This is a genomic window from Aliagarivorans marinus DSM 23064, assembly GCF_000429485.1.
Lineage (GTDB): Bacteria > Pseudomonadota > Gammaproteobacteria > Enterobacterales > Celerinatantimonadaceae > Aliagarivorans > Aliagarivorans marinus.
Window position 1 is genome coordinate 318042 of sequence record NZ_KE386909.1, and the last position, 115343, is coordinate 433384.

Annotated in this window: 94 protein-coding genes (1 of these 94 only partly in view); 59 read left to right on the forward strand and 35 right to left on the reverse strand. The window is 52.7% G+C overall.

The window, feature by feature from the left end; all coding sequences use genetic code 11:
- Both G461_RS0121125 and G461_RS0121130 read right to left on the reverse strand, forming a co-directional pair.
- Window positions 1–1484: the 5' portion of an efflux RND transporter permease subunit gene (locus G461_RS0121125; RefSeq protein WP_026973330.1), read on the reverse strand. 1642 nt of this gene lie to the left of the window's left edge; only the first 1484 of its 3126 coding nucleotides appear in the window; the start codon lies at window positions 1482–1484; the stop codon falls past the left edge of the window.
- The gene (locus G461_RS0121130; RefSeq protein WP_026973331.1) at window positions 1484–2581 is read right to left on the reverse strand and encodes an efflux RND transporter periplasmic adaptor subunit; all 1098 of its coding nucleotides are present in this window, start codon (window positions 2579–2581) and stop codon (window positions 1484–1486) included. Before G461_RS0121130 ends, G461_RS0121125 begins: the two co-directional genes overlap by 1 nt.
- Window positions 2582–3358: 777 nt before the next feature.
- Between G461_RS0121130 and G461_RS0121135 the strand changes: the two genes are divergently transcribed.
- Both G461_RS0121135 and G461_RS0121140 read left to right on the forward strand, forming a co-directional pair.
- On the forward strand, window positions 3359–5314 hold the full coding sequence (locus G461_RS0121135; protein ID WP_084429436.1) for an ATP-binding protein: 1956 nt from the start codon (window positions 3359–3361) through the stop codon (window positions 5312–5314).
- 393 nt (window positions 5315–5707) lie between these two features.
- Window positions 5708–6397 carry a zinc metallopeptidase gene (locus G461_RS0121140; protein WP_026973333.1) on the forward strand — a complete coding sequence of 230 codons (690 nt, stop codon included), beginning with the start codon at window positions 5708–5710 and terminating at the stop codon, window positions 6395–6397.
- Window positions 6398–6412: 15 nt separating this feature from the next.
- On the opposite strand, the gene codA is transcribed toward G461_RS0121140, so the two are convergent.
- The 6 genes from codA to G461_RS0121170 all read right to left on the reverse strand — a co-directional run bounded on the left by codA (window position 6413) and on the right by G461_RS0121170 (window position 16026).
- Complete coding sequence (codA, locus tag G461_RS0121145; RefSeq protein ID WP_026973334.1) at window positions 6413–7678, reverse strand: cytosine deaminase; 1266 nt, start codon at window positions 7676–7678, stop codon at window positions 6413–6415.
- 15 nt (window positions 7679–7693) lie between these two features.
- The gene (locus G461_RS0121150; protein ID WP_026973335.1) at window positions 7694–8869 is read right to left on the reverse strand and encodes a PucR family transcriptional regulator; all 1176 of its coding nucleotides are present in this window, start codon (window positions 8867–8869) and stop codon (window positions 7694–7696) included.
- Window positions 8870–8877: 8 nt separating this feature from the next.
- Window positions 8878–10137 (reverse strand): cytosine permease, encoded by a 1260-nt coding sequence (gene codB, locus G461_RS0121155; RefSeq protein WP_026973336.1) that lies wholly within the window; start codon window positions 10135–10137, stop codon window positions 8878–8880.
- A 547-nt stretch (window positions 10138–10684) separates the two neighbouring features.
- On the reverse strand, window positions 10685–12841 hold the full coding sequence (locus G461_RS0121160) for a hypothetical protein (RefSeq protein WP_026973337.1): 2157 nt from the start codon (window positions 12839–12841) through the stop codon (window positions 10685–10687).
- Between the two features lie 418 nt (window positions 12842–13259).
- Window positions 13260–15434: a hypothetical protein gene (locus tag G461_RS0121165; RefSeq protein WP_026973338.1), complete on the reverse strand. Its 2175-nt coding sequence runs from the start codon at window positions 15432–15434 to the stop codon at window positions 13260–13262.
- Window positions 15435–15618: 184 nt separating this feature from the next.
- On the reverse strand, window positions 15619–16026 hold the full coding sequence (locus G461_RS0121170) for a hypothetical protein (protein ID WP_026973339.1): 408 nt from the start codon (window positions 16024–16026) through the stop codon (window positions 15619–15621).
- Window positions 16027–16312: 286 nt separating this feature from the next.
- Between G461_RS0121170 and G461_RS0121175 the strand changes: the two genes are divergently transcribed.
- Window positions 16313–16915, forward strand: coding sequence for a hypothetical protein (locus G461_RS0121175; protein WP_157360388.1), 603 nt, complete (start codon window positions 16313–16315; stop codon window positions 16913–16915).
- Window positions 16916–16929: 14 nt separating this feature from the next.
- Here the strand turns inward: G461_RS0121175 and G461_RS0121180 are convergent, their stop codons facing one another.
- The 3 genes from G461_RS0121180 to G461_RS0121190 all read right to left on the reverse strand — a co-directional run bounded on the left by G461_RS0121180 (window position 16930) and on the right by G461_RS0121190 (window position 18894).
- Window positions 16930–17601 carry a hypothetical protein gene (locus G461_RS0121180; RefSeq protein ID WP_026973341.1) on the reverse strand — a complete coding sequence of 224 codons (672 nt, stop codon included), beginning with the start codon at window positions 17599–17601 and terminating at the stop codon, window positions 16930–16932.
- A 92-nt stretch (window positions 17602–17693) separates the two neighbouring features.
- Window positions 17694–18302 (reverse strand): GNAT family N-acetyltransferase, encoded by a 609-nt coding sequence (locus tag G461_RS0121185; protein ID WP_035480970.1) that lies wholly within the window; start codon window positions 18300–18302, stop codon window positions 17694–17696.
- A gap of 1 nt (window position 18303) precedes the next feature.
- The gene (locus G461_RS0121190) at window positions 18304–18894 is read right to left on the reverse strand and encodes a hypothetical protein (protein ID WP_157360389.1); all 591 of its coding nucleotides are present in this window, start codon (window positions 18892–18894) and stop codon (window positions 18304–18306) included.
- A 453-nt stretch (window positions 18895–19347) separates the two neighbouring features.
- Between G461_RS0121190 and G461_RS0121195 the strand changes: the two genes are divergently transcribed.
- Window positions 19348–19803 (forward strand): hypothetical protein, encoded by a 456-nt coding sequence (locus G461_RS0121195; RefSeq protein WP_026973344.1) that lies wholly within the window; start codon window positions 19348–19350, stop codon window positions 19801–19803.
- Between the two features lie 255 nt (window positions 19804–20058).
- On the opposite strand, the gene G461_RS0121200 is transcribed toward G461_RS0121195, so the two are convergent.
- Complete coding sequence (locus tag G461_RS0121200) at window positions 20059–22566, reverse strand: ankyrin repeat domain-containing protein (RefSeq protein ID WP_169727283.1); 2508 nt, start codon at window positions 22564–22566, stop codon at window positions 20059–20061.
- A gap of 740 nt (window positions 22567–23306) precedes the next feature.
- Here G461_RS0121200 and G461_RS0121205 point away from each other — a divergent pair.
- Window positions 23307–24038 (forward strand): hypothetical protein, encoded by a 732-nt coding sequence (locus tag G461_RS0121205; protein WP_026973346.1) that lies wholly within the window; start codon window positions 23307–23309, stop codon window positions 24036–24038.
- 95 nt (window positions 24039–24133) lie between these two features.
- Here G461_RS0121205 and G461_RS0121210 read toward each other — a convergent pair whose 3' ends face one another.
- Entirely contained in the window at window positions 24134–25015 is an 882-nt protein-coding gene (locus tag G461_RS0121210; protein WP_026973347.1) for a U32 family peptidase, read from the reverse strand.
- A gap of 9 nt (window positions 25016–25024) precedes the next feature.
- Window positions 25025–26023: a ubiquinone anaerobic biosynthesis protein UbiU gene (gene ubiU, locus G461_RS0121215; RefSeq protein WP_026973348.1), complete on the reverse strand. Its 999-nt coding sequence runs from the start codon at window positions 26021–26023 to the stop codon at window positions 25025–25027.
- A gap of 567 nt (window positions 26024–26590) precedes the next feature.
- Here ubiU and nirB point away from each other — a divergent pair.
- The 7 genes from nirB to G461_RS25115 all read left to right on the forward strand — a co-directional run bounded on the left by nirB (window position 26591) and on the right by G461_RS25115 (window position 34120).
- A complete protein-coding gene (gene nirB, locus G461_RS0121220) occupies window positions 26591–29167 on the forward strand; it encodes a nitrite reductase large subunit NirB (protein WP_026973349.1) in 2577 nt (858 codons plus the stop codon).
- Between the two features lie 2 nt (window positions 29168–29169).
- Window positions 29170–29493 (forward strand): nitrite reductase small subunit NirD, encoded by a 324-nt coding sequence (gene nirD, locus G461_RS0121225; protein WP_026973350.1) that lies wholly within the window; start codon window positions 29170–29172, stop codon window positions 29491–29493.
- A 195-nt stretch (window positions 29494–29688) separates the two neighbouring features.
- Complete coding sequence (locus G461_RS0121230) at window positions 29689–30552, forward strand: formate/nitrite transporter family protein (protein WP_026973351.1); 864 nt, start codon at window positions 29689–29691, stop codon at window positions 30550–30552.
- Between the two features lie 224 nt (window positions 30553–30776).
- Entirely contained in the window at window positions 30777–31547 is a 771-nt protein-coding gene (cobA, locus tag G461_RS0121235; protein ID WP_026973352.1) for a uroporphyrinogen-III C-methyltransferase, read from the forward strand.
- 48 nt (window positions 31548–31595) lie between these two features.
- The gene (locus G461_RS0121240) at window positions 31596–32096 is read left to right on the forward strand and encodes a hypothetical protein (RefSeq protein WP_026973353.1); all 501 of its coding nucleotides are present in this window, start codon (window positions 31596–31598) and stop codon (window positions 32094–32096) included.
- 61 nt (window positions 32097–32157) lie between these two features.
- Window positions 32158–33021: a 2-keto-4-pentenoate hydratase gene (locus G461_RS25110; protein WP_051333746.1), complete on the forward strand. Its 864-nt coding sequence runs from the start codon at window positions 32158–32160 to the stop codon at window positions 33019–33021.
- Window positions 33022–33061: 40 nt separating this feature from the next.
- Complete coding sequence (locus tag G461_RS25115; protein WP_084429442.1) at window positions 33062–34120, forward strand: endonuclease/exonuclease/phosphatase family protein; 1059 nt, start codon at window positions 33062–33064, stop codon at window positions 34118–34120.
- A gap of 64 nt (window positions 34121–34184) precedes the next feature.
- On the opposite strand, the gene G461_RS0121255 is transcribed toward G461_RS25115, so the two are convergent.
- Window positions 34185–34583 carry a GNAT family N-acetyltransferase gene (locus G461_RS0121255; RefSeq protein ID WP_051333748.1) on the reverse strand — a complete coding sequence of 133 codons (399 nt, stop codon included), beginning with the start codon at window positions 34581–34583 and terminating at the stop codon, window positions 34185–34187.
- Between the two features lie 195 nt (window positions 34584–34778).
- On the opposite strand from G461_RS0121255, the gene G461_RS0121260 reads away from it, so the two are divergent.
- Complete coding sequence (locus G461_RS0121260; protein ID WP_026973355.1) at window positions 34779–35765, forward strand: Gfo/Idh/MocA family protein; 987 nt, start codon at window positions 34779–34781, stop codon at window positions 35763–35765.
- Between the two features lie 81 nt (window positions 35766–35846).
- Here the strand turns inward: G461_RS0121260 and G461_RS0121265 are convergent, their stop codons facing one another.
- A complete protein-coding gene (locus G461_RS0121265) occupies window positions 35847–36842 on the reverse strand; it encodes a branched-chain amino acid aminotransferase (RefSeq protein WP_026973356.1) in 996 nt (331 codons plus the stop codon).
- 399 nt (window positions 36843–37241) lie between these two features.
- On the opposite strand from G461_RS0121265, the gene ubiT reads away from it, so the two are divergent.
- The 9 genes from ubiT (at window position 37242) to G461_RS0121310 (ending at window position 46188) form a co-directional block, all read left to right on the forward strand.
- The gene (gene ubiT, locus G461_RS0121270; RefSeq protein WP_026973357.1) at window positions 37242–37730 is read left to right on the forward strand and encodes a ubiquinone anaerobic biosynthesis accessory factor UbiT; all 489 of its coding nucleotides are present in this window, start codon (window positions 37242–37244) and stop codon (window positions 37728–37730) included.
- 480 nt (window positions 37731–38210) lie between these two features.
- Complete coding sequence (locus G461_RS0121275) at window positions 38211–39590, forward strand: V-type ATP synthase subunit B (RefSeq protein ID WP_026973358.1); 1380 nt, start codon at window positions 38211–38213, stop codon at window positions 39588–39590.
- A gap of 4 nt (window positions 39591–39594) precedes the next feature.
- Window positions 39595–40212 carry a V-type ATP synthase subunit D gene (locus tag G461_RS0121280; RefSeq protein ID WP_026973359.1) on the forward strand — a complete coding sequence of 206 codons (618 nt, stop codon included), beginning with the start codon at window positions 39595–39597 and terminating at the stop codon, window positions 40210–40212.
- On the forward strand, window positions 40209–42011 hold the full coding sequence (locus G461_RS0121285) for a V-type ATP synthase subunit I (protein ID WP_026973360.1): 1803 nt from the start codon (window positions 40209–40211) through the stop codon (window positions 42009–42011). The genes G461_RS0121280 and G461_RS0121285 overlap by 4 nt, the downstream gene beginning before the upstream one ends.
- Window positions 42012–42014: 3 nt before the next feature.
- Complete coding sequence (locus tag G461_RS0121290; protein ID WP_026973361.1) at window positions 42015–42464, forward strand: ATP synthase subunit C; 450 nt, start codon at window positions 42015–42017, stop codon at window positions 42462–42464.
- Between the two features lie 15 nt (window positions 42465–42479).
- On the forward strand, window positions 42480–43157 hold the full coding sequence (locus G461_RS0121295) for a hypothetical protein (protein ID WP_026973362.1): 678 nt from the start codon (window positions 42480–42482) through the stop codon (window positions 43155–43157).
- Window positions 43158–43183: 26 nt separating this feature from the next.
- Window positions 43184–43870 carry a DUF2764 family protein gene (locus G461_RS0121300; protein WP_026973363.1) on the forward strand — a complete coding sequence of 229 codons (687 nt, stop codon included), beginning with the start codon at window positions 43184–43186 and terminating at the stop codon, window positions 43868–43870.
- A gap of 15 nt (window positions 43871–43885) precedes the next feature.
- Window positions 43886–45721: a V-type ATP synthase subunit A gene (locus G461_RS25120; protein WP_035480977.1), complete on the forward strand. Its 1836-nt coding sequence runs from the start codon at window positions 43886–43888 to the stop codon at window positions 45719–45721.
- Window positions 45722–45846: 125 nt separating this feature from the next.
- Window positions 45847–46188, forward strand: a complete 342-nt coding sequence (locus G461_RS0121310; protein ID WP_026973364.1) for a hypothetical protein — start codon at window positions 45847–45849, stop codon at window positions 46186–46188.
- 19 nt (window positions 46189–46207) lie between these two features.
- Here the strand turns inward: G461_RS0121310 and G461_RS0121315 are convergent, their stop codons facing one another.
- Window positions 46208–47245 carry a DUF481 domain-containing protein gene (locus tag G461_RS0121315; protein WP_026973365.1) on the reverse strand — a complete coding sequence of 346 codons (1038 nt, stop codon included), beginning with the start codon at window positions 47243–47245 and terminating at the stop codon, window positions 46208–46210.
- Window positions 47246–47410: 165 nt separating this feature from the next.
- On the opposite strand from G461_RS0121315, the gene G461_RS0121320 reads away from it, so the two are divergent.
- From G461_RS0121320 to G461_RS0121370, 11 genes are all read left to right on the forward strand, one after another.
- Window positions 47411–48310, forward strand: a complete 900-nt coding sequence (locus tag G461_RS0121320; protein WP_026973366.1) for an aminoglycoside 6-adenylyltransferase — start codon at window positions 47411–47413, stop codon at window positions 48308–48310.
- A gap of 82 nt (window positions 48311–48392) precedes the next feature.
- Window positions 48393–49811 carry a Wzz/FepE/Etk N-terminal domain-containing protein gene (locus G461_RS0121325; RefSeq protein ID WP_026973367.1) on the forward strand — a complete coding sequence of 473 codons (1419 nt, stop codon included), beginning with the start codon at window positions 48393–48395 and terminating at the stop codon, window positions 49809–49811.
- 25 nt (window positions 49812–49836) lie between these two features.
- The gene (locus tag G461_RS0121330) at window positions 49837–50928 is read left to right on the forward strand and encodes a glycosyltransferase (RefSeq protein ID WP_035480980.1); all 1092 of its coding nucleotides are present in this window, start codon (window positions 49837–49839) and stop codon (window positions 50926–50928) included.
- A 1-nt stretch (window position 50929) separates the two neighbouring features.
- Window positions 50930–52117: a glycosyltransferase family 2 protein gene (locus G461_RS0121335; RefSeq protein ID WP_026973369.1), complete on the forward strand. Its 1188-nt coding sequence runs from the start codon at window positions 50930–50932 to the stop codon at window positions 52115–52117.
- Between the two features lie 270 nt (window positions 52118–52387).
- Window positions 52388–52738 carry an STAS domain-containing protein gene (locus G461_RS25125; RefSeq protein WP_169727284.1) on the forward strand — a complete coding sequence of 117 codons (351 nt, stop codon included), beginning with the start codon at window positions 52388–52390 and terminating at the stop codon, window positions 52736–52738.
- 14 nt (window positions 52739–52752) lie between these two features.
- Window positions 52753–53523: an OmpA family protein gene (locus tag G461_RS25130; protein ID WP_035480984.1), complete on the forward strand. Its 771-nt coding sequence runs from the start codon at window positions 52753–52755 to the stop codon at window positions 53521–53523.
- Between the two features lie 9 nt (window positions 53524–53532).
- Window positions 53533–55656, forward strand: a complete 2124-nt coding sequence (locus tag G461_RS0121350; RefSeq protein ID WP_035480986.1) for an SLBB domain-containing protein — start codon at window positions 53533–53535, stop codon at window positions 55654–55656.
- A 23-nt stretch (window positions 55657–55679) separates the two neighbouring features.
- Window positions 55680–56381 carry a P-loop NTPase family protein gene (locus G461_RS0121355; RefSeq protein ID WP_026973371.1) on the forward strand — a complete coding sequence of 234 codons (702 nt, stop codon included), beginning with the start codon at window positions 55680–55682 and terminating at the stop codon, window positions 56379–56381.
- Between the two features lie 2 nt (window positions 56382–56383).
- Window positions 56384–57190, forward strand: a complete 807-nt coding sequence (locus G461_RS0121360) for a phosphate/phosphite/phosphonate ABC transporter substrate-binding protein (RefSeq protein WP_084429446.1) — start codon at window positions 56384–56386, stop codon at window positions 57188–57190.
- Between the two features lie 14 nt (window positions 57191–57204).
- Window positions 57205–60312, forward strand: coding sequence for a PAS domain S-box protein (locus G461_RS0121365; protein WP_026973373.1), 3108 nt, complete (start codon window positions 57205–57207; stop codon window positions 60310–60312).
- Between the two features lie 84 nt (window positions 60313–60396).
- Window positions 60397–61830, forward strand: a complete 1434-nt coding sequence (locus tag G461_RS0121370) for a sigma-54-dependent transcriptional regulator (protein ID WP_026973374.1) — start codon at window positions 60397–60399, stop codon at window positions 61828–61830.
- A gap of 68 nt (window positions 61831–61898) precedes the next feature.
- Here the strand turns inward: G461_RS0121370 and G461_RS0121375 are convergent, their stop codons facing one another.
- On the reverse strand, window positions 61899–64322 hold the full coding sequence (locus tag G461_RS0121375; RefSeq protein ID WP_026973375.1) for an EAL domain-containing protein: 2424 nt from the start codon (window positions 64320–64322) through the stop codon (window positions 61899–61901).
- Between the two features lie 230 nt (window positions 64323–64552).
- On the opposite strand from G461_RS0121375, the gene G461_RS0121380 reads away from it, so the two are divergent.
- From G461_RS0121380 to G461_RS0121395, 4 genes are all read left to right on the forward strand, one after another.
- Window positions 64553–65368 carry a carbohydrate kinase family protein gene (locus tag G461_RS0121380; RefSeq protein ID WP_026973376.1) on the forward strand — a complete coding sequence of 272 codons (816 nt, stop codon included), beginning with the start codon at window positions 64553–64555 and terminating at the stop codon, window positions 65366–65368.
- 187 nt (window positions 65369–65555) lie between these two features.
- Complete coding sequence (locus G461_RS0121385) at window positions 65556–67661, forward strand: LruC domain-containing protein (protein ID WP_051333749.1); 2106 nt, start codon at window positions 65556–65558, stop codon at window positions 67659–67661.
- 20 nt (window positions 67662–67681) lie between these two features.
- Entirely contained in the window at window positions 67682–68230 is a 549-nt protein-coding gene (locus tag G461_RS0121390) for a hypothetical protein (RefSeq protein ID WP_026973378.1), read from the forward strand.
- 45 nt (window positions 68231–68275) lie between these two features.
- Window positions 68276–69292 (forward strand): glycosyltransferase family 4 protein, encoded by a 1017-nt coding sequence (locus tag G461_RS0121395; protein ID WP_026973379.1) that lies wholly within the window; start codon window positions 68276–68278, stop codon window positions 69290–69292.
- Between the two features lie 66 nt (window positions 69293–69358).
- Here G461_RS0121395 and G461_RS0121400 read toward each other — a convergent pair whose 3' ends face one another.
- Together G461_RS0121400 and G461_RS25135 are read right to left on the reverse strand one after the other, a co-directional pair.
- Window positions 69359–70906: a methyl-accepting chemotaxis protein gene (locus G461_RS0121400; protein ID WP_026973380.1), complete on the reverse strand. Its 1548-nt coding sequence runs from the start codon at window positions 70904–70906 to the stop codon at window positions 69359–69361.
- Window positions 70907–70999: 93 nt separating this feature from the next.
- On the reverse strand, window positions 71000–72067 hold the full coding sequence (locus G461_RS25135) for an MBL fold metallo-hydrolase (RefSeq protein ID WP_051333751.1): 1068 nt from the start codon (window positions 72065–72067) through the stop codon (window positions 71000–71002).
- Window positions 72068–72221: 154 nt separating this feature from the next.
- Here G461_RS25135 and G461_RS0121410 point away from each other — a divergent pair, with 154 nt between their 5' ends.
- Window positions 72222–72824: a TetR/AcrR family transcriptional regulator gene (locus G461_RS0121410; RefSeq protein WP_026973381.1), complete on the forward strand. Its 603-nt coding sequence runs from the start codon at window positions 72222–72224 to the stop codon at window positions 72822–72824.
- Here the strand turns inward: G461_RS0121410 and G461_RS0121415 are convergent.
- The 4 genes from G461_RS0121415 to G461_RS0121430 form a co-directional block, all read right to left on the reverse strand.
- Window positions 72800–73174 carry an MmcQ/YjbR family DNA-binding protein gene (locus G461_RS0121415; protein WP_026973382.1) on the reverse strand — a complete coding sequence of 125 codons (375 nt, stop codon included), beginning with the start codon at window positions 73172–73174 and terminating at the stop codon, window positions 72800–72802. The two genes, G461_RS0121410 and G461_RS0121415, sit on opposite strands and share 25 nt — an antisense overlap.
- Window positions 73175–73365: 191 nt before the next feature.
- Window positions 73366–74253, reverse strand: coding sequence for an aminoglycoside phosphotransferase family protein (locus G461_RS0121420; protein ID WP_035480992.1), 888 nt, complete (start codon window positions 74251–74253; stop codon window positions 73366–73368).
- Window positions 74254–74449: 196 nt separating this feature from the next.
- Entirely contained in the window at window positions 74450–77047 is a 2598-nt protein-coding gene (locus tag G461_RS0121425; protein WP_026973384.1) for a hybrid sensor histidine kinase/response regulator, read from the reverse strand.
- A gap of 162 nt (window positions 77048–77209) precedes the next feature.
- Complete coding sequence (locus tag G461_RS0121430; RefSeq protein ID WP_169727285.1) at window positions 77210–78172, reverse strand: glycosyltransferase family 2 protein; 963 nt, start codon at window positions 78170–78172, stop codon at window positions 77210–77212.
- A 70-nt stretch (window positions 78173–78242) separates the two neighbouring features.
- Here G461_RS0121430 and G461_RS0121435 point away from each other — a divergent pair, with 70 nt between their 5' ends.
- The 6 genes from G461_RS0121435 (at window position 78243) to G461_RS0121460 (ending at window position 85155) form a co-directional block, all read left to right on the forward strand.
- Window positions 78243–79622 carry an O-antigen ligase family protein gene (locus G461_RS0121435; RefSeq protein ID WP_035480995.1) on the forward strand — a complete coding sequence of 460 codons (1380 nt, stop codon included), beginning with the start codon at window positions 78243–78245 and terminating at the stop codon, window positions 79620–79622.
- 98 nt (window positions 79623–79720) lie between these two features.
- Entirely contained in the window at window positions 79721–80725 is a 1005-nt protein-coding gene (locus G461_RS25730; protein WP_026973387.1) for a glycosyltransferase family 2 protein, read from the forward strand.
- On the forward strand, window positions 80725–81675 hold the full coding sequence (locus tag G461_RS25735) for a glycosyltransferase family 2 protein (protein ID WP_051333753.1): 951 nt from the start codon (window positions 80725–80727) through the stop codon (window positions 81673–81675). The genes G461_RS25730 and G461_RS25735 overlap by 1 nt, the downstream gene beginning before the upstream one ends.
- Window positions 81672–83159, forward strand: coding sequence for a lipopolysaccharide biosynthesis protein (locus tag G461_RS0121450; protein ID WP_026973388.1), 1488 nt, complete (start codon window positions 81672–81674; stop codon window positions 83157–83159). The genes G461_RS25735 and G461_RS0121450 overlap by 4 nt, the downstream gene beginning before the upstream one ends.
- 103 nt (window positions 83160–83262) lie before the next feature.
- Window positions 83263–83982 carry an acyltransferase gene (locus G461_RS0121455; RefSeq protein ID WP_026973389.1) on the forward strand — a complete coding sequence of 240 codons (720 nt, stop codon included), beginning with the start codon at window positions 83263–83265 and terminating at the stop codon, window positions 83980–83982.
- A gap of 3 nt (window positions 83983–83985) precedes the next feature.
- Complete coding sequence (locus G461_RS0121460; protein ID WP_026973390.1) at window positions 83986–85155, forward strand: glycosyltransferase; 1170 nt, start codon at window positions 83986–83988, stop codon at window positions 85153–85155.
- Between the two features lie 6 nt (window positions 85156–85161).
- Here the strand turns inward: G461_RS0121460 and G461_RS0121465 are convergent, their stop codons facing one another.
- Window positions 85162–85986: a Cof-type HAD-IIB family hydrolase gene (locus G461_RS0121465; RefSeq protein ID WP_026973391.1), complete on the reverse strand. Its 825-nt coding sequence runs from the start codon at window positions 85984–85986 to the stop codon at window positions 85162–85164.
- A gap of 382 nt (window positions 85987–86368) precedes the next feature.
- On the opposite strand from G461_RS0121465, the gene G461_RS0121470 reads away from it, so the two are divergent.
- Window positions 86369–87859, forward strand: a complete 1491-nt coding sequence (locus G461_RS0121470) for a sodium-dependent transporter (protein ID WP_026973392.1) — start codon at window positions 86369–86371, stop codon at window positions 87857–87859.
- Window position 87860: 1 nt separating this feature from the next.
- Window positions 87861–87959, forward strand: a complete 99-nt coding sequence (locus tag G461_RS26190; RefSeq protein ID WP_157360391.1) for a MetS family NSS transporter small subunit — start codon at window positions 87861–87863, stop codon at window positions 87957–87959.
- 48 nt (window positions 87960–88007) lie between these two features.
- Here G461_RS26190 and G461_RS0121480 read toward each other — a convergent pair whose 3' ends face one another.
- Window positions 88008–88898: a LysR family transcriptional regulator gene (locus G461_RS0121480; RefSeq protein ID WP_026973393.1), complete on the reverse strand. Its 891-nt coding sequence runs from the start codon at window positions 88896–88898 to the stop codon at window positions 88008–88010.
- Window positions 88899–89023: 125 nt separating this feature from the next.
- Here G461_RS0121480 and G461_RS0121485 point away from each other — a divergent pair, with 125 nt between their 5' ends.
- On the forward strand, window positions 89024–89644 hold the full coding sequence (locus G461_RS0121485; protein ID WP_281172036.1) for a short chain dehydrogenase: 621 nt from the start codon (window positions 89024–89026) through the stop codon (window positions 89642–89644).
- 275 nt (window positions 89645–89919) lie between these two features.
- Here G461_RS0121485 and G461_RS0121490 read toward each other — a convergent pair whose 3' ends face one another.
- Both G461_RS0121490 and G461_RS0121495 read right to left on the reverse strand, forming a co-directional pair.
- On the reverse strand, window positions 89920–90888 hold the full coding sequence (locus tag G461_RS0121490) for a hypothetical protein (RefSeq protein ID WP_026973395.1): 969 nt from the start codon (window positions 90886–90888) through the stop codon (window positions 89920–89922).
- Window positions 90889–90982: 94 nt separating this feature from the next.
- Window positions 90983–92656 (reverse strand): VRR-NUC domain-containing protein, encoded by a 1674-nt coding sequence (locus G461_RS0121495; protein WP_026973396.1) that lies wholly within the window; start codon window positions 92654–92656, stop codon window positions 90983–90985.
- Between the two features lie 462 nt (window positions 92657–93118).
- On the opposite strand from G461_RS0121495, the gene G461_RS0121500 reads away from it, so the two are divergent.
- From G461_RS0121500 to G461_RS0121510, 3 genes are all read left to right on the forward strand, one after another.
- Window positions 93119–94423 carry an anaerobic C4-dicarboxylate transporter gene (locus G461_RS0121500; protein WP_026973397.1) on the forward strand — a complete coding sequence of 435 codons (1305 nt, stop codon included), beginning with the start codon at window positions 93119–93121 and terminating at the stop codon, window positions 94421–94423.
- Window positions 94424–94605: 182 nt separating this feature from the next.
- Window positions 94606–95121 (forward strand): NlpC/P60 family protein, encoded by a 516-nt coding sequence (locus tag G461_RS0121505; protein WP_035480997.1) that lies wholly within the window; start codon window positions 94606–94608, stop codon window positions 95119–95121.
- A gap of 143 nt (window positions 95122–95264) precedes the next feature.
- The gene (locus tag G461_RS0121510) at window positions 95265–96029 is read left to right on the forward strand and encodes an exodeoxyribonuclease III (RefSeq protein WP_026973399.1); all 765 of its coding nucleotides are present in this window, start codon (window positions 95265–95267) and stop codon (window positions 96027–96029) included.
- Between the two features lie 55 nt (window positions 96030–96084).
- Here the strand turns inward: G461_RS0121510 and G461_RS0121515 are convergent, their stop codons facing one another.
- The 4 genes from G461_RS0121515 to G461_RS0121540 form a co-directional block, all read right to left on the reverse strand.
- Entirely contained in the window at window positions 96085–97353 is a 1269-nt protein-coding gene (locus tag G461_RS0121515) for an MFS transporter (protein ID WP_084429450.1), read from the reverse strand.
- Between the two features lie 842 nt (window positions 97354–98195).
- The gene (locus tag G461_RS25150) at window positions 98196–98519 is read right to left on the reverse strand and encodes a DUF202 domain-containing protein (RefSeq protein WP_035480999.1); all 324 of its coding nucleotides are present in this window, start codon (window positions 98517–98519) and stop codon (window positions 98196–98198) included.
- Window positions 98516–98878, reverse strand: a complete 363-nt coding sequence (locus tag G461_RS0121535) for a YidH family protein (RefSeq protein ID WP_026973401.1) — start codon at window positions 98876–98878, stop codon at window positions 98516–98518. The genes G461_RS25150 and G461_RS0121535 overlap by 4 nt, the downstream gene beginning before the upstream one ends.
- A gap of 116 nt (window positions 98879–98994) precedes the next feature.
- Complete coding sequence (locus G461_RS0121540; protein ID WP_026973402.1) at window positions 98995–99810, reverse strand: sulfite exporter TauE/SafE family protein; 816 nt, start codon at window positions 99808–99810, stop codon at window positions 98995–98997.
- A 166-nt stretch (window positions 99811–99976) separates the two neighbouring features.
- Between G461_RS0121540 and G461_RS26565 the strand changes: the two genes are divergently transcribed.
- From G461_RS26565 to G461_RS25745, 5 genes are all read left to right on the forward strand, one after another.
- The gene (locus tag G461_RS26565) at window positions 99977–100600 is read left to right on the forward strand and encodes a Crp/Fnr family transcriptional regulator (protein WP_084429452.1); all 624 of its coding nucleotides are present in this window, start codon (window positions 99977–99979) and stop codon (window positions 100598–100600) included.
- 20 nt (window positions 100601–100620) lie between these two features.
- Window positions 100621–101949 carry an anaerobic sulfatase maturase gene (locus G461_RS0121550; RefSeq protein WP_026973403.1) on the forward strand — a complete coding sequence of 443 codons (1329 nt, stop codon included), beginning with the start codon at window positions 100621–100623 and terminating at the stop codon, window positions 101947–101949.
- A 388-nt stretch (window positions 101950–102337) separates the two neighbouring features.
- Window positions 102338–103759, forward strand: coding sequence for an aldehyde dehydrogenase family protein (locus G461_RS0121555; RefSeq protein ID WP_026973404.1), 1422 nt, complete (start codon window positions 102338–102340; stop codon window positions 103757–103759).
- Between the two features lie 255 nt (window positions 103760–104014).
- Window positions 104015–105892 carry a glycoside hydrolase family 127 protein gene (locus G461_RS0121560; RefSeq protein WP_026973405.1) on the forward strand — a complete coding sequence of 626 codons (1878 nt, stop codon included), beginning with the start codon at window positions 104015–104017 and terminating at the stop codon, window positions 105890–105892.
- Between the two features lie 107 nt (window positions 105893–105999).
- A complete protein-coding gene (locus G461_RS25745; protein WP_051333755.1) occupies window positions 106000–107349 on the forward strand; it encodes a family 16 glycosylhydrolase in 1350 nt (449 codons plus the stop codon).
- A 592-nt stretch (window positions 107350–107941) separates the two neighbouring features.
- Here G461_RS25745 and G461_RS25165 read toward each other — a convergent pair.
- The gene (locus tag G461_RS25165) at window positions 107942–108856 is read right to left on the reverse strand and encodes a family 16 glycosylhydrolase (RefSeq protein ID WP_084429454.1); all 915 of its coding nucleotides are present in this window, start codon (window positions 108854–108856) and stop codon (window positions 107942–107944) included.
- A 136-nt stretch (window positions 108857–108992) separates the two neighbouring features.
- The gene (locus G461_RS0121575; RefSeq protein WP_169727286.1) at window positions 108993–109670 is read right to left on the reverse strand and encodes a MalM family protein; all 678 of its coding nucleotides are present in this window, start codon (window positions 109668–109670) and stop codon (window positions 108993–108995) included.
- A gap of 328 nt (window positions 109671–109998) precedes the next feature.
- Between G461_RS0121575 and G461_RS25170 the strand changes: the two genes are divergently transcribed.
- The gene (locus G461_RS25170) at window positions 109999–111213 is read left to right on the forward strand and encodes a carbohydrate porin (protein WP_169727287.1); all 1215 of its coding nucleotides are present in this window, start codon (window positions 109999–110001) and stop codon (window positions 111211–111213) included.
- 149 nt (window positions 111214–111362) lie between these two features.
- On the opposite strand, the gene G461_RS0121585 is transcribed toward G461_RS25170, so the two are convergent.
- Window positions 111363–112283, reverse strand: a complete 921-nt coding sequence (locus G461_RS0121585) for a DMT family transporter (RefSeq protein ID WP_051333758.1) — start codon at window positions 112281–112283, stop codon at window positions 111363–111365.
- 1211 nt (window positions 112284–113494) lie between these two features.
- On the opposite strand from G461_RS0121585, the gene G461_RS0121595 reads away from it, so the two are divergent.
- The 3 genes from G461_RS0121595 (at window position 113495) to G461_RS0121610 (ending at window position 115231) form a co-directional block, all read left to right on the forward strand.
- A complete protein-coding gene (locus G461_RS0121595) occupies window positions 113495–113785 on the forward strand; it encodes a hypothetical protein (protein WP_026973409.1) in 291 nt (96 codons plus the stop codon).
- A gap of 526 nt (window positions 113786–114311) precedes the next feature.
- Window positions 114312–114659, forward strand: coding sequence for a hypothetical protein (locus G461_RS0121605; RefSeq protein WP_026973411.1), 348 nt, complete (start codon window positions 114312–114314; stop codon window positions 114657–114659).
- 131 nt (window positions 114660–114790) lie between these two features.
- A complete protein-coding gene (locus G461_RS0121610) occupies window positions 114791–115231 on the forward strand; it encodes a hypothetical protein (RefSeq protein WP_026973412.1) in 441 nt (146 codons plus the stop codon).
- Window positions 115232–115343: the final 112 nt, after the last annotated feature.

The following is a 115343-nucleotide window of genomic DNA, read 5'->3' on the forward strand; positions in this document are numbered from 1 at the left end:
GGGCGCGATTTGCCTTTCAGCAGCTTGCTGCCCAGCACCGGTGTGAGGGTAAGCGCTATCAGTGAGGAGAACAGCACCGCCACCGAGAGCAATACGGCAAACTCGGTAAAGATCTTACCCACCATGCCATCCATGTAGGCAATCGGCAGGAACACCATCACCAGCACTAAGGTGGTGGCAATTACTGCAAAGCCCACCTCGCGGGTGCCGTAGTAGGCGGCCAGCAGCGGCGGCTGGCCCTGCTCGATATGGTGATAGATGTTCTCCACCACTACGATGGCATCGTCCACCACCAAACCAATCGCCAGAATCAGCGCCATTAAGGTAATAAGGTTGACCGAGAAGCCAAAGCTTTGCGCGGCGATAAAGGCGGCAATCAGTGATACCGGCACGGTGACCGCCGGGATCAGGGTGATGCGCGCTTGGCCCAAGAAGACATAGAGGATTAGCACCACCAGTGCGCCGGTCATCGCCAGGGTTTGATAGACCTCGGTCACCGCCTGTTCGATAAACACCGTGGAGTCGTAATCGATGTACAGCTCAGTGCCCGCAGGCAGGAACTCTTGGAAGTTCTCCACCTCTTGGGTGATGTCTTTGGCCACATCCAGCGGGTTGGCGTCGAGCTGGGTAACGATCCCCAAACTTAAGTTAAGGATGCCATCGCTTTTGTAGGTGGAGTTCTCGTTCTCGGCACCGACAAAGATCCGCGCTACATCGCGCAGGTAGATCGGTTGGCGGCCATCGTTATTAATCTGCAGGTATTCAAAGTCGACGCTTTGGTTGTACAGGCGATCGGTACGCACCGACATCGAGGTAGCGTCGTTGCGGATCTCGCCACCGGGCTGCTCGATGTTCTCGCGATTCAGGGCGCTGACGATATCGCTAGGGGTAATGCCTCGGCCAGCCATCTGGATGGGGTCCAGCTCCACATACATCACTTGGTTAAGCGCGCCGCTTAGCTCCACCGAGCTGACCCCGCTGACCAGACTTAAGCGGTCAATCAGGATACGGTTGGCGTAATCGGTCAGCTCCTGGCGATCGAGTAGGGTGGAGTTGAGGTTCAGGTAAATCGAGGGCTCACCGCTGCCGTTGTCTTTGGACACCACGGGGTTGTCGGCTTGATCCGGCAGGCGGTTCTGCGCCCGCGCGACCGCGTCACGTACATCGCTCAGGCCCTCGGTCAGCGGATAATCCATCTCAAAGGTCACGGTGGTGCGCGACATACCGGGGCGAGAGGTGGACTCTAGCTTATCGATGCCGGAGATACCGGTGAGCTGATCTTCAATCACCGAGGTGATCTGGCTGTCGATAATGCTCGCGGCCACGCCGCTGTAGCGGGTGGTAATGGTGACCACCGGGTTTTCCACATCGGGCATCTCCCGAACCGGCAGTTGGCTAAACGAGACCAAGCCAAACACACACAGCAGCAGGCTGAGTACGATGGCAACAACCGGGCGTTTAACCGAAATATCGGAAAGCAGCATTAGCCTCGCGCTCCTTGTGCTGGGCGTTGGCGCTCGCTTGGCTCGCCTTCAGCGGCTAGTGCCAAGTCGTCGACCTTCGCGCCATCACGGATATTCACCAAGCCTTGCACCACAATCCGCTCGCCGCCTTGCAGGCCTTGTTGAATAAGTACCGCGTTGTCAATCCGCTGGCCCAGTTCCACCTCGGTGCGTAACGCAGTCTGCTGCTGGTCAATCACATACACATAGCGGCGGGTACCCGAGTACTCAATTGCTTGCACCGGCACCATCGGTTGCTCGGCGGTGGGGAGCGCCAGCGTAGCAGAGAGCAGCATACCCGGTTTGAGAAGCTGCTCTGGGTTATCAAAGGCAATACGTACGCGCAGGTTCAGGCTGTCGCTGTCGACGCGTGGGTCGATGGCTTGCAGCTCGCCGCTAAAGTGGCGGCCTGGCCATGCACTGCTGGTAGCCTGAATCGGCATACCGATATGTAGTTGGCTCAGGTAGCGCTCGGGGACGTTGAGGTCGAGGTGCAGTTTGGACAGGTCATCGAAGCTCAGCAGCCCTTGGTTGGCATTAACCAAGCTGCCTTCGCTGATATCAATCAGGCCAATCACGCCATCGAAGGGCGCACGCAGGCTATAGTCTTCAAGCTCGGCTTGAGCTACATCCAAACGCGCCAGGGCAATATCAGTTGCGGCTTTTTGGGCATCATATTCCGCTTGCGAGATCGCTTTACGGCTTAGCAGCAACTGGTATTCCCCCAGCTTACGTTGTTCGTCTTGGTGGAAGGCGCGCGCCTCATTGAGCTGAGCCATCGCCTTGGTGGCATCCAACTGAATCAACAGCTCGCCTTTTTGGGCGCTCTGATTCGATGTGAGCGGCAGCGCTTCGACCTTGGCATTCACCTCAGCGGCAATCTCCACCGAACGGGCCGCATCAAGCGTGCCGATCAGGTTGAGCTGCTGGTTGAGTTGGTGGCTTTGCACCTCTTCGGTCAGCACATTGAGTACCCGCGCTTGACGACGCTGCGGCGCAGCCTCAGAGTCGGCGTTGTACCAAAGTAAGGCAATAAGTGAGAGCGCCAGAACTGGCGGGATGGCAAATCGTAACCACATAGTTTGAACCGCTTAAAGTGAATGCTGGAGTATTGTACTTGGGTGGCGGGGTTGGTGCTGTCAAGAATTGTAAAGAAGTGAAAATGTCATGTAGTTGTGGGCAGTTAGCTGTGCTGGCTGTTTGGTTTTGTGTGTGTTGATGGGGGGATTGGGGTTTATTTTTCTTTGGTGTTGTTGGTCTGCGTTTCGCCCTGACGGCGACCTACTTTCTCTTTGCTTTGGCCAAAGAGAAAGTAGGCAAAGAGAAAGGCAACCTCGGGGCTGCTTGCTTACTGCGTTCCGCACTCCAGGCGGGCCCGAATTGAACTCGCTTCGCTCAGACAGCAATTCGACCTTATCCGCCCTACGCTTCCGGTACTCGTCGCAGCCCAGAGGGACCGGGGAGATCGCTGCATGGACCTATGAAGCGATCTCCCCGTTACGAGTTACAACCTTTCAGTTACTATTTTGAACAGACAGCCCTCTGATAGTATTCCTTAGTACCATTGATGAAGGATTAAACAGTTAAGGCACGAGGAATAGCAGATAAATTTTACCATATACACTTGTTTTCAAGCTGAGGCAGCTAGATAAAGTTTACTATTGATAAGCTAGCTACCAAAATGAAAATGAAGTCTGGCGAGTTTGAGGATTTCACTTAATCTATAACCAATTATGTAATAACATGCTTTCCCAATTATAAGTTATTGCATTGAATTCAAGAGGTTAGCGATGAGCTTGCACACGAATCTTAGAGGTCGACTTAGAAATACCTCTTTGCCAAGGAATCACGGCTTGATGCCTGTTTTTGAAGCGGTTGTTAATTCTATTCATTCTATTGAAGAAAAAGGCAACATAGACCAAGGCAAAATCACTCTAACCATTATTCGTGAACCACAAGAGGAGATGGATATTGGTGGTGGGTCTTGTGCGCCTATTCTTGGGTTCAAGGTCGCAGACAATGGCTGTGGCTTCAACAACGTAAACTTTAACTCCTTCCAGACCTTAGACTCTGATCACAAGATAGATAAAGGGTGTCGTGGTGTTGGTCGCTTACTGTGGCTTAAGGCATTTGACCAAGTAAGTGTATCAAGCATTTTTTCTGAGCAAGGAAACTTTAGCCACCGTGAGTTCGCATTTAACAGTAGCAACGGCGTACATGGCGATAAGGTTACGTCATCAGGGCAGAATCAAACTGGCTCTGTAATAACACTTGATGATTTTGATAAGGCGTATAGAAAAGCAGTCCCATCAGGTACTGCAACAATTGCCAATGCGTTGCTAGAGCACTGTTTGTGGTACTTTGTTCGTGAAGGTGGTGTGCCTCAGATCTTTGTTGAAGATGGTTCAGAATCCGTCAGTCTATATCAGTTGTTTGATACTCACATGCACTCACAAGCTGCGCATGAACAGATTGAAATTATTGGTGAGACGTTTGAGCTTACACACATTAAGTTTAGGGCTTCGGTTAACAAGAAGCACCAACTGTCTTTATGTGCTGCTAACCGCTTGGTAAAAGAAGAGGGGATTCAAGGCAAACTTCCTGGTCTTTATCAGAAAATTTCTGATGACTCTGGAGAGTTTGTTTATACCTGTTACGTATCGTCTAAGTTCTTGGATGACAACGTTCGGGCAGAACGAACGTCATTTGAAATAGCGGAAAGCTTTGATGGTCTCTTTGCTGACCAAGAACTTTCACTAAAGGTAATTCGTGAAGATGTTCTTAAGAGAGCACAGGCTTACCTAGAAGATGTCTTAGAAAAGAATATCTCTGCGGGTAAGCGTAGAGTTGATGAGTACATCGTGACCCAAGCTCCTCGTTATCGTCCAATTACCAACTACATCGAAGAAAAAGACCTGATTATTGATCCAGATAAGTCTGATAAAGATGTTGAGTTACATCTTCATGAGCAGTGGTATGCAGTAGAACGTCAGTTACTGTGCGAAGGTCAGCAAATCATGACTCCGAAGTGCAATGAGCAAGCGGAAGAGTATGAAGAACGTGTTCAGAGCTATTTACAAAAAGTAGAAGACTTGAAAAAGTCTGACCTAGCTAACTACGTATCGCATCGTAAAGTGATTATCGATTTACTAGAAAAGTCTATCAAGCGTACTTCTGATGGTAAGTATGCCAAAGAAGAAATCATCCATGAGCTAATCATGCCGATGAGGAAAGACTCGAGTGAAGTCTTCTTAGACTCTTGTAACCTATGGCTAGTTGATGAGCGACTAGCATTTCACAACTATCTAGCATCCGATAAACCTCTTTCTACTATGCCTATAGTAGATACTGACAGCGGTAAAGAACCCGATTTACTAGCGATGAAAATCTACGATAATCCAATGTTAGTATCGGATAACAAGTCGATGCCGCTTGCTTCAATCACTGTGGTCGAAGTAAAACGCCCGATGCGTAATGATGTTAAGGCTGGAGAAGATAAGGACCCTATTGAGCAAGCACTTGGATACCTAGAGCGAGTGAGAAATGGTGAAACGAAAACACCCCAAGGTCGTCCTATTCCACATGCTAGTGACATTCCGGGTTATTGCTATGTTATTGCTGACCTCACTCCATCTTTGCTTAAGAGATGTAAGATGCTAGACCTGCAAGTCACTCATGACCATCTAGGCTACTTCGGTTACAACAAAGGATTTAAAGCATATATCGAAGTTATTTCGTTTGACCGTTTAGTTAACATGGCGAAAGAGCGCAATAAGGCATTCTTCGACAAGCTTGGCTTACCAATGAGTTAGCAATTTCCTGAGCTGAAAAGAGGACGATCCAAGTTAATGGTACCTTAAAACAGCAGCTCCAGATGCGCTTATTTATTAACAGTTACGATTGACAACGAATGCGATAGCTCTGAGCTATCTCATTTCTGCCAACATATGATATTTGGTTAATGTCCAGAAATCGCTCCTAGAGGACATTAGCCCAAACCGCAAACTGAGATATGGCAAAAGCCACATAGGCTAATTGATAGCACCCAGTGATGTCATATCGTTTCTCCCATCGACTACCGACCTGAGTACTTCTGTCGTTATGCAGCACTCTCACGCTGCGCTACTATCGGCAAACTTCCACTGCCCGTCTCTACATGTAGAATCGTTAGCCGTCGCACGATTGCTCATGGCATACTGATTTGCATGTTGTGGATAATCTTATTTCTCTTCATCACATTATGCGTTTTCCTGCCGGGGTTTTGGGTCAAGCATGTGATGAACAAGTACAAGCAGCCTGCTGATCGTTACCGTGAGCAGGGGAGTGGTGGTGAGCTTGCGCGCCACTTGCTGGACCGCTATGGCCTGCAAGGCGTTAGCGTCGAGGAGACGGCGGTTGGGGATCATTACGATCCGGTTGCCAAGGCGGTGCGTCTGACGCCTGACAACTACTCGGGCCACTCGTTAACAGCCGTGACTGTGGCCGCCCATGAGGTAGGGCATGCCATCCAGGACTCGCGAGGTGAGTCTTTGTTTTTAGCGCGGCAGAAACTGGTTAAGGCAGCCATGGTCGGTGAGCGTTTAGCTGGCATATTACTGGTGGCGGCTCCGCTTATCTTGGTGCTAACCCGCCTTCCGCATGCTGGCGGGCTGATGATACTGATTGGCGCAGCGTCTATGGCGCTGGCTACCCTGGTGCACCTTGTGACCCTCCCGGTTGAGTTTGATGCCAGTTATGGCAAGGCACTGCCTATCCTGATAGAAGGCGGCTACCTGCATGATGGTGACCAGGTGCACGCAGAGAAAATCCTCAAAGCAGCGGCGCTGACCTATGTCGCTGCCTCGCTGGCCAGCTTGCTAAACCTCGGGCGTTGGATCGCAGTGCTCCGTCGATAATGACTGTGTTGTGTCCTAACTCAACGTTGCAGTCTTCACCAAATACGCAGGTTCGCGCTGCACCAACACCTCCCCCTTACGCACCGAATACAACACCTCACCTTGCTGTTGAATCACTGACAAATCATCGCTGCCTTGCAGAATAATGAAGTTGGCGGGTTTGCCGACTTCGATGCCGTACTGTTCTTCGACTTGCAGGGTTTTAGCGCCGTTCTGGGTGATGAGATCCAGTGCGGTGGATAGGTCGCGGTAGCCCATCATATGGCAGATATGCAGTCCGGCATCGAGTACTCGCAGCAGCTTGCCATTGCCGAGGGTGTACCACGGGTCTTGGATGGAGTCTTGGGCCAGGCACACGTTCATACCGGCTTCGCGTAGCTCTTTGACGCGGGTGATGCCGCGGCGCTTGGGGAAGGTGTCGAAGCGGCCTTGTAGGTGAATGCTTTCGGTGGGGCAGGAAACGAAGTTGATCTTCGATTTCTTGAGCAAGCGGAACAGCTTAGAGCAGTAGGCGTTGTTGTACGAATGCATGGCGGTGGTGTGGCTGGCAGTGACGCGCTCGCCCATGTCTTGCTCCAGCGCGGCGGTGGCGAGCACCTCTAAAAAGCGCGAGGCTTCGTCGTCGATTTCGTCGCAGTGCACATCAACCAACAGGCCATGTTTTTTGGCCAGCGCGACCACCCAGTGCATCGACTCGACCCCATACTCGCGGGTGTATTCGAAGTGGGGAATGCCACCGATCACGTCGGCGCCATGCTCAACCGCTTGTTCCATCAACTGCTTACCGTTGGGGAAGGAGCAGATCCCTTCTTGAGGAAAGGCGACGATTTGCAGCTCGACCGCTTTAGAGAGCTTTTCCTTTAAACCGGCGATGGTTTTTAGGGCGGTGAGCGATGGGTCGGTTACGTCGACGTGGGTGCGGATGTATTGCACGCCGTTCTCAACCAGCAGCTGCACGGTTTTCAGCACCCGCTGCTCGATATCTTCGGCGGTGAGCATGGGCTTGCGCTCGGCCCAGCGTTCGATGCCCTCGAACAAGGTGCCGCTTTGGTTCCAATTGGGTTGGCCGGCGGTGAGCACTGCGTCCAAGTGAATATGCGGCTCCACAAAGGGGGCGCTGAGCAGGTTGCCTTGGGCGTCTATGGTGTTGCTGATGGTGTCGCTTTCTGGCGTGGCGGTTAGCGTGTCGCTCTGCGGCTCAATGGCGCTAAAGCAGCCTTGTTCAACGGTGAGGCTATAGAGCGATGGTTGGCCGCGAAGGCGGGCGTTAATGATGTTCATAATTATCCTTATTCGTTAACTACGCTGGCGCTGGATGGCGAGGGGCTCCATCAACAGGGCGTTGTGCAACTCTAGGCGTTGCTGAGCGTGGTTGAGCTGGCATCCGGTCAGCGCTTGTACCTTGCTCAAACGGTTATGCAGCGTGTTGCGGTGAATATTCAGCTCTTGGGCGGTTTGTCTGAGCGAGCCCAAGTTGTCGAAATAGCAGCGCAAGGTGTGCTTGAGCTGGTTGATGTCGGATTGTTGGTTGGCAAACAACGGGCCTAATCGCAGGCGGCAAAAGTCTACCAATAGTTGGCTGTCTTCTACTGCTGCGAAGACCCGGCTAATGCCCAAGTCGAGGTAGTGAACAATCGCGTTGTGTTGCTGCAGTTGAGCGAACTCGGCGGCTTGTTTGGCTTGCTGGGCGGCTTGTCCGAGCTGGACCCATCCGCTCAAGTTGGCGCTAATCCCGAGGTGAAAGCTGAGCTGTTGCAACTTTAGATGCTGGCGCAGTCCTTGCCAGTGGCTGCGCTGCTGCTCGATAGAATCATGTTCTGCTAGCGGCAGTAGCAGGTACCAACCGTGGTGATATTCCAGCGGCGGGTAGGGGCTGTGAACAGCCTGTAGCCACTGTTTTAGCTGGAACAGCCAGGCGCTGAGCTTGCTCTCACTATGCTGCTCTGGCTGGATTAGGGCTATCGCCATGGGCTGGTCAAGCTCGATGCCCAGATCGCGGGCACGCTGCTGCGACAGCGCCGAGAGTGAGCTGGGGCTGTTCACCACCTCGCTAGCAAAGTGCTGGAGCGAGTGGCTGGAGAGGTTGTCTTGGATCAGGGCGTTGCAGATGAGCTCGGTCACCCTCACCATCGGCAAGGAATAGGGCTGCTCTAGAATCGCAAAACCCTTAGCCTTGGCATAGTCGAGCACGCTCGCAGGGATGCTCTCGATAAACTCTGAGTCGGTCAGGATTACGATTCCGGCGGCTGATTTCTCCATCGCCTCATCGATAAGCTGGCAATACTCCGCCTCGCTGCGTTGTAGATTGATGCCAGTGACGAACACCAACTCACCACCTACCAGCCAAGGCGCCAGTTCGCGATTCTCAGCCAAGTATGGCCAGCGGATCGCTTGTTGGGACTGCTCGCCGGTGAGCAGCTTGATGCTGCCTAAACCGGCGATAAGAGGGATGTCACGAGCGCGTAAGGTCAAGGGGACTCCTAACTGACTGAAGGCTTGGCCGCGGGTTGAGCAGAGCGGATGTACAGCAGTAGCACATAGAAGCTGGCTGATACCGCAATCCCCACCAGTGGCGCAATCCATGGAGAGAAGTAGGCCGCCGCAGAGCCGACCGCATAGGCACTTAAGCCACAGCCATCGAAGGCCGGCAGCTTAATGCTCTCAAGCGCAGGCGGATTGCCGCGGTGCTTAATCCAAAAGTCGGCCATGATGATCGCGCCAATCGGCGGGATAAAGGTACCCAGCAAGATAAGGAAGGGGATCAGCATGTTGTACATGCCGAACACCGCCAGCAAGGTGCCAATGCCTGCGCCCGCAATGGTGATGGTACGGCGCTTGTCGGTGCGCAGCAGGTTACAACCGGCGGCGGCAAAGTTGTAGATAGTGTTGTCCTGAGTGGTCCAGATGTTGGCGAATAGCATCAGCACGGCAACCAGCATAAAGCCTTGGGCTACCAAAACATCCACGATGTCGGCTTGCTGGTAGATCATCGCGCCAAAGGCGCCGACAAACACCATCAGGCCATTACCGATAAAGAAGGCCAGTAGGGTAGCGATCACCGCGATACGCCCGCTCTTGGCAAAGCGGCTCCAGTTGGTGGCTTGGGTGCCGCCGCTAACAAAGGTACCAAACACCATGGTAATCGCTGCCGACAAGGCCATACCGTCAGTGGGCTCGATATTACTGAGCTGCGCGAGGCCGCCAATGTCGACACTGCCTTGGTAGATTGAGATACCGATAAACGCCAGCATCGCCGGCACCGAGACCTTGGAGAGCAGCGCCAACGCTTGATAGCCGATAAAGGCGGTCACACAAAAGGCAAAGCCAAAGAAGACTATCAAGGCGGTGGTATAGCCCTCTGGCAGGCCCAGCAGCTTCACCAAGATGATGGCGATGGTGGCGGTGCCCCAGGCGTACCAACCAATCTGGGTAAAGCCCAACACAAAATCAGCCAGCTTGCTGCCCTGTTCGCCAAAGCAATAACGGCCGAGCAATACCGAGTTTAAGCCGGTTTTTGATGCCACATAGCCAAGCCCTGCGGCATAGCTGCCCAGCAACAGGTTGCCAATCAAGATAATCCACAGCAGCTCGCCAAAGCTAAACGAGGTTCCAATTGTGCCACCTGCCCACATGGTGGAGGTGAAAAAGGTAAAGCCGAGCAATACCACAGCGGTGGACCAGAAGCCCTTGCGGGCCTGCTGCGGTACCGCCGAGAGGGGGTAGTCGTTGGTTTGACTCATGTTGTTAACTCCATTTAGTTGCGGCGACAAGCGATAGAGCGAGTTGTCACACGGTGCGATGTTGTAGTCCTTGTTACTGCCGTATTGCTCTCCAAATGCTGTGCCAACCACGCCTATGAGTATTGCTGCGAATGCGTTGTGCAGTGGGTGAATTTTGTACTGCTAAAAATGTACCACATGCACAGTTTGTGGGGAGGGTGGGAAGGCGTGGCTCGGCTTGGCTGAATCAGCCGTGGGCTGTTGCACTAGATCAGCGCGAGCTTGCCTGAGAATGGGGCGGCAGTTGGCCTATACGATGGGCCTTAAGATACTGATAGCAAGGGAGTTAAAGCGTGTCGAAAGCTAGCGCTAGGCTGTGCGAGTAGAGGCTGTGGCAGGTAAAGCCCACATGCAACTGTTGGCGGTGTTTCCAGCGAACACCAGCCTAGCTAAGCGAGCTAAGGGTTGTGCAAGATAGCCAGCAAGAGCTGCTGGCTATCAGTCGAAGTAACGGGCTGAAGTCACAGCCCTATTTGCTGATGGCTTGTTAGCGTGCCGGAATATTCGCTTAGCCCTCGGGGCGCATACGCCAAGCGGCCCAAGCGGAAATCAGCAGGCTTAATAACACTATGCCTGCCAAGGCAAGTTGCTTGCTGGCCTGCTCATAGCTAAGGTCACCATCTAGCCACAGTTCGATGTTGCCATCGTGGTTTTGATAGTCGATCACCACCCCGTGCAGCGATTGACGCTGGTAGGCTTCAAATCTCTCTAGCATGCCGTTATACCAATGAGTGAAATAAGTTTTGAAGCCAACGTTGTCGCTATTAATTCGTTTGCGCGCATCGTCGGCCTGTGTCTCTTTGCTGAGAAAGTGCAGGGTGACCTTTGCACTTTTTTCAAGGCTTAGGATTTCAGAACTTGGGGATTCCGGGTTTGTAGCAGTAGGATAGTCCGCGAACTGCAGGTGCCTAAGCTTGTCATAGATACTTGATTTGAACTGACCGTCAATCCAGGTAGAGTAAGGTAAGTCTACGTAGATGTATTGGAACTCTTCATAGCTCTGTTTGGAAAGCCCGCTCATGTGCTTCCAGCAAGCGGCGTTATCATCGCCACAGGCATTTCCTGAGAGTTTGGGGTAGAGCTCGATAAGCCCCTCTTTAATTACTTGGCACTTCTCTAAAGCGAACTCGCACCATTCGTTCAAGGTAGTGACAGCATGATAAAGTTCAGCGCCTTCCCAGTAATATCTCGCATCGCTCGCGCGAAAGTTTTGGCCCGTGACGGTGGCTTGCATCTCCAGAAAGCGTAGACGGTCGAGTTGCTCGTCATTTGGCTTTGGTCTAAATGGCCTTGAATCAAGCAGTTCTCCCAAAGCAACTAACTCAGGGACCATTTCTTGGTATTCGTGGCTGGGGTCGACCACGCTGCTCCGACAAAAGGTTTGGGCATTGTTGCTATTTTCTAAGGGGTCGATGCATTTTCGCGGTTGCGCCATCTTTAGTTGCAAACCAACCGGCATGCTCTCGGGCCAGCTATCGTCACCGGCAATCGTTAACTGTTGGTCTAGGCTGGCGATCAGGCCGTTGATTTTAAGTTGTGGCCAGCTAACTAAGGTGGTTACGGCAAAGGCCAAGCCTAGCATACCCTTGGCAAGATACCGATATCTGGCTTTGTCCTTAGAGGCTGGTGGGGCACCCAGCCCATCGAGGTGGGTGTTTCTCACTTGCAGAAGGGTATGACTCGGCGAATGATATTCAAAGTAGATTGAGACGCCACACGGCAGATGATGCAGCCAGCGTTTATCGGCGTTAAGTCGCAGGCGTTGATCACCGTTAAGGCCGGGCATATCTACTAATAGGCAGTCCGCGAGCTTGCTCACTTCCGTAACGGTGGCCTGAATACGGATCACTTCACCGCTCGTTTTGCCAGGGCGCTTGACCAGGTAGAACAGCCCCCCTGAGGCTACGATGGCGATGCCGCTGAGTGCCAACAGCAGGTACAACAGGCTAAAGCTCATCTCGAATGAGTGTCCGATCGTTATGATCAATAGAGCTGCAGTAAGTGTAGGCAGACAGAATGCCTTTGCCTCCAGCCTCTTTGCTAGCGTGTTGCTCTCAGCATCGCTCAGTTCGCGCTTGCCTAACAGGCGGCTGCTGGGCTTGGGCGCCGCGCTTGCGCTGGGTTCAATGCTGTCTGGCTCTGCACCCTGTGAAATTGCCTGAATCGTGTCGGGGCTATCGGCGCTGTCGCTGCCTACGTCGGCGTGCTCTTCACCGTATGCGGGGTCAACCTCCAGCTCCTCGAGTGCGTTTGCGAGGTAGGCTTGGTCGTTGACCGATAGCGCGATGGGGAGCTCTTGGCCTTGCAGCTTGATCACCTCAACGACGTTTTGCCCTTCGGCCTTTACCGCCGCAGCCATACTCGGTGCAATCAGTAGCATCACGACATCATCGATGAACACCGACACATCGTTGTCGTCTTGCTCTACACGGGCCTCGCCCGAGACCTTGCGCACACCAAAGTCGGCATCATAGGGGAAGTTGAACACTTCATTGATGACATGCTGTTCTTGTTCAGTGATGGTTCGGTGGGGAGCTTGCTGGGTACCGGTGGCGATCCCCTCAAGGATCCGTTGGTTACCCTTCTTTATAGCGTGGTTGTAATAGAGCCTAGCTATCCAGCTAATGAGGATGGCTAGGTTTAGCAAGATGAAGATGATTTCCATGGATTATTTTGGTCTATTTACTTGCGGGTGCACATTCTCTTTCCCGATATAAATATATTCAAATCAATTGTTTATGATTTTGTGATGAACGTGCTCGGAGCTAAAAGTTGGTGGTTTTTGCCGATTTTCAAAGGTATACGAGGCGGTTTGCGGTATACAGGTGACCACCACTGCATTTGATACTACTTCCGGCCAATCCAAACCTCTGGGTTGTCATACCAGCACCTAGGCCAGCTTTCTGATGAATACACGCTGAGTTGCTTGATAGAACTGAACACCGACTTGTATTCACAGTCCGGGAATAGTTGGCCCCTACAATATCGCTGTAGAGTTGGTTGGAGAGGTTGGGTAGGTTGAACAAGTTGAGTAGCCGGGAGAGGGGCTGGCCGAACACTCAGCCCCGTTTGCCGATGGCTTGTTAACGTACCGGGATGTTCGCTTGGCCCTCTGCATACACGCGCCAACCTGCCCACGCCGCAATCAGCAGGCTCAACAACACCAAGCTCGCCAACGCTAGCTGCTTGCTAGCATGCTCAACGCTGAGGTCGCCATCTAGCCACAACTCGATGTTACCATCGTGGTTTTGATAGTCGATCACCACGCCGTGCAGCGGTTGACGTTGGTAGGCTTCAAACATCTCCAGCATATGGTTATACCAGCTAGTGAAATTACGTAAGCGCCCCATGCGATCATCATTGATTCGCTTGCGCGCGGTGTCGGCCTGCGGCGCATTGCTTAGATAGTGCAGGGTGACCTCTGTGCTGTTTTCTGCGCCTTTAGTTTCAGTGCCGTTATGCCCCTCAGGGTTACTCGCTGTGGGGTAGTCGGCGAACTGTGTGTGCGTAAACTTGTTCAAGATATTCGATAGGAAGTTACCAACAACGGTGCTCGAATAGGGAAGTCTTAAGTAGATATGTTTGAACTCGTCGTAGCTCTGCTCGGAGAGTTCGCTCATATGCTGCCAGCATGCAGCGTTATCGTCACCACAGGAGTGCCCTGAGAGCTTGGGATAGAGCGTGATAAGACCTTCTTTAATGGTTTGGCACTCATCGAGAGAAAGCTCACACCACTGGTTCAAGCGGATGACAGCTTGATGTAGGTCTCTACCTTCCCAGTAATAGTTCACATCACTCGCGCTAAACCTTTGGCCAGTGATGGTGGCTTGCATCTCCAGAAAGCGCAAATGGCTGCGCTGCTCGCGATTGGGCTCTGGTCTAAATGTCTTCGTATCAATCAGTTCCGCTACAGCAGCTATCTCAGGCGTCATCGTCTGGTATTCATGGGCAGGGTCGACCACGCTGCGCTGGCAAAAGACTTGGGCATTGCTGCTGTTTTCTAATGGGTCGACGCACTTTCGCGGTTGCGCCAGCGCTAGCTGCAAGCCTATCGGCATGCTGTCGGGCCAGCTGTCGTCATCGCCAATCGTTAGCTGTTGGTCAAGGCTGACGACCAAGCCGTTGGTTTCAAGTTGTGGCCAGCTAACCAAGGTTGCCACACCAAAGGCTAAGCCCAGCAAGCCCCCGGCAAGATACTGATACTTGGCTTTATCCTGAGCGGCTGGTGGTGCGCCGAGTCCATCGAGGTGGGTGTTTCTTACTTGCAGCAGGGTGTGGCTCGGCGAGTGATACTCGAAGTGGTTTGCGACACCACATGGCAGGTGATGCAGCCAGCGCTTGTCGGCGGTAAGTCGCAGGCGTTGTACGCCGTTAAGGCCCGGCATCTCAACTAATAGCCTGTCTCCAAGGTTGCTCACCTCCATAACGGTGGCCTGAATACGGATGACCTCACCGCTCATTTTGACCGGGCGTTTGGCCAGGTAGAACAGCACCCCAGATGCCGCGATGGCGATGCCGCTGAGCGCCAGTAGCGTGTATAACAGGCTAAAGCTCATCTCGCGTGAGTGCCCGATCGTCATGATCACGAGCGCGGCAATAAGCGTAGGCAGGCAGAATGTCCATGCCTCCAGCCTCTTAGTTAGCAAGTTGCTCTCAGTATCGCTTAGCTCGCGTTTACCCAACTGGCGGCTGGGGGGCGTAGCTTCCTCGGCAGCTTGCGCCGAATCCTGCGCCGAATCCTGCGAAATGACCGGATGTGTGTCACTGGTATCGGTAGATACAGCGTCTACTGTTGCGCTAGCGTCATCCTGTGCGTGGTCAATCTCGAGCTCTTCAAGCGCGTTACTGAGATGGGCTTGGTAGTTCACGGATAACGCGACGGGGAGATCCTGACCACGCAGCTTCATCACTTCAATGATGTTGGTTCCTTCAGCCTGCACTGCTTCAGCCAAGCTTGGGGTTAAAATTAATACCGCAACGTCGTTGATGAACACCAACACGTCATCGCCACTTTGCTCTGCATGGGCCTCGCCGGATACTTCGCGTACGCCAAAGTCTTCATCATAGGGAAAGTTGAACAGCTCGTTGATGACATGCTGTTCTTGCTCGGTGATAGTTCTATGGGGCTCTGCCTGGGTGCCTTGGGCAATCCCCTCTAGGATACGTTGGTTGTCTTTCTCAACAGAGCGGTTGGAAAAGAACCTGCTGATCCACCCAATCACGATGAGCAGGTTCAATAAAAAGATAATGAATTCCATGGATTTTCTTTGGTCTATTTACTCGCGGATAGCCATTCTCCTTGTAGCTATAACCATATTCAAATCAATTGTTTATGAATTGGTGATGAGCTGTGTCAGGCGCTGAAAGTGGGTGGTTTTTGCTGATTTACGTGGGTATTAACAGCGGTTTGCGACAAACTGGGGACTAGCTCTGCGTCTGATACTATTTCCGGCCATTCCAAAACTCTGGGTCGCCATACCAGCGCTTTAGGCCGCCTTTTCTGTTGAATGCGCGCTGAGATGCTTGATAGAACTGAACCAGCCAAAAGATCACGATTGTTGCATCTAACCACCACCAAATTGAGGTCGTAAGCCAGCGCCTAAACAAAGCCAGCGTTAACAGAATGAGCGCGCAAATAGCGGCAACTTGCAATACTCGCAATACAAGGGCTGTGTTGGCAATCGCAGTTATGGAGGAGTTGCCTCTCTTTAGGCCGCGGATGGTATCAAACAACCATGACTCTGTTTGCCAAGCGGCCGCCCCTGTAATGGCGAAGGTCGCAAGTGCCACCCCTCCGTTTACAAACAGTGAGCAGACAAATCTGATGAGCGTTATGTGAAAATAGTCCATAAGTGGGTGATTACTTTAACTTGGGGAAAGGGTATGCGAGCGCAACTGAGATGCGGCGACACAAGTAAGGGGTAACGCTGTTCATTTAATGTGATTAATTCTTCTCAGGTGCTTCTAAAATATTCGACTCAACAATGATACCCGATAGCTGTAATGGGCAGAATCTAAACAGGGCATAAGCTTGGACGCGGGCTTGGTCGCAGTGTAATATGCAGTGCACGTTATCGCATATTAAATAACGGCGACTAATAAATAACCTCAACACCTACACCGCTCGATACCTCAAATGAAACTCAGACATATTGCTTATGTGGCCGCAATCTTATCAGGGCTGCTCTCTTTCTTTTCTCCGCAGCTAGGAATTGAAATACCCAATCTAACCGGACCTTTGTCGGGAAGGTTAATCTACCCCATGCTCTTTTTCATTGCGCTGGAGAAGTTCTTTCCCAAGGCGTTCTATGCAAGAGATGATGCGCCAGATACGACCTACCTGCTCAATTGTATTCACACTTCAACTGTGATGATTAGCTCGGTATTTATTACCGCGATCGTTTGGCTGAAAGTTTACCCTTATACATTCAACCTTCTCTCTCACTTTTTCTTTAATCGATATGCTCAGTCTAAGGGCTTTATCAGTAAGTTTGGCGAAGCGCTGCTCGCCTATCTGTGTGAATTAGCATTACCTCTGCTTGTGCTGTTGGTGATTGCTTACATCCTGATGCGCCTGCTGAATGTGTATGCGCTCAAAGCCGTAGGAAATGCCAAGAGTGAGGAGGCCGCGACGAAAAATGTCCGCTACCTCCATGTGATGACTTACTTCCCCGCTGCAGTTCTCTTTGGACACTCGGTGTCTTTATGGATGCAAGCGATACTCAGTAAGTTTGCGTAGCCTTTCCTGAGCGCTCAGGTCTTTTTATCTTCCCGGGTATAACAGCACACATAGCCGGTGAAGATGGCAGTCACCAAGATAATCCAAGGGTTGGTATAAAAGATCGCCGATCGTTCTAGAAACAACAGCAGTAGCACGCACAGCAACATTGACGTTATGGCATGAATGTAAAACCCTAGGCGTGTTACTGCAATGGTGGTCTTGATGACAACAAACAAGTGGACGAGGGCTATCAAAGAGAAGGTAATCACTTTCGCGATAAACTCAACGACATAAAGTAACATGGGAAAAATGCTGCCAAACACCTTGGTGTACAAGCTGTAGAACATAGACATAAAAATCTGATCTAACGGCGCTTTCGATTGATGCCACTGGTAAGTTGATTGACGCCTTGAGGCTGATGGGTCGTAAGCGAGAACCGCGTCTATGAGGCCGGTAACATTCTGGTAGCTTGCCGTGCCAGTCTCTTGTATCACCAACATGATGTGCTCGAAGGATTGAACAAAGGTATGTTCCGGTACTTTGAAATAGGTCACTGGAACCAACCCATGGATATAGCATACTTCGAAGTCTGATAAGAGGTTGGTTATGTAGCTTGGACATTCCATAAATAGCATATCAACGGTATGCAAAGTGCTGATGATAATCGCCAAAAGGATCAGTATTATCCAATTCTTATAATCCATAGTAAGCCTTGATTCTTGTGTTTTCGTGGTTGCTCTAACTACTAAGAGTGAGCGTTGTTTGGAGGTGTAGATGCTGTATATGTTTGCATCAACTAGGTCGCAGAATACTGCTTCAAATAACATGTAGGCCGGGGCTGACCTGAGGCGGCAAACCCATCCTCGTGCTTGCTTATCTTAAAGCCAAGGCTCTTATAAACGCGTATCGCGTTGGCGTTGTCATCTAACACGTGTAGCGCGCTTGATCCTTTCAAGCGATTGATATAATTCAGTAAGTTTGAAGCGACACCACACCCTCGGTACTCAGGCTTGGTACAAACATTCGATATGTAGATTGTTTGGTCATCGAAGTACTCGTTGAGCGAGTAAAAGTACTCGTTAAACACGTACTTTTCTGTGTCTGTAAAAGGCACCCCTTGGGCTTGGTAGGCGGATGCGACAAGCTCCTTAACCCAAGGGCGCTGTTCGATTAAGCACACTGATATACCGGCGATTTGCCCATCGATGTCTGCCACCAGGATGTTTGACAGGCAATAGGGGCCGCAGTCTACGCGGATCAACGCTGCAAGAATGGCGATCGCTGTATCTCTGCAGCTTGCGATTTCAGGGTAGATGATGGGGTCTGTGTCGTAGACTAGCTCAGCGATGTCCAACAGGTTGTCACTGGAGTTAGCGTGTCTGATTTTTATTCTGCTTTCGCTCATATTATTTGGACATCTGTTCATAGACTTCGGTGTACCGCAGTGATGAGCTTTCCATCAAGATAGGCATGTTGTTTTTCTTTTTAAACAGCTCCCACTGTTTGTGAAGGTTAAAGCAGCCTTTGTAATACTCGGCCTCTGGCACCAGCTCTATTCTCTGCACTACTGGGTTGTTAACCGCTAAGAAGAAACGATAGGAGTAGAGGTTGTCCATGGTCTCTATATTGAGTATCGAGTTTTTCACTAAGGGTGAAAGCGCCTCAAGGTATACGATGTAGTTAATGAGCTGCTGTCGGTCCATGTCTTCAACTGCCGAGTCGGGAATCACACCGTTGCGATGCTGCTCGAGTATCTGTTGCACATCGGTCAGGTTGGAGTCGAAGATAAATTTGCTGTTATATCCGAGTAGGAACTCCGCTTCTTTCAGATCGCAGTCGCGTTTTAGTTGGATCCATATTGAGATACCGGCAACGATGGTAGCAACGGTGACAAAGATGGTGGATGCGGTATGCAGGTCACCCAGTCTTGACCAAATGATGTAGTAGGTGGTGACTAAAAAACCAAATATATGAAGTTTGTATTTTTTTAAGTTCATGGTGAGGTATAGAGATTGGTAGAGAGTTATAGTTTTTTGTTGTTTTTCTAAAGCCGCCAAGAGAGCAAAACCTATGCTTTCTTTGACTGGCGAATAACATTATCTAAATGAAATAAAAACGCTTAATTTTCATTCTAATTAAGACAGCCATTTTACCATTGCCAGTAATGGATGAAATCTAATTCTGGACGAATCTTTATTGGGGCAAAGGTTAGGGTAAAAATTAGAGCAAACGATTGGCCAAATTATAGCCATTGGTATGTGTGGAGTTTGGCTAATAATCAGCCACTCCAACAAGTGTGTATGTAATTTGAACTATTTGCAGAAGCTGCAAATGGTCATGGATTATTCTTGGCAGATTTGCCACTATTTCCGGATTCTGTTTTCGCGTATCCACATGAATATTTCCCCGCTAAAACAGTCGATTAAGTATGCAGTATAGGAAGAAGTGGTTTGATTTTTTGGGATGTAAAACGACTAGCAAGAGAGCTAAACGATGGGAAGATCAATGAAGCAACCAAAGCCAAGTACTACCTGGCAACATTGGTTATTGTCACCTTGTACAATGGTTATTTAGGGTATTACATCGGCTCTCAGGTCATTTATCTGTCGCTAGCCCGTACCCTGTTACTGATTGCTGTCTACTGCTGGGGTGTCTTTGATGTCTATTGCAAAAGTCGGGCGTTGGCAGGCCCTTCAGTGCTCGATAACTTAGGGGTGCTAGGGTTCCCTGCGTACATTCGCTCCGTTGTTGCGTTCTGGACCGGATTGATAGTTTTGTACAGTATCGATCCTTTTCTACGACTTCCGGATTGGCTGCTGATAGGGCTTTACGAGTTTCTGGCTTTGGCCATGATGGTGGTGCTTTTCCGCTCGATATCGAAAGGTGTGGCGAGCTGTATCAAGTAATGGGATCTGCATTGACAACGCGCTAGAGAGCTGCCTGCCACCCACGCGCGGAGGTTAAGCGCGTAGGCGGTGGCGAAGATTAGCTGATCCCAGAAACGGGCCGCAATACTGCTTCGTTTTTCATACCCGAACAATAGCGAAGCTAACCAACAGTGGCAGGGCTCCTCAAGCTAGTGGCTGCCCAACGCTCATCTTGCAAACGTAGTTATTTGCTTGGGACAAGGGAGGAGCAGGCTGCTTCTTCTTTTAACTCATCTAGTCTTTTGGCGTAGCTTTGGAATCTCCCCCTCTTATATAGATCCCGAAAATGATGAGAAAGATTATAAAGCCTAACATCAATGCGCTATCTGTAGGGTGAACGTAAACCGCGTTGTAGTACCAGCGGTAGAGAGTGTTTGCATAGCGCTTGCGATGGAGGTCGATGGGCTCACGTAGTGCTGGCTGCAGTTGATAAACCTGCTTTAGAAGTGGCATATCGTTCATTATTGGCGTGGGATCTGCACCTGCCTCAAGTAACGCTGCTACATGCTCGGCACAGCGGTAGCTTTTCTCGCTGGCAAAGACAAGTGGCGTTTGTCTTTGATGATTGGTGGCAGTGAGGCTGGCACCCGCTTCTAGCAATGTTGCCAAGGGAATCGTGTTATTGCACCTCTGGCGCAGCAAGTGGTGTAGCAAGCTCTCTTGCGGACCTTGATCACTGCGTGAACTCGGCTCCGGCATGCGGGTGTTAGGATCTAGCCCTAGCTCTATTAGCAGGCTAAGTTTTTTCCCTTCTCCACTCAAACTGCGCTTAAACATCCGTTGCCAAAGCTTATTTAGCGGGTCATCACTGTCATTTTCAGCCTGGCGCTGTTTAAGAGCAGGCCAAGCTTGTTTGAGAAGCTCCGAGCGCTTGCTGGAGAATGCACCGAACAGCCAAGCGGTTAGCAAATCAGACTCTTCAGCTAATAGATATTGATAGCTGTTGGCGTGCTCGTCGTGGGCTTGCATAAAGTCATAGCCGTACTGATGCAGCAAGGTCCACATTTGCGAGTGGTTTCTACGAGCACTTAGCGACATGTCCAGTAGGCTGCTGTGCTTATGGTTGCGGACGTTCACATCGGCCCCTGCTTGCAGTAGTATCTGCGCTTGCTCGTAACGGCCGTTTAATAAGGCTAGTGCTAAAGGGGTTTGGCCTTTGTCATCAGCAAGGTCTAGCTGTTCAGGAAACTGTTGTAAGGTCTCGCGCAACAGGTTGGTGTCGTTATTTAATGCCAGTTCCGCGATTAGCGGAAGGCCCCACCGGCCAACGAGATGCGGGTCCAAACCTAGCTCAAAAAGTTGCTGCAGAGTTGATGAAGTTACCTTATGAATTGCAGAGATTGCTGGGGTGTGCTCCTGCTCATTCTGTAGATTTAGATCGGCTCCGAGCTCGATCAGTAGCTTCACCTTGTCCATATCATTATTCTCAATCGCTACCCTAAGCGGACTGCGGCTTGAGCTGACGATATGATTTACATTAGCGCCAGCGTTAACAAGCCGTCTGATAAACACTTCGTCACCGTATCTAACTTCGCCAATCAACGCTGAGTCGTGATCGACTGGGTTCAGCTCTGCTCCTGCAGCTAGCAGCAGCCTAAGGTTTGCTTCAGATGCGTAGTTTGCCGGTTGAAGGCGTCGACCTGTCCCGCGCTCAGTGTATTCTATGATGTTGGGATCTGCTCCGTGAGCCAGCAGCAATTGGGTTACTGCGCTATCTTCTGCGCTGACCGAGTGATGCAAAGGGGCCAAGCCGTAGCCATTGGCATGGTTCGGGTCTGCACCGGCTGCAAGTAGCGCTTTTGCTAGCCGGTAGTTATTGTTTTTGGTGGCTGCCATTAGCGGGGTGTCGCCCCACAAGTGTTGAGCGCCATTGAGGTCGTGTCCATTTTGGCGCGACTCCTGGTTAACATCGGTGGTGGTTTCCAGAAGTTTCAGCGCCCGTTGCTCGTCACCGTATAACACCGCGGCGTACAGGGCGCGCAGTGCTTCGTGATCGGCCAAGGCTAAGATGTCATCTAGCAGCGGGTGCTGTTTGGCAAATGCTAAGGCTAGGGCGGTGCCGTAGTCGCTTCGATAGTTGGCGGTGTCAGGTGTCAGAAACCACGCTGGGTCGACGCCTTCCATTGGCGAGTTGATCTGATTATAGAGGCTACCTGCGGGATCATCAGGGCTTAGTCTAGCGCCTGCGTGGTACAGTTGTGCGACGTATTTAGATTCGTATTGTTGTGCAGTGTAGAGAATGCTATGACCATTGCCTGGCTCGAAACTGGCTCCATGCTCAAGTAATTTACCGGTTAGATCATAGTCTTTATACCTCAGCGATCTAGAAAGCAGTGACCGGCTATTAGGCCCCCAAGAACCCGCGTGTACAAAGTCTAGCGGAACACCTATCTCAAGTACGTTTTCGACGACGTCCAAGTTGTCTTGCAGTGTTTTTTTGTCAAAGTAGTAGTGGAGGAGTTCGGCGAGCTTATCGCTATCGGCCCCTTTGGCGATCAAATGCTGGGCGATGGTTAAGTTACCTGCGATGGCGGCAGCGACCAACGGTGAGTGAGGCCTCAGGGAATAACGACTATATCTTTCGATATCGGCACCGGCGTCCAGTACGACATCAATCAATGCCGGGTTGTTGGAAAAGCGCGCAATGAAGTGGAGTAAGCTTCCGGTATCCGAGTAAAGGCCTTGAAGGCGCGGACTCAGTCCGAACTGGTCACCCAACGAGTAAAGGCGATCGGGATCCACTCCATCCTCAGTGAGCGCTTGTTGTAGGCCTGCAAGGTCCTCTTCCAGCAAAAGGGCTAGGACAGGGTGTTCGTTCGCGACATATCTAAGTCTGGCCAAATCAAGGGCCTTAGGCTCAAAGGTGCTCTGGGCAAAAACCGACGTTGTCAGTGAGATAAAGCTGGCAAGAATAATGGCTGGAAATAAGCGAAAATAACGAGGATAACTTCGAGAAAACATTAAGATAAACAAGTAGCTATATGTAGTTGACGCGATTATGCCTTCGAAGTAACGGATTGGTTAGTGAAATTAGTCTCTAATTTTTATCTATAGTCGCGTGGTAATAAGCATGCGGCCGACTCGAGTTGCCATCGTGCATTTCGTCAGCAAACGTTGGTGTTGTCGTTGTGTCGTTAGGAAAAGTCAGGCTTTGCTAGAGTGATGGGGCGTGGCTATCGGATTTACAGGCGACAGCGTGGTCTGGGGGAGCCTCAGAATGATAGGGATAAAAGCTAAAGGGCAGCCTTTCTAGCTTAAGCTTCGCCATTTCAGTGAGAAGTGAATTGAGCCTGATACATGTGCATGCCGGGTTGTGGCATTAGAGAAGTAATTGCCGTATAAACAAGTGCTTACGTTGATTAAATTGCTATGTTTTAGTAGTTTAGTCTGCATTCTGAGCTGAAAGTAGATGATTCTATTGATCAAGTCGTTAATTACGGATAGAGAGTCATCAATCCCAGTCTCTTACCAAAGGAAAGCCAATGCCTTCGCTGTTTAAACCTGCTCCCATTACCTTGCTCGGCGTAGTGCTGAGCTCCCTAACTATTCTGGCTTATGCTACCGAAACCCAGTATCAGCTCGTTTCGGCAACCCCTATTGAGGAGCCAAGTACGTCAGATATTATGGTTAATATAGAGAGTGACCAAGAGTATGCGGCGCGCCAACAGGCTATTCAGGAACTCGTCACTCGATTTGATATCGACCTTTCAAGGCCGTTGCGCTTGCGGGAGGTGCCAAATGATGCGCCTCGTGGCATCAGCACCTCCACGGTATTTTATCCAACTAGGAGTGCTGACCTGGAATATGGTGTGCAGGTGGCTGAGCTGAATGAACGCTTTGTTCGAGCAACTTGGAGTGTTTATCAAGCCCATCAACTTGAGCCGCTGTATGGTGAGCAAGCCAACCTAGCGGCTGATGGTAACGACTGGCGGCTGTTTTCGCTGGAAGGAGAGATTACCCGCTCAGCCAATGGCGACGATAAGCGCAGAGAACTACTCACTGAGTTCGCACGGGTAATTCTGGCGGAAGAGCACTGTTTAACCATCAAGTCGGTGGCTATCTATAGCTTTGGTCATACGAGTGCTACAGCCTTTTGTGGTAACGGTCTGGAGATTAGTCGCTCGATGGAAGAGCTTGAAGCTGGCGTAGTCATTGATGATCGTCTTCGTTCTACTACCATGTCTCGGTCAGCTCTTCGAACATTGAGCCAGTAACTGCTTCGTTAGAGTACAAGCCCTGTGGTTTGACTATAGGGCTTAAACGTAAACTCTGGCAATGACGATGGCTAGCTCTCCGGTGCCTAAATCTGCTAGGCCTCATCCTCACTCTGTCTAATCCCCGCCAGCTTATGCCAATAACCGTTCACCGTATCGGGTGTGGGGAAGGGGCGGTCTTTGTCGTTTTGCTGGCGGAAGGCCTCTAGATGCTCGATGGTGTCGATGCCGATGGGGCTGAGTCGCAGCACATCCACTAATCCCCCCATGCTGGCTTGGTCGTTGATCAGGTCGTAGCAGTCATTGGAGAGGGTTTGGATGCCGTTTAGCCGGAATAGCCGCTGTTGCTCTTGGCTGACGATTGGGCGACCTTGCGGGTATTTAATGCAGCAGGTCTCGCATTCATCCTTGGTGCGGCCTTCAGACTGGGCGGTAAAACAGCGGGCGGAGTAGGCCAGTGGCAGGTGGCCGAAGGCGAACACTTCCACCTCGAACTGCTCGCGAATACCAAGGTTGCTGCACTCATCGAGTAGTCGAATCAGCCAGTCGCGGCCCAGTTCCACCGGCATCACCCAGCGTTGCATGCCTTGCTTGACCAATAGCTTAAGGGCTGAGCCGTTATAGATATTCACCGAGGGGCCACAGACAAACGGCACCTTGGCCTGCTTGGCCAGATCGATGGCGCTGAAGTCGTTGGCCTCAACGATAAAGTCGCCGTTATCGACCAAGGCCTGCATATTGCGCAGCTCGGAGGGGGACTCAATCAATGCCATGGTGGATAGCACCACCTGCTTGCCGGTTTGGGCAACCTCTTTGGCAAGATCGAGCCATTGCCCGTTGCGTAGCATGCGCCGTTTCGAGCAGACGGTTTCGCCCATATAAATCACGTCGGCGTTGCTGGCTTTGGCCAGCTGATAGAACTCCTCAACTTGCTTTTTCGGCCAGTAATAGAGGATGGGACCTAGTGCATATTTCATGAGGATCTCCTATTGCCATGACTTGGCGTACGCGCCGAGGGTGGTTTGGCTCCCCTCTGAAAGCTTAGCCAGTTGTTCCATCCATTGCTGCTTTGGCTGGAATGTCGATTCAGATTGCTGATAGGCGTCGATGGCCTGACGCCACACTCGGGTCACCTGCTCCACATAAGCTGGGCTGCGTTGGCGACCCTCGATTTTCACTGCCGCGATATTGGCGGCGAACAGCTCGGGGAGCAGCTCTAAGGTGTTCAAGCTGGTGGGCTGCTCCAACACATGACCGAGCTTACCGTCTACCTCAAAGCGGCCCTTGCACAGGGTCGGGTAGCCCGCAGTTTCATTGGCTTGATAGCGGTCAATCAGGATGTCGTTAAGGCGCGACTCCAGCCCTTGTGGCGTCTCTTGCCAGCGCACAAAGCTGGCGGGTGAGCAGGCGCCTACGGTGTTGGGCGACTCACCGGTTAGATAGGAAGAGAGGTAACAGCGCCCTTCGGCCATCACACACAAACTGCCGAAGGCAAACACTTCCAGCTCCACATCGGGATTGGCGCGCGCTAGCTGTTTAACTTGATGAATCGATAGCACCCTTGGCAACACCACCCGCTTTACATTGAAGTTACGGGTATAGAAGGCAATCGATGCGGTGTTGGTGGCAGAGGCCTGAACGGAGAGGTGCAATTCTTGGTCGGGGTAGCGCTCGCTGGCGTAATCGAGCAGGGCAATATCGGCGAGGATCAGCGCCTTGGCGCCCATGTCGACCGCTTTGTCGACCGCATCGAACCAACGCTGGCTTTCCTGCGGATGGGCAAAGGTGTTGATGGCCACATGCAGTTGGCGGCGATGCTGCGCCACGTAGTTGACCGCTTTATCCAGCTTTCGACCGGTAAAGTTGAGCCCGGCGAAGTGGCGGGCGTTGGTTGCGTCTTTAAAGCCGATATATACGGCGTCCGCGCCATTGTCCACTGCGGCTTTCACGGCGGGAAGTGAGCCAGCCGGACAGAGTAATTCCATAGTCTTCCTTGTGCGTGAGATTACTGTTCAACCTAGCATGCAAGTGAGCTGGGCTCAGCGGCTTGATCTTGGCTAAGAAAAATCCAAAGGAGGCGAATAAATCAGCACGTCTTCGCCGTGTAAGTTGAGAAATGTGCAGTGGGTAGACATTTTTACCGATCGCGTTGCGGCTTTTTCTGCTGCGTCTTTCACTGAGATAGGCGGTCATTTGGTGCTCAATTAATCAACAAAAAGGCATTTTGTTGAGTGATAAGTTGATTGCTCGATGCGAAGATGCAAATCTGGTGTTTGCCCAAAAGCGCGACGATTGAGTTCCTCAATCGACTTACATATTGCCAGTTAATGGTGATTTTCTCTGGGAATGGCTTTTGGCAAATGATGATCAAAATACTACAAAATGTAACAACCTCACCCAAGTAATACCCCTAAAGGGGTATATAAATGCCTGATATATAACGATATACCTCTTTAGGGTAGTTTAAGGTTTTGATTGATTTACATCATTCTTTGACAGTTGTTAACAATTACAATGCGGTTTGTAACAGGAAACAACGTCGTAGGAATGATATGAGCAAGCAACGCTTGGTAGTAGTTGGTAACGGTATGGTCGGTCACCGCTTTATCGAAGATATGGTGGAAAAGGCCGGCGGCGAAAATTATCAAATAACCGTCTTCTGTGAGGAGCCGCGGGTCGCTTACGATCGGGTGCATCTCTCTTCGTATTTCTCTCATCACACTGCGGAAGAGCTTTCTCTGGTTAAGCCTGATTTCTACCAGAAACATGCCATTGAGGTGTTGCTGGGTGAGCGCGCCATCAACGTCGACCGCCACAAGCAGATCGTCTACTCTGCCTCGGGCCGCGAAGTCGCCTATGACAAGCTGATTATGGCCACCGGCGCCTACCCCTTTGTTCCCCCCATTCAAGGCAACGACAGTAAAGGTTGCTTTGTCTACCGCACCATTGAAGACCTGAAAGCCATTGAGCTATGCGCCAAGCACAGCAAGCGCGGTGTAGTGATTGGTGGCGGCCTGCTCGGTCTGGAAGCGGCCGGTGCGCTCAAAGCGCTGGGTATCGACACCCATGTGGTGGAGTTCGCCCCCAAGCTGATGGCCGAACAGCTCGACCAGGCCGGCGGTGATCAACTGCGCCGTAAGATTGAGCGCATGGGCGTGCAGGTTCACACCAGCAAGAACACCCTAGAGATTGCCGCCGAAGGCGAGAGCTGCCGTAACACCATGCACTTTGCCGATGGCAGCCACTTAGAAACCGACTTTATCGTATTCTCCGCCGGTATCCGCCCGCAAGACAAGCTGGCCAAGCAGATGGGGCTGGAGATCGCGCCGCGCGGCGGCATTGTGATCAACGATTTCTGCCAAAGCTCTGATGACAACATCTACGCCATTGGCGAGTGTGCCTCATGGAATAACAGCTTCTTTGGTCTGGTGGCACCGGGCTACAAGATGGCTACCGTGGCGGTGGACCACCTGCTGGCCGATGGCGCTGCGCCAAACAGCCAGTTTGAGGGGGCCGATATGAGCGCCAAGCTCAAGCTGCTGGGTGTGAAAGTAGGTTCGATTGGCGATGCCAATGGCCGCACGCCGGGCTGCAAAAGCTATGTCTACCAAAACGAAGAGGCCGAAGTCTACAAGCGCCTGATTGTGTCAGAAGACAACAAAAAACTGCTGGGTGCGGTGTTGGTGGGCGACACCTCCGACTACGGCGACTTGCTGCAACTGGCCCTCAATGAAATTGACCTGCCAGAGCACCCGGATGCACTGATTCTGCCTGCCCACGCGGGCGGCGAGAAACCGGCCTTGGGCGCCGATGCGCTGCCCGATAGCGCGGTGATCTGCTCTTGCTTCGATGTCACCAAGGGCAAGATCGCCCAAGCAGTAAGCGAGGGGCACCACACGGTCGCTGAGTTGAAGGCGGCAACCGGCGCGGGTACTGGCTGTGGCGGTTGCCTGCCGCTGCTTGGCTCAGTGCTAAACGCGGAGCTGGCCAAGGCTGGAGTGGAAGTCACTAACCACCTGTGTGAGCACTTTGCTTACTCGCGCCAAGAGCTGCTGCACCTTATCCGCATCGAAGAGATCAAGAGCTTTGACGCGCTGCTAGAGAAATACGGTCAAGGCTATGGCTGTGAAGTGTGTAAACCGGCGGTGGGCTCGATTCTAGCCTCGGTATGGGGTGAGCACATCCTTAAACCCGAGCTGGTGAAGCTGCACGACACCAACGACAACTTCCTCGGCAATATGCAAAAAGACGGCAGCTACTCGGTGATCCCGCGGATGGCCGGTGGTGAGGTCACCCCGCAAGCGCTGGCAGCGCTGGCGCAGGTGGCAGAAGACTACTCGCTGTACACCAAGGTTACCGGCGCTCAGCGCATCGGCCTGTTTGGCGCGCAAAAAGATGACCTGCCAGCTATCTGGCAGCGGCTGATTGATGCGGGCTTTGAAACCGGTCAGGCCTATGCCAAGGCGCTGCGTATGGCGAAAACCTGTGTCGGCTCCACCTGGTGTCGCTATGGCGTGCAAGACTCGGTGGGTTTGGGCGTGAAGATCGAGAATCGCTACAAGGGCATTCGCACCCCACACAAGATGAAGTTTGGTGTGTCGGGCTGTACCCGCGAGTGCGCCGAAGCCCAAGGCAAAGATTTAGGGATTATCGCCACCGATGCGGGCTGGAACATGTACGTGTGTGGTAACGGTGGGATGAAGCCTCGCCATGCCGATTTGCTCGCCTCTGACCTTTCTGAGACGACCCTTATCCAGTACATCGACCGCTTTATGATGTTCTACATTCGCACCGCCGCACCACTGCAGCGCACCTCGGTATGGCTCGAGAACATGGAAGGGGGTATCGACTACCTGCGCGAGGTGATTGTTAACGACAAGCTGGGCTTTAACACCCAATTGGAAAGTGACCTCGCCAAGCTAGTGGCCGAGTACCGCTGTGAGTGGGCCGACACCCTCGAGAGCGAGCGACAGCTAAAACGCTTTAACCACTTTATCAACTCAGATAAGCGCGACGACAACCTGATGTTTGTTGACGAGCGCGAGCAACATCGCCCGGCCAGCTTCGAAGAGAAGCAACGCACGCTGCAAGCTAAAGGCGACATCTTACACCTAGAGCTGGAGGCATAATTATGAGCTTTGAAACTGTCTGCCATATCGACGATATCACCCCCGGCACTGGTGTATGTGCATGGGTTAATGGCAAGCAAGTGGCGCTGTTTCGCCCAAGCCGCGATGAGCAGGTGTTTGCCCTCGACAATATGTGTCCTTTCGGCAAAGCCAATGTGTTATCGCGCGGACTAATTGCCGAGCACCAAGGTGAGCTATGGGTGGCCAGCCCACTCAAGAAACAACGCTTTAACCTGCAAGACGGCCGCTGCCTGGACGATACCAGCGTGGCGGTAGCCAGCTACGCGGTAGAGCTGCGCAATGGTGAGGTGGCGGTACAAGCATAACGTGGGCTCGCGTTTAAGAGCTAGGTCAAGGATGACGGAGAGTTAATAGATTAAAGGCTTCTTGCCGACCGAAGTGAGACACGGGAGGAAGCGTTGATGGGTTACTTGAGATGCAGGAATCGACAGTAGCGTGGCGATGCGAGGGAGCCTTTCCCTATTAACTTTTCTTTTTATTAAAATTTGGGAGTGACATTGATGTCTGATTTAAAACCGGCCGAGTTCGTTCAAACCATGATCGACGTAGGCGAAGCTAAAGTAAACACCAGCACCCGTGACCTGATCCTACGTGGCACCATGGCTGGGGTCATCCTCTCTCTCGCTGTTGTTGTAGCGATTACCACGATCACCCAAACCGGCTCCGGTGTGGCGGGCGCTCTGGTGTTCCCAGTGGGCTTTGTGATCCTAAGCCTAATGGGCTACGACCTGGTGACTGGTGTGTTTGGCCTGGCACCTCTAGCCAAGCTGGAGAACCGCCCGGGCGTAAGCTGGAAACGGGTGCTGCGTTGCTGGGGCTTAGTTGGTCTGGGTAACCTGATCGGCTCGTTGCTGGTGGCCTATTTGGTGGCGGTGTCGCTAACCATGAACTTCGCGATTGAACCAAATGCAGTGGCGCAGAAGTTTATTGCGGTCTCGACTGCGCGCACCGTTGGTTTTGAAAACCTCGGCGCCAATGGCTGGATCACCTGCTTTGTGCGCGGCATCTTCTGTAATCTGATGGTGTGCTTGGGGGTCATCGGCAACATGACTGCGCGCCGCGTAACCGGCAAAGTACTAGCGATGTGGTTCCCGATCTTCATCTTCTTCGTGTTGGTGTTCGAGCACACGGTTGTGAACATGTTCCTGTTCCCACTGGGCATGCTGCTTGGCGCAGACTTTGGTATTGCGACCTGGTTGAACTTCAACCTGATCCCAACCATCTTGGGCAACATCGTCGGTGGCCTGCTGTTCACCTGTATCCCGCTGTACCTGACCCACGCTAAGACCGCGCCATCACTTTCTGCAAATGAGCAGGGCGTTGAAGAGCAAGCCGACTTCTCGCCGGCGCTGGGTGGTAAGTAACCGCACACTGAGCATGTAAACGCGTCGCTGACGCGTTTGGCAACAACAGCCCCGGGGTCCCAAGCTCGGGGCTGTTTCTTTCTAGCGTTCACTGCGTATTGCAGCCGACTCACCTAAGAGTTTGAGCATATCTTAGAAGTAGCTGGTTGTACTCAAGCTCCTAAGTCACTGTTATGCTAGCAACCCTATGATTAGCAAGTGTATTCGCGTAAAAGGACCTTACCATGTCTGACTCTTCCTCCGTTGTCGCCAGTAGTAGCAAACCCGGCTTGGTGTCGTTGGTTGGCGCAGGCCCGGGCGATCCTGACTTGCTCACGGTAAAAGGGATGCGCGCGATTGAGCAGGCCGAGGTGTTGGTTTATGACCGCTTGGTGTCCGATGAGATCTTGGCGTTAGCAAGCGATGATGCTGAGCGTATCTATGTGGGTAAGAAGCTGGACTTTCACTATGTGCCACAGGATAAAATCAACCAAATCTTGGTCGATAAGGCGCGCGAAGGTAAGCGGGTGGTGCGCCTTAAAGGCGGCGATGCCTTTATCTTCGGTCGCGGCGGTGAAGAGCTGGAAGTGCTGGCCGAGAACAACATCGCCTATGAAGTGGTGCCCGGGATTACCGCTGCCACCGGCGCATCGGCCTACGCCGGTATTCCCCTTACTCACCGCGACCACGCCCAAAGCGTGCAGTTTATTACCGGCCATATTCAAAAAGACGGTCAGGAGATCAACTGGCAGTCGGTGGCCCAAAGCGGCACCACCCTGGTGTTCTACATGGGCCTTAAACAAAGCCCCTACATCAGCCAACAGTTAATTAGCCATGGCCTGGCCGATGATACCGCCTGCGCAATCATCGAAAATGGCACCCGCGACAGCCAGCGAGTATTCAGCGGCCCGCTCTCAGAGCTGGGCAACCTTGCGGCGCAAGCCAAAAGCCCGGCATTGATCGTGGTGGGCAGCGTCACTAGCTTGCAGCAGAAGCTGGATTGGTTTGGTAAGTAAATACGCATACAATCAATAGACTCATTTTCGGCAATCGCTGGAGGGCGTATGCCATTCACACCCGTCCATATGGGACCGGGCATCCTTATCAAAGCACTACTGCAGGGCAGCTTTAGCCTGATGATCTTTGGTTGGACCCAAATCGTGATGGATATCCAGCCGCTGTGGGTACTAATTAGTGGCGAAGGTGCCTTGCACGGCAGCAGCCATACTTGGCTAGGCGCCACGCTGTTGGCGCCGCTGGCGGCCTTAAGTGGCAAGCACCTCTCAGAGTTCGGTCTGCGCCTGCTGGAGCTGTCATCGTTCACCCCAATTAGCTGGCGAACCTGCTTCGTTAGCGCGTTTATCGGCAGCTATAGCCATATTCTGCTCGATAGCGTGATGCACTCAGATATGCTGCCCTTTTATCCCTTAAGCGAGGCCAATGGATTGCTGGGTCTGGTGTCTGTCGCCACGCTTCATAAGTTCTGCTACCTCAGCGGCGCGGCGGGCATGGTGTTGTATGTGCTGGTGCTGGCATGGCAGAGAGCCATAGAGACAGAGAGCTGAGAGCCAGAGAGCAAGTAGCTAATTTAGCCCTCTATCGAGCAACTAAACGGGAAGGACCCTGATGAAAAGACAACGTCGTTGCTGTATCGCACTTTACCTCGCCGCTTTAGTGCCACTTTTAAGCGCCTTACCGCTTGGTGCCGCTGAACCTGGACAACTTGCAGAGCAGTTGCTGGTGGCAGAGCGGCAGCAAACCGCGATTCCGGTGTTAAGTGTGAGCGAGCCTGAGATGGACCTCGCCAAGGCCTATCAAGTACAGCAGGCTTATGTGGCCCACCGGCTTCAAAGTGACACCTTGGCTGGCTTCAAAGCGGGGCTGACCGCCAAGCCGGGGCAGCAGCGCTTTGGCCTGAGTGAGCCGGTGGCGGGCGTGCTGTTTGCGTCTGGGCGCTTGGCAAACAATGCGCGGATCGCGCGTTCCGACTTTGGCCAACTGATGATCGAGACCGAGCTCGGTTTGCTTCTGGCGAAACCTCTGCGCCATCCGCTTGAGGACATGGCTGCTTTGAAGAGTGCGGTGGCGGCGGTGGTGCCGGTGATTGAGCTGCCGGATCTGGGCTTTGCCGACCTTAAGCAACTTAGCGGCGTGGATATCGTGGCGGCCAATGTATCGGCGCGGCGCTTTATTGTGGGCGAGCCCTTGGCGGTTGATAGCGAGCAGCTTAACCAGCTTAGCGTGTCGCTAATGATGAACGATCAGGCGATTAACCATGGCCACGCCAGCGATGCCATGGGCGATCAGTGGCAGGCTGCGTGGTGGCTGGCCAACACCTTGCTGGCGCAATACGGTGAGCTGCCAGCCGGTAGCCTATTGCTGACCGGGGCACTGGGTAAGATGCTGCCCGCTAAGCCCGGGGAGTACCTTGCCAGCTATTCGATAGGGCAAGACAAGCTTGGGCAAGTGAGTTTTCAGATAAGCGAATAGCACGTCATTTTGAGGGCGGCTACAGGCCGATAGAGATGTAATGGACGCGCTGAGCGCATCGGCAGTCAAGGAGAGCATGATGAAGATAGCTAGCTGGAACATAGAGTGGATGAACCACTGGTTTACTGGCGATAGTGGGCCGGCGCAGTGGCGCAGCGCTGCGCAGATCCGTGGTGTGTCTGATATCGATAGTCTGGCTCAGCGAGTGGCTGCGGTGATTCAAAGCATGGCTGCCGATGTGTTGCTGATCCAAGAGGGCCCAAGTCGCAAAGCCGAGTTAGCGCTGTTCGTCGATGACTACCTTAACGGCGATTATGACATCGTTGGCCCATCGGGCAGCGGTCAGCAAAAGCTCTATGCCTTAATTCGCAAAGGCGGTGCGGTGGTGAGTTTTGAGCGGGCCTATTCAAGCGGTGAGATAGATTTGGATGCGTCGTGGAGGGTGGGCATAGACGGCACTATCTTGGATGGCCGCTTACAGTTGGAAGAGTACCAGTTTACCCGTGCTCCACTCATGCTGGATATCTTCGATGGCAAGCACACCATCCGAGTGATCAATCTGCACCTCAAGTCGAAATACATTCACAAAGGGCAACGAATGTGGAGCAACCCAGAAACCCGCCCGGCGTTTATCGTGGAAGCGGTTAAAGTGCGTCGACGTATCTCCGCGGAGGCGATGCGGATACGCGAGTACCTTAACGAGCTAATGGAACAAGACGATGAGATGCGGGTGGTGGTCTGCGGCGATTTCAACGATGGGCCGGGTACCGACTTTTTTGAGCGACAGTACCTCACCCATAACCTGGTAGCGACGATTGCCGGAAACCCCTGCGCGCCGCGGCGAATGTTCCGCCACGGCTTTGCCGACAGAGTCGATAAGCGAGAGAACTTCACGGCGATCTTTGATGACTTTATTGATGAGGTTAATGGGCGCAAGGTGCTGCTCGACCATATTCTGGTTTCACCGGGGCTTTACTGGAAGCTACGTGATGGCACCATCGACCACCAAGCCTTTGCCTTGGGCGTGGATAACACGCTGCCTGGCTCGCGAGAAAAGCTGCCCAGCGATCATCGTCCGCAGTGGGTTAGTTTTGCCTAGCTAGCGTGTTTACCCTTTAACGCTTTAGCGTTTTAACCCATTAGCCCTTTAACCTTTTAACCCTTTAGCGCTTTAACCACAGATACAACCTAGCCGGCAGCTGCTCCTCGTTATCGCAGCTGCCTTGTTCTAACAGTACGAAACCGTGCTTCTCATAAAATCGCTGCGCGCCTTGGTTGCACTCAAAGTTATGCAGTTGCAGCGAACCCTCACTGTGCTGCTTGGCAAGACCGAGTAAGCGGCTGCCGATCCCGCGATGTTGATAATCCACATGGATGTAGAGCTGGTGCACCCACATGCTGTCATAGGCAATAAGCCCGAGCACCTCATCGTTTTGTTTGTCGATGGCCAGTGTTACCCGGCATTGCTTGGCAAGGTGCTGGTCGAGAAACTGTTGGTGTTGTGCAGGGCTATGCAGGGTGTCGACGATCCCTAAGGCGCGCTGCTTGCTGGCGCGCCACATGGCCACGGCCTTGGCGGCGTAGCTGCTGCGATATTCGATAAGCGAGATGCCTGCGTGTGAGTAGAGGTGTGTGATGGTATCGCTGCCTGAAAAGCTATATATTCCGTCAACACTATATCAAGCCTCGATTAAATTGAAGGTGGCTGCAGATGACGCCCTATGCGACCCTGCAGCTCAGCGCAACAAGGACGTACAATGAGTCACACTCTCCGCTGGGGCATCCTCGGCACCAGCTTTATCTCCGGCGTAATGGCCGAGGCCATACAGCTCGATGGTAGCAGCGAGCTTTACGCGATTGCCGGGCGCAGCCCCGAGCCGCGCCAAGCGATGGCTAAGCAGTATGGCATTCCGGTTCAGCATGACGACTATCAGGCGCTTATCGACGATCCGCAGGTGGATATCGTCTATATCGCGCTGCCCAACCATGTGCATCACGACTATGTGGTCAAAGCCGCGCAAGCGGGCAAGGCAATCCTCTGCGAAAAGTCGCTCTCGGTGGATATGCCCAAAACCGAGCTGGCCTTGGCGGCAGTCGAGCAACATCAGGTGTTCTTCGCTGAAGGGCTGATGTATCTCAACCATCCCTTGATTGCCACGCTGTGCGAGCTGGTAAACAGCGGTGAGATTGGCACGCTGCGCGCTATCTCCGCTCAATACACTGCCGCGATCAGCCAGTTTGTTAATCCGGGCAGCAAAGGCGCGCTGTTTAATCTCGGCTGCTACCCGGCATCGCTTGTGCACCTGCTGCTCCAGCAAAGCGGAAATCTTAGCGACTACCAGCTCCAAGCCACTGGCCGACGCGGCGCCGATGGCAATATCTGCGACAGCGCCGCCACTATTCAGTTTGCCAATGGCATCACCGCCCAGCTACACACCGCCGAGGATTACGGTCTGCATGCCAGCTTTAGCGTGCTGGGCGACAAAGGCAGCATCGAGCTGTTAAATAACCCATGGCTACCGAGTAAAGAGAATCGCTTGCGGGTGCGCCACTATGAGCAGCCTGCGCGCGAGATTTGTGTGGACGCTGAGGGCGATGGCTTTCTCTATCAAGTGCGAGCAATACTGGCGGCGCTGCGCGCTGGGAACAAACAGCTAGCGCGCCCTGCAGCCGGATGGGAGGACTCGCGGCAGATTATGCAGCTGTTGAGTGATTGGCACAGTGCTGCCGAGCTAGCAGGTTGAGCGTATATCGCATCGACACAATCAGAAGCAACAAAAAGCCCGGCAATTGCCGGGCTTTTGAGTCTAGAAGCTTATTCGCAATTACAGCTTAGTCAGCCAGCCATGCTTATCTTCGGCCTTGCCCCACTGGATATCGTTCAGTGCTTGGCGCAGCTTCATGGTGGTCTCGCCGGCTTCGCCGTTGCCGACGGTGTGCTCTTTGCCGTTGTGGATCAAGGTGCCCACTGGGGTCAGTACCGCGGCGGTGCCGGAAAGTGCCGCTTCACAGCCGGGCTTGGCGGCGCGCTCTAACAGTTCGCTCACGCTTAGTTCGCGCTCGCTGACGGTCATGCCCATATCGCGGGCGATGGTCAGGATGGAGTCGCGGGTTACGCCGTGCAGGAAGCTGCTATCCAGCGCCTTGGTGATTACCTCGTTGCCATCTATAAGGATAAAGTTGGCGGCGCCGGTCTCTTGCACATCGCTGTTCGGGCAGAACAGCACTTGGTCAGCATCGACGCTGGCGCGGGCTTGGTTAATTGGCTCCAGGGCGCTGGCGTAGTTACCGCCGGATTTCACCATTCCCATATGTGGGGCGCAGCGCATGCCGTGCTCTTCCAATAGCAGGCGCAGTGGTTTAGCACCGGCGGCAAAGTAGTCGCCCACCGGCGATAGCAGTACATAGAGTAGCGCGCTATTACTTGGCGCAGCGGCTTTGCCAATGGCAGGCTCGGTGCCGATAAAGGTCGGGCGGATATACATCGAGCCGGGAGGCTCTGGTACCTCATCGGCAAACTGGTTGACGATGTCAGTGACCATTTGGTTTAGCAATTGTGGCTCGAATGCTGGCAGGCTAAGCAGTTTGGCAGACTGGGCCATACGGCTGACATTGGCATCCATACGGAAGATTGCGACGCTACCATCGGCATGGCGGAAGGCTTTCAGGCCCTCGAAACAGGTGCTGGAGTAGTGAAGTACGTGTGCACCGGGGTGCAGAGATATGCTGTCGGAGGCGACAATCTCGCTGTCACTCCATTGTTGCTCTTCGTATTTAGCTAATGCCATCTGTGGCATAAAAACCGTGCCAAATGCTGCCATATTGTGTTCCTACAATTATTTAAAGCCTCTCCGGGCCGAGCTTGTTTTGGTATCGAGCGAAGTGAATGCTGGAGGGGAGCAGATCTGCGTGCGCGGTGCTACGGGCAGTTCCCAGGTTGGCTTGGGCCAACTTCTCCATAAATCGGGATCGCTGATGGGTTATCGAGTATGCGGTTTAAACTCGCTGCGATCAAGCCAGAAACCTGTAATTGCGGCGGCTAGTACAGTGATAGCTTGTCTAAGGGCGATTTTAGGCAAAAACCGGCTTTTAACTGTGGCTTTAGCGAAACTGTTAACGATTATTGACACTGAGCGGACTGCACTTTGATTTAGCGCACAACAATGGCGCTATTCGAGGCCTAGACTGAGCGATGTATTTTTAAGCAATAAGGAAGATGCGTGCTCGACTCGATCCAACAGCTGCTGGTGGCACAGATGCCCCGCGCCCTCAAACAGCTAGCCAAGCTTACCCCTAGTGCCGTCCAACTTAAGGTTCTCAACCTTGCATTCAATCAAGCATTTAAAGAAGAGTTGGCAGAAGGCGATTTCGATTTTCTCGACCAGCGCCGGGTCAAGCTGGAGATAAGCGACTTGGATGTCGCTTGGGATCTCACCCTCAGTGGTGAGCAGTTGTGTGTGTCGGCCTGTCAGCCAGATTTCGACCTGCGCTTTGCCGGTGAGTGGAATCAGTTTGTGCTGCTGGCAGGGCGAAAGGTGGACCCCGACACACTGTTTTTTCAGCGTCGTCTAAGCATCGAGGGTGACACCGAGCTGGGTCTGGAGATCAAGAATCTGTTGGATAATCTGGAGTTGGAGCGTTTGCCCGGGCTGCTAAGGCAGGGATTAGACCACAGCGCCTCCTTAATCGAGCAATATCAAACCAGCTAACGGTTCTTTCCTCTGGGGAAATGGTGATTTTCCGAGGTATTTGCTACTTATTTGAACGTATTTAGTGAACTTTCGTGTAATTTGGTCGACTAACCCTATGTTGTGTTTTGTGAACTTGTAGTCAATTACTGGTCACTTAAAGGCACAAGTTAATCAAGGTTAAATAAAAGTTTGACCAATGTCGCGAGTTTTTAAGATAAAGTTAAATATCAATCTTTATTTTTATAATTCTGCGGAATAGTATGCTGGCTTACGCCGCTGTCATAACAAATCCGCAAATAATTTTCGTTGACGAGATCACTAAATAGCGCAGATTAAAAATAACTTAGTTTGGCTGTAATGCAGTTCACATAAAGTTGTTTTTAGCCTGTGTTAAATGCAGCGGGTGGGGAACGCATGGAAAACCGTGCTTTCCTCGCCAAGAACGCCTATTCGTGCGTAGATACCAGGCAGTTTCTAACAGTCTCAAGGATAACCGGGATGTCACAGAACCTACTCCGTTTTACCAACATTCTCAGCATTGTTGGCGACTTGATACGGGTGCAAGTACCCGCTCTTGGCGATAACTCCATTCGCCCCAAGTACGGGGATCTCGCTGTCATCGAACAAGATGGCGAACCCTATTCTCTCGCTCAAATCATTAAAATCGATAACGACGAAGTGTCGCTACAGGTGTTTGCTGGTTGTAAAGGCCTGTCGACCCAAGCGGCCGTGAGCTTCCTCGACCAGCCGATGAACGTGACTTACTCGCCAAATGTTCTGGGGCGTATTTTCACCGGTTCCGGTCAGCCTTTGGATAATGGCCCAGATTTGGAACATGACCCGAAGGTGGAGATCGATGGTCCATCGGTCAACCCAGTTCGTCGTACTCTGGCTTCACGCATGGTGCGTACCAACGTACCGATGATCGATTTGTTTAACACCTTGGTTGAATCGCAGAAGATCCCGATCTTCTCGGTGGCCGGTGAGCCCTACAACAAATTCCTGTCGCGGATTGCGATTCAGGCCGAGGCCGATGTGGTGGTCTTCGCCGGTATGGGTCTGATCTACGATGATTACCACTTCTTTAAGACCCAGTTTGAAGAAGCGGGTGTGGGCTCACGTACCGTGATGTTCGTAAACCAAGCCTCTGACCCAACGGTAGAGCGTATTCTAACCCCTGATATGGCCTTGTCGGTCGCGGAACACTTCGCGGTAGAAGAGGGCAAGAAGGTGCTGGTACTGCTAACCGATATGACCTCTTACGCCGATGCGATGAAAGAGATCGGGGTTGCATCCGATAAGATCCCAGCCAACCGGGGTTACATGGGCGACCTGTACTCGCAACTGGCCAAGCGCTATGAAAAGGCTTGCTCGTACAAAGGTGCGGGTTCGGTAACCATTTTGGCGGTAACCACCATGCCAGGTGATGACGTAACCCACCCTGTACCTGATAACACCGGCTACATCACCGAAGGACAGTTCTACCTGCACAACGGTGTACTCGACCCATTCGGTTCCCTGTCGCGTCTCAAGCAGATGGTAATCGGTAAAGAGACCCGTGAGGATCACAGCTCGATCATGAGCGTGATGATTCGCTTCTACTCCGACTCGGTTGAAGCCGCTCAGAAACAGGCGATGGCCTTTGAGTTGTCTGAGTACGACGAGAAGACGCTTAAGTTCGGTAAGTTCTTCAAAGAGAACTTTATGAACCTGGACGTGGACATGACTCTGGAAGATGCACTGGATGAAAGCTGGAAGATCCTGGCTGAGTGTTTCGACCCTGAAGAGACCCTGATTAAAGACAGCCTGTTGGAGAAATACTGGCCCGACGCCAAGCAAGTCGGTCGCGAAGAAGTAGCTGCTGCGGCTGAGGAGTAAGGGCATGGCCAAGATTGCGCTAAATAAAAGCTCGCTTAACAAGCAAAAGCGCAGTCTCAAGACCTACAAGCGTTATCTGCCAGCGCTGGAGCTAAAACGCCAGCAGCTGATGCTGGAAAAGCGTAAAGCAGAAATCGCCCTGGCTGATGCCAGGGAACGGGTCGCAGAGCTGCGCCGGGTGGTGGAAGAGAACCTCCCGATGTTGGCGTGCCAAGATATCAGTGTCGACAAGTTAGTGGAGGTCAAGTTAGTACGACTTGGCACCCAGAACATTGTCGGCTGTAAGGTTCCTATCGTTGACGACATTGAGCTTGAGGTGATGCCTTATAGCTACCTGGCCCGTCCCCACTGGGTGGACGCGGTGCTGGAGCAGCTCAAAGAGATGGTGCGGTTGCGGGTAGAGCTCTCGGTATACGAGAAGCGCTACGAGCTAATTAGCCATGCCACTCGCACTACCAGTCAGCGGGTGAATCTATTCTCCAAGGTGCTGATCCCCAACACCCAAGATGCTATCCGTCGGATTGGTATCTACCTGTCGGATCAAGACCGTGCTGCGGTAATGAACGCCAAGCTCTCCAAAGAGAAGGTGTTGGCCCAGCAAAATAAGGGAGGCGAAGCATGAGTATTCGTTCGCTTAAACGCCTGACCTTAGGTGGTAGCACCCGCCAGCAGCGCGAGCTGTTGAGTGCCCTGCAGGGCTTAGGTTGTACCCACCTTATTCCGCTTAGTGAAGACAACGCCCAGGCTAACCGCGCGTTGGCGATGCAACAGCCAAATGACGCCAGCGAGGCCTTGGCCTGGTTGGGGCGTGCTGAGCGCCGTCGTCGTCCGGTGACCGACAAAGACTTGGTCGATGTGGATGAGTTGATTGAACAGGTACTGCAGAACAAGCGTGCAATCCGCGCCGAAGCTGACCGCCGCGATCACCTCAAGCAACATCTGGCTGCACTAAAACCGTGGGGCGAGTTCACGCTACCGCCGCTGGAAACCACCAACAATCGTCGTTTCTGGTTCTATGTGGTACCGCTGAAAGACCTTGATGCGGTGCATCAATCGGAGCTGCCTTGTCAGGAGATCCATCGCGACCAGAAACGCGCCTGGATCGTGGTGGTGTCGAAAGAAGAGCCTGCAGAAGATGCGATGCCGGTGGAACGCAGCCGTATTGGCCGTCACACCATGAGCCAAATCGAGCAGATGATTGAGATCTGCGAGCAGCATCTGGAAGACCTACGCGCCGAGCGCGAAGCGTTTACCCGCTGGATCTACCCGCTCAGCCAGAGTTTGGCGGCGCGACACGATACTGCGTCGCTGCTGATGGCTAGCTCCGGTGTGCGCGACGAAAACGAGTTCTTCTTAATGCAAGGCTGGGTACCCGCCGACCAAGAGGAAGCGCTGGTTGAGTTGTCTGAGCAACACGCTGCAGCCATCTTGCTGGAAGACCCAACTGCCGATGACCAGCCGCCAACGCTGCTGGAAAACGACGACCAAACCGGTGGCGGCGCCGAAGCGATGAGCTTCTTCCAAACGCCCAACTACCGCGCTTGGGACCCGGGCAAACTGGTGTTCTTCTCGTTCTCGCTGTTCTTCGCGATGATCATGTCGGACGCCATGTACTCGGCACTATTCGGCGGCATCATCTGGATGTATCGCAAGCGCCTGCGCAGCTCTGAGAAGGGTGTGCGTTTGATGAACCTGGGGATGTTTATGTCCCTGCTGGGGATTGTTTGGGGTGTCATGGTTGGCTCCTACTTCGGCGTAAGCCCAAGCTCTGGGCCGCTGGCCTGGTTGGCCTTCCTCGATCTCAACAACTACCCGGCGATGATGAAGATCTCGGTGTTTATTGGTGTGGCTCACCTGATGGCGGCCAACCTAATGACGGCGTACATCAATCGACCCAACTTGAAGGCGCTGGCGCCGGTGGGCTGGGCGGCCTTGATGTTCGGCGGGATGATGCTGTGGTTTGGGGCCGATGGTCCACTACCTAGCTGGCTGGGAACCGGTCTGGGCAGTATCGCCATGTTGGGCGGTGCCGGTCTGGTCTGTGTGTTCAGCTCTGATCGTAAGGTTGACTCGCCGAAAACGGCTGCACTGCGTGCACTCGATGGGGCCAAGGCAATCTATAACATCACCGGTGCCTTTGGTGACGTGCTCAGCTACATGCGCTTGTTTGCGCTGGGGCTGTCCGGCGCCTCACTGGCGATGACCTTTAACAGTTTAGCCGCCCAGGTGGTCGACAGCTCTCCAGTAAGCGGGGTGTTGTTCGGTGGCTTAATTCTACTGCTCGGCCATCTGCTTAACTTTGCGCTTTGTATCATGAGTGGTGTGGTACATGGCATGCGACTCAACGTCATTGAATTTGTTAACTGGGGACTATCCGACGAAGGATACCCATTCAACGCATTTCGTAAGAAAGAGGACTAAATCATGGATTCATTTGTTATTGCTCTAGGTTGGTTGGGCACGTTTGCTCCAGTGGCATTGGGTGCGGTAGGTTCGGCTATCGGTTGTTCACTGGCAGGCCAAGCGGCTTGTGGTGCAATGCTGGATGTGGAATCAGGTTACGGTAAGTTCGTGGGTCTGTCGGCGATGCCTTCATCGCAGGTAATTTACGGTATCGTAATTATGTTCACCCTGATGGGCGTAGGTGTTGACGAGTCAACCGCTGGCGCACTATTCGGTATTGGTCTGCTGACCGGTGTGGCGCTGCTGTACTCTGCAATGTACCAAGGCCAAGCGGTATCTGCGGCGATTAACGCCTCTAAAAACAAGCCTGAAGTATTCGGTCTGTCGATTGCACCTGCAGCTATTGTAGAAGGCTTCGCGGTATTCGCATTCGTATTCGCCCTGGTTCTGGGCGCGAGTGTTGGCGGCTAAGGATCGGAGATTACTATGGCAGAAGTTAACCAAGCCCCGGTATCTAAGGGCATTGATGCACTAGCGCAGACGCTGCGCCAAGAAGGTGTAGAAGCGGGCCAACTGGAAGCTGACAAGCTGATTGCTGCAGCCAAAGAAGAAGCCTCGATTATCGTCAGCGAAGCGCGTGACAAAGCCAGCCAAATTTTGGGCAATGCCCGCAAAGAAGCTGACTTTATCTCGCAAGCCGGTCAGCAAGCCTTCGAGCTGGCTGAGCGCAACGCGACCTTGAATCTGAAGAGCTACCTGCAAGAGCAGTTCGCGGAGCAGATTAAAGCGACCGTAGGCAAAGCGCTGGAAGATGAAGCGCTGCTTAAGCAGATGATCGTGGAAGTGGCCGGTCAAAACGCCTTGGCCGATGATGAGCAGGTAGACGTGTTGCTGCCAGCCAAAGTGGTGGGTGTGAGCGATCTGCGTACCAAGCCAGAAGAGCTGGCGGAAGGCACGCTGATGCACTTTGTCGCCGCCGAAGCGGCTGAGATGCTGCGCGAAGGCGTGAGCTTCTCGGTAGATGAAGAGAACGGCAACGATTTGGTGTTCCGTCTGAAAGACAAGGACATCGAGGTGAGCCTGGGCTCGGATACCGTGAGCCAGATGCTGCTTAACCACTTGCAACCGCGTTTCCGCGCCTTGCTTGAAGGCATCGTTAAGTAGTCACTGTCATCTGTTGAGGAGTCGTTATGGCCGATAAAGCCTACCATAGTTTGCTGGCATCACTGCCGCACATAGACTCGCTGTTCGATAGCAAGCAGACGCCGATCTCCCGCTTCCAGCTGGAGCGGCGCCTAAGTGCCCTGAATTTTGATGAGCGGGCATTGCTGGATGACATTGAAAAGCTGATGCACTGGGACAACGAAGAGAAAGAGCAGATGGGTGAGGCGGAGTTAATTCGCCACACCAATCGGATTCTTGGCCGGGTGAATAGCCCGGCGCTCAAGGAGCTGATCAACTGGCGTTTGGACATGCGTACCGCGATTGCCGCGTTGCGCCGTAAACGCGCTGGTCAAAAAGCCCCGAGTGAGCCCCAGTGGAGCTTCGGTACCCGTTACGAGTTTATTCGTCGTAACTGGAATGTGCCGTACTTCAACCTTCAGCACACCTTCCCTTGGCTTCCCGATATCGCCAGGGCAATGGAAGAAGGGCAGAGCTTTGAAGCGGAAAAAATACTGCTTGGCGCCGTGTGGCAACATTTGACCACCATGGCCAGCAAACAACGCTTTAGCTTTGAGGCGGTGGTGATCTACGTATTGCGCTGGAATCTGGTGCTGCGCTGGACCACCTATGACCGCGAGCAAGCGATTGTTCGATTCGACCAATTAGTGGAGGGCGCGTTGGGCGAGTTTGCCAGCGCGCTGCCCGATCAATAATAAGGTAGCTTGTTTATGAGCACGGATTTAACTAATACCAAGCCAACTGCGCACGTGACCTCGGTGATTGGCGATACCTTGAGTATCCGCCTCAATCCCGAGCAAAAGGGCTCAATCACCAAGAACGAAGTGGTGTATGTGATCCCATCGCGCGCCCAGACCGATGGCTTGACGGAATACCTGATGGCCGAGGTGCTGCGGGTACGTGGCGATACCGCCGACATTCAGGTTTACGAAGATACTCGCGGTATCTCAGTGGGTGACGATGTTATCCAAACCGGTGAGATGCTGACCGTTGATTTGGGCCCGGGCATCCTGGCGCAGATCTACGATGGTCTGCAAAACCCGCTGGAGCGTCTGGCACAGATTCACGGTAAGTTCCTAAAACGGGGTGTTCAGGTAGAGGCGCTGGAGCGCGCTGATACTTGGGCCTTTACCGCCAAGGTACGCCAAGGCGACAAGGTACGCGCCGGACAGCCGCTGGGTAGCACTCAGGAAGGCCGTTTTGAACACCAAATCATGGCGCCGTTCAACCTGCGCGGCGAAGCCGAAGTGACCTGGATTCAGGAAGGCACCTTCTCGGTAGATACCGTGATTGCCCACCTAAAAGACAGCCGCGGCAAAGAACTTAAAGTGACCATGGTGCAGAAATGGCCAGTGCGTCAGTCGATTGCCAACAACCTGGCAAAAGGCGGTAAGACCGAACGCCGTTACCCGAATGAACCACTGATCACCACCATGCGTACCGTGGATACCTTCTTCCCAATCGCCCGTGGTGGCACCGGTTGTGTACCGGGCCCATTTGGTTCCGGTAAGACGGTACTGCAGCACTCTATCTCGCGTTACTGTGATGCTGACATCGTAATCGTTGTGGCCTGTGGTGAGCGCGCTGGTGAGGTGGTAGAGACCATCGAAGAGTTCCCAGTACTGCCCGATCCACGCCACGGTGGCACCCTGATTGACCGTACCGTGATTATCTGTAACACCTCGTCAATGCCGGTAGCGGCGCGTGAAGCGTCTATCTACACCGGTCTTACGCTGGGTGAGTACTACCGTCAGATGGGCTACAACGTACTGCTGATTGCCGATTCAACCTCGCGTTGGGCACAGGCAATGCGTGAAACTTCGAACCGTTTGGAAGAGATCCCAGGTGAAGAGGGCTTCCCAGCCTACATGGACTCATCAATCAAAGGTGTGTACGAGCGTTGCGGCGTAATCAGCAACGAAGAAGGCTCTGAAGGCTCGCTGACCATGATTGGTACCGTATCACCAGCTGGTGGTAACTTCGAAGAGCCGGTAACGCAGGCAACTCTGGGCACCGTGAAGACCTTCCTGGGTCTGAGCTATGACCGCGCCTACAAGCGTTTCTATCCTGCGATTGACCCGCTGATCTCTTGGTCGCGTTACCTCGAGCAGCTGGAAGGCTGGTATAGCGAAAACATCAGTGAAGATTGGGTACCGACCGTTCGCGAGATGCAGCAGTTACTTGCAGAAGGCGATAGTATCGGTCAGATGATGCAGGTAACCGGTGAAGAGGGTATCTCGCTGGAAGACTATGTGGTCTACCAAAAAGCGCTGTTCCTCGACATGGTTTACTTGCAGCAGGACGCCTTCGATAAGGTGGACTCATCGTGTAGCTTCGAGCGCCAACGCTTTGTGTTCGGTAAGGTGGTGAAGATCATCCGCCAGGCTTACAACTTTGCCAATAAAGATGCGGCTCGTAAGTACTTCGTATCGATGACCCGTTACTTCCGTAACTTCCATTACGCGAAGGAAAATACCACCGAATATCAAGACTATATCGAGCGTATCGATATGTTGTTCGAAGATATTCTGGCCGAAGCGGCCTAAGCCTCAAAAGCCCGCGCAAGCGGGCTTTTTTATTGCTGCCGTTTATTGATCTGACCCCGGGTAGCTATATAACCAATTGGTTAATAATAGACTCAATTAGAATATGCATCCCAAGGATTGGATGAATGGATTTGTGGTACAGCTTTTGGTTTTTGCTGGTTGATCTGACACTTACCAGTGGTTTTCTATGGTTAGGCATGCGCTTGTCGGCGGTGGTCGCCGGCGTGGGCGTTAGCCATCGTTATTGCTCTGCGGGCGCATTAATTCAAGTGGCCGCAATCTCTACGCTGTTTAACTTGATCCCCTACTTAGGCTGGGGCCTATCGTGGGTGGCGCTGATGTTCCTGCTTTGGCGACGGCTCAGCGTCAGCTTCCCTGAACTGTTGGTGATGGTGATGGTCGCTAAGATGAGCACCTTTATTTTAATTCAGCTGCTGTTCTCCGAGCTCACCACGGTATTCTTTTAGTTCATTCTCGAACATGTCCCTAGAACGATAGCCCTAAACCCACCACCGTGCGGTAATCGCTGGATTTAGGGCGCTGATTGTTACTGTCCAGCGCTGGTTGCTCGATGTAGTCCCAGATAAAGTCGACATCAAGGTCGAAGTCTTCCGCCAGCTCTACGGCTACGCCCAGCAGGCTGTGGTGCTGATAACCACCGGTATCGGCATTGCTAAGCGACATCGAGAAATCGTGCTTGAGCTCGATGCTGTCGCTCAGCTCCCAACTAAAACGCGAGCCCATCGCGGCCCCCAAGCTGGACTCGCGATCGCTCTGGCCTTCGGCGGTGTTTTTAAAGCGAGTCTGTTGCCAACTCGGTCCCGCTGCCAGCTCCCAACGAACGATGTCATTATCCAGCGCAATATAACCCAGCTGTGGGCTCAGCTGGGTTTGCAGGCGAATGTTCTGCAAAGGGGCATGATAGAGCTCGAGCTGAACTGGACGAAAGAACCAGCGCTGCGAGCGGTAGATATCGTGGCTGGCGGTGAGGCGATGGTTATCGGTGTTGCGCTGCTCGTCACTGGCGCTGATGTTTACCAGATAATCTACCGAGGTGCGTCTCAAGGCGCTCAGCCGTATCCCCTGGTACTTGCCATTCAGATCGCGGCTATGACTGTTGCCGCCAGAGAAGGAGGCGCTCAGGGTGGCCTTCTGCTCCCAGGGTTGGCTCTCCAGCTCCTCAAGCGGGTAGAGCGCAATCAGCGCATCGGTGGCGACGGTGATCTGGTGCTTGCTCTGGATCACCAGCCACGGCTTCTCGAGGCTGATAGTGCCCTCAATCACCCCTTGTTCATCAAGGTTGATTTGATAGCGCTGCTCGCTGGTGAGCTGCGCTACGTCCTCCAAGTCTATCTCCAGTTCGCCAAGTACGTCGCTATCGAACAGGATGTGTTCTTGGTGGATCTGCAGTAGCTCGCCAATTAGCAGCTCTCCTGAGTCGAGAACTAGCGTGTCTTTTACGGTGCTTGCCAAGGCGGTTGGCAACCAAATGAGAGCGATAAGCGAGCCTATGAAACCTTTCATAATGTGGGAAGTCCTTGAATTCACAACACAATGTTTAATAAAAAAACACCAAAATGTCTAATCAACAGCATCTATAACTAAATGGTTATATTGACATCTAGCACTATTAATGTCTCAATCAATGAGGTTTATACCTTTCATGGATGGTTTCAGGAGCAAGCGGATATGGTACTACCACCGCGTTTCAAACAGTTTGAGCAAGCCCTGCTGGAGTGGGGAAAGCAACAAGACAATATTCGAGCAATTATCGTAGTCGGTTCACATGCCAGAAGCTACCTTCCCGCCGACGAGTATTCCGATATTGATATTCTATTTGTAGTTAGTAACTTCGCGCCTTTCGAGCAATCTGACACCTGGCTGGCGCAGTTTGGCACCCCTCTTATCTCCTTTGTCGAGTATGACCCCGATACCAACACTCCCGAAGTGCGGGTGGTGTATGAGGATGGCTTGGCGGTGGACTTCCCAATGCTGCCCGCAGAATTGGTGTTGAGCACCAGTGTGACTCAAGCCGATGAAAAAGTGGTTAGCATGCTTAAGCGTGGTCATCAGTTTATCCTCGATAAAGATGGCCTGACCGGGCGCTTTTCTCGGGTGTTGCAACAACAGTTACCAAGTCGGATGGAGTCCATCGAGTGGTGCGAGAATGCGCTGAGCGAGCTGATGTTCTATTGCCTTAATTACGCCAAGAAGCTGCGTCGCGGCGAATCCTGGCTGGCCCTACAAGGCTGTAATGCCAACCTGCAGTGGCAGATGCTGGCGCTGCTCGAGCAGGTAGTGCTGCGCGAGCAAAATGGCCAGGTGGACACCTGGTACGACGGTCGCTTTGTCGAGCGCTGGCTTGGGGATACTTGGAACACCACTCTAACGCTGTGCTACGCCGATCAAAATGACCATAGCATTGCCCAAGCCTTACTCAACTGTCAGTTCTTCGCCAAGCAGATTGCCGATAGACTGGGGGCTAGCCCAAACCTGCCGTTCGAGCATATGGAGCAATTGCTGAAGCAAACCCTCGACCATTTGCTGGCCGCGCAGACCCACTCGCATTCTGCAATTACTCTTAATTAGAGACTTTTAACTATCTGAAAAATAGCACTAAAACCTAGTTGGACTGGTTCTTGCTGAAGCCTCCTTGAATTGAGGAGGCGATATGCTTGAACTGATGTCCCGTTTTTACATTATCCTGCAAGCCCTGTGGCGTCAGCGCTATCTGATCGTGCTGCCAGCGCTGCTGATGCCGCTGGCAGGCGTGTTCGTAGCCAAGCATGCGCCCAAGTATTATCAGTCGCACACCAGCCTGTTGGTGCAGGAAACCGCCAAGCTCAACCCCTTCTTAGAGGACTTAGCGGTTTCGGCCAACCTTGACGCGCGGATGGAGGCTTTGACGACCTTGCTGCACAGCCGCCACATCCTCACTGAGGTGGCCATCGAGCAAGGCCTGTTAGCGCCGACCGATTCCCCTGAGCGACTCGATGAGGTTATCGGACGCCTGTCTTCAGCCCTGACCGTACGTAAAGTCGGCAAGGATCTAATTCGCATCGACTATCGTGCTGACAACCCACAGGGCATGGCTGAGCTGCTCGGCTCGGTAACCAACCACTTTGTTGAACAGCTGCTGGCACCAGAGCGCTCTTCCATCCAAGAGTCTCAGCGTTTTCTCTACCAACACCTGCTCGATAGCAGTGATGAGCTGCATAAAGCAGAGCAGGCCTTGGCCGACTTTCGTTCATTGAACGCCGATAGTTTGCCGGAGTTGCATTCTGCTAATGCCCAGCGGCTTGGTCAGTTGCGCCAGCAGCTAATTGAGCGCCAAGCTGAGCTGGCGGGGGCCGAGCGCAGCTTGGGTAGCATTGACCAGCAACTCTCAAGAACCAATCCACTGCTGCTACAGATTGAGCAGCAGATCGTGCAGAACCAAGCCGAGTTGGCCACTTTGCTGGCTCGCTATACCGAGGGCCACTCCAGCGTACTGGCAGTGCGCCGTACCTTGCGCCGCCTCGAGTCTGAGCGCCAGCAAGCATTGGCCGGTATGGATATTTCCGAGGCTGGCACATTGGTCAATGCCGTAGAACGTCAGCTTTCTACCAGCGAATCAAAAGGCGAAATGCTGGTCATCCAGGCCGAGGCGCTGATGGAAGCGCGTCAGCGGGTTGAACAGTTGCGTGAAGAGGTTCGTCAACTGCAACATCTTGAGGATCAGTTAGTGCAGCAGGTCACTCAGTTGGGTAGCCAAGAGCAGCAGCTACTGGTGCTAAGTCGCGACCTCAAAGTGAAGCGCCGCCTCTATGAAGACCTGCTGACTCGCTACGAGATGGCACAGGTAACTGGCGCGCTGGGCCTGTTTGAACAAGGCGAGCGGATCAAGATTATCGACAAGCCTTACACCCCAAGCACACCACTGGGTTTTCCCGGATGGGTGTTTGTTATCGCCGGCTTTGTCGGCGGTCTGGGATTGGGGCTGGGCCTGTGTTTACTGGCGGAGCTGAGCAACCCCACCTTGCGCAGCGCCGCCGATTTAGAAGCATTAACAGGACTGCCGGTGATTACCCGTATTCCTCCACTTAACTAATTTCAGAACATCTTTGGAGCGTACTATGAATATTTGGATCCAAGTTGTACAACACCTGCAACCCGGCGGCATTGAGACCATGGCGCTTGACTTGCAGCGCATGGAGGAGCGGGGTGAACGCGGGATTATCGTCTCGTTAGAAGGCGATAAAGAGCAGGCGTTAGAGGCCTGGCCACGCCTGCGCCCTTATGCCAACCGACTGATGTTTTTAAACAAAAAGCCCGGCTGGCGGATTGGCACCATTCTCAAGCTGGCGGCCTTGTTTCGCAAGTGGGCGGTACCGGTGGTACACACCCACCATATTGGCCCGCTGATCTACGGCGGCATCGCAGCGCGCTTGGCTGGGGTGCCTGTGGTGATCCACACCGAGCATGACGCCTGGCACCTGCGTCAGTTCCGTCGTCGCTTTTTGCAACAACGCATCATCGATTGGGTTAACCCTCTGCTGGTGGCCGACGCCGATTTAGTTGCTGGCGAGCTGCGCCGCTCCATGCGCCTCGACCAGCATCAGGTGCAGGTGATCAAAAACGGTATCGACACCCACTACTTCAGCCCGGGTAATGCGCAAGCCGCTCGCCATGAGTTGGGCCTGCCTAAAGATGCGCGCATCATCGGCTGCGCCGGCCGCCTAGAGCTAGAGAAGGGGCAATCCACCTTGCTGGATGCGCTAGCCTACTTGCCCGGGGATTGCCACTTGGCTCTAGCAGGCAAGGGGAATGAGCTGGGTAATCTACAGCGTCAAGCTGAGCAGCTGGGTATTACCGAACGGGTACATTTCCTCGGTTGTCTGGATGATATGCCTAACTTCTACCGCGCGCTGGATGTGTTCTGCCTGCCTTCACTGTTTGAAGGGTTATCACTGGTGCTGCTCGAGGCTCAGGCCTGCCAAATTCCTACCGTGGCCACCAACGTTGGTGCCTCCAGCGAGGCGCTATGCCCACGCAGTGGCAGCTTGGTCGAGCCCGGCTCGGCCTTTGGCTTAGCTCAGGCACTGGAGAAGACACTCGACAACAAGCGCAGCTTTAGCCCGCGCCAGTTTGTTAAGCAGGTGGGCGATCTGCGCACCACCGCTAAGAACTATTCCGCTCTGCGCCATCGTTACCTGAAAGGAGGTTAACATGTGGGTACTTGCAACTATTACCGCTCTGGCGATCTTCTTGGTGGTCTATCACCACCTGTTCTATCCGATGATGCTCAGCTATGTCAGCCGCAGGGCCAGCAATAACCAGAGCACGCCGGTGGCGGATACGACCGATGCCAGCACGCTGCCTAAGCTAGAGCTGCTTATTCCGGCCTATAACGAACAAGAGTTTATCGCCGCCAAGCTGATGAATGTGGCCACGCTGGATTACCCGGCCGAGCTATTAACCGTGCGGATCGCTTGCGATGGCTGTAGCGATAATACCGCTGAGCTGGCGCGCCAAACCATTGCACAAATCGATTTCTGTGGCTTTGAATTCATCGTTGAAGAGCATACTGAGAACCGCGGCAAGGTAGCGATCCTCAATCAATACATCGCCGCCTGTCCGGCCGATGTTCTGGTGCTGAGTGATGTATCGGCGCTGATCTCCATCGATGCATTGAAAGTCGCGGCAGCGCATTTCGCCGACCCTAAGGTGGGTGTGGTATGTGCCCACTATCATTTGCTGTCGCCAGGTAGCAAAGGCGAGGCGGTGTACTGGGATTATCAACGTAAGATCAAAGTGGGCGAGGCGAGTTTAGGCGCGCCGTTGGGGGCGCACGGCGCGCTCTACTGCCTACGCAGTGAGCTGTTTGAAGCGCTGCCCGCCGATACCATCAACGATGATTTTGTGATTCCTATGAACATCGTCGCGAAGGGCTACCGCTCGGTGTATGAGCCAGCGATGTGTGCGCTCGAGCTAGAGCACGCCAGCAGCGAGTTGGACCACCGTCGCCGCCAGCGTATTGGTGCCGGTAACCTGCAGCAGTTCTCTCGCCTGCGCAGTCTGTGTATGCCGAAATTTGGTGGCGTTGCCTTTGCCTTTATCTCTGGTAAGGCGCTACGGGTGACCATGCCATTGTGGATGGGCGTGGCGCTGATTGGCAGTTTGCTGCTGTGCCCTGAGTGTGGCTATGAAGTCTTTCGCGTACTGGCGGCCGGACAGCTCCTTGGTTACAGCCTGGCGATGCTACCAAGGCTGTTTCCTAAGCGTCGCTGGCCCGGTGCGCTGCTTAGTCTCAACTACTTGGTTGAGGGACATATGGCGAGCTTCTTGGGCAGTCTGTTCTATATCAAAAACAAACTGATGAGCGCAGGCCGGGGACGCCGCCTGCAGATCTGGTAGGTCTTTGCTAACAGCGTTCTTCTATGGGGGTCAGCACTGAGTGTCCAACAATCCACCTGCTCGGCAGGTGGATTGCAATTTGATTCTTCTCTTTCGTCTTTCGTCTTTCGTCTTTCAACCCTCAACCTGCAGTTTTCAACGGACCCCTTCTTGCAGAATGCAAATGCCCACCAAAAAAGCTTCTATCTTATTGTATAAAAAGAATAAATAAACATTGGCATGCAAATGGCTTTGTCAGTGTATCAACGCAATTACGCACTGGAGTTAATTATGCAAATTCAAGCCAAACAAACCGCAAACGGCGTGATGACAGTCTATGTCTCTGGTGAATTCTGCCAGAGTGAAACCCTGCCAATGAGCACTCGCTTGAATCAGCTTTGTCTGGCGGCGCGTTCACACACCTTGGTAGTGGACTTGAGCGCGACCACCTCGCTGGACTCCTTTGCCATTGCGTCCTTGGTTCGCAGCTTTAAACAGCTGGCAGCGAAAGGCGCCAAGTTGCTACTGCGCGGCGCTATCGGCCAACCGCGCAAGCTACTGACCATGTTGCGTATCCATCATGTCATTCCGATGTTCGACGACGTTTCGTTCGACCAACCATCGCTGCAGACTGCGGCTTAGAGACGAGGCTAATTATGAAAAAGCTTGGTGTTGTGCTGGCAATCTGTTGTGTGACTGGGTGTACCGCTTGGGCACCTGAAGGTCGCGGTGGTTTTGCCGAAAACGAACTAAACCTGCTGGCGTGGATGGACACCGATGACAATCGCGAGCTTGGCCCCGAGCATGGACTGCGCTTTGAGGTGGCGGTAAGCAAAAACCACCTTGATGTATTGGTACTGGAAGGTGCAGAGCTGTGCTTTCCGGCCTCAGTAGAACAAGCACGCTTGCAGCAAAATCGCATTGTGAGAGAGCTGGAAGGCGGCCTTACCGTTGATGCGGCCACTGATCTAGAGGTGCAAGTACAGTTCCTGAACATGCTGGAGAAGCGCTTGGACATCGCTAAATCAGGCGGCGCCTGCCGGGTTGCCGGTATCGGCCAGCAAAACGGCTTGGTACAGGGCTTGAGTGAAGCGCTAAACAGCAACAACCAGTTTGCCTTCGACTCCAGTGAGCTGACGCCAGCCTATCGCGACCAACTGAAAAGCCTGATGCCGCTGTTGATCTCTTCCAAGCTGGCGGTGCAAATCACCGGTCACAGCGATGCCTTCGGCAACGACAGCCACAAGCAAAAGATTTCTCAGCAGCGCGCCAACACCGTTGCCCGCTTTATGCGCGAACACGGCCTGGACGACGAACTCGTTAGTGTGTTTGCGGTTGCCGACCAACAGCCTTATGAGCCGGGCGAGAGCGCCGATGTGCGCCACTCAAATCGCCGGGTCACCATTCAACTTACCGATGCCCAATAGGAGGCGGCGATGAAAACCATGGTTAATATCAGCCTGATTGTCACCCTGTTCGTCTCAATTTTATTGGGCAGCGCTGAGGCTCGCGCCAATCAACAGGTTCACCCCGGCGACATCGTACGTATCGTACTACCCGGTGAAGCCACCTTGGAAGGTAACTACGAAGTGGACCGCAAGGGGCAGCTGTTGCTACCAGAGGTGGGCCCGGTGATGGTATCTGGCTTCAACGAAGCACAGCTGCAACGCCAGATTGAGAAAAAACTTTCGGTAGCCTTTCGCGACCTGGAAAGCCTCAAGGTAGAGCTGGCCGAACGTCGCCTGCGCGTGAGTGTGCTGGGCTATGTCAAAGAGCCCGGTGAGATTACCTTGGCCGCAGCCGATGCCACCAGTGGTGTGCAGTTGGCCATCGAACAAGCCGGTGGCTTGCGCCCCGGTGCCCAGCTTGACCGCATGCTATTGCGCCGTGAAGGCCTGGCCGAGCCGCTGGTGTTTAACTACAAACGCTACCTCGACAGCGGCGATATCTCCGCCTTGCCACGACTGCAGACCCTGGATGTACTGTTTATCCCTGCCTCGCCGAAGATTGGTAACGTGGCGGTAGAGTTTGACCCGAAAGCGCTCAGCGACAAGGGCGATGCGGCAGAAGATCGCAGCGCGGTGAAGGTGTTCGGCGAGGTATACAGCCCGGGTAGCTTCTCTTATCGCCAGAATGCCTCGGTGGTGGACATGTTGATGCGCGCCGGCGGCGTGACCCGCTACGCCAGTGTTGAGCAAATTCGTGTGATTGTCGATGGTGAGCCTCAGCTGTTTAACCTGACCGCCTATCTTGACTCGGGCGATGCTAGCTTGGTACCGAATATCCAACCGGGCGCCACCGTGTTTGTTCCCAAGCAAGAGGTGGAGATTAAGACCGGCTCAAACACCGTATTCGTGATGGGCGAAGTGTTTAAACCCGGCGCTTTTGAGGGCGGCAGCAGCGCCACCTTCCTGGACATTCTGGCTAACGCTGGTGGTCCAACCCGCTTTGCCGAGACCCGCCAGATCCGCATCATCCGCCAAGATGGCGGGGTAGAGCGCTTCGACTTGGCAGCCTTCACCGAAGGGCGCATCAGCACCCTGCCAAAAATGGCTGCCGGTGATGCGCTGTTTGTACCTGAGAAAACTGACCTCAACGAGAAGTCATGGGTTAAGGTTGCCCCAGAGCGCGCAGTGATGGTGATTGGTGAGGTAGTACGTCCGGGCCGCTTCGAGTGGGCCGATGAGATGAACCTGATGGACCTGCTGGCCCACGCCGGTGGACCAAAATCGAGCGGCGATACCGCCAAAATCAAGATTGTTTATCAAGGTGCGGGTAACCAAACACGCTCGGTCAACTTTGATTTACAGGCCTATGTATCGGGTGAAACCTCTGGCCAGCCATTGCCGCGCATCGTAGCGGGTACCACCATCATGGTGCCAGAGCTGCCCGATGACCCAAGCGACAACAAATCGCAGTGGGTACGCCAGCGCTCAGAGGACTCTATCTATGTGTTTGGTCAGGTGGTTGCCCCAGGCCGTTATCGTTTCGACCCGAAAATGCACTTCCTCGATATCCTGGCAGCTGCCGATGGCCCATCGCGCGATGCCGATATCCGCAATGTGCGCATCAGCCACCGCAACGGCGAGCACTCGGAGGTGACCAAGCTTGACCTGGCGCTGTACTTCGAGACTGGCGACGAGAACCTGCTGCCTAAGGTAGTACCGGGGGATTCAATCTACATCCCAGAGAAGAACCGCGATTGGCTGTCAGAGAAAAAAGAGCAAACCGTACGAGTGTTGGGCGCGGTGCGCAAGCCAGGTCGTTATCGCTTTGCCGATGATATGACCTTGCTGGACTTACTAGCCGAGGCGGGCGGTCTGGATAACGAAGGCTACCCGGAGAAGATTACCGTGGTGAACCTGTCGTGCTGTAAAGATCAGGCCCAGACCTTCAACCTAAAAGAGTTCGCTCAGACCGGTGATTTCTCAATGCTGCCGGTGATCCGCGCCGGCGACACCGTCTACGTACCGAACAAGGCCGACTCGAACTGGTCCAAGGCGCGCCAAGGTTTGGAAGATGTCTTCAAAGTAGTCGCATTAACTGCACTGCTACTGTAATTGAGCGATTGGAGGGTTATCCGATGACACAATTAGCATTCTTGCCGGAAGATTATCAGGAGCTGGAAGCCGTCTACCAGCGCCTGCCACTGGCGCAAGCCAGCTGTATCGGGGTCAGCGCTACCCGCTCTGGTGAAGGCGTTTCTACCTTGGTGGACGCACTGGCGCGGCGGGCACAACTGGCCGGTCACCGGGTGTTGGTGGTCGATCTCAACCTGCACCGCCCACGGGTACAACACAGCTTGATCGGCTGCAGTGGCTGGCAGCAAGGTGAGCCAGAGATCAATCGCTCGGCGGCGGGGCTGGATTACTTGCCACCACCGGCGGATCGGACCTCGCTGATCAAACTCAAAGAACCCGGCTATCTGGAAAAGTGGATTGAGCAGTGGAAACAGTCCTACCAGCTGGTGCTGCTGGACTGCTCATCACTGACCCGGGCCAACGCCGGCAACCTACCCGCGCTGCGCGCCTTGGTGGCCGCCGACCAAACCTTGTTGTGTTACCTGGCTGGGCGTACTCCCGGCAATGAGTTGCGCGATTGCCTCGAAGATCTCAATCGCACCGATGCAGTGGTGCTGGGGTTGGTGGTCAACGATCGCTTTAATCCCAGCCTGCGCAGCGAATTAATGCGACAGGGCGCTAAGGTTTCCCGATTCTTCCCCAAGCCGTTTCGCAAAATGGGAATGGGTTTACTACAGTCTAAATGGTTATCTATAAGGATATAGTGATGAAATGTAAGGAGTTTTATAAGGTCGCTGGAGCGCTGTTAGTGCTTTTCTCACAGCCTGTGTGGGCCGAAACCATCAGCTTTGGCATTGTGCCCCAGCAGTCGGCCTCGCGCCTTGCTACCCTGTGGACTCCGTTACTACAAGCGCTGAGTGAGCAAACCGGACTCAAGGTGGAGTTTAAAACCGCGCCCAACATTCCTGAGTTTGAGCGGCGCTTGGCACAAGGCGAGTACGATGTGGCGTATATGAATCCCTACCACTATCAGGTGGCCGCACACTCGCCGGGTTATAAGGCCATCGCTAAGGCTAGAGACTTGTTCCTGCATGGCATTATCGTGGTGCGTCGGGATAGCGGTATCGAGTCGCTTGCCGAGCTGGAGGGGCAAGTACTGGCCTTTCCTGCACCCAAGGCGTTTGCTGCCAGTGTGGTAACTCGCGCCGAACTGGATCGTTTGGCTGTCAATTTCAGTGCCAAGTACGTGGGCAGTCATGATTCGGTTTACCGCTCGGTTGAGTCTGGCCTCTATCCCGCGGGAGGCGGTGTGCCGCAAACCTTTGCCAATGTTGATGAAGCCTTGCGTAGTGAGTTGAAAGTACTCTGGGAATCAAAGGGCTATTCTCCTCATGCGGTGGCAGTAAGCCCCAATCTTGACCCACAACTTGCTACACTGATACAAGAATCATTAGTTAATATGACAAGTACCGAGCAGCGCCAGTTGCTCAACGCCATTCGCATCGGCGAGTTTGTTGCTGCCCAAGATAGCGACTGGGACGACATTCGAGCTTTGGGATTGGCCAATTACTAGCAGGAAGCTAAACCATGATACGTAGTTTCAGGGCAAAGATTGTCTTGGGCATCGCTCTGATCCAAGTGGCGGTGTTGGCGCTGTTGTTGTTTAACAGCTTGGGCTGGCTACGTAAATCCAATGAGCAACAGCTGATTCAATACGGCGATTCGCTCGCGCAAATGGTGGCGGTGAGTAGCCAAGATGCGCTGTTAGCCACCGATTTAGCCACCCTTGATAGTATCTTACAGGCGCTGACCAAGCAGCCAGACGTTGCTTATGCCCGTATCGAAGATGCTAACCACACGGTGCTGGCCTCCGCCGGTGATGCCAGCAATCTCGAACATCACCATGTCTCACTGCCTCCCTCGCGCTCCCATGATGGTTTTTATCACAGCATTGCCACCATTGAACTGGGCGGCGTGCACTATGGCCTTGTCGAGATTGCGGTGAGTATCGACCGCTTTGAGTCCTTAATTGGTGAAGCCCGCTCGTCGATTTTTAGTCTGGCAGCGATGGAGATTGGCTTGGTGGCCTGCTTCTCCTTACTGATCGGCACCTTGGTGACCCGTCGCCTCACTCGACTTAGTGAAGCGGCAGAGCGTATCGCTACGGTAGGTCCGGGGGTGCAGATCCAGCAAACTGGTGGTGATGAAGTCGCGCAAGCGTCGAAAGCGTTTAACCAAATGTCGAGCGCCTTGGCCAAGGCCCATCGTGAGTTCGAAGACTCTATCGATGCTCAGCGCCAACTGGCCAGTGATGTGGAGCGCCACCGCCAGTTGCTCAAGGCCACCTTAAGTGCTGCGATGGACGCGGTGATTACCATCGACCGCCATGGCCATGTCTTAGAGTACAGCGACAGTGCAGAGCGGATCTTCGGCTTTAGTCGGGAAGAGGTGATGGGCAAGGAATTGGCCGAGTTTCTAGTACCCGAGGCATTTCGTGAGGCCCATCGTGGTGGTATGGCCAAATTTCGCCAAAGCGGCGAAGCGCCAGTTCTGGGGCAGCGTTTGGAGATTCCGGCGCTGCATAAAGATGGGCATGAGTTTTTGTCTGAGTTGACGATCAGCTCGGTGGAGGTCGGGGACGAAACTCTGTTTACTGCCTACATGCGTGACATTACCGAGCAAAAACAGCAGGCCCAAGAACTGCTCTTAGCCGCCCATGCTTTTGATGCCAATGAAGCCATTTTTATTACCGATGCCGATGCTCGGATCCTACGAGTTAATCAAGCCTTCACCCGGATTACTGGTTTTAGTGAGCAAGAAGCACTAGGCAAGCAGCCGACCATTCTCTCATCGGGTTTACATGACAAGGCCTTCTTTGAGTCGATGTGGCGAAGCCTTACCGAGCAAGGACGTTGGAGTGGCGAGATTACCAATAAGCGCAAGAATGGTGAGTTGCTGCCAGAGCTATTGAGCATCTCGTCGGTGGCCAATGAGCAGGGGGAGGCGACCCACTTTGTCGCCCACTTTACCGATCTCAGTGAGCAAAAGGCAGTGGAGGCCTCGCTCACTCAAGCGCGTCGCGAGGCCGAATCGGCCAGTGAAGCGAAGAGTCGCTTCTTGGCAACCATGAGCCACGAGATCCGAACGCCGCTCAATGCCATCATCAATATGAACCAGATCCTCCAAGAAACTACCCTCGATGAAGAGCAGCGCAACTTCGTGAACGCAGCCAACGAGGCTGGCCATACCTTGATGGCCTTGGTCAACAACGTGTTGGATTTCTCTCGCATCGAAGCTGAGCGGATTGAGTTCAACTATGAATGGTTCTCGGCTCGACAGACCTTACAAAGTATCGCCGCGCTATTTGAAGGCAGTGCCTCCAAAAAGATGCTTACTATTACCATGGATGTAGCTGATGGGGTGAATGATGAGTATTACGGTGAGCCGCTACGTTTTCGCCAGGTGGTATTTAATCTACTCGGCAACGCCATCAAATTCACCGAAGAGGGTGGGGTGAGCCTTCATTTGGCCCCCCATGCTGAGCAGGGATTTATGTTGACGGTGGCCGACACCGGAATAGGCATCGACCCTGAAGCGCAGCGCCACTTGTTCGAGGAGTTCTTCCAGGTCGATAACGATAGCACTCGCGGGTACTCGGGAACGGGCTTGGGCTTGGCGATAACTAAGCAGCTGGTGCAGCGCATGGACGGCAGTATTCAAGTCAGCAGTGAGTTGGGTAAAGGCACAACCTTTACTCTGGTGCTGCCATTTAAAGGCAGGAAAGCGCGCAGAACCAGTGCTTACGCCAATGAAGAACAGCCCTTGTTACCCACCGACTTGCCCAAGGTATTGTTGATTGATGATAGCGAGATGAATCGTGCGGTAGTGACTCAAGTACTGCGTAACCACTGTCGCCAGCTCGACTGCGCCGAGAACGGCAAGCTGGGCTTTGAGCAAGCACAGCGCGAGAAGTATGATCTGATCCTGATGGATATGGCGATGCCGGTAATGGATGGGCTGGAAGCCACCCGTCGTATTCGTGAGCAGGCGGGTATCAACCAGCAGATACCGATTATCGCCATGACCGCCAATGCCTTTGTCGAGGACAAGCAGGCCTGCTTCGAGGCGGGCATGAATGATTTTCTGAGTAAGCCCATCGATATCGCGCTGCTGCGCAGTACCCTGCAGCGCTGGTACTCAGGCAGTGAAGCGAGCGCGGAAGATTTTTCGCAAAAGCCCACACTTACTGAGTCGTTGGCTCCAGCAACGCCTAACCCAGAAGAGAATGCCGTAGCGGCTAACAAGGCCGACAGCAGCGACCCTGCCTGCGCCAAATATCAAGACATTCCTTGGCTCGATGTGGCGGTGCTGCAGCGCTTGTGTGACGATGCGGGCAGCGAAGCGATGCCGATTATGCTGGGGTTGCTAAGTAAAGAGATCCCCGAGCGCAGTGAGCGTTTGCTGGCCATGGCGGAGCAGTGCAACTGGCCCGAGGTCGCGGCCGAAGCCCATGCCATAAAAGGCAATGTGGCCACCTTTGGTGCCAGTAAGATGCAGGCGCTAAGTTACACCCTTGAACTTGCGGCGCGGCAGGGGGATGGCGAAGCGGTGCTGTCTCAAGTACATTTATTGATGGAATACGTAGAAACAACCTTAGCGGCAATAACAGAAAGTGCTGAACAGATGATGGTGTAACCTCGTTCATCCAGAACGTGTAACTCAAGCCTTTGTTTTAATTAAGCCCTAAGCCTAATACTAATGCTTAAGCAGGGAGCGAGCATGAGCGTAAACCGCGTACTGTTGGTGGAAGACAGCGATACCTTGGCAATGACCTATCAGGCCTATCTGTCAAAAGAAGAGATTGAGCTGGTTCGAGCAAGCAATGGCCAAGAGGCCAAGGACCTGCTGGCTAGCTTTAACCCTAGTGTAATGCTGCTCGACCTAAAACTGCCCGATATGGATGGCATGCAGGTGCTGGAGTGGATGGTTGAGCAGCGCATTCCCACCTCGGTGATTATCATCACCGCCTATGGCACCGTGGATATAGCCGTAGATTCAATGCGTTTGGGAGTGGTGGATTTTCTGGAAAAACCCTTTGATGCCCAGCGCTTACGGGTCACCGTCGCCAACGCGCTGCGCTTGCAGCAGCTCAACCGCATGGTGGCCGACTTCCAAGAGCATGCCGACCGCGAGCGCTTCCATGGCTTTATCGGCGCCAGCCTTGAGATGCAAAGCGTCTATCGGATGATTGAAGCGGTTGCCCCGAGCCGTGCCACGGTATTTATCACCGGCGAAAGCGGCACTGGTAAAGAGGTTTGCGCCGAGGCCATTCACAAGCAAGGGCCGCGCGCCGGTAAGCCCTTTGTCGCACTTAACTGCGGCGCTATTCCCAAAGACTTGATGGAGAGTGAGATCTTCGGCCATGAAAAAGGGGCCTTCACTGGGGCATCTTCCCAGCGCCAGGGCGCGGCCAGCCAAGCCCATGGGGGCACCTTGTTCCTCGACGAGATTGGCGAGATGGATATGGAACTGCAAACCAAGCTGCTGCGCTTTATCCAAACCGGTCGCTTCCAAAAAGTGGGTGGCAGCAAGGAAGAGCAGGTGGATGTGCGTTTTTTGTGTGCCACCAACCGCGACCCTTGGGAGGAGGTGCAGGCAGGGCGCTTCCGTGAAGACCTCTACTATCGCCTGTACGTGCTGCCCATCCACCTGCCGCCGCTGCGCGAGCGCCAGCAAGACGTATTGGCCATCGCCCAGAGCTTGCTCAAGCAGTTCGCCAAGGAAGAAGGCAAACGCTTTAGACAGTTCTCGGAGCTAAGTGCTCAGGTCATCTTGGAGTACACCTGGCCGGGTAATGTGCGCGAGCTGCAAAACGTTATCCGCAATATCACCGTGTTACACGACGGCGAACGGGTGATGCTCGAGCAACTGCCACCGGTGCTGCAGCGACACATTCCAGCAGGCGCCACCGAGCCGACCAACCAACCACCGCTGAGCGAACTGGAGTCTGCCGCTGAGCCAGAGGCAACCCAGCCTGCAGAGCCGGTGGCGCAGGGCTACTGCCTACAAGCGCTCTGGAAAACTGAGAAAGAAGCGATCGAGTACGCCATCGATTACTGCCAAGGTAATATTCCCAAGGCGGCAGACCTGCTGGAGGTCAGCCCATCGACTATCTATCGCAAGAAACAGAGCTGGGAGGCGATGGAGTCTTAGTTCGGTAGGAGGGAGCTAGAGTAGCAAGAGTGGAGAGCGTTTAGCTTCCTCTGGTTAGCTCTCCAAGGCTAGCTCTCTAAGGTCAGGTAGCTGCGGATACGCTCAAAGCCGATGATCCCCATGCAGTGTCCTTGATGACCATCGACGACCAAAACCTGCTCGGGGGCGGCGATAAGCAGCGGAACCAGATCCTCAATCGGGCAGTCGATATCGATATGCTGGGGCTGATGGTCCATTGCCAGATGGACCCGTTTTTGCAGCGTAGCAAGGTCTTTGCTGCGCTCTGCCGGGGTGCCGATATGAGGGCTGACTGCTTGGCTGTAGCCGCTTTGATAGAGCACGCCTAAACAGCTCGCCCCTTCCATCACCGCAATATGGTTATAGCCCTCACCGCTAAAAATCGGCCGAGCCGAGGCCAGCGAGTCATCAGCGGTAAGACGAGGGAAGTCCCGCGACATAATATCGCGCGCCCGCAGGCCGCCTGGCTGCGGTGGCAGCTGGCGAGCAATCTCTGGAAACTCAATCACTGGCTGTTTGTAGAGATCCCCTTCGCTAAGGGGTTTGCTAAACAGATAGCCCTGTACCATCGAGACGCCGGCTTGTTGCAGCAGGCAAAGTTGCTGCTGGGTTTCCACGCCCTCTGCAATCACATAGCCGCCGAGCTGTTTCATCAGCTTGCACAGCATGCGGATCATCTCCAGCTCCATCGATTGCTCGCTCAGGTTGCTGACAAAGCTGCGGTCAATCTTAATCATATCGATGGGCAGCTCGCGCAGGTAGGAGAGGGAGGAGAAGCCGGTGCCGAAGTCGTCCAAGGCAATCTTCACTCCCGCCTCACGCATCTTGTTCAGCCAGGTTTGTTGGTGCTCGGTACTCTCAAAGAACGAGGACTCAGTCAGCTCGAGGGTTACTTGATCCAAACTCAGCTTGGCCTGTTGAAACAGCGTTAAGGTTTGTTCAAGGCAGCTTTTGCTTAAGGTATCGCTGGAGAGCGAGCGATTTACCGTTAGCTGCAGCTCGGGTAGCGCCATACGTTGCTGGATCCGTGGCAGGGCGCGCAGTGCCTTCTCGGTGACGAGCGAGTCGAGCCGGTCGACCCAGTCAAACTCCTCCGCGATATTGATCAGCTCTTGAGTGGTGTAGGGTAGCCGCGTATCGAGCTTGATACGACACAGCGCTTCGAGCTTGGCGAGTTTGAGATCCGGCAGGCTGTAGATAGGCTGATAGGCCACCTGAATCAGCGCGCTGTCGATGGCGGTTTCTAACAGGCGGGCCAAGTTGCGTTTGTGGTCAAAGCGCTTGGCCAGCTTCGCGCTGAAATAGTGGACCGACGACAGGCCCTGCTTGCTTTGGGTCAGCAGGCTTTGTAGCGCGTGGCTTATCATCAGCTCCGGCGAGCGGGCATCGACCAGCAGCACCGACACGCCCATGGTGACCAGTGTCTTTAGCTGTAGCTTGTCGTCTTCACCGGGGCGGCTTAGGGTGTCGAGCAGTTTGCGAACCTGATTATCAATCGCCAAAATATTTTTTTCTTGCTCCCAACACACTGCGAACACGCTGTTGTCCAGCAGTGCCACGTAGTGAGGATGGGTCAGTTGGGCCATCTGTCTGGCGACCAGCCAGCTAAGGGCATGGTGGCTGGTTTTGCGGTTCACCGAGACGTCGAAGGCGGCGCATATCATGGTTTTTTGCGCCGGCAGCTGTTGGTATTGCTGCTCTACCGCCTCCAGCAGCTGCTGTTTGTTGCGCAGCATGCCCGATTGCCTGATTAAGGAAGCATCGTCCTTCCACAGCTCGGCGCTGACATCGAGTTTGCGGGTGGAGGAGATATAAAAGTGCTCACCGCGTAGGTCAATGCGCTGGATCTGCGTATCTTGCGCGAATACATCGCCTTTGGCATCCATGCACAGGAGTTCACCTTCCCACAGTTTATGGTGGTCAATATAGTCCCACAGTTTTTTGTAGAAGCGCTTGTTGTAGTGTCCGGACTTCAGTATCGCCGCCTTCTTCCCCAGTAATTGCGCTTCGCTGTAGAGGGTGGCACGGCAAAACTCATCGTTTACCATCAGGATACGATGACGGCTGTCGGTGATAAGCAGGCCGTTGTTGGACTTTTTAAACAGCGAGGTCAGCAGTGCGCGCTCTTTCTCGATGGAAGGAAAAATCTCACGTACCTTGAGGGTTCCGTCCACCCATTCGCTGTGCTCAGTACTGGGAATGATCGCTACATCGACAAGGTGGCGACGTTGCTCAAGTAGCAAGATGGCACTGAACTCGCGAGGCGCCTTACGGTGGGTAGCATCGATAAGGGCCTGTTTGAACAGCCCCTGCTGCTGTGGGTCGAGAACATGGAGAATGTCGTTGAGGGATCTTGGTTGGGCATGCAGTCCGAGTAGCTTTAGCATTCGAGCATCACAGTTAAAGCTGCCCTGCGACAGGTTGATGCTCCAGGAAAGCGGTCCTTGCTTGTGGGGAGTGCTGGCGGTGTGCATGACTCTCTCTAAGACTCAGTGTTTACTATGAGTTTAATCAATTTGCTGGGTTGTGCAGTCAGAAAATGTTAATCAGATCTGGTCTTTACACTCTTTTTAAGTATTACATCTGCAAGCACCGCTGGTCGCCAATACGCCGCCGCTCGCCTTCACACCCACAAAGCCTTATTATTAGTAAGGTTAACGAGCTCTAGGCTCGGGCGAATCAGCTGGTTACGGAGTTGTTGCATATGAAGATGGCTTTTCTTGGCGCTGCGACAGTGGACTACTTTGAGCAGGCCCAGCGATATCTACCCGGAGGCAATGCCCTCAATCAAGCGCTGCACGCAGCGAACTTAGGCTGTGAGGTGGGCTTGTTCGGCGCCACCGGCAATGACCGGGCGAGTAGGGCGCTACGGCTGTTACTCAGCAATGGCAATGTGGATTGCCGCTACCTGGCCAGTATGCCCGGACAAACGCCGCACAACCGCATCGACAACGATCAGTGGGGCGAGCGCCATGGCGTGCCTGGTGCCTGGCGAGCGGGTGTGTATGACATCTATCGCTTGTCGAGCGACCACTGGCAACAGCTTAAACAGTTCCCGCTGTGGTGTACCCATGCTGATTGGCCTGACTTTTTGCAAGCCTGCTTGTGTAAAGGGCCCAACCAGCGTCTGTTGGTGGACTATCAACACCTCCCTGATTTCTCTTTATTGGCGCAAACTATAAACCGGGTCGACATTGCCTATGTCGCCGGTGAAGCAGGGCTGCAGCCCGAGCTACAAGCGCTCAGTCGCGAGCATCAAACGGTGATCGTGTTGACCATGGGCGCGGGCGGTTCTTGCGCCATGGTGGCTGGCCGTAGCTATTTTCAGCCGGCACTGGCGGTCGATAAAGTGGTGGATACCACCGGCTGCGGCGATGCCTTTCAGGCGGCCTTTAGCATCCACTACCTGCGCAATCGCGATATTCCCCGGGCGCTGAAGGCTGGTGCCACGCTGGCTCGTGAGACCTTGAGCCATTATGGCGCGCACCAGTGGTCGAACAATGTCGACTTATACGACTAGCAAACAGCTGCTTTGAGTGGTGGTTGCAGAATGCGAGAAGGCGTTCTGCAATCGCCGTGAAAATCCCCCGTTGCAAATCGCAAAAAAGCACCTATTTCCTCGCGTAATATTATTCTTTATCAATAGCTTATAAATCTTGGTTCGGCTTTTGCTCTAGTAGGCCTACAGTCACACTCTCGGAGCGAATATGAATATCAAGTACGCAATGTTGGCGGCAGCAATCGCCACGCCTCAGTTAGCTTACAGTGCAGCGTTTTCTTCCTGTCCGACGCAGGCTTTTTTGGTTCAGCAGGGTACGGCGCACCTCTACGGGGTAAACCTGGCCACCGGCTTCTACGAATCGCTGTCTAGCGATATGGGCACCACCGGTAAGCTCAATGCCATGGCCTATAACTTTCATGACGACTATCTCTACGCTTGGAGCTACGAGTTCAACACCTTGGCTCGGATCGGCAATGACTACCAAGTGGAGCCGTTGACCTTGGATTGGGGCTCAATGAGCCACTCATCGTTTTATGTGGGCGATATCTCCCTCAGCGACAACGCCCATTACCTTTACCGCAAAGGTGCGACCCACGGCCTGTATCGAGTACCGCTCGATGAAGGTGCCAGCGACTACTTGCAGGTTGAGCGTCTGATTGATGGCGACAGCCTAAGCCTGAACATCTTCGATTTGGCCTTCCACCCTGACAACGGCATGCTCTACAGCGTCGACCGTAATGGCGTGCTGTGGCAGGTTGACCCACAAAGCTTGAGCTATCAAAACCTCGGCAACGTTGGCGTTAGCGGCACCTTTGGTGCGGTCTACTTCGACCTTAACGGTACACTCTACATCAGCCGCAACAGCGATGGCCTGGTGTTCCGCATCGATGTAGCAGCCGCCTCGCCACAAGCCGAGCAGTTTGCTCAAGGGCCTTCGTCGAGCAACAACGACGGTGCCCGCTGCGCCATGGCGCCGATTGCCGATGACAGCGCCAACATCGATTTTGGCGATGCGCCAGCCAGCTATGGTTCGCTACTCGATGATAACGGTGCCCGTCACCAACTGGTCGATGGCGCGGTGCGCTTAGGTCAAGACGTGGATGGTGAGGCCGATGCCTGGCAATACCCTAACAGCGATGACAACCGCGGCCTCAGCGATGATGAAGACGGTATCGCCTTTGTCACCGGTATTCAGGCTGGTCTGGACTTTGTGGTACAAGCGCAGGTAAGCGGTGCTGGCTACCTCAATGGCTGGGTCGACTTCAACCGCAACGGCGTGTTTGATGACAACGAACAGGTCGTTACCGATAACTGGCTGACCGAAGGAAATCACAGCCTGCTGATTGCTGCCCCGGCCGATGCCGCCGAAGGCGATAGCTGGGCTCGCTTCCGTGTCTCTTCAGTGACCGGCTCTGGTGCCAGCGGCGGTGCGCCCGATGGTGAGGTGGAAGACTACGAAGTCTACATCAGCCAATCGTCGGTGAGCATCAGCTGTTATCCAAACTGTCAGGACTATGCCACGGTAGCCTTTGAAGACAACTGGCCTGCCGCAGGCGACTACGACCTGAACGACTTGGTGATTAACCTGCAAACCCGGGTGATGAGCGATGACAATCAGGTTGAGCGCATCGAGCTGCGTGGTGAAGTTAAAGCCGTAGGCGCTAGCTTCCATAACGGTTTGGCGATCCGCCTGCCGGGTATGAGCGCTGCCCAAATTGATGAGCAGGCAATTCGCTACGAAATCAACGGCGAGCAGCTCAGCGCGAGCCCGATTGAGAGCGCCAGTTCTGAGCTGGTGGTGGTGATAAGCGAAGATGTGCGCGAGTACATCAACCCACTGGGCGAATGCAACTTCTACCGTACCCAAAGCGACTGTGCCGGTGTTGGCCAACTTAACTTCAAGGTGTTCCTGCCTGTATCGGCAGCGCTGCCTGAGCAACAGCTGCCAGCAGCCCCTTATCATCCATTTATCTTTGCCACCGAACATCAGCGGGAACCGGTATTTGCTCAATCGCCCGGTCGTGACCTGGAGATCCACACCAAGAACACCGCACCTAGCGACATGGCCAGCGAGCAGTTCTGGGGGATGTATCAAGATGTGTCTCAGCCGCAAAGTGGTAACTACTATCAAGATGCCCAAGGGTTGCCATGGGCCATCATCCTGCCCTACAACTGGCGCCACCCTCTGGAGCGGGTCAACATCTTGAGCGCTTACCCGGGCTTCTATCTCTACAGCAACAGCGAAGGTGAGCAGGCGGCCGACTGGTATCTGCTGGAAAACGCGAACCCTGAATTTTTGTATCAAGACTAAGCCGGACTGAGGATATTCCCATGAAACAGTTAAACCTAATCGCAATTTTGGCCACCTTTGCACTAACAGCCTGTGGTGGCGGGGGAGGCGGCGGTGACAGCAGCGCCGCTGATAACGAGCAGACCACCACCCAGCCAGCGCCGGTTGAAACGGTACCTGAAGAAGTGGTTGAGCAACCGGTGGAAGTAACGCCAGAGCCAGCTCCAGTTATCGAAGAAGACAACGATGAGCCCTATGTGGCAGGTGATTTCGCCGACATCTCGGTAAGCGAAGACTTTGATTTCGCCATGCAGGGCGACTGGCAGGTCAGTGTACAAGCCAACCTAGCCAGCGCGGAGCGGGTGTTCCTTAACCTGTGTACCGAGCAAGACAGCTATGGTGGCGTCGATTATGCCAGCTGTGTGTGGCAAGGCCCGCTGGCAACAGATGTGACTGAGCTGACGGTGACCTTACCGGGTCACGCCACGCAACTGAATGCTGAGCTATGGCTTCTAGGAAGTGGCGACAGCCAGCGCATCCAACTGACAGAAATGCTGTCAGACAGCGGCTCGATTAGCTTTAGTTTTTAGAGCAGCCTTTAAGACCACTTTTAGCAGCAGTTTGCAGGAGTCACTATGAAACACATCGCACTGTTTATCGACACCCGCGCCGTGGGTGGCATTGAGAGCCATGTACTGAACCTGGCAGTGTCACTGAAACGCCAAGGATTGTCGCCACGGGTACTGCTGTGGAGTGACTATCAAGGCGGCGCCCACCCCATGGTGCGCGCGCTGATTGAAAATCAGGTCAGCGTAGTCGACTTGGCGGGGAGCCTGCAGGCGCTGCGTCAGCAACTGTGCGATGTGTCGCTGGTCCATACCCACGGCTACAAAGCCAGTTTGCTGACCCGCCTGACAAACCTCAGTGTTGGTACGCCCCATGTCACCACCTTCCATGCTGGCGAGCGTTGCCGAGGACGCTTAGCCTTGTATGATTGGGTTGACCGATTCAGTGCGCGCATGAGCCAAGGACGGATCGCAGTGAGTCAGGCGATTGCCGACCGGGTGGCTGCCGGTTGTCGGGTGATTAACAACTTTGTTAGCCCAAGCCAGCAACCCGCCCCGGTGGCCTCTCAGGCCAAACGGGTGGCCTTCGTCGGGCGCTTGGTTGAGGCGAAAGCACCACAGCGGGTGGTTGAGTTGGCGCGCGCTATGCCGGAGCTGGACTTTATGATCTTCGGTGACGGCCCGCTGCGCGCCGAGATAGAGCAATCGCGCCCCAGCAACCTGAGCCTGATGGGCGAGCAGGATATGCAGGTGTTCTGGCCGCAGATCGACTTGCTGATAATGCCCTCCCTTCGAGAAGGCCTGCCGATGGCCGCGCTGGAAGCCATGTCTTACGGTATTCCGGTGTGTGCCACGCCAGTGGGCGGCTTGAGCCACTTGGTGCAAGATCGCCATAACGGGCTTAGCCTGCAAGGTGAAGAGCTGGATCCGTGGGTGGAGCAGCTGCAATGGTGGGCGCATAGCGACTATCAAACCCGTTCCAAGCTGGCCGATAATGCCCGAAACACCATTGTCGAGCAGTACTCGCCCCGCGCGGTGTTGCCTGAGGTACTATCGGTTTATCAAACGGCGATGGCAGCGCGTTGATTGCCGCCCAATAAAAAGCCCTCGTGGGATAACCTGCGAGGGCTTTTTTATATCTACATACTAGCGTCAAGCGAAGGTGCTGGGCAGGCTGCGCAACTTAGCGATACTGCCGCGCATCTCTTCGAGCTCTTGTTCGGCTTGATGGGTGAGATCGGCGGTGTCTTGGGTGAGCAGGCTAACGCGGTTGATATTGCTGTCTAGCTCGCCAACCACCAGTGTCTGCTGCTCGACGGCAGTGGCACTTTGTGCGGCCATCTCATTGATGTGTCGCATCTTGCGGTTGATCTCATCGATGCGTTGTTGGGTAGACGCGCTGCTCTCCAAGGTGGTGCCGACAGCATCGACCCCTTGCTTAAAAGTTTGGCTAAAGTTGCTCAGGCGCTGATTGATGGTGGCCACTGAATCGGCGATCTGCTGGGTCGATGCGTGGGTTCGGCTGCTTAGCGCGCGCACTTCATCGGCCACTACCGAGAATCCGCGACCAAACTCACCCGCCCGGGCAGCCTCAATGGAGGCGTTCAGCGCTAGCAGATTGATCTGCTCAGCTATGCCTTGAATCTCGCCCATAAAATCGTTGATGCTTTGCGCTTCGCGAACCAGCGCTTCGGCAGTTTCTGAGGAGTGGTGCAATTGGTTGGATAGTTGGTTGATACTGCCGACTGTACCGCCCATTTCAGTGAGAGCGTTCGCGCACTCCTCACTCACTGTAGAGGCTGAATCGGCGGTGCGCTGCACGTTGCCAGACACTTCAGTAATTGTGCTACTCATCTGTGTGACCGCGGTGGCGATTAGCTCCACTTCGCTGGCTTGCTGGCGGATATCGGTATTTACAGACTCAAAGCGTTGATGAAGATTATCGGCGTTGCTCTCGATATTGTTGCAGTCATCCTGGGTGCGCCCCAAGATGGTCCGCACCTTCGCTTGCTCCATCTTGATGTGATAATCGGCGATGGCATGGCTGTCTTTGCCCGAGTAGATAAAGCGGCTAACGCTGTCATAGCGGGCACGCAGTTTGGCAAAGTAGCGCGGGGTGACCGCCAGCTCTTGGTTGAGCAAGACTGCGATAAGCACGAATACCAGCGCGGCTGGCAATGCCACACTAAAGCCCGCACTAAAAGCCAACCAGCTACAGAGCCCAAGTCCTGCGAGTGCGGCTAAACCAAGGCGCAAGGCGCGTCGCTCAGCCCATGGGCGCTGCATTTTCCCTTGGTTAATTTGCTGATACAAGGCGTTGGCTTGGCGCTTTTGCTCGGCATCCGGGCAGGCGCGTACCGACTGATAGCCCACCACCTTGTTGCCCTGATAGATAGGCGTGACATAGGCATCGACCCAGTAGTACTCGCCATTCTTGCAGCGGTTTTTCACCATGCCGCGCCAATGGTCACCGGTTTTCAGATGCTGCCAGAGGTCGGTAAAGGCCGGTTTAGGCATACTGGGGTGGCGCACGATATGGTGGTTTTTGCCTTGTAGCTCCTGGTTAGAATAACCAGAAACCTTGCAGAATTGGGGGTTAGCATATTGAATCACCCCATCGAGATCGGTGGTGGATACCAGTTGCTCACCATTGGCAAAGGTGACTTCCCGGTCCACTACATTTGCTTGTCTCTCATCCATGAGTTTGCTCGCAGGAAACTATATCGACGCTAACTCTCAATATAGCGCCCTACAAACTCAATTGATCATAATGTCATTAAGTTATGATCTAGCTCAGGAATTCCCGTCAACTGCAGTGAGTTGGGTCAGTGTCTCGGCACTTTGCTCCCACCAGGAGTTGTTGCTGTATGCACCGCCGATGGTGCGAGTTTCGCCAATCATAGGGATCCATAGCGATACACCCGAGCGCTCAGCCTGATGTTGCACGCGCTGCAGCGGCTCCTGCCAAGGGTGAAATGCCAGGTTAAAGGTACTGTTGTGGATAGGCAGCAACACTTCGCCACGCACATCCAAGTGGGCTTGAACGCTTTGCTCTGGCAGCATATGCACGCTAGCCCAGCTTTCATCATAGGCACCGGTTTCCATCAAGGTCAGATCAAACGGGCCGTAGCGCTCGCCAATCTCCTTAAAGCCGCCGAAGTAGCCGCCATCGCCACTGAAGAACACCTTGCTTTGCTGCCCTTGCAATACGAACGACGCCCACAGGGTTTGGTTACGGTCTCTCAAGCTGCGACCACTAAAGTGTTGGGCTGGGGTTGCGGCCACGGTGACGCCTGCATGTTGGTACTCTTGCCACCAGTCCAGCTCGGTGACTTTGTCTGCCGGAACGCCCCAGTCAATCAAACGTTGTCCGACACCTAGCGGGGCAATAAAGCGCTCGGTCTTGTCGGCCAGTGCCAATACGCTGTGTTTGTCGAGGTGGTCGTAGTGGTCATGCGAGATAACAATGGCGGTCAGCTCGGGTAACTGTTCGAGAGTGACAGGCGGTTGGTGGAAACGCTTAGGCCCAGCCCACTGCACTGGGGATGCGCGCTTAGAGAACACCGGATCGGTTAGCCAAAAGCCACCATCCAGTTTTAGTAGCACGCTGGAGTGGCCCAAACGGGCAACCAGATCCTGCTGACTTTGCTGCCACAGTTGCAGATCCAATGGCTGCATGGGCAAGGCTTGCTGAGGAACGCGCTGTTTGCGGTCTTCGAACATAAAGCGGTAGAAGATGTTAGCCATGTTTTCACTCCCGTCGTTCAGTGAGGTTGCTTGGTTGTTAAAGGTTTTGCCATCGAACTGCTCAGATTGCCATTGCTCAGGTTTATTCACGCAGGACATCATGGTTAACGACATTACGATTACTCCAAACTTGCTGAGGTTGATCAGGTTCAATAGGGAACCATCTAAAAGTAAACTTGTGAGTGTAGTTATAGTGACTGTTCTGGAAAAAGTAAACTAGCAAGTGTAAAATTTACAAAAATCCACCTGTTAACGAAAGGCTACAGTTATGTCTTCTCGCAGTGAGCGTAAGCGCCAAGCCATCCTAGATGCGGCTGTGATTGAATTCTCAGAGAACGGCTATCAAGCAGCCAATATGGATGCAGTGAGTGCGCGCGCCGATGTGTCTAAGCGCACTTTGTACAACCACTTTGCCAGTAAAGAAGGGCTGTTCGAGCAGATTACTGCTCAGCTTTGGTTGGAGCGGATCGAGCTCAGCTACAGCTCAGAGCAGCCGCTGAGTGAGCAGCTAAACGCCTTCGCCGAGGCTAAAGTCGCGCTGATGCTCGACCCGGAACATATCGCGCTGTCGCGCTGTGTCATGGCCGCCTATATGCAGCAGCCCGAGATGGCCCAGCAGGCGATGCACCGCTTAGCAAACAGTGAGGGAGCGCTAGAGCTATGGTTGAATGCGGCGAGTAAGGATGGACGCATCAAAGCCTGCGACGCAAAGTTAGCCGCCAACCAGTTCTACTCGCTACTTAAAACCGAAGCGTTTTGGCCGCAGGTATTGGCGCACTTACCCGCGCCCAGCCAAGAGCGACTGGATACGCTGGTGGAGCAAAGCGTTGCGATGTTCTTGCAGTTTTATGCGCTGGAAGACTCTAACTGAGCCAGTAATAATTCGCGCACCTTTTTGCTAAGGCCGCCCACAACCAGCGAGTAGGAGTTATCAATCAGCCGAAGCGCCTGCTGCTCGGCGTCTGAGCCATCAAAATGCAGGGTCAGCCAGTGGCGCTTATTCATATGGTAGCCACGGCTGATGGCCGGATAGATGTCGAGCAAGGCATCCAGCTGCTCAGGCTGACACTTGAGATTGATGTACATCTCTTGCTCTCGCCAAAATACCAAGGCAAACATCTTTCCACGCACCTTAAACACCGGCGCATCGGGGGTAAAGGGCAGCTCTAGTACTGATTCAGGGCGGCTAAGCAGGTATTTCTTTAGTTGTGGGTAGTCCATAGTCGCAACTCAATATTCTAGGGGGCTGGAATACCCTAGCAAAACCGAATCAGTCAAGCGAGCGGTTGTGAGGTGGTATTAACTGACTTGTTTTTGGAGAGTTCCATACCAGTGACTTTGCTAAAAACAGAAGTGAGTGTTTAACAACAAGCATCGCAACAATCCCGTTCACTAGCTACAACGCTAGGTGACTAATTGTTAGCTTGTTCAAGTTCATAGTCTGCAATTAACTCTCGAACAATGTTTTCTACTAGATGTCTATCACTTTGGTTAGAGTCAACTCCTGACCAAACAATCAATGCCTTCCACAGAGCCCAGCCTCGACCTCTAGCCCATGTGTGCGAGTCTACATTTCTATGCTTTTTGAACTCCTTACGGGAATTTCCACTAAATAGCGTCCATGCTATAGCTAGATCACAGGCAGGGTCACCGATAGCACTACAGCCAAAGTCTATAACCGCAACAAGGTTTCCATTGTTAACCAGAAGATTACCTAGGCTTACATCTCCATGAAACCAAACTGGTTTATCCGTCCACTCATGAGTGGTAGCCGCTTCCCAGATAGATCTAATAGCAGCTTCATCAACAATACCACCTAAAATAACGAGTGATTTTTGCACGTCATCTTCATAGTGTTTCAAACTGCAACCTCTAAAAAAGTTGTGTTTTCCTGCGGCGGGCGCACCCTTAATTGAAACCAAGTCCAGAGAATTAAGAAAACTTGCTAGGTCGCGGGCTATTGTGGTCAGATCACCATCATAATTGTTAATTAGTGTTTCCCCATCGAGCCACCTATATACTGACCATGGCCGTGGAAACAACTCATCACTTCGACCTTTTGCGACTGGTGTTGGGATAGGTAATGTAACTTGCTCGGCAATGATTGGTAGCCACTCTTGTTCCTTCTCAACTTGTGAAATGTAATCGTCAGCACTTGGAAGCCTAACTAGTAGCTCCTTACCTAGATGAAAGGTTCTGTTGTCCCAACCAGAGCTTTCGACAGGAGCAATAACCTCGTCTCTCCATTGTGGGAACTGTGAGCGAATGAGTTTTTTAACCAGAGCAACATCTATCAGCATTTTTTGTACCTTCAGTTCGAGGGACAAAATTATACAGGACAATGGATACAGCGTGCAGAGCATGAGTCTTGAAGGAGTATTTCTGTATGTGAGCTCATAGACAGAATCTTAAGTACGCTCTCGTTTGGCGCAAAAGCGTGTTGTAGATACTTAGCTCCAATAAACTGAAAGATAAGCTCTCGCTCACCTAAACATCTTATGCAGTTTCCTCAATCAACTGATTAATCTTTGCCAGCAACACATCCGATTTAAACGGCTTGGCCGAATAATCATCCATGCCTGACTCGTAGCATCTCTCGATATCCTCATCCAGTACGCTGGCGGTGAGGGCGATGATGGGGGTACGTTTGCGCTGTTGCTGCTCTTCCAACTCGCGGATCTGCTGGGTTGCGGTAAAGCCGTCCATCACCGGCATCATGCAATCCATTAGCACCAGGTCGATGTCATCGCCGGCTTTGACCGCGTCGACCGCTTCTTGGCCATTGTTGGCGACGGCCAGGCGGTAGCCAGCTTTTTTGAGGATTAGCGAGGCGACTTTTTGGTTGGTGCCGTTGTCTTCCACAATCAGCACTTTATGGCTGACAGAGGGCAAAGGCGTGACCTTGGTTTCGCTGGTTTGCCGCCAGTTCAATGCTTGGTTGATGGCTTTGGCAAAGCGCTCACCGAGCAGGGGCAGGGTAATCACGCCATCAAAATTGGCTGGCAGTTCCAGCTCTTGATAGCTGTAGTGACGGGCCAGTACGCAACTGATGCTTGGTTTGAGCGTTTTAGCGAGGGTCATTTGTGAGGCGGCATACTGCTCGTTGTCGCTGCAGATTATAAGCGCTTCAATATCACTCAGTGAGCGGCGGTCCAGCTTGTCAAGCGCTTGGGCCTGCGCGCCCCAGTAGGCGGCTTCGTCGACTAACTCGATTTGCTGCTGGGGATTATCGGCAACGATGGCCAGCTTGCGCCGGTCAAGCTGCATGGTGCGGCTTGCGCTGTCTACGATGCGGGTGGTCAGGGTAAAGAAGAAACGACTGCCTAGGCCTTTGGTAGATTCCACCTCCAGCTCACCGCCCATCATCTCGACCAGCTCCTTACAGATGGCAAGGCCAAGCCCGGTGCCGCCAAAGCGGCGGGTAATCGAGGAGTCTTCCTGACTGAACAGTTGGAAGATCTGCTGCTTCTTGTCTTCGTCGATGCCAATACCGGTATCAATTACCGCGAAATCTAAGGCCAGCTGCTCATGGTCTAGCTGGCGATACTTGAGCGATACGCTGATGGAACCTTTCTCAGTGAACTTAACGGCGTTAGATAGCAGATTCATCAGTACCTGACGGAGGCGATGGTCATCGAGCAGCACCGACTCAGGCAGACCGTCTTGAATATGAGTTTTAAGCTGCAGCTTGGCTTCTGAGGCCTTAGGCAGTACCAAGGTCAGGCTGTCGAATACCAGCTCGCGCAGGCTGCAGGAGACGGGCGCGAGTACCAGGTTACCCGATTCAATCTTAGACAGATCGAGGATGTCGTTAATCAGGATCAGCAGGGCATGGGAGGAGGTCTCAATGGTCTGCAGATAATCATTCTGGCTGGGCGAGAGCTTGGTCTTTGAGAGGATCGATGACATGCCGATGATGCCATTCAGCGGCGTGCGGATCTCATGGGACATGTTCGCCAAAAAGGTACTTTTAGCGCGGTTGGCTTGCTCGGCTTGCTCTTTGGATTGAATGATGCGCGCGCGGCTTTGCACGCGCTCTTCCAAAATGCGATTGAGCTGCTCAGCAAACTCGGTGAACTCGTCTTTGCCATCGATCTTGATGCTGCGTTGGCTGTCGGCGGTGTTGTCGAGGTTGCTCATGGTATGTACCACCCGGCTCAGTACCCGGGTCACCCGACGATAGACATTGCTGCCCAAACTCACCAAGGCCAACAGTGCCAGCACGGTAAGCGCAATCAGCGTCAGCGCGCGCCACTCAGCATGGCGGATGTTGATTTTTGCCTCGGCTTCTAGCTGCTCCGCAAAATCGCCGATTACCCCATTGATGATCTGTTGGCGCTCGCGCAGGGCAGGCAGGTTGTCGATCAGTTGCTGATGTTCCAACTGTTGGTAGATCAGCGCCTCGCGCAGGGCAAACGAGCGCTGGAAGGCGGGGGCGGAGAACTCTTCCATCAAGCGGGTGATCTGGGCGTCCGTGGCAAAGATATTGATAAAGCGATCCACCAACTGCTGCTGGTTAGCAATGGCGGCGTTAAAGCGCGCTAGGTCCAGCGACATCTCGGTTGAGCCGTAGCTCTCCAGCACCCAGCTCTCTTGCAGTGCCCACAGGCGCAGCCACGAAAGCTGATGAAGTACTTGCGCTTGTTGGTCGATGGCGTTGACTTGGCTCAGTGGAGTTTGCTTCTCCAGCTCCATGGCAATCGGCGCCAGCGAGTCCATCAGCAGGGTTTCCCAGTCAACCAACTCATCGCGGCCAAAGGTGGCGAGCTCGTTGACTAACCAGATCAGCTCATCAAGTTGAACCACCACGCTGCTCGGAAGGTGCTGGCGGGCGCTGGCAAAGGTGGGCAGCGTGTCGCGGGTATTATCGATGGATTGGCTATCAAGCAGGGCTTGGCGACGAGTGACCGCAACTTGCAGCAGCTGTTGGAGCTCGATCTGGGTCTCAACCACACTGTTGATCGTGTGTAAGCGATTGATACGTAGGTACTGTTTGAAGATATCTTGCGCAGAGAGCGCCAGGCCGATGAGCAGTGGGAGTATCACCAACAGTAATACCCGCAACCTGATTGAGAAGGTGTTGAGTAGAGCCATGCAGTCCGTCCGATTCCTTTCGAAGCGAGTACCAGCGAGCAGTTACATTATAGTGTAAGCGATTAATGACAGTATGGAAGTGTTAACTGACCTCTACGCTTGAGGGAAGGCATCCGTGCCTATTTTGTTAACGCATTTGTGAGCCGGCGCGATGGTGTGGGTTTAGCGCCACGCCAGTTTCATCGCGCTCAAAGTCTGTTTAAGCTCGCGTCGGTGAGGATTAAGGAACAGGGCTCGCAGGCGGTAAGAGAAAGCCTGTTTGAACTGGTCCTGTTGCTCGGCCAGCTCAGCCTGCAGGGTTTGGATGCGAGAGCGGGCAACTCGCAGCGCAGGACGAGATTGCTGGGCTACCGCTTGTTGGTGACGAAGATAGATCTCGCCGAGCGCCTGCAAGCGCGCTTCGGCCTTGCTGCTTTCTGAGTCGCTACGCATTAAATAGTGGGTATGGCTGCGATTGAGAAAGGCCACCGGGGCGTGTAAGGCCAGTTTCAGCCACAAATCCCAATCTTCAGCGGACACCAGCTCGCAGTCGAAGCCGCCTACTGCGTTAAAGGCGGTCTTGCTGAACATCACCGTGGAGGTGCCCACCACGTTCTCTGCAAAGATAGTAGCGGCTGCACTGGGCACCACGCGGTAACCGGCACGTGCTTCAACGAACTGTTGGAAGCTAGGCCAGTACTCAAAGCAGGTGCCGCGGTCTTCGCCGTTCTCGCCGATGTGGCGGTAGTCGGTAAAGCTAAAGCCCATCTCCGGGTGACTTAGGTGCACGCTCAGTTGTTCGCTGAGTTTGTCGGGGCGCCAGGTATCGTCGGCATCTAGTAGGGCAATAATCTCGGTGCTGCTGTGGGCTATTCCCAGGTTGCGGGCGCGAGCTGGGCCGCGTCCTTCCCCTTTAATGGCAACCAGTCGTGATTCGCTTTGTTGCTGCTGTTCTAGCCACTGCCAGGTGCCATCGGTCGAGCCATCGTCGACCACGATAATCTCAATAGCCTGCAGGCTTTGGGCTTGCACACTTTTCAGTGCTTGCTTGAGATAGCCCAAACAGTTGTAGCTGGGGATAACCACCGAGCAGAGTGGCTCTTGGTGTTTAGGCTGGAGTGCAGGTTTAGGCTTAGTTTCATTCATCATTTCACCTTTGGCATTGTGGTTGCTTTGTAAGGGAAGAAGCAGAAGCCATGCCATAACGAGATTGCCAATGACAAACAGCACCTTTCTTCATCCACAACTGAACCAGAGCTTGATTGCTCTGGGCTGCTGCTTGGTGCCGTTCGCACTTTGGTACCTTGTCCCTAACCCTCTGATTCCCATCGCCTTTGCTATCTTGCCTGTGGCTTTGGTCAGTGTTTTTCGCTTTCCCTTTTTGATGGTGATGGGCTTTGTATTGTTTTCATTTTTCCGCCTGCACGAGGCCTATCCGCAGCTCTATCCACTTCGCATTCCGCAACTGCTGGCACTAGCGTCACTGGCGACCTTGGCCTGGCATTTGGGAATCACTCGCAAATTGCGAATCTTCTGGTGTAGGGAGCTCACCTGGCTGGGGGCATTCTTTTTCTGGTGCTTGGTGACGGTGGTCATGGCATCCAACCGTGGCCTGGCGATTGCCTACTTTAACGGGGTGTTTAGCAAGATCATTATTATGACCTTTGCCATTGCATGGCTGGTGCGTAAGCCTGAAGACTTAGCTAAAGCGGCGCTTGCCTGTATTGTCAGCGGGATTGCTGTGGCCTATGTGGCGCTCTATAACGCCCAACATGGGCTGGAGATGGTGGAGGGCACTCGGGTGACCATCGGTCGCTCCTTTGGCTCGGTGCTGGGAGACCCTAATGATTTGGCGCTGACTTTAATGTTCCCTATGGGTTTTGCGGCGGCGTGGGCTATGGACCGCACCCTGGGGTTACGGCGCTGGGTGGCGATCATCGGCTTTGTCTGCCTGTTTATGGCCTTGCTGGCCACCCAAAGCCGTGGCGGCTTGCTGGGTGTGCTGACCCTATCTGGGGTATTGGCATGGCGACGGGTTGAGAACAAAGCCTTGCTGATTGGTGCCGGTGCCATCGCGATGCCGATACTGTTTGTCGTGGCGGGGATCTCGGACCGCAGCTCTGGCGGGGCGGCAGAGTCGGGCATTGATGAATCCTCGATGGGCCGGCTATATGCCTGGGAGGCGGCCTTCTATATGGCGCTGCGCAATCCCTTTACCGGGGTAGGGCTGGACAACTTCTATTCCAACTACTTCTTCTTTAGTAAGCACTGGGATGGTAAGAACCATGCGGTGCACAGCACCTGGTTTGGCGTATTGGGTGAGACTGGCTTTGTCGGCCTCGGGCTATTTACCACTGCCATCTATAAGCTGGCGCGCTTGGCACAAGCGAACCTGATTGCGCTGGCGGAGCTGGGCATGCGCAGCGGGCCGTTATACGCGACCGCCGAGGGGATCTTTATTGGTCTGCTCGGCACCTCGGTGTCGGGCACCTTCTTAACCCAGGGCTTTACCTGGCCGTTTTATATCTTGGCGGCCCTGATCGTGGCCCTGCACGCCATCTTAGTGCGTCAGTTGCAAGCTGCAAAAAGCAGCTGATTAATTGACTTATCTATATGAAAAATAAAGAATAAAAAACTCTGGCCTCGACCTTGCAGTAAACCGCTTAAGCACAACAAACTGCAAGGTCGAACAAGATGAGTAAAGTCAGTGTTATTGTCCCCGCCTACAAGGCCGAGCGTTACCTAGCTGCATGTTTAGAGTCGCTGGCTAAGCAGCGCATGCAGGATCTGGAAGTGATCGTGGTGGTGGATGCATCGCCCGATAGCAGCGCTGATATCGTTGAACAGTTTGTCCAGCGCTACCCCGAGCGCTTTCGTCTGCTGCTACTTAAAGACAACGTCGGCGTATCGCAAGCACGCAATCTGGGAATGATTCAGGCCAAAGGCGATTACATTGGCTTTGTCGATGCCGATGATATCGTCGCTCCAGATATGTACCGTAAGCTATATCACTGCGCGGTGACCGAGCAAGCCGAGGTGGTGAGCTGCCAACGCCTGCAGTTTGAAGAGCACTGCGACAGCGCCACGCTGATCCCCACCGACCAAGATTTCCAGAATGTATTCGTCACCAGCCACCTGTTTAACCGCGGCTGGCTAGAAGAGAACGGCTTGCGCTTTTATCCGCGAATGATCTTTGAAGACCAGCCCTTTCTCTACTTGGCTCGCTATCTGGCAACCAAGGTGGCGCGCTGTGATTACCACGGCTACTTCTACCGGCTGCACGATGAGAGCCTGTGTCGCGACCCGCTCAAGGCCCGCTTCAATATCATCGAAAAACAGCTAACTCTTAGTCAATTTGTGGCCGATGCCCAAGCGCGCGGCCTGCTACAGAGTAACGCCAAGTCAGTACTGGCTTGTCTGGCGAACTCGGCGCTCAGTGCCTTGTACTATCCGGTTGACCGTACCGACTTGCTGAGCTTTTGGCACTGCATGGCCTATCTAGACGACAAATATCGGCTCACCGAGCAAAGCGGTTTGGTGAGCAACAGCTACTGCATAAGCCGTTTTCTACGCTATCGCCACAGCGACTGGCAAATCCTGCTGCTAGCGCGCTGGGTAAAAGCCCGACAAGGCATGCCCGCCCGATTGCCAACGTTGCGCAGCACTGCTGCGACTAACCCGATTCAGGAGGTGAGCTGATGGCCAGCACTGACAGCGTCGATGTGAGCGTTATCGTCCCGGCGTATAACACCGAAGCGTATATCGAAGAGTGTTTGCAAAGCCTGTTCGCCCAAACCTTGCCATCGCTGGAGATTGTGGTGGTGATCGATGCCAGCCCTGATGGGGTTAGCGATGTGGTGGCGCGCTTGCAGGCGCAAACCCATCGCCAACTTCGAGTGATCCACTTGCCGCAGAATGTCGGGCTGGCAGAGGCGCGCAACATTGGTATGCGCGCGGCCAGCGGTAAGTATCTAGGCTTTGTGGATAGCGACGATTATGCCGACCCGCAGATGTTTGCCCGCCTATTTGAGCTGGCCGAGCAGGGGGATGCCGAGGTGGTGTGCTGCGGCTGGAAGACCTTTAGCGCGCAGCACAGCCAAAGCGTGTTCCCCGAGAGTATGGCGGAGAACACCATGGCCTGTAATAAGCTGATCGCCCGCGCGTTGGTGGAGCGTCAGCAGCTAGCCTTTCCCCGTGGTGAATGGTTTGAAGACGAGCTGTTCAGCTATCAAGCCCTGCTGCTGGCCAATCGGGTATTGAGCCTGAATGCCGCTTTGTACTTCTATCGAATGAATCCAGAGGGAATCTGCCGATCCAGCGGTAAAGCAGTGCAACGACTACATGGTCGCCGCAGCAGTGTGGCCGCGTTTATGCGTGGCATGGCCAGCAAGCAGTTGCATGACCGTTTTGCCGAGCATTGCCTAGAGCTGCTCTGTCGCCATGCCTGGATGCAACTGCAATCGTCGATTAGTTGGCCACAGCTGCAGGCCTATTTTCGCTTTACCGATCACCTTATCGCTAAGTATCAGCTAGCATCTGCGCGTGAGCAGCTTAAAGACAACTACTTTGTGAGTCGCTATTTTCGCTGGCATAACAAGCTGCCCGCCTTGTGGCTGCTTCAGCAACGCAGCCGGAGGGCTCAAGCATGAGTGCATTTGAATCTAGCCTGTGGCAGCGCGCTAGCCAGTTGGTGAAACGTGCCTCTTCGCTAAAAGAGCTGAGCTGTTATGGCTTGCTCACGGTGGTGCAAAAAGGCGCTGGCCTGCTGCTTATTCCCATCAGCACCCGCTATTTGAGCCTGGAAAGCTATGGGCTGCTAGAGAGCTTGCTGGTGGTGTTCTCGCTGTGCTCCTTGTTAGAGATGAGCGCCGGGGCGCTGCCGCGCTTTTATCCTGAATGCAGTCATCACCGTGACAAGCAGACGCTATTGTCATCATCACTGCTGCTGAGCTGTGCCTATGGCGCGGCCTTGGCCTTGCTGGTGTTCAGCACGCTGCGCTATCTGCCAATCAGCCTGTTCGAACCGCTAACGCTATTACAGCAAGTGATGGTGGCGGTGATCGTCTGGTCGATTGTGGTGGCCCAGCCCTTATACATGTGGCTGCGTATCGAAGGGCGGGCTGCAGCCTACCTACTGGTGGTGAGCGTGCAGACCGCGCTGCAGTTTTCGCTGGCGGTGTATGGCCTAAAACAAGGCTGGCAGCTCAATGCCATCCTGAGCGCCAGCACAACAAGCAGCGTGGTCGCGATGAGCTTGGCGCTGCTGTGCTGCCGACAGCAACTGGTACTGCGCTGTTCGTGGTCGCTGCTTAAGCAGACCCTGCGTTATCAAAGCTGCCTGGTGCTGGCCTCGCTAAGCCTGTTTGTATTGCACGGGCTGGATCGTCTGCTACTGGCTTCTCACCTAGGGCCGGAGACCTTGGCCCGCTATGGCGTGATGATCAAGCTGGTGGAGGCGGTGGCATTGGTCTTCGGTATCTTCGAGGCGTGGTGGCTGCCTAAGCGCTTTACCATCTTGGCGCAGGAAAATGGCGCCGTCACTGTTGCCAAAGTGCACCAGTGGTTGCTAATGGTGATCCTTGCCCTAGTTAGTGGCTGCGCGCTGTTGGCGCCGTGGGTGATAACCCGCTTGCTGCCTGAGGCTTACGCCGAGGGTTTGGTATGGCTACCGATGCTGCTGCTGGCATTAACCGCCAAGCTGGCGACTTCGGTGCTCGATATCGGCTGCTATTTGCCGAAAAGTCCCGGTTGGCTGCCCAAGATTAATGGCATGGCGGCGGTGCTGGCACTGGCGCTGTATCTGCTGCTTATCCCCCAGTTTGGTGTGGCAGGGCTGTTGGCAACCCTGATGCTGGTCTACGGCCTGCGTTTAGCGGCCTTTAGCTGGCTGAGCCTGCGCTTGTGCCCCTTGGACTATCAGCCCAAAGCGCTGCTGGCGTGTCTGGTGCCTCCGATGATGGTGTTGGGCGTGTTGGCGCTGATTGGTCTAGATGTGAACAGCGCACCGCTGGCGCTCACTAATTTACTCTGGCTAGCAGCATGGGCTTACTACCAATGGCGCAAGTCTGGCGCGATAGCAGCTGTGGCTAGCCACCCTTCGCAGAATGCGAAGGCCATTTCAACTGCAGCTTAACTGCATGAAAATAAAGGCTTTACAATATTGGCATAAAGCCTGCTGTAGCTCTCCCAAATCGCAATAGCTTTAAACAACTACCTGATGAGTTGGGAGAGATAACATGCAACGACTCGATTCCCCAAGGATGTGGCTGAAACACAGCCCATCACCGCTGGCACGGAGCCTGAAAACCCTGCTGCTGGCAATCCGGGATTGGCAGGTTCCAGTACTACCGATGCTCACTCGCGGCCTTTATGGCTTGCACCTCTCAATCAGTCAGCTGTGGCATAGCCTCAGCCAAACCCTATGGTATAGCCCGCTGTTTCGCTCTCAGCTAAGCGGCCCAGCGCCAAAGCTTAACCTCTATACCGGTATGCCGCAGATCCTTGGGGCCTTGGATATCTCCGTTGGTGAGCGCTGCCGGATCTCCGGACAGACTACCTTCAGTGGCCGCAGCTGTGGCGCTGAGCGCCCTCGCTTGAGCGTGGGCGACAACGTGGATATCGGCTGGCAGTGCTCGATTGCTGTTGGCCGGCGGGTGGTGTTGGGCGACAACGTACGCCTGGCCGGGCGCTGCATGTTGGCGGGCTATCCGGGCCATCCCATGGATGCGCGCCGCCGCGCTGCCGGAGAACCGGAAGATGACCACCAAGTCGGCGATATCGTGCTGGAGCGGGATGTGTGGCTGGCCAGCGGCGTATCGGTGATGGCTGGAGTCACGATTGGCCAAGGCTCGGTGATTGCTGCAGGTTCAGTGGTCACCAAAGATATTCCCGCTGGCGTGTTAGCCGCGGGCGTGCCAGCCAAAGTAGTTAAACAGATTGTTGATGTAGAGGGTTAAGCCATGAATTCCAATATTGTCGTATTCGCCGAAGACTGGCTGCGCCACCCCAGCAGCAGCCAACACATCGTTCGCCAGCTAGCTGCTGATAACCGGGTGCTATGGGTTAACTCGATTGGCCTGCGTCGCCCGCGCCTGAATCTGCGCGACTTGAAGCGGGTGGGCGAGAAGCTGTTGAAGATGGTCATGCCGCGCAGCGCCGAGCAACCGGGCCTTACGCCATCGAGCGTGCAAGTGATTTCGCCGTTTGCCTTTCCCGCTCCACGCTCTAAGGCGCTACGTTGGGTTAACCGCGTGCTATTGTCGTGGCAGGTGGGCCGGGCCATGCGCAAGTTGGGTATGACCAAGGCCAACGCCTGGCTGGCCTTACCCACGGCGGTCGAAGTGCTTGGGCGGCTGCCGTTTGAGCAGGTGGTGTACTACTGCGGCGACGATTTCGGTGCGTTGGCCGGGGTAGACCATGAGCAGGTCGAAGCCTGTGAGCAGCGGCTGGTGCAACAGGCCGACCATATCCTGGTTGCCAGCGAGCGGCTGCGTGACAAGTGGCATGAGCAGCAAGAGGTGTTAGAGAAAATCGCCGTGCTGCCCCATGGGGTGGATTTCCCGCTGTTTGTGAAGCCTGCGACCCCTTCGGGGGATTTGCCCAGTCAGCGACCGATTGCCGGTTACTACGGCAGTATCGCGGCGTGGCTGGATATGGACCTGCTGGCGCGGGTTGCCCGCTTGCTGCCGCACTGGACCTTCCTGTTTGTCGGCAAGATCGAGACCGATATCAGCCGCCTCGACGGTATCCCAAACATTCAATTTGTGGATGCGGTGCCACACCATTGCCTGCCCGGCTTTTCCCAGCACTGGACAGTATCAATGCTGCCGTTTCGTCGCTGCTCGCAGATCGATGCCTGTAACCCATTAAAGCTGCGCGAGTACTTGGCGGCAGGGCGGCCGGTGGTGAGTACGCCGTTTCCGGCATTGCAGGAGTATTCCGGCTTGGTGACAACAGCCCGCGGGGTCGAGGCCTTTGCTAATGCGCTAGAGGAAAGCCTGCAAACACCGGTGAGTTTGCTGCACAGACAAAGCGCCTTTCAGCGTATGGCGGTACGCAGCGAGAGTTGGGCCGAGCGGGCCAAGTTTGTTGGGGAGTTGTTGACTCGGAGACAGGCTCCGAGTCAATAGTGGGCGTTACGCGGTTAGCGCTTCAGCCGCCAAGATGTGCTGTTCTACTGCCAGCGCAACGCCATCGTCGTTGTTGCTAGCGGTGATCACATCTGCCAGTGCTTTTACCCGCTCTTCGGCGTTGTCCATCACCACAGCAAGGCCAGCGTACTCGAGCATATGGCGATCGTTGTCGGCATCGCCCACACACATCACTTCTGCTTGCTCAATGTCTAGTAGCTCAGCCAGCTTGGCAACGCCGATGCCTTTGTTGGCCTCGGGGTGCAGGAACTCTAAGAACACCGGGTAGCTGCGAGCGATGGTAAAGCGCTGCTGCATGCTCTCGGTGGCGGCGATTTCTGCCTGATTGAGGATGTTCTCTTCAGCCACCATCATCACCTTGATGAACTGGTCGTCATCGCCCAGCTGGTTGAAGTCGGTCACTTTCAGCTCTACGCCGTTGATCTCGGCTTCAAGGCGCGAGTAGGGGTTGTCTTCATGGGTTAGCAGGCCTCGCTCGGCGCAGAAGGCATGGATGTACACGCCCAAACGCTGCGACTCGGCGAAGATATCCTTGGTGTCGCGGCCGCTCATCATGGTTTGGTGGATCACCTCGCCATTACCTACCCGTTGTACCAACGAGCCGTTGTAGCTCACCACAAAGTGCTCATCGCTGGTCAAGCCCAGCTCTTGCAAGTAGCGCTGTAGGCCATTAATTGGACGACCTGAAGCCAGCACCACATGTACACCTTGTGCTTTGGCCGCTTGCAGGGCGTCGAAGGTGCGCGGTGAGATGGTTTTTTCAGAGTTGAGCAGGGTACCGTCCATATCCAGGGCGAGTAGTTTGTACATGTAACAACCTCAGTACAGAAAAGGAGCAAACCTTATATCAAAGAAATTTGACGTAACGGTGAAAAAAGAGCGGGCATTCTATCCCAATTCGTGTGGCTTTGGGATAGAATCTGCGCCTATTTAACCAGCCGGCTTTATCATCTCTTCTCCGAAAGGAGGAAAGCGGCAGTTAATACTGAAATTGATGATTCAGATCACATGATCTAGAACATATAACAGTGGATTGTTGCTTTGGCCAAATTTTCTCTTGAGCTAACATTTGATCCTGTTATACCCGACTAGGTAAATAGTTATTTATCAGCAGCTTAGGCTGTTGTTCCGGGTAGATGTCGATGGCTCAAAAAAGGAAGCCATCGCGGTTGCAGTATATGGAGGTAATAAAATGCAACGTGAACAATGGGGATCCCGTCTGGGGTTCATCCTAGCGGCAGTGGGCTCAGCAATCGGCCTGGGTAACATCTGGCGCTTCCCGTATATGGCGTATGAAAATGGCGGCGGCGCTTTCTTCATTCCCTACCTGTTTGCCATGCTCACCGCAGGCATCCCATTTATGATCATGGAATTCTCACTTGGCCACAAGATGCGTGGCGCAGCACCACAGGTGTTTGCGCGCTTAGGGCGTCGTTTGGAGTGGCTGGGTTGGTTCCAGGTGTTTGTCGCTTTTGCCATCGCGGTCTACTACGTGGCGGTGATTGGCTGGTCAATCTCCTACTTGGGCTTCTCGTTTACCCAAAGTTGGGGCGCTGATCCAAACGCCTTCTTCTTCACTGAGTACCTGCAGTTGGTTGATGGCAGCGCACCGAGCAACTTGGGCGCTCTGCAAAGCCATATCGTGGTACCCGTGGTGATTGCTTGGCTTATCACCTTCTCGGCGGTGTTTACCGGTGTGAAAGGTGGGATTGAACGCGCCAGCAAGATCATGATGCCACTGCTATTCATCATGGTGTTGGGTCTTATCGTGCGCATGGCCTTCCTGCCTGGCGCGCTTGATGGCTTGAACTACCTGTTCAAACCTGACTTCAGCAAGATCTTGGACGCCAAGGTGTGGTCGGCGGCTTACGGGCAGATCTTCTTCACCCTGAGTGTGGGCTTTGCCATTATGCTGGCCTACTCAAGCTACCTGCCAAAAGAGTCCGACATCAACAACAACGCCTTTATGACCGTACTGATTAACTGCGGCTTCTCGATCATGGCGGGTATGATGATCTTCGGCATTCTTGGCTACATGGCGCACTCAAGCGGCAAAGAGATTACCGAAGTGGTCTCGGCCGGTGTTGGCCTGGCGTTTATCACTATTCCTACTGCGATTAACCTGCTGCCTGCGCCGTATATTCTTGGTCCATTGTTCTTCTTGGCTCTGACAGTTGCAGGCTTGAGCTCGATGATTTCCATCGTCGAAGCGGTGACCTCTGCAGTTATCGATAAGAGCGGTTGGAGCCGTCGCAAAGCGGCCTCGATTGTGTGTGGTATCGCCTTGATTATCTCCTTGTCGTTCACCCGCAACGGCGGCTTGCTGCTGCTGGACGTAGTGGACCACTTTATGAATAACGTGGGCATTTTGGGTAGCTGTCTGGCACAACTGCTGATTGTTGGTTGGATGGTGAAAATCCTGCCTGAGCTGCGTGAGCGTGCTAACAATCTGTCTGAGTTCCGCATCGGCGCTTGGTTCGAGTTTTGCCTGCGCTTCTTAAGCCCTGCGCTGCTGATTATCATCGTTGGCACCAATCTGATTACCCTGATCCGCGACGGTTACGGTGATTACAGCCAGTTCGATATGATGACCTTTGGCTGGGGCTTGATTGCCATGATGATCGTAATGGCGGTTATCGTTCGCAAACTACCCACCGCACAAACCACCAACGAGGAGGCGTAATATGGACATCAGTGCAATTATCATGATGGTACTGGGCCTCGGCTTCACCTGGGGTGGAGCGCTGCTTTGCATCAATAAGGCGATGCAAAGCGGTAAGTAAGGTCGTGTAGCGTGACTAAAAAGCCATCCGAGAGGATGGCTTTTTGCGTTATACGTGGGTGGCCTCTAGCAACGATGTAACCCATTGCTGCAGCGGGTCGTCGTTGTAGCGAGGGTGCCAAGCGGCAATTACATCAAAGCTGTTTGGTGAGTGCTGCAATTGGATGGTGTGTACATCGAGATTGGCGATGGCTCTTGAAGGCAGAAAGGCGATGGAGTCGGTAGTCTCTAGATACATCGGCACCACTGAAAAGCAGGGCGCAGAGATCACTACGTTTCGCTTGAGCCCTTGCTGGGAAAACCAGTCATCAATCGAGCCTTTAAAGTTGGGGCGGGATGGTGAGGTGATAATGGTTGGGTACGCGGCGATATCTGCCATTGATGGCGTTGTGTTAGCAATCGAGGAGTGCTTTGAAGTAACACATACATGCTGCTCTTCAAACAGCGTAAGCACTCGGTAGCTCTCGGGAATATAGTCGGGGAAGGCGAGCGCTAAGTGCACTTTGCCGCTCTCCATTAGCTCGTGCAGCCTGTCTAACTCAAAATCTCTGACGATGACCTTTAGCCCCGGTGCTTGCTTTCGCAGTTGAGTAAGCAAGGCGGGTAAGACGACTTGTTGGGCATAGTCGGTGGCTGCAATTACATAGCTGCCACTTGCTGTGCTGGGGGTAAAGCTCCCCACAGATAGCAACGAGTTGAAGTCAATGAGCAGCTTGTCCACCTTCACTGCGAGTGCTTCAGCAAAGGGTGTGGGGACAAAGCCGTTGGTCTTTCTGACGAACAGCCTGTCGTTAAATACATCCCTAAGCTTTCGCAAATGGTCACTGACCGCCTGCTGAGTCAACCCAAGTTGGGTGGCAGCTTTAGAGGCACTCTCTTCGCGGAGCAAGGCCTGAAAGACCCTAAGTTGCTTGATATCTAAACGTTCTAGCCGGTGCATAACGTGACCTATGGGAAAGGGGTTGTGCAACTATACAGGTACACAAGAAAATCTTGTATCACTAACAAAAAACATCTGTTTCTAATTGTTTTTCCCGAGGTTTAGAGTTCTCCCCGTCAATTCAACTGTCGGAGAACAACATGAAAACAGTCATTTTAATCGGAGCTCGCGGAAAAATGGGCCAGGCGGCACTCACGGGTTTAGGTAAGCACAAGGTTATCACTGCGGGCTTATCGGGCGATGTCGATCATATTGTCGATATCACCGACGAGCAGTCGATCGAAGCGCTGTATCAGAAGGTCGGTCATTTTGATGCGGTGGTGAACACGGTTGGCGTGTGTGAATACGCACCGTTTACCGAGATGAGTGAGTCACAGTGGATGACCACAGTGATGAGCAAGATGATGGGGCAAATTAATCTGGTACGCATTGGCCAGAAGTACATTGCGGATGGCGGTTCCTTCACGCTGATCAGCGGCATCTTGAATGTTAAACCCATCCCGCTTGCCATCGCAGATGCAACCACCAGTGGCGCAATCGACACCTTTGCAAAATGTGTCGCCCATGAGATGCCTCGTGGGATCCGTATCAACGTGATTAACCCCACCGTGCTTAAAGAAGCATGGGATGTCTATGGCGAGATGATGCCGGGCTTCGAGCCGGTGCCTAGCACACTGGTTGGCAAAGCCTTTGAGCGTTCAGTGGATGGGTTTATCAGTGGTCAAGTGCTGTATGTGGATGCGTAAATACTGTACTGCTTGTGCCAAGCATTGCTGACCTTGGCTGCACCTTTGGTTTAGCGCTGTTCTGTATCAATATGGCGATGTAAAACAGTAAATAGGCTTGTGTCGAGTGACTAAAAAGCCATCCGTTAGGGTGGCTTTTTGCTGCTGAACTACTTCAGAGTGGTTAATGATTACGCCCTTGCTCGCATAACCAGTTGCTTGGGCCTCGTCAGCTGGAGTTTTCTCCAACGTGGAAGTAATTGCTTTAGATTATTTACTTATTTCCACTAGCTCGCTCACCCCACATCATGCCAACACACCAGCTCACTTAAACCGCCATGCTGCCAGCAAACGGTGATGCATGGCCCGTGGGCTTTGGAGTGGATGATATAGCCCGGTGCCGGGGCGTTGATGCGGAAGGGAAACTCGTTGGCGATGTAGTTGAGCTCTTGCAGGATCTGCGATTGCTTATGGGTGGGAGGTTGATCGGCGGGAAAGTCGTAGTCGCCGTGTTTAAAGCATTGGTTGGTAAACAGATCTTCGCTGTAGTGCAGCAGTGATAAGGGGTCGAGGCTCTCCGAGGTTAGGTGCATTAAGTAGCTGTTACGTTTGCCGCCAACAAACTCTTTGCTCCAGCCGGAGAAGGCCACCTTCAATTTAGGAAACTGCAAAGCGCTGCTTTGGCCTTCTTGGTGGCGCAGTTTGCGCAGCTCCAGCTGTTCGCGTTCTTGACCTACATGGGTGAGAAAGTCGCTGCTGTTGTCGGGGGAGAGTTCAAGGGTTCTCTGAGTAAACTGCAGCTTAAGGCGCTGTTTGCTTAGGGCCGGCGCAGGCCACCACCGTTCTACCTGTTCGGATAACAGCAGCTCGTGTAGCGAGTAGCTTTTGCGATACCAGCCTAGCTCAATGGTAAGCGCGCCTTCGGGCTGCCCCTGTTGGTTATAGCCGAGCAAATCCACTTGGTAGCAGAGGTGAGTGCGCGTCCACACCAGTAGCCATAGCAGCCCTAGCAAGCCGAGGACTAAGGTCAGGCTGGCCCACTGCTCTTGGGAGAGATGCTCCCTTAATAGCTGCTGATGAGCCGATTGCTCGCTAGAGAGCAATACGCTGGTGAGGGAGGTATTGGGCTGTTGCAGGTGCAAGGCGAGGACAATCAATAACAACAGCCCCAGCATCGCTTGGGTATAACGAAACCGGTGTTGATAGAGATGCTCGATAAGCGGTGAAGCTTGTGATTGATAGCGCCGCTGTAGGGGGAATTGCACTTGCTGCTTCCTGTTGTTAGTGCTTGAAGTGCATGTTATTGCTGTAAAAATGACCAAGCAAGCAGCGCGGGTGAAATATCGGGGCCAGCTAACGTTATTCGGGCCAGCTCACATTACACACACTGGCGTCGATGCCCTCGCGGGCGAACAGGTCGAGCCATAGCCGTTGGTTGTCTTGCGGGCGATCGTTGGGGCCTTTGATCTCGATGAGACGATAGGTTTGGCTGGCGGGGTAGAACTGAATCAAATCAGGAAAACCACTGCGGTGTTGTCGCAGATCCTGCAGCATGCGCCGGAAGATAAGCTCGAGCTGTGGTGCGGGAATACAGCGCAGCGCCATATCCAGCAACTCAGGACTGAGCCCCTCCCAGTAGATAAAGTGATTGGCCAGACCCTGCTTATCTTTCAAGGTCGCATGCATCGCATCACCATGCTGGCCTTGCTCTAGCAGGGCAAAGCAGTCGTCGATGATGGACTGGCGCTTGCGACTAAAGCTGCGGCTGTACATATCCGCTGGGGCGGCCTGAAACGGATGAAAAAACGCATCGCGCACGGGTGCGAAGATGGCTGGCCAAAACAACAGACCGAACAGGCCATTGAACAGCAGGTTCTCCACATAGACACAAGGCGCGTCGGGCTCGCCAATGGCAGCGGCGCAGCTTCGCTCTAGCTGCTCAACTGGCGCTTGGGGAAGATCTAGCTGCCAAGTGTTTGGGCGGGCTAGGGTAAACAGCAGCGGCGTCGCTTGTTTGAGCTTGCGCGCGCTGCGCTGATAGATCCGCGAGATGCGCAGCTTATCGATGGCTGCGCTGGCCTGCGCTAGTTGCTCCTCGGCAAACTGGTAGCACTGCTCTTGGCTCTCGCTTAGCTCGCTCACCCGGCACCAACGCACCGCCGCCTCGGGGTAGCGGCTCTCTCGATAAGCCTCGATAGCGTGGGCATATTGCTGTTGGCGCTCGGCCTGACGACCGGCCTGAAACAGCAGCTTACTGCGCCGGCGGTCCAGCCAAGTATGCTTTGGCGCTTGCCATGGCAGCTGTGGCCAGAGCGTGAGTACATCGTCGGCTTGCTCCAGTTGCTCGGCTAGCTGATGCATCTCGATGTAGGCCTCAAGTACCTCACGTGAGTCAAAGGTGGCGGGCGTGTCGGTAAGGTCGACGCGCTCATACTGGCGATGGCCAAGCTCGGTGGTGACAAATTCGCTCCAGTCTTGATAGAGGTTGCCAAAAAACAGCAGCCGAACCCGAACAAACAGCGCATCGACTAGTAGTTGAACGCCTATCTCCTTAGTGCCTGTGGCGACGTGTAGGGCTTCAACCAGTGGGAAGCTAGGCTCTGCGGGTATTTGCCGTTGTAGCTGCTCGGTTAACTTTGGCTTGCTTAGCGAAGCCGGCCACGGCAGCTCCGGGTAAGTGTGCCGGGCAAAGCTTAACAGCTCTGCTTTGGTAAGTAGTGATGCCAGCTGTTCGCTGTTCACCTTAGCGCAGGTGGTGACCAAGCCTTTGGCGCCGAGCTCGTTAAGCGCGGCGGCGGTGTCGGCAATCTCTGGGTACTGCAGCTTGCTCTCTCGAAATAGCTCGCCCTTGCGCATCACCATCCTACACAGCACTGCCTGTGCAGGCTGGGTCAGTGAGTCGATGGCCGTGAGCTGTTGCTGCTCTTCTGGTGAGAACAGCGCCCAATAGCGGTCGGTGACAAAGCCCAGCAGGGTTTGCAGGTTTTGCAGGTAGTAAAAAGGGTCGTCGACCTTGGCTGTTTCTATTTTCACGGTTCTTCCGGTGGTTGCCTGAACGGAGTGTAGCCCGCTTAAATGGTAACCCGTTTAATCCATAAACTAGCAACATTATCTAAGCGATTCTCAGCAAACAAACGACTCAGGCGCGCTTGACCCTGCTCGTTCCAACTGCACAGGGATACAAGACAAACTGCGAAACGCTGTAGGACTACAAATCGCAATCAAAACAAGCCACTAGCACTGAAGCTATATGATGCTTGGGTGGTTTTATCTACTGCGCAAAATGGTTAGCCCAACGAAAAGCACTAACAAAGGTCATTTATATGAACATATTATCTAAATGTTGCTCCTGTGGTGCTTGATTAAGATCTTAGCTTGCAGCATCATTCGCACATGATTTTGAGGTATTAAAAAAGTCACGCGAAGTTAATCTTAGTGTGACCTTGCTGCTAAAGACTCCTCGCTCAACCAACAACATACTTACGCAGAGGAACCATGGTTCTTGTTCAATTATTAGTGGTACTGGGTGCCATTTTCTTGGGTGCCCGCTTAAGCGGCATCGGTATCGGTTATGCCGGTGGTATCGGGGTACTGATCCTGACACTGGTACTAGGAATGGCTCCGGGCAGCATCCCGGTATCGGTGATCCTAATCATTATGTCAGTGATTGCCGCCATTGCTGCGATGCAGGTGGCTGGTGGGATGCAGTATCTGGTTAACATTGCCGAGCGGGTGCTGCGCAGCAACCCTAAGCAAGTGACCTTTCTGGCACCGATTGTTACCTACATCATGACCTTGCTGGCGGGTACCGGCCACACCGCTTTTTCAACCTTGCCGGTGATTGCCGAGGTGGCAAAAGAGCAGGGCATTCGTCCTTCGCGTCCTTTGAGCATCGCGGTGGTGGCATCGCAGATTGCGATTACCGCATCGCCTATTTCAGCCGCTGTGGTGGCCTTCAGTGGCATGCTGGAAGGCAAGGGCGTGGGGTATCTAACGCTGCTGGCTATCTGTATTCCGGCTACCTTTATGGCCTGTATGGCCGGTGCCTTTGTCGCTCAGTTCCTCGGTAAAGAGCTGGCAGACGACGAGGTCTACCAAGAGCGTTTGGCCAAAGGCTTGGTTTCGCTGCGTGACAAGACCAAGGTGGCTGAGCTGCCAGCGACCGCCGGTCGCTCAGTACTGATCTTCGTTATCGCCATTGCTGCCGTGGTCGGTTATGCCACCGCGATTAGCGACAACGTAGGCTTGATTGCCAACCCGACTCTGGGCCGCGATGAAGCGATTATGGTGTTTATGCTGACCGCGGCAGGCGCGATTGCGCTGACCTGTAAGATAGATACCAGCGATGTGCTTAGTGCCGCGACGTTTAAGTCGGGTATGAGCGCGTGTATCTGTGTGCTGGGTGTGGCGTGGTTGGGCGATACCTTCGTCTCTGGCCATATCGAGAGCATCAAAGAGATCTCTGGCAGCGTACTGCAAGACTACCCGTGGATGCTGGCGGTGTTGCTGTTCTTTGCATCGATGCTGCTTTACTCACAAGCGGCGACTACCGTGGCGCTAATGCCTGCTGCCTTGGCGATGGGGGTCAGCCCGGTTGCCGCGATTGCTGCTTTTGCTGCAGTGTCTGCGCTGTTTGTATTGCCGACCTACCCAACCCTGTTGGCCGCCGTGGAGATGGATGACACTGGCTCGACTCGGATTGGCAAGTTGGTGTTTAACCACCCCTTCTTTATTCCGGGTGTAGTAACCATCTCAACCTCGGTGGCGCTTGGCTTCCTGATTGGCGGCGTGGTGCTTTAATCAGCAGTTAGAGCCGCTTCACGTAATCTGGCTGGCAAGCTGTTGATTACCTGATACTCTGTTACCTCAGGTAACACTGAAATGCCCGTTTTTGCCGGGCATTTCAGTATTTGCAACAGCGCCTATTACTTACCTGGTTTGGTATAGGGCAGCGGAACTTATCAGGTCCAGTTCGATTGTTTATGAAGAATCTCCAGTTAGTAGGGTTATTGGTGGCGGTGTTCAGTTTAGGCGCGTGTAGCCACCGACCTTCTGCTCCCAGTGCGTCGTCGCCACAGCCTTCACACACCAAGCCTACTAAACACCTAGGCAATATCGACCCTGCCGTGCTTTCCATCCACGACAAGCTGGTGGCGCAACATGCCGACTGGCACGGCGTGCCGCATCGTTGGGGCGGACAAAGTAAGTCGGGGGTCGACTGTTCGGCGCTGGTGCAACTGACCTATCAGCAGCACTTCTCGCTACAACTGCCACGCACTACCCAAGAGCAATCATCGGTGGGGACTGCCGTGTCTAAACAGCAGCTACAAGCCGGGGATCTGGTGTTCTTTAAAACCGGCCGCAATCAGCGCCATGTCGGCATGATGCTCGACAGCCAGCGCTTTTTGCACGCTTCCTACAGCAAAGGGGTGATCATCTCTGAGCTAAGCAACCCCTACTGGCGCAAGAACTACTGGCGCGCCCGCCGGGTGCTGTAGCTTTTTTCTGCGTTTGCTTGCTCTGATGCTGTTTAAACAAACTTTGCCCCCAAAAGGTCAATAGCCCCTAGGCTTAGCCAGCCGCTTCCCTTACACTTGCCGAGTTAACAGTAAGTTAAATGAACTAAAGGAAAGCTCTCGTTATGCGTTTAGTGTCGTGGAATGTAAATGGTATCCGTGCGGTGATGAAAAAAGACTTTATGCAGTCGCTTATCGACATGGATACCGATGTGTTGTGTTTGCAAGAAACCAAGGCTCAGGATGATCAGGTGAGCGCGGCACTGGCCGAGCTTGAGGGCTACCACATCTACTCCAACTCGGCCGAGCGCAAGGGCTATTCGGGCACCGCCATCCTTAGTCGCAGCGAGCCAATCTCGGTGGAATACGATATGGGCATCGAAGAGCACGATCAGGAAGGCCGGGTGATTGCCGCCGAGTACCCGGAGTTTATCTTGGTTACCGTGTACACCCCGAATTCTGGCAGCGAGCTTAAGCGTTTGGAGTACCGCCAGCAGTGGGATGCTGACTTCCTTACTTACCTGCAACAGCTGGAGCAGCGCAAGCCAGTGGTGGTGTGTGGCGATCTAAACGTGGCGCACCGCGATATCGACTTGGCTCGTCCTAAGCCGAACTACAACAAAAGCGCCGGGTATACTCAGGCTGAAATCGACGGCTTGGATAACCTCACCGAAGCGGGCTTTATCGATACCTTCCGCCACCTCAATGGCGACGAGGTGAAGTACAGCTGGTGGAGTTACCGCGCTGGTGCCCGTGGCAAGAACATTGGATGGAGAATCGATTACTTCCTCAGCTCGCCCGCCTTGCAAGACCAGCTAAGCCGCGCCGACATCCTTAACGAAGTGATGGGCTCTGACCATTGCCCAGTGCTGCTGGAGCTAGCGCTGTAGTGACACCAGCAAAACGCCGCTTGAAAGCGGCGTTTTGTAGCAGTTCGCCAATCACCTAATGGTTGTGGTTAAAGGTCTCATCCAAAAACAATACACAGACAATTGAGATGACAAAGGCGATAGGCATGATCCAGATGGCTGATTGTAAGGCTGCTTGCATCTGAAGAGGGCTCGCGGAGCTGGTACCGCCAAAGCTCGACACTAACTTACCAAAGAACGGTTGCCCGATAGCGCCAATTCCCATAAGAATTACCGCGGATAAACCGTTGGCAGTACCCAGCACCTTGTCCTGATTGGACTCTCCAATCACCGGGTAGCCAATGCTTTGCGCTGAGGTCAGTATCCCCAAAAGTAAGAACATCACATAAAAGAATCCGGCGCTGGTTGAGGGCGGGAACATGATTAGTAGCATGATGGCCAATGAAATAATCGCGCCGCCTAACATGGCTTTTTTTCGTGATTGCAACTTATCAGAAATGAGTCCGGTTACTGGTGAGCCGAGCATGGTACCGATAAAAATCATGCCGATAATGCCGGTGTAGGTCGCTTCAGTAAACTCGGGGTTAATGAAGCGCAGATAGGTGGTTCCCCATACTGCACCGAGTAGTAACACTGACAAATTAAGCATGCCAATAAAGGTGCCTGCCAGCCAATTTTGCTTGTTCTTTGCGGCGAGCTTTAGGCCCTCGATGAGTGAGATCTGTAGGCCTTGTGCCTCTACTTCTCCATCGGGAGAATCTTGCACAAACAACAGCACCATCAGCAGGATGATGCCACCGAGTAGAGTATTCAACACCATTGCTATCTGTACGCTAGTGGCGTTAATAATTGCCAACAATGGCGCGCCTGATACAAAGCCTCCGAACACTGCAAATGCCACCAAGCTACCCGCGACGAGCGCTAACTTTTCCGAGGGGAACCAACGAGGTGCCAGACGAAATGGAGCCATAAATGCGATGCAATGTGCAGCGCCCATTAAGAAGCGCAGTAGCGATGCGCTAAACACGTCGGTGGTGATAGATAAGCCAAAGCTACAAGCAATCATTAACAGTAATGTTGCCAGTAAGCTCTTCTTGACTGAGTACTTATCGAGAATGACCCCGGCAGGGATAAGCATCAGTACCGTGCCATACAAAAATGCGCCAGCAAAGTTACCAAACTCTGCCGCCGAGCTTAAGGCCAGGTTGTCCATAAAGAATGCTTTCATGGTTTCTGTGCCAAGTAGAGTCATTTGAATAAAGCTGTAGAAAAAAAACGCGCCAGCAGAAAAAACCACCAGTGTCGGGCTTTTTTCCTTCGTCATTGCTAGGGTGTGAGTACTCATGGTCAGCTTCCTTTCTTGATTAGAAGAATGCTTGTGGTTTCTCGTACCAGGCAGAGGTGATAGCTCAGAGTGCAGCCCGAGCTATCACAACCAATTTCAGGTTGCTTGATGCCTACGGGAGAAAGGTGGCTGCCTTACTAGAGGCTGTTGTCCTGCATTTCTCCAAACAGTGTTGATCAGCACTATTGCATGCCACATGCCACATGCCAGTTGTAGGCGAACGGCTAAAACGCGAAACCAAAGCTCGTATTGCTTTTGACATCGATGACATGCTGTTCACCATCAATGCTGCGCATACGGGGTGCTGAGCCGAAGCGCCGTTGGTGGAGAGTCTTTATTCGTTCATGCAGACCATCGAGAATCATGCTTGGATAGAATGCCCTTGGCTCATTGCTATCCAAATGTCCACTGAGTATCAGTTCTTACGCCTGTGCTAGGGTATCAACAAACTGATTTTTCTCAGCTAGCGATCTATCAGCCGTGTTTTGACCCGCAGTGGGATTAAACCGTGAGTGTTTCGAGCCAAAGTCTATTAGTTCGCTATATCCACTCGTCTTTCCCATATCCATTAGACCAATCCTGGCGACGTGCTCCCAAGGTGGTTAAATTATATTCAGCCGAATTCAGTTAAAACTGTGATCAAGTTAAAGGTGGAATGTTTGTTCCAGATGGCGGGATGTTGTTGTGGTGTGCCGTTTAACAAGTAGTTCATTATGTCTACTTCACTCGGTATTTGTGGATTGATAGCCAGCGAGCCTGGTGGGTATCACGCGGAGAACTGTAATGAGAGGGACTCTGAGTATTGTCAGCTACTGCTCTAGATTGAGGTTGCTTGGGTATACTCACGGAATATATACACTAAGCAGCATAAATACTAAGTAACAAGCCGCTAATATTGCGACTATTGCTGAGACGGCGATCTTCACCCAGTACTCTTGTGCGGCGACTGCCTGCGAGTGGCGAAAAAAGCCCGAGAAGCGGTAATGAAAATAGCCGCTACCAACAAGCGCCAAGGTTATCGAGAAAATCGCTATTAAGGCGAGCCAGCTAAAGCCATGGATATCCAGCAGCACCACCTCAGCTAAGCCCACACCGAACAGCACCAGTTGGGTGCGCAGCCAAGACAGCGAAGTTCGCTCGGGCTGTAGACCGGGGTCACGTTTCATAGCACGATAACGATGGTGATGGTTAGGGTCAGAAACACCATCACCACACTGACTGTTTTTAAGAACTTGGTGTATTTAATCTCCGAGCCCTTGCGCATCGCATCCTCATTGCGCGCCCAGCGCCGATAGGCAAACACCGCCAGCGAGCCAGAAAAGAAACACAAAAACGATGATATTGCGATACGCACCTGCGGGTTGGCCAGCTCCGGCGTTAGCTGGTCGATGCCGATGGCCGCCGCCAGCAGCGCCAAGGCGGTGCGGATCCACGCTAGATAGGTCCTCTCGTTAGCCAACGAGAAGCGATAATCCGGCGGGGTGCCTTGAGAGCGCCATGCGCGTCTGGGCCTGTTAAATCGCATCGGTATAACCTCCTTGGATACCGCCTCGAGAGCTGTCAAAACGACTGAATAGCAACAACTTACGGTATATGAGTGATAGCTTGCAAGTGCTCAAGAGTGTCTAGGCTTGCGTATATCTAGGTCAGTGTATAAAACAACAGGCTGACAAAGATTACGCTAATGGTGATCTTGTAGATGGAGTTGTCTGACAGCTTCTTCATTAGGTGCGATGCGACAGGCACACCCAGAAACGAGCCGGTGAGAAAGATCAGCGCAGTGGTGACATCGGTCTGTCCACCTTTGGCATAACCCAGTGCTGTGACACCCGACAAAAATAAAGCCAATATCACCGATGAGCCAATGGATTTTTTAATATTTACATTCAATACGCTGTTTAAGATGGGGATTAATAGCACGCCACCACCCACTCCGGTTGAGCCAATAATCGACCCACAAAACACCCCTGAGAGTAGTGCTTTTTTTGATGCCAAAGGTTGCTCGATATGAATTAGTGACTGGGTTTTATTTTTTCGTGATTTTAACAATACCGATATCAGCGATACGACCATAATTAGCAAGATTAGGGTAGTTACCACTTGCTGAGTGATATTTGCGTAGAGGTGATGGCTATTGAAGTAGACCACTAATTGAGTGACCGAATAGGTCAGAGGTAAGGCCCCAACAAACAGCATGCTCACCGTCTTCCACGAGACGTTTTTTGCCTTCACATGGGCTATCGAAGCATTCACTTTCACCATGGTGGCAATCAGGCTGGCGGTGCCCACCGCAAGCACTGGCGGCATATCGCAACAGCGCTGAAGCATTGGGATCAGTAGCACGCCACCACCGACTCCAGTCAGCCCTAAACATAAGCCAAATATACCTCCGAGAAACAGCTTTAGCATCAGAGCCTCCGCTGCGATTAGCTCGGCAAACAGCGCCGTAAACTCCACTAGCAACCTCCACAAGTCAACAAATCGTAATAAAAGGGTAAACGTTTACGATAATGTGACTTTACTCTAGTTTTTCAGCCTCCCTTTATGGCGCCAGCCATATTGATCCGCATTTGATAGCGGTAAGGTTGCTAGTGAAAAAGTTGCAGCTAAGACGACTGAGAAAATGCCAAAAGACATACGACACTACATTGCAAATGAACTAGAGACGATATTCATAAAGGCAAAGGAAAGCCTTTATCGAAGCGGTTTTCCAGCCAAGGGGATTTATTACATTGAGGAAGGGCTAATTGGTTTATATCAGGTGTCGGAAAGCGGTAAAGAGTCACTATTACGGCTGTATGGGCCGGGTTCCTATTTTGGCTATAGAACGCTGTTCACCAATCAGTGTTACCCCTCTACGGCAAGGGCGATGTCTAACAGCAAGATCGTTAAAGCAAGAATCAATGATTACAAGTCGCTAGAAATGCTAGCGCCGGAGTTGACCAGTTACCTGATGAAAGAGGTGTGTTCTGAGCTGGGCGAGGCTGAAAAACGCTTGCTGCAATTTAACTCTTTTAGCTCCAAGAAGCGGATCATCGACACCATTTACTATGTCTTCAAGTTTTACCCCGACTACCCCTGGACCTACCGGGAGATAGGTGAGCATAGCGGTACCGACACCACCACGGTGATCCGCTTTTGTAAAACCCTTAAGGCAGAAGGGATCCTCGATGTGAACAGCCGCAAGCCGAAGCCATCCAGTTTGGAAGGCTTGTCGCAGTACCGCAAGACCCTAGTCGACAACTAAACAAGGCTGAGCCGCACAACATGAACAACACGCTTTCAAACACTCACTCGACCCCTTGCCATGTGATGGCTAAGCCTTCTGGGGCGATGTGCAATCTAGCTTGCGACTACTGCTTCTATCTAGAGAAGGAACAGCTTTACCCAGAACGCAAAGCGGACTGGCGGATGTCGGATGACACGCTGGAGCGGTTTATCCGTCAATACATCGATGCCCAGCCCGGCGAGTATGTAGAGTTTGCCTGGCAAGGGGGCGAGCCCACCTTGCTTGGTCTTGGCTTCTACCAAAAGGTGGTGGCGCTGTGTGACAAGCACTCGCAGGGCAAAACCGTTGGTCACGCGTTTCAAACCAATGGTGTGCTGCTCGACGATGCCTGGTGCGAGTTCTTTGCCAAGCATCAGTTTTTAGTAGGGATTTCCATCGATGGCCCTAAAGAGCTGCACGATCACTATCGAGTTACTGCTGGTGGCAAGGGCAGCCATGACAAGGTCATTGGGGCCTTGGCATTATTTAAGAAGCATCAGGTCGAGTTTAACGTGTTGACCGTGGTGAACGCGCTGAATGCCCAGCACCCGGTAGCGGTTTATCAGTACCTGAAATCCTTGGGCGCGAAGTATATCCAGTTTATCCCACTGGTAGAGCGGGTCGTGAGCGATGCGGAGACCGTGCTGAGTTTTGCCAGCCCCGAGCAAGTGACCAACCAAGTTACCCCTGAGTCGGTATTGGCCAAGGACTACGGGGCGTTTTTGAATGCCATCTTTGATGTCTGGGTGGCAAGCGATGTTGGCGAGGTGTTCGTTCAAACCTTCGATTCGACACTGGCCAGTTGGTTGGGCAGGCCGCCGGGTGTGTGTTACTTCGCCGAGCGTTGTGGCCACTCCTTTGCACTGGAGGCTAATGGTGATCTTTACCAATGCGATCACTACGTCTATCCCGACTATCGGCTAGGCAATATTCATCAGTCTACCATTGCCCAAATGAACCAAAGCTCGGAAGCGCGCGCATTTGGTGAGCAGAAGTCCGCCAGCTTAAATGACAAGTGCAAGGGCTGTAAGTATCTGTCGGCCTGTTATGGCGGCTGCCCCAAACACCGTTTTGTCGGTACCGGTGTGGGTAAGCCCGACCATAACTACTTGTGCGAGGGGTATTACCAGTATTTTTCTCACACTGAACGGGCGATGAAGCTGATGTGCGAGCTACTGACAAATGGCCATCCCGCTACTGAGGTGATGCCTTTACTTAAGCAAGAGCGGCAGGGTGCACTATTAAAAAGTGGTTTAAAGCCTTTAGGAAGAAACTCACCTTGCGTATGTGGTAGTGGATTGAAATATAAACGTTGCTGTGGAAGTTGAGGTGAATAGATTTACATTTAGGTTAAGTGCATTGCTAATGCTTAGATGTATATACCCGAGCAATCTCAAGATGCAGGATTCAGAGGCGCTCAATATCCATAGGGCGAGGCGAAAATACGAAGGAATGGTGACTCATTTCGAGTGTTTTCAACGAAGAACTATGAATATTGAGCGCCTCCCAAAGGGCGAGTTTTCCAGCCCCTCATGCTGCGTTACTGCTCCTTGATTTAGGCCACTATATCGGCGGAGCAGTGCCTTGCCTGAGGGACTGGAAAATCTCGCTGAACAAGTATCTTGAGGTTGTTCGGGTATATAGCGTGTTTATGCGATCCCCTATTAAGTGGATGCTTTAAGTTTTAATTAATTACTGTTTTGATAGAGATTTAAGATGATTAGTTCAAGGATGTATATAGATGGTCGATCAGTAGAGTCTTCCAGTAAGTTTGATGTTATCAATCCGGCCACTGATGAAAAAGTTGCAGTGATTTCTATAGCCGATCGAGCGATAGCTAACGAAGCCCTCAATGCTGCTAAAGCGGCTGAGCGCAGCTGGTCCACCCTACCTGTCGATGAGCGTGTTGAATGGATGCACAAGCTACGTGGCGCTTTTATTGAGAATGAAGAACGCTTGCGCATGGCGGTCCATATCGAAACAGGTAAAAGTTGGGCAAGTACCGGTGAAGATTTCCAAAAGCTGGTGGATAGCCTTAGCTTCTATGCCGAGGAGATCAAACGTTTTACGCCGCCCCAGATAGAAGGGACTGCGGCTACCCATAAGCACACCCTAAAGTACCGGCCTGTGGGCGTTGTGGTGGCTTATCTCTCATGGAACTTCCCATTGCTCAATCTTGGCTTCAAGCTGGGCCCGGCCATGGCATCGGGTTGTCCGGTGGTACTAAAACCCAGCCTGAAAGCGCCTTTATCGGCCTATCTGGTTGGTGAGATCTGCGAGCAAGTCGGCCTGCCTGCAGGGTGTGTGAACGTGATTGCCGGCAGTGATAACGAGATCGGTAACTTCTTGTCGGCTTCGACCATTCCCTCGCTGTTAACCCTAATCGGCTCCATTAATACCGGCGTCAAGGTGATGCAGGCTGGTGCCTCGTCGATCAAGCGTTACTCCATGGAGCTCGGTGGCAATACCCCCTTTATTGTCTACAACGATGCGGACATCGATAAGGCCGTTGCCACCTTGATATCCCTCAAGTACGGCAACAGTGGCCAAGTGTGTGTGGCGCCCAATAGGGTGTTTGTGCAAAGCCAGATCAAACCTGCGTTTGTAGAGGCTTTGGTGAGTGCAACCCGAGCCGTGACCATGGGCTTTGACCGTGATGCAGACATTGTCATGGGGCCGGTGATCGACAAGCAGTCGCGCACCCGGATCCATGCGCTGGTGGCTGATGCGGTTAACAAAGGTGCCACGGTACTGGCTGGCGGAAGCTTCGATGGCGATGCCAAGGGCGCGTTCTATCCACCCACGATTGTCAGTGGCGTGAATAGCACCATGACCATCTACCACGAAGAGATCTTCGGTCCGGTTATCAGCCTTATCATGTTTGACGACGAGCAGTCGGTGATCGAGCAAGCAAACAATACCGACACCGGCCTAGCCTCGTATGTCTTCACCCAAGATAAGGCCAAGGCACAGCGTGTATCGGAGCAACTGGAGTTCGGTGAGGTGCAAATCAATGGCGTGAGCTACAGCATTGAGCTGCCACACGTGGGCATTAAGCAGTCGGGAATTGGCTGTGATTGCTCCAAGTTCGCGCTCGATGATTATTTATACTTAACACGGGTGAGTGAAGCTATTTAATTAACTGTTTTTATTTCATTTGCTTAATTAATTGCTGGTAAGCGGCGCGCATTATTGCGCGCTATTTTTAATTGCCATTAGGGTGGCGATGATTGTTCCAGTATGTGGGACTTTAAATAACGGGCTTTATTTAACCTTAAATGAGTTGGTGGTTGTGTTAATTTAATTAACTAAGGTTTAGCGTGGTTTTAGTATTTCGCGCCTTCATTAATTAGTAAACTAGCTTTGTTTAGATTTAGCGTAATAGGTGTTTACATGGAAAAGTACTTCAAGTTCACTTCTCTTAAAACGGGTGAAGCAACATTAACCAATGGCTTTTGGGCTAATCGAGTTAATGATTACATGAGCATTATCGAAAACCTGGAAGGCGCGCTGCTGTCGGAAGACAACGCTGCCCGTATGCTCAACTTTGGTATTGCTGCCGGCGAGGTTGAAGGCAAGTTCTTTATGAACGAGTGGTCTGACGGTGACTGCTACAAGTTTATTGAAGGCTGTATGAATCAGTACGCGGTGACCCGCGATGAGCGGATTCTGGCAGTGGTGAACAAGTACATTCCATGGATTGAAGCAGCCCAGGAAGACGACGGCTACATCGGTACCCAAACCTTACTCACTGAGCAAGAGCGCTGGACCGACACGGAAAACCATGAGCTATACAACATGGGCCACCTGCTTACCGCTGCCTGTGTTCACCATGATGTTACCGGTGAAAAACGCCTGCTAAACGTTGCTATTCGCGCCGCCGACTACCTGTGGGAAACCTTCTCCACCCGCGACTTTGCCCTGTGCCACTTCGGCTTTAACCCCAGCCAGATTATGGGTTTGGTAGAGCTGTACCAACTCACCAAGGAACCTAAGTATCTGGAGCTTGCGGATATTTTCACCCATATGCGCGGTGAAAACCCCGAGATTGGCGGTGACTGTAACCAAAACCGGGTTGCCCTGCGTGAAGAGACCCAGCCGATTGGCCATGCGGTAACAGGTGCTTACCTCTACGCCGGTGCTGTTGATGTTTACGCACATACCGGTGAAGCCAAGCTGATCGAGGCGGTAGAGCGCATCTGGCAGGACCTGATCAAACGTCGCATCTACATTACCGGTGGGGTGGGGCCACAGTATGTGGGCGTGTCAGACCGTGGTGACCCTATCTACGAGTCTTTCGCTGCTGAATACGACTTGCCGCACCGGGTGGCCTACAACGAAACCTGTGCCAACATTGCCGTGGCGATGTGGGCCAAGCGCATGCTGCAGGTGACCAATAAGGCCGAGTATGGCGACTGGATGGAGACCATTCTATTTAACGCCGGTATCTCGGGCTCAAACCTACATATGACGCGTTATTTCTACGCGAACCCACTGGCGCATCGCGCCAATCATCATATTGAGCCAAGCTTTGGCCAGTACTCCCACGTGCCCAACGAGCGCTTCTTTACCTTCGACTGCTGGTGCTGCCCGCCGCAACTGCTGCGCACCTTTACTGGCATGCCTAAGTGGATCTACTCGGTGGCTGACAAAGCAGTATCGATTAACCTGTTTGCTGGTGCCAAGCTCGATACCGTATTGCCTTGTGGCTCACCGGTGAACATCGATATGCAAACCAACTACCCGTGGGATGAGACTGTCACCATCGAGGTGCTCGACGCGCCGCAAGGTGGGCTAAGCCTTAACTACCGTATTCCTTCATGGTGTGAGGGCGCTACCCTCAATGGTGAAGCGATTGCCAAAGGCATGCACGTATTGGAAGTGGCCAAAGGCGATGTACTAACCCTTGTGTTGCCGATGCAGCCGCGTCTGTATGCCGCCAACCCGATGCTGGAGCAAGCCAATGGCATGCTGGCCGTAAAACGTGGTCCAGTGGTGTACTGCCTGGAGGGCAGCGATATCGAGGAGGGCTACACCATCGATGATTTGGCCATTCCAACCAATGTGAGCTTTAAAGAGCTGGCCATCGACGAGCTGCCACACAACATGGTGGGCTTGAGCGCTGAGCTTATCCATCGCCCGAAAGGCGATACGCTGTACTTCCCGATGACCGAAGATGCCGAGCAGCGAGTCAATGTGCGCTTTATACCTTACTTTGCCTGGGCTAACCGCGAAGAGCAGGATATGAGCGTGTGGCTGCCGCGCGCCTAGCAAGCACTTGGTAGGTCCGGCGTTCGTCGGGCCTACCAAGGCCCATTTACCCTCACGGCCCAGCAAGGTTCCGGCTTTGCTCTGAACACGAATCTGATTGGTACTTCATGAAATACACCTTAGTACTTGCAACCCTGATAGCCTCTGGGGTGGCTCAGGCCGCTACGCCTGACAGCCGGCACGACAACCTGCCCAATGGCTTTGCAGAGTCGGCGATCCAGTGGAAGCTCTTCTCACCGCTCAGCGATGAGTTTAACGCTGAGCAACTCGACAGCGATAAGTGGGACAATGCCCCGCGTTCACTGAATGTGGGGGCGTGGTCGTTCGACCCCAACAATGCCTATATCAAGGACGGCCTGCTGGTTATCGAAACCACCCAAGACACCCACACTCGCCGCTTTGCTGATAGCTGCCGAGATGGCGTCGCCGGCGGTAAGCCACAGTTTGTCGACCGTACCTTCTACTACAAGTCGGGTGCGGTTCGCATGAAAACCGAGACGGTATACGGCTTTTACGAGGCGCGTATTAAAGGCGTTGAGCTGTTTCCCGGGCTGAGCCCGGCGTTTTGGCTCTATAGCGATGGCCACCCTTATCCCGACCGGGGTAACAGTGAACAGCAGTACGTGGATTACAGTGAGATCGATATCGTTGAGCTACAGCAAGCCGATTGGCGCGCGCCAAACGATGTCGACGACCAGTACGATATGGACCACAACCTGCACGCGCGGGTGGAAGAAAACGGCAGGCTGGTATGGAAGCGCCCCAAAGCCCATCCCGAAGACCAATTGCTGCACTACCGTGCGCCGTTCGATCCCGGCAAGGGCTTTCATACCTATGCGGTTGAGAATCGTCCTGACCGTATCACCTGGTATGTGGATGGCGTGAAGGTGGGTTCCAAGCCCAACAAATGGTGGCACCGACCAATGCGTTTGACCCTGTCGCAGGGGCTGCGCCGCCATCTGATTAAGTACAATCCGGGCTGCCAACGCGCCGATCCCAACCCTGATAACGTGATCACTGCGGGCTTCCCTGAGCAGGCGCGTATGCAGGTTGAATACGTGAAAACCTGGAAGGCGCAGCCATCAATTTGGTTTGAGGGCGCCGCTGCAGTACAGGCCAATGTCTATTCACGGCAAAAGCCCTTGGACGTTGAGGTGGGATACCACGCCGGTAGTGACTATCACCTGGTGGCTGCCAGTTATCAGGGGTTGACAGTGCAACTAGTGGAGAAAAATGCCCAAGGGGTGGAGAAGACCATCGCGATGGTTAGTGATACGCAGGCGCTCGGCGATGACTACAAGTATGCCGGTAGCAGTATGTTGCAGCTGGTAGCTGAAAACAGCGTGTTATCTGATGAGCTGCCGCAAGGGCACTACTATGCGTTGGTCGCCTCGTTTAGTTCGTCGAACGGTTCCGATGTTTACTCAAACGAAACCCCGATTACTTTGATTGACTAGTACCTTCTACCCGTCAAAAAGCCCTATACCGGAGCCTATTTGGTATAGGGCTTTTCTTTTCTCCCGCTGTAGCTTTGTCACTTATACGACTACTTGGCTGTTAAGTGTTCACACTCAGTGACAGGAACATTGCTACCGATTAACTCGCCCTGTTCGTTATAGCAAGGGACCTCCGGAGCGGTGGTACTTTCACTGTGCGAAGCGGCCGGTAAAGTAAACAGTATTAGGCATAACATACTGATTGTTCTCATTGCTCTCTCCTACTTTGAAACATGGTGGGTATGCAAGCGGAGTATAGAGTAAATATATTGAATTGCTTATTTATTTATCAATCGTCGTCGATATGCCGTTTATTGATTTTCATTATTGCAATAAAAACAATGGTATAGCGGTTTCTTTCTGGGTTTCTTTTTTCTTGATAATTTAAGTTTTTAGTGGCGTGAATATGGGATTATTGTTTCATATGGTGGTATTTAAAAGATATTTTAATATTTTATTTGGCGAGGGGGTTAAATAAAAAAGCTGACATCAAGAGTGATGCCAGCGAAACGGATAGGGAACGATAAGCTAACAATACTGGTTTAAAACTTGATTAATCCTCCTGTACCCAAACACGCACATATTCCACTTCCATCGTTGTTGGCAGGCCGGTTTCACCTTCAAGATCGACAGGGTAGAACTGGTTGCAATCCCAGCGGGTGAACTGTTCACCGCGCATACCTAATGACAGGGTTACCGACATATCAGCATGCCAATACAGGTTTTTCTTATAGCCAACCTGCTCGCCATCTACATACCAGGTGATATCGTCGGGAGTGACGTTAACCGCATAGATGTGGAAATCTTCACGGGGATCAAAGCCAAGGTTGTGTAGATTCTGGTTAGTCTCTGGGAACGGCTTTGGACGCATCCATTTGGGTTTGCCGTCCTCTACGATCACGTTGTGTAGGTTGTGGTCGCTGTGGGTAACATCTTCATTGTCTTGCTGCAGCTCTACTACGTCGATCTCGGCATATTGCACGTCGCCATCTTCTTTCAGTGAACGGTCAAAGTCGCTGTAGAGCCAAAAGGCCGGAGATACGCCCGGGTGAAGATCTGCGCCCTTCACTTTGGCTTCGTAATAGCCATAGGTGCCTTTTACCTTAGACTTGGCGATACCGGATTTGAAGTAAAGTGGGAAGTCGTCAACCGCTTGCTTGTTACAGCCATCCCAGAACTTTCTGGTATGTTCTTCGTGAACGGCGCTTAGCTTCATGATGCCGTCTTCTACGGTGACGTTGCTTTCGTCCCAAGTCCACACTCCGAACGACATTGGCTCAAAATTCCATTTGTCGTAGTCTTTTGTTGCAAATTCATCTGAGCGGTCTTCTTGTAATACCCATTGCTCACCCGGTTGGGCAGTATGTGGCATTGGTGTTGCTGCATAAGCGCTTCCCATAAAGCCCGCAATTAGCAAGCTTAGGCTTATGGGTTTAATTGTCTTTTTGTTCAAAGCACGAACTGTCATTACTTACTCCATGTTAGTAACACTTATATATTGTTATAAACGACAAGGCTAATTCAATCTGTCGTGGCTTTGATTCTGCCTAAGCTTCATGTAGCTATTTATGGCAGTTGCCATAATTAACTATTTCCCTACGATCTTATTTGTAAAACTGTGCGCCAAGTACACCAAAACCGGTGCTGGTTACTTTAAGCATTATATTCCTGGGATAATCGGTACCATTGTCATGATGGTATTGATATTCAGGATCGAACATGAAATAGGTGTTGCCAATGTCATCACGATTAGCATATACCGCGAGGTAGGCCGATGAGCTGAGTGCTTTAGCATCATTCAAGTGGGTATAGAAATAGTCAGTGAGGTTGATGCTGCCATGTTCGACCCAGTTGCTTGGTGTTTCTTGGCCCACAGGGAGGAAGTTTTCATCTAACAGTTGATACAGCGGAGTGAATACATACTCACTGTTTGCATAGCTGTATAAGTGGGCTTCTGCTGTTCCTTGAGGGATGGATATGAGTTTGACTGCTCGGTATCTACCATACAGGCTCACCAAGGCATCACTGTTGTCGATGGTATAGGTGGTTAGGGCATCAAGCTGGCCGTCGATTACCGATATGGACTCAATTGAGGCTGGGGTATTAGTACCTTCAGCACTATTTGAGTTAATAGACTGCCATATTTGAGAAATGTCTTTAATCTCATTCTTTTTTGTTGGTTGATGTACCACAGGCTCATGTTGTGAGCTGCATCCCAAAAGAAAACTAAATAGCAATAAGCTAGCTGTTTTAGTGTTGTGACACTTGACTGCACTTTTCAATTTCGTTCTCCGTTTATATGTTTCCATGTCATCGCTAGATATAACAAGCGATCGCCAGCTTAGTATAAGCCCAATCTGTTATTTCTCATAAATAAAATTGCTGCTCAACTTCCCGCTATATGGGAATAATCCAAAATAGCGATGTTGTTAATTGCTGATAAATAATTGCAGTGTGATAATTGCTCACGATTAATTAATCCAGCTGCTTACCCCTTGTGATTGTCGGATTTAATAGTTTAACCATATGACTTACAGAGCTGACAAAGTGGTATCGCATGGGAGACTAATTATTAACGGAAAATATATATAATAATGAGGGATGTTCTCAGTGAATAAGTTGCTACCTAGTATTGTAATGTCTTCGTTGCTGCTCTCCGCAGCGACTGTTGCTGATGATAATTTTAGATTTACCGGTTATGCCCGTTTTGGCGCAGCCTATACCGACGATGATCCGTTGTACCGTAACTCCATCCGTAACGGGATTAACGTTATCAAGACTGCTGGCAGTCAGTATGCCCTGACCGGACACCTGGCCAACCAGGCAATGGGCATCGAGATTGGTTTTGAAAAGAAATGGAAGGCTAATGGTTCCAATTGGCGCGCCCTGTTTATGGCCACCGATAACTACAACTCCGATCCTTGGCGTTCCGCTCAGGCGTGGGCTGGCGGTGACAACGTAATCAAGTCGAATCCATCAGCGATGCCTTGGGCTGGCCAACGCTATGCCCAGCGTGTTCAGATGCTATTGAACAACTACAAGCCTTTGCAAAACGATGGCACCGGTGGCGGCATCGACAACATCGACCTGGGATTTGGCAAGCTAAGCGTTAGTGCCATCTCAGGCCTGACCAAAAATGGTTGGGCTACCGATAGCAATGGTCGCTACGCCTTGATGACCAGCCTAAAAGGTGTGCGGATCACTGATGGCCATACCTTGGATTTTTTCGCCAACTATGGCTTTGGTGATAGCCGCGATCACTTTAATGGTAACGGCGAAAAGTTTGATTACGACGAAGATGCCTATCAACTGGGCGTGCTCTATAACAACAATCGCAAAGATGGCTGGACCAAGTACATGGTGCGCTATGGCCGAGGCGTGAAAGAGAACATTGTACGCAATGTTGTGGCGGAAGACGGTGGTTCGCTGGGCCTGTTTGTTTATGGCCAAGAACGATTGTCACCTAAGTTCTCCATCATGTATGCCCTGAGCCATGAGCATAACGATATGTCGACCAACCGCGATGGTGAAACCGAAAAGTGGAGTCAGGCAGTGTTCCGTGGCGGCTACTACTACACCACCCATATCAGTACCTGGTTAGAAGCGGCCTACGACTATATCGACTTCTATGATGGCAATAACTCATCATGGAAGCTGACCCTGTCACAGAACTTCTCCTTGGGTAATCATCTGATGTCTCGTCCTATCGTTCACTTCTACGTATCAACCGGTGGACTGGATACCGAAGTTGTCGCCAACTCCGGCGCCAAGCTCGGTACAGCCGATGCGCTATCTGTGGGTACCTACTTTGAAGTGTTCTTGTAAACCCAGCTAAGACTCCGCTCGTTTGCCACTGGCACCGGGGAACCGGGGCTAGTGGCAAACACCCATACTTTTGTGATTTTCGGGAATCAAGTCGACATCGCTTGGTTCCTTTTTTATGCGTGCCTAAGTCCTATCCAGTGGTTCCGCCCTTACTTAGAACGTAGAAAAGCCATCGATACCACCACTAACACCAGCCCTAAGCCATGGAGAATCGTAAACGCTTCTCCAAGAAAATACACCGCAGCAACAGTAGTGATAAGTGGGCCTATGTTTGATGTGATACCAATCTCGGCAGGTGAGAGTATTTGCATTCCGGCAGAGAGCAGGTAGGCGGGCAGTACGGTGCACACCAGGCCCAATGTTATGCCTAGCACAATCAACTCGTTGCTCCACGTGCTTACATCGTTACCGAATAGAGAAAAATGTAGCAGTATGGCGATACTCGCACTTGCCATGCCTAAACTGGTAAACAGCGAGCTTCCCATCTTGCCGATTAATGGTTTGCTGGACAACAGGTAACAGGCGAACACAAACGCTGAAGCAGCAGCAAGGCTGCTACCAAATAGTACATCGGCGCTTCCTAGCGAAACATCACTCAGTGCAATGGCCGCAACACCGAAATAGCCCAAAACAACCGCAATGATCATGCTAGGTGTGGGGGCCTTTTTATAGATAAGCCATGAAAGGAATATCACGATACTGGGGTAGAGGAAGAGTATCAGGCGCTCCAACTGAGCGGATATATAGTTGAGCGAGGTCAGATCAAAATATACGGCCAAATAGTAACCTGCCACCCCGAGTAAAGCGGCTTTCCAACCTTGTTGTTTTACTACTTTGCGGTTATGTGGGCGAGCCAACAATATGCACAATATGGCGAGATAAACAGGTAGTGCGCTAAGCGCGCGCAGCAACATAACCGACTGGGTATCACCGCCAAACTGATAGGCGATTTTAACCAGTATGGGTTTGAGTGACATCAGCGCTGCACCGAGCAGTGCAAACATCAGCCCTTTGAGCTGGCTGTCGTGAAAAAGGCGTTTGCTGATCTGATATAGGTTGTGTGAAGCCATTCTCTAATCCTTAAAAAAGCTGGACTACGAGAACGATTCACTGTGGCTACGATTCTCGTAGCCAGGCATACCTCATCCTACCAAGCTACAGGCAAGAATGAAGGCCAACGGTTGAAGTGAAGATAAGTGTTCATATTGTCTCCAATACTATCTTTATGTTTTTGGTCAATCAAGATATTAAGCTATCTATATCAATCAGTTACTGCCACTAATAACTGGGTGATTTACACTGAATAATTCACTGAAAATATATAAGGAAAGTACTCCCTATGAGTATTTCTACGAGAATCACCATTTTTCTAGTCCGCATTCAACTCAGTTGAGAAAGCAAAGGGGCGAGTACTCGAAGAGATAGGGTTTATCTTACAGGGAGTAAGTACTTGGTAATTCAGGTGCACCCCTATGTCAGCGAGGTTGATGCTGATGGACTTAACTATATTCGGATTTGTCAGGTATGAATTCACTGCAGATGTAAGACCTATCAATACGAATGCGAGCGTGTACTAACCGACAGTTGTGACCACCAGAAACGCCTAACTGTTGGAGCTAGCGTAGAAAAATGAGCCGAATCAAAATCACTATACCCATAGTGCTGAATATCTATGTAAAAATGACCTTAGCGGCAACTTTTCTCTAGTTATCAAAAGGATGGCTAGTGAATCATCTTGGTGTGCAGGGTTATTTGTGGTATCGGCCCTATCTGCTTAGGTTTTGGTGGGATTATCTTCGGTGGAATGACGAGGGGAATGGGTATAAAATCCGCGCTTTTTACTGTTGGTCTTACAGCTGAAACGCGCCTTAGTTGGTGCGCTAGGGCACTGAAGCTCATATTGGAAAGCAGCTCAAGGCTGGAGCTTCTAGGTTAAGCCTTAAGCTTGGGCTGGCTGGCCTCTAGTCTAATGCTTTTAAAATCACTTAGTGAGTTACTTAAAATGAAGATGCTAATGAAAATAATCTCGATCTCTTTAGCGATTTGGGTGTTTATTACTTCTGTCTTTCTTGTTGTAAGCGGGCTTGGGGTTTCAAGTGGAATCGGAATGATGGTTTTCTCTATCTATGTCGGTAACTATGCACTGAGAAATAGTGGCACGCTACGTAAAAGGAAAGGGGGTTAGGTACGCTTCAATGAGGTTTCTTCCTAGTTTTGACTATGGCTTAGCTGACTGATAAATAAAGTAAGCATAATAATTATTGATTGATAAGTGTGGCGAATGATTATTTACGTAATGTTTTTCCAATTGGCATTCTCAGTTGTATATGCGATTTATGCGCTGAGATTGTCCTATAAAATTGCAGCCTTAGAGAACTATGAAAAAGGCACCGCCCATCTTTATGCCTGCATCCAGAGCTTTGCGATGGGGTTCGAGCAGAGTTTAGGGTGTGAGTTGACTTCTCAACATAGTATCAAGTTATTTGGTGATCTTAAAGCTGCTATAAAGGTTTATTATTTGGTGACGTTTTTATTGGTGGGCTCTGTGTTCGTTTATAAGTTCATTTCTTAGTGAGCTGCTGATAGTTTTCTATAAGTGCCGATTACAGAGGTGGGATATTTAGGTTCAGCTTAATCCTTACTGTTTAACCCTAGATTTGGGAAGGGCGTAACGCTTGTTGCTTAAGCGATAGAATGGTATTTATGATGATTTTAATGTTTGAACGTGAGGCGATTTAATGTTGGAGATGATTCTTGCTACTCTAATTTGCATGCTTATACCTTTCGTTACCTTAACGATACTACTGTATTTATTGATGATTTGGAAGGTGGAAAGGCGCTTGGAGGAACAGCACTTTGAATGCTGGCGGGATTTAGGTAGTCCGCACTTTATTAAAAATAACACCATATCAAACAACGGAAGTTTTTTAAAATTTCTAAAGAACGATGGCAATGGTATAGATGATGAGCACTTGTTGAAGATTATTCGCCGTTGCTGGACGCTTTATAAAGTATCCATGGTCTCGTTTATTGCTTTGAATTTTCTTATTGTATATGTTTTTGTTTGGTTATGAGTGAGGAGATTGTTGATCAGGAGTATGTTGGTTTTTCAGTCTCTTTTTATTTTCATGTTTTTTTTAGGGGTGTTGTCTGCAGGCTTGCATGTAGCTCTTCTGATTGCTGTCAAATCTCGGCTTAAAAAAAATAAGCATTTTAATCATTGGAAAGCGTTGCGATTAGATGAGTTTCGAGGCCCTGATTACTCCAAGGTTGCAGACCAATTCATGGAGTTTGTTCATGATCGCGGACGAGTAGGTAAACTTGAAGATACGCGTTTGTCTAAGCTAGCTTATGCGTGCTCGAAAACTTTCTATTCAAGCCTCTTTTTGATTGTTGCTGTACTGGTGCTGATTCCATTTGTTATTAGTGAGTTGGATGCGAGTTGATTGGGGTTGACATGTATGACTTTACATCGAGGTATTGTATCTGTTGGTGACTTTAAGACGGATCAGGATACTGAAACCTAAAAGCACGTAGCTTCGCATGGAGACTTGCATATGATACTCGTAAATCGTGTGTGGTTCGTACTAAATTTTTAGCGGTTATGAATGTTAATGTAATGAAATATCTTGGTTTTTTGCTATTGATGGTTGCTCTGAATGGGGTTGCAAATGAGTATGCGTGGAGCGATGGTACTTGGCCAATACCTGATGGCTATCAAGTATTTTTAAATCAAGAATCCCCAACCTCACAGCTAGTTGTTATTGACAATAGCGAACTGCTTGATGTCTACGCAATGAAAAAGAAAAGCACAGGGTCCGTCCTCTTCTTCTTTAGTCAGGGGCGCGCTGAAAATGAGGGGCTTGGCAATAGAGTTGGCTGTATAAGGGGGGCGTATGTTTACGAGCTCCTTCACAATGATGAGATTGTTTATCAAATTTCCATAAATCCAGATTACTTGGTGATCTACTCTGGTGAGGCAAGGCAGTTTTTGGAAGACTTTTTTGGAGATTGTTAGGGAAACCACACTTAGTCACAAATAGCAGCAAGCTGGTTGATTTGACAAAATGGTTCATGTGAAGTTGAGAGCAACCAAGAGCTATCAAAAAAAATAAAGGTCTTCTACTTTT

Bases quoted from the DNA above. Each gene is read 5' to 3' on its own strand.
- G461_RS0121135 (WP_084429436.1), top strand. From the start codon at position 3,359: ATGCCTGTTTTTGAAGCGGTTGTTAATTCTATTCATTCTATTGAAGAA.
- G461_RS0121515 (WP_084429450.1), bottom strand. From the start codon at position 97,353: ATGAGTACTCACACCCTAGCAATGACGAAGGAAAAAAGCCCGACACTG.
- G461_RS25130 (WP_035480984.1), top strand. From the start codon at position 52,753: ATGAAAAAGCTTGGTGTTGTGCTGGCAATCTGTTGTGTGACTGGGTGT.
- codB (WP_026973336.1), bottom strand. From the start codon at position 10,137: ATGAGTCAAACCAACGACTACCCCCTCTCGGCGGTACCGCAGCAGGCC.
- G461_RS0121355 (WP_026973371.1), top strand. From the start codon at position 55,680: ATGACACAATTAGCATTCTTGCCGGAAGATTATCAGGAGCTGGAAGCC.
- G461_RS0121465 (WP_026973391.1), bottom strand. From the start codon at position 85,986: ATGTACAAACTACTCGCCCTGGATATGGACGGTACCCTGCTCAACTCT.
- G461_RS0121595 (WP_026973409.1), top strand. From the start codon at position 113,495: ATGATTATTTACGTAATGTTTTTCCAATTGGCATTCTCAGTTGTATAT.
- G461_RS0121240 (WP_026973353.1), top strand. From the start codon at position 31,596: ATGCCATTCACACCCGTCCATATGGGACCGGGCATCCTTATCAAAGCA.
- G461_RS0121130 (WP_026973331.1), bottom strand. From the start codon at position 2,581: ATGTGGTTACGATTTGCCATCCCGCCAGTTCTGGCGCTCTCACTTATT.
- codA (WP_026973334.1), bottom strand. From the start codon at position 7,678: ATGAACATCATTAACGCCCGCCTTCGCGGCCAACCATCGCTCTATAGC.
- G461_RS0121425 (WP_026973384.1), bottom strand. From the start codon at position 77,047: ATGGCTCTACTCAACACCTTCTCAATCAGGTTGCGGGTATTACTGTTG.
- G461_RS0121320 (WP_026973366.1), top strand. From the start codon at position 47,411: ATGGTACTACCACCGCGTTTCAAACAGTTTGAGCAAGCCCTGCTGGAG.
- G461_RS25730 (WP_026973387.1), top strand. From the start codon at position 79,721: ATGAGTAAAGTCAGTGTTATTGTCCCCGCCTACAAGGCCGAGCGTTAC.
- G461_RS25125 (WP_169727284.1), top strand. From the start codon at position 52,388: ATGCAAATTCAAGCCAAACAAACCGCAAACGGCGTGATGACAGTCTAT.
- G461_RS25120 (WP_035480977.1), top strand. From the start codon at position 43,886: ATGAGCACGGATTTAACTAATACCAAGCCAACTGCGCACGTGACCTCG.
- G461_RS0121260 (WP_026973355.1), top strand. From the start codon at position 34,779: ATGAGTCACACTCTCCGCTGGGGCATCCTCGGCACCAGCTTTATCTCC.
- G461_RS0121500 (WP_026973397.1), top strand. From the start codon at position 93,119: ATGGTTCTTGTTCAATTATTAGTGGTACTGGGTGCCATTTTCTTGGGT.
- G461_RS0121325 (WP_026973367.1), top strand. From the start codon at position 48,393: ATGCTTGAACTGATGTCCCGTTTTTACATTATCCTGCAAGCCCTGTGG.
- G461_RS0121290 (WP_026973361.1), top strand. From the start codon at position 42,015: ATGGATTCATTTGTTATTGCTCTAGGTTGGTTGGGCACGTTTGCTCCA.
- G461_RS0121450 (WP_026973388.1), top strand. From the start codon at position 81,672: ATGAGTGCATTTGAATCTAGCCTGTGGCAGCGCGCTAGCCAGTTGGTG.
- nirB (WP_026973349.1), top strand. From the start codon at position 26,591: ATGAGCAAGCAACGCTTGGTAGTAGTTGGTAACGGTATGGTCGGTCAC.
- G461_RS0121550 (WP_026973403.1), top strand. From the start codon at position 100,621: ATGAACAACACGCTTTCAAACACTCACTCGACCCCTTGCCATGTGATG.
- G461_RS0121180 (WP_026973341.1), bottom strand. From the start codon at position 17,601: ATGGATTATAAGAATTGGATAATACTGATCCTTTTGGCGATTATCATC.
- G461_RS0121230 (WP_026973351.1), top strand. From the start codon at position 29,689: ATGTCTGATTTAAAACCGGCCGAGTTCGTTCAAACCATGATCGACGTA.
- G461_RS0121395 (WP_026973379.1), top strand. From the start codon at position 68,276: ATGAAACACATCGCACTGTTTATCGACACCCGCGCCGTGGGTGGCATT.
- G461_RS0121390 (WP_026973378.1), top strand. From the start codon at position 67,682: ATGAAACAGTTAAACCTAATCGCAATTTTGGCCACCTTTGCACTAACA.
- G461_RS0121170 (WP_026973339.1), bottom strand. From the start codon at position 16,026: ATGGACTATTTTCACATAACGCTCATCAGATTTGTCTGCTCACTGTTT.
- G461_RS0121360 (WP_084429446.1), top strand. From the start codon at position 56,384: ATGAAATGTAAGGAGTTTTATAAGGTCGCTGGAGCGCTGTTAGTGCTT.
- cobA (WP_026973352.1), top strand. From the start codon at position 30,777: ATGTCTGACTCTTCCTCCGTTGTCGCCAGTAGTAGCAAACCCGGCTTG.
- G461_RS0121510 (WP_026973399.1), top strand. From the start codon at position 95,265: ATGCGTTTAGTGTCGTGGAATGTAAATGGTATCCGTGCGGTGATGAAA.
- G461_RS0121265 (WP_026973356.1), bottom strand. From the start codon at position 36,842: ATGGCAGCATTTGGCACGGTTTTTATGCCACAGATGGCATTAGCTAAA.
- G461_RS0121350 (WP_035480986.1), top strand. From the start codon at position 53,533: ATGAAAACCATGGTTAATATCAGCCTGATTGTCACCCTGTTCGTCTCA.
- G461_RS0121165 (WP_026973338.1), bottom strand. From the start codon at position 15,434: ATGGAATTCATTATCTTTTTATTGAACCTGCTCATCGTGATTGGGTGG.
- G461_RS0121585 (WP_051333758.1), bottom strand. From the start codon at position 112,283: ATGGCTTCACACAACCTATATCAGATCAGCAAACGCCTTTTTCACGAC.
- G461_RS0121400 (WP_026973380.1), bottom strand. From the start codon at position 70,906: ATGGATGAGAGACAAGCAAATGTAGTGGACCGGGAAGTCACCTTTGCC.
- G461_RS0121205 (WP_026973346.1), top strand. From the start codon at position 23,307: ATGCCTTCGCTGTTTAAACCTGCTCCCATTACCTTGCTCGGCGTAGTG.
- G461_RS0121315 (WP_026973365.1), bottom strand. From the start codon at position 47,245: ATGAAAGGTTTCATAGGCTCGCTTATCGCTCTCATTTGGTTGCCAACC.
- G461_RS25135 (WP_051333751.1), bottom strand. From the start codon at position 72,067: ATGTCGTTAACCATGATGTCCTGCGTGAATAAACCTGAGCAATGGCAA.
- G461_RS0121370 (WP_026973374.1), top strand. From the start codon at position 60,397: ATGAGCGTAAACCGCGTACTGTTGGTGGAAGACAGCGATACCTTGGCA.
- G461_RS26190 (WP_157360391.1), top strand. From the start codon at position 87,861: ATGGACATCAGTGCAATTATCATGATGGTACTGGGCCTCGGCTTCACC.
- G461_RS0121255 (WP_051333748.1), bottom strand. From the start codon at position 34,583: ATGTGGCGCGCCAGCAAGCAGCGCGCCTTAGGGATCGTCGACACCCTG.
- G461_RS0121330 (WP_035480980.1), top strand. From the start codon at position 49,837: ATGAATATTTGGATCCAAGTTGTACAACACCTGCAACCCGGCGGCATT.
- G461_RS0121275 (WP_026973358.1), top strand. From the start codon at position 38,211: ATGTCACAGAACCTACTCCGTTTTACCAACATTCTCAGCATTGTTGGC.
- G461_RS0121210 (WP_026973347.1), bottom strand. From the start codon at position 25,015: ATGAAATATGCACTAGGTCCCATCCTCTATTACTGGCCGAAAAAGCAA.
- G461_RS0121160 (WP_026973337.1), bottom strand. From the start codon at position 12,841: ATGGAAATCATCTTCATCTTGCTAAACCTAGCCATCCTCATTAGCTGG.
- G461_RS0121280 (WP_026973359.1), top strand. From the start codon at position 39,595: ATGGCCAAGATTGCGCTAAATAAAAGCTCGCTTAACAAGCAAAAGCGC.
- G461_RS0121310 (WP_026973364.1), top strand. From the start codon at position 45,847: ATGGATTTGTGGTACAGCTTTTGGTTTTTGCTGGTTGATCTGACACTT.
- G461_RS0121190 (WP_157360389.1), bottom strand. From the start codon at position 18,894: ATGAACTTAAAAAAATACAAACTTCATATATTTGGTTTTTTAGTCACC.
- G461_RS0121365 (WP_026973373.1), top strand. From the start codon at position 57,205: ATGATACGTAGTTTCAGGGCAAAGATTGTCTTGGGCATCGCTCTGATC.
- G461_RS0121380 (WP_026973376.1), top strand. From the start codon at position 64,553: ATGAAGATGGCTTTTCTTGGCGCTGCGACAGTGGACTACTTTGAGCAG.
- G461_RS0121335 (WP_026973369.1), top strand. From the start codon at position 50,930: ATGTGGGTACTTGCAACTATTACCGCTCTGGCGATCTTCTTGGTGGTC.
- G461_RS0121385 (WP_051333749.1), top strand. From the start codon at position 65,556: ATGAATATCAAGTACGCAATGTTGGCGGCAGCAATCGCCACGCCTCAG.
- G461_RS25165 (WP_084429454.1), bottom strand. From the start codon at position 108,856: ATGACAGTTCGTGCTTTGAACAAAAAGACAATTAAACCCATAAGCCTA.
- G461_RS26565 (WP_084429452.1), top strand. From the start codon at position 99,977: ATGCCAAAAGACATACGACACTACATTGCAAATGAACTAGAGACGATA.
- G461_RS0121415 (WP_026973382.1), bottom strand. From the start codon at position 73,174: ATGGACTACCCACAACTAAAGAAATACCTGCTTAGCCGCCCTGAATCA.
- G461_RS0121375 (WP_026973375.1), bottom strand. From the start codon at position 64,322: ATGCACACCGCCAGCACTCCCCACAAGCAAGGACCGCTTTCCTGGAGC.
- G461_RS0121175 (WP_157360388.1), top strand. From the start codon at position 16,313: ATGAAACTCAGACATATTGCTTATGTGGCCGCAATCTTATCAGGGCTG.
- G461_RS25735 (WP_051333753.1), top strand. From the start codon at position 80,725: ATGGCCAGCACTGACAGCGTCGATGTGAGCGTTATCGTCCCGGCGTAT.
- G461_RS0121410 (WP_026973381.1), top strand. From the start codon at position 72,222: ATGTCTTCTCGCAGTGAGCGTAAGCGCCAAGCCATCCTAGATGCGGCT.
- G461_RS25150 (WP_035480999.1), bottom strand. From the start codon at position 98,519: ATGAAACGTGACCCCGGTCTACAGCCCGAGCGAACTTCGCTGTCTTGG.
- G461_RS0121535 (WP_026973401.1), bottom strand. From the start codon at position 98,878: ATGCGATTTAACAGGCCCAGACGCGCATGGCGCTCTCAAGGCACCCCG.
- G461_RS0121560 (WP_026973405.1), top strand. From the start codon at position 104,015: ATGGAAAAGTACTTCAAGTTCACTTCTCTTAAAACGGGTGAAGCAACA.
- G461_RS0121185 (WP_035480970.1), bottom strand. From the start codon at position 18,302: ATGAGCGAAAGCAGAATAAAAATCAGACACGCTAACTCCAGTGACAAC.
- G461_RS0121285 (WP_026973360.1), top strand. From the start codon at position 40,209: ATGAGTATTCGTTCGCTTAAACGCCTGACCTTAGGTGGTAGCACCCGC.
- G461_RS0121505 (WP_035480997.1), top strand. From the start codon at position 94,606: ATGAAGAATCTCCAGTTAGTAGGGTTATTGGTGGCGGTGTTCAGTTTA.
- G461_RS0121420 (WP_035480992.1), bottom strand. From the start codon at position 74,253: ATGCTGATAGATGTTGCTCTGGTTAAAAAACTCATTCGCTCACAGTTC.
- G461_RS0121605 (WP_026973411.1), top strand. From the start codon at position 114,312: ATGTTGGTTTTTCAGTCTCTTTTTATTTTCATGTTTTTTTTAGGGGTG.
- G461_RS0121300 (WP_026973363.1), top strand. From the start codon at position 43,184: ATGGCCGATAAAGCCTACCATAGTTTGCTGGCATCACTGCCGCACATA.
- G461_RS0121470 (WP_026973392.1), top strand. From the start codon at position 86,369: ATGCAACGTGAACAATGGGGATCCCGTCTGGGGTTCATCCTAGCGGCA.
- G461_RS0121140 (WP_026973333.1), top strand. From the start codon at position 5,708: ATGTTGTGGATAATCTTATTTCTCTTCATCACATTATGCGTTTTCCTG.
- G461_RS25745 (WP_051333755.1), top strand. From the start codon at position 106,000: ATGAAATACACCTTAGTACTTGCAACCCTGATAGCCTCTGGGGTGGCT.
- G461_RS0121455 (WP_026973389.1), top strand. From the start codon at position 83,263: ATGCAACGACTCGATTCCCCAAGGATGTGGCTGAAACACAGCCCATCA.
- G461_RS25115 (WP_084429442.1), top strand. From the start codon at position 33,062: ATGGACGCGCTGAGCGCATCGGCAGTCAAGGAGAGCATGATGAAGATA.
- nirD (WP_026973350.1), top strand. From the start codon at position 29,170: ATGAGCTTTGAAACTGTCTGCCATATCGACGATATCACCCCCGGCACT.
- G461_RS0121480 (WP_026973393.1), bottom strand. From the start codon at position 88,898: ATGCACCGGCTAGAACGTTTAGATATCAAGCAACTTAGGGTCTTTCAG.
- G461_RS0121460 (WP_026973390.1), top strand. From the start codon at position 83,986: ATGAATTCCAATATTGTCGTATTCGCCGAAGACTGGCTGCGCCACCCC.
- ubiU (WP_026973348.1), bottom strand. From the start codon at position 26,023: ATGGAATTACTCTGTCCGGCTGGCTCACTTCCCGCCGTGAAAGCCGCA.
- G461_RS0121430 (WP_169727285.1), bottom strand. From the start codon at position 78,172: ATGAATGAAACTAAGCCTAAACCTGCACTCCAGCCTAAACACCAAGAG.
- G461_RS0121295 (WP_026973362.1), top strand. From the start codon at position 42,480: ATGGCAGAAGTTAACCAAGCCCCGGTATCTAAGGGCATTGATGCACTA.
- G461_RS25110 (WP_051333746.1), top strand. From the start codon at position 32,158: ATGAAAAGACAACGTCGTTGCTGTATCGCACTTTACCTCGCCGCTTTA.
- G461_RS0121555 (WP_026973404.1), top strand. From the start codon at position 102,338: ATGATTAGTTCAAGGATGTATATAGATGGTCGATCAGTAGAGTCTTCC.
- G461_RS0121435 (WP_035480995.1), top strand. From the start codon at position 78,243: ATGACAAACAGCACCTTTCTTCATCCACAACTGAACCAGAGCTTGATT.